This window comes from Pontibacter beigongshangensis (assembly GCF_014332515.1).
Lineage (GTDB): Bacteria > Bacteroidota > Bacteroidia > Cytophagales > Hymenobacteraceae > Pontibacter > Pontibacter beigongshangensis.
In genome coordinates this window covers 1-109,447 of the sequence record NZ_VFSD01000025.1, presented here as the reverse complement: position 1 = coordinate 109,447, position 109,447 = coordinate 1, and the positions used below count along the sequence as shown (strand labels likewise).

The 109,447-nt window shown below is 51.4% G+C and carries 86 protein-coding genes, 1 tRNA gene and 1 pseudogene; 37 read left to right on the top strand and 51 right to left on the bottom strand.

Annotation, left to right across the window (positions count from 1 at the left end):
- Nucleotides 1-23 precede the first annotated feature (23 nt).
- Nucleotides 24-914, bottom strand: a complete 891-nt coding sequence (locus FJM74_RS18610) for a sulfotransferase domain-containing protein (RefSeq protein ID WP_187264144.1) — start codon at nt 912-914, stop codon at nt 24-26.
- Nucleotides 915-1,030: 116 nt separating this feature from the next.
- On the opposite strand from FJM74_RS18610, the gene cysC reads away from it, so the two are divergent.
- The 4 genes from cysC to FJM74_RS18590 all read left to right on the top strand — a co-directional run bounded on the left by cysC (nt 1,031) and on the right by FJM74_RS18590 (nt 5,580).
- Nucleotides 1,031-1,651 (top strand): adenylyl-sulfate kinase, encoded by a 621-nt coding sequence (cysC, locus tag FJM74_RS18605; RefSeq protein ID WP_187264143.1) that lies wholly within the window; start codon nt 1,031-1,033, stop codon nt 1,649-1,651.
- A 230-nt stretch (nt 1,652-1,881) separates the two neighbouring features.
- Nucleotides 1,882-3,225, top strand: coding sequence for an MATE family efflux transporter (locus tag FJM74_RS18600; protein ID WP_187264142.1), 1,344 nt, complete (start codon nt 1,882-1,884; stop codon nt 3,223-3,225).
- A 72-nt stretch (nt 3,226-3,297) separates the two neighbouring features.
- Nucleotides 3,298-3,873: a DUF922 domain-containing protein gene (locus FJM74_RS18595; protein WP_187264141.1), complete on the top strand. Its 576-nt coding sequence runs from the start codon at nt 3,298-3,300 to the stop codon at nt 3,871-3,873.
- Nucleotides 3,874-4,326: 453 nt separating this feature from the next.
- Entirely contained in the window at nt 4,327-5,580 is a 1,254-nt protein-coding gene (locus tag FJM74_RS18590) for an MFS transporter (protein ID WP_187264140.1), read from the top strand.
- 51 nt (nt 5,581-5,631) lie between these two features.
- Here FJM74_RS18590 and arsC read toward each other — a convergent pair whose 3' ends face one another.
- Nucleotides 5,632-5,973 (bottom strand): arsenate reductase (glutaredoxin), encoded by a 342-nt coding sequence (gene arsC, locus FJM74_RS18585; protein WP_187264139.1) that lies wholly within the window; start codon nt 5,971-5,973, stop codon nt 5,632-5,634.
- A gap of 898 nt (nt 5,974-6,871) precedes the next feature.
- Between arsC and FJM74_RS18580 the strand changes: the two genes are divergently transcribed.
- Together FJM74_RS18580 and FJM74_RS18575 are read left to right on the top strand one after the other, a co-directional pair.
- Nucleotides 6,872-8,350 carry an aminoacyl-histidine dipeptidase gene (locus FJM74_RS18580; RefSeq protein ID WP_187264138.1) on the top strand — a complete coding sequence of 493 codons (1,479 nt, stop codon included), beginning with the start codon at nt 6,872-6,874 and terminating at the stop codon, nt 8,348-8,350.
- Nucleotides 8,351-8,423: 73 nt separating this feature from the next.
- Nucleotides 8,424-8,666, top strand: a complete 243-nt coding sequence (locus tag FJM74_RS18575) for a hypothetical protein (RefSeq protein ID WP_187264137.1) — start codon at nt 8,424-8,426, stop codon at nt 8,664-8,666.
- A gap of 97 nt (nt 8,667-8,763) precedes the next feature.
- Here FJM74_RS18575 and FJM74_RS18570 read toward each other — a convergent pair whose 3' ends face one another.
- Nucleotides 8,764-9,426, bottom strand: coding sequence for a response regulator transcription factor (locus FJM74_RS18570; protein WP_187264136.1), 663 nt, complete (start codon nt 9,424-9,426; stop codon nt 8,764-8,766).
- A gap of 794 nt (nt 9,427-10,220) precedes the next feature.
- Here FJM74_RS18570 and FJM74_RS18565 point away from each other — a divergent pair.
- Nucleotides 10,221-10,598 carry an STAS domain-containing protein gene (locus tag FJM74_RS18565; RefSeq protein WP_187264135.1) on the top strand — a complete coding sequence of 126 codons (378 nt, stop codon included), beginning with the start codon at nt 10,221-10,223 and terminating at the stop codon, nt 10,596-10,598.
- A 681-nt stretch (nt 10,599-11,279) separates the two neighbouring features.
- Here FJM74_RS18565 and FJM74_RS18560 read toward each other — a convergent pair.
- Nucleotides 11,280-12,434: a hypothetical protein gene (locus FJM74_RS18560; protein WP_187264134.1), complete on the bottom strand. Its 1,155-nt coding sequence runs from the start codon at nt 12,432-12,434 to the stop codon at nt 11,280-11,282.
- Between the two features lie 390 nt (nt 12,435-12,824).
- Here FJM74_RS18560 and cphA point away from each other — a divergent pair, with 390 nt between their 5' ends.
- The 6 genes from cphA (at nt 12,825) to FJM74_RS18530 (ending at nt 19,705) form a co-directional block, all read left to right on the top strand.
- Nucleotides 12,825-15,458: a cyanophycin synthetase gene (gene cphA, locus FJM74_RS18555; RefSeq protein ID WP_187264133.1), complete on the top strand. Its 2,634-nt coding sequence runs from the start codon at nt 12,825-12,827 to the stop codon at nt 15,456-15,458.
- A gap of 211 nt (nt 15,459-15,669) precedes the next feature.
- The gene (locus FJM74_RS18550) at nt 15,670-16,581 is read left to right on the top strand and encodes an isoaspartyl peptidase/L-asparaginase family protein (protein ID WP_187264132.1); all 912 of its coding nucleotides are present in this window, start codon (nt 15,670-15,672) and stop codon (nt 16,579-16,581) included.
- A 242-nt stretch (nt 16,582-16,823) separates the two neighbouring features.
- Nucleotides 16,824-17,384, top strand: coding sequence for a hypothetical protein (locus FJM74_RS18545; RefSeq protein ID WP_187264131.1), 561 nt, complete (start codon nt 16,824-16,826; stop codon nt 17,382-17,384).
- A 100-nt stretch (nt 17,385-17,484) separates the two neighbouring features.
- A complete protein-coding gene (locus FJM74_RS18540; protein WP_241739244.1) occupies nt 17,485-18,156 on the top strand; it encodes a DUF72 domain-containing protein in 672 nt (223 codons plus the stop codon).
- Between the two features lie 221 nt (nt 18,157-18,377).
- On the top strand, nt 18,378-19,382 hold the full coding sequence (locus FJM74_RS18535; RefSeq protein WP_187264129.1) for an NAD(P)/FAD-dependent oxidoreductase: 1,005 nt from the start codon (nt 18,378-18,380) through the stop codon (nt 19,380-19,382).
- Nucleotides 19,382-19,705, top strand: coding sequence for a 2Fe-2S iron-sulfur cluster-binding protein (locus tag FJM74_RS18530; RefSeq protein ID WP_187264128.1), 324 nt, complete (start codon nt 19,382-19,384; stop codon nt 19,703-19,705). The genes FJM74_RS18535 and FJM74_RS18530 overlap by 1 nt, the downstream gene beginning before the upstream one ends.
- A 289-nt stretch (nt 19,706-19,994) precedes the next feature.
- On the opposite strand, the gene FJM74_RS18525 is transcribed toward FJM74_RS18530, so the two are convergent.
- The 4 genes from FJM74_RS18525 to FJM74_RS18510 all read right to left on the bottom strand — a co-directional run bounded on the left by FJM74_RS18525 (nt 19,995) and on the right by FJM74_RS18510 (nt 22,939).
- The gene (locus tag FJM74_RS18525) at nt 19,995-21,005 is read right to left on the bottom strand and encodes a DUF2382 domain-containing protein (protein ID WP_187264127.1); all 1,011 of its coding nucleotides are present in this window, start codon (nt 21,003-21,005) and stop codon (nt 19,995-19,997) included.
- 70 nt (nt 21,006-21,075) lie between these two features.
- Nucleotides 21,076-21,588, bottom strand: a complete 513-nt coding sequence (locus tag FJM74_RS18520; protein ID WP_241739243.1) for an OmpA family protein — start codon at nt 21,586-21,588, stop codon at nt 21,076-21,078.
- A 149-nt stretch (nt 21,589-21,737) separates the two neighbouring features.
- Nucleotides 21,738-21,935, bottom strand: coding sequence for a hypothetical protein (locus FJM74_RS18515; RefSeq protein ID WP_187264125.1), 198 nt, complete (start codon nt 21,933-21,935; stop codon nt 21,738-21,740).
- A 626-nt stretch (nt 21,936-22,561) separates the two neighbouring features.
- Nucleotides 22,562-22,939: a hypothetical protein gene (locus tag FJM74_RS18510; RefSeq protein WP_241739242.1), complete on the bottom strand. Its 378-nt coding sequence runs from the start codon at nt 22,937-22,939 to the stop codon at nt 22,562-22,564.
- Nucleotides 22,940-23,096: 157 nt separating this feature from the next.
- Between FJM74_RS18510 and FJM74_RS18505 the strand changes: the two genes are divergently transcribed.
- Nucleotides 23,097-23,639, top strand: a complete 543-nt coding sequence (locus tag FJM74_RS18505; RefSeq protein WP_187264124.1) for an NUDIX domain-containing protein — start codon at nt 23,097-23,099, stop codon at nt 23,637-23,639.
- A gap of 161 nt (nt 23,640-23,800) precedes the next feature.
- Here FJM74_RS18505 and FJM74_RS18500 read toward each other — a convergent pair whose 3' ends face one another.
- From FJM74_RS18500 to FJM74_RS18485, 4 genes are all read right to left on the bottom strand, one after another.
- A complete protein-coding gene (locus tag FJM74_RS18500) occupies nt 23,801-24,694 on the bottom strand; it encodes a cyanophycinase (RefSeq protein WP_187264123.1) in 894 nt (297 codons plus the stop codon).
- Between the two features lie 73 nt (nt 24,695-24,767).
- Nucleotides 24,768-25,175: a hypothetical protein gene (locus FJM74_RS18495; RefSeq protein WP_187264122.1), complete on the bottom strand. Its 408-nt coding sequence runs from the start codon at nt 25,173-25,175 to the stop codon at nt 24,768-24,770.
- Between the two features lie 6 nt (nt 25,176-25,181).
- A complete protein-coding gene (locus FJM74_RS18490; protein WP_187264121.1) occupies nt 25,182-26,039 on the bottom strand; it encodes a TIGR02587 family membrane protein in 858 nt (285 codons plus the stop codon).
- A 130-nt stretch (nt 26,040-26,169) separates the two neighbouring features.
- Nucleotides 26,170-26,982 carry a transporter gene (locus FJM74_RS18485; RefSeq protein ID WP_241739241.1) on the bottom strand — a complete coding sequence of 271 codons (813 nt, stop codon included), beginning with the start codon at nt 26,980-26,982 and terminating at the stop codon, nt 26,170-26,172.
- A 937-nt stretch (nt 26,983-27,919) separates the two neighbouring features.
- On the opposite strand from FJM74_RS18485, the gene FJM74_RS18480 reads away from it, so the two are divergent.
- Entirely contained in the window at nt 27,920-28,570 is a 651-nt protein-coding gene (locus FJM74_RS18480) for an outer membrane beta-barrel protein (protein WP_187264120.1), read from the top strand.
- Between the two features lie 9 nt (nt 28,571-28,579).
- Nucleotides 28,580-29,317: an outer membrane beta-barrel protein gene (locus FJM74_RS18475; protein WP_187264119.1), complete on the top strand. Its 738-nt coding sequence runs from the start codon at nt 28,580-28,582 to the stop codon at nt 29,315-29,317.
- 73 nt (nt 29,318-29,390) lie between these two features.
- Here the strand turns inward: FJM74_RS18475 and FJM74_RS18470 are convergent, their stop codons facing one another.
- Nucleotides 29,391-30,134: a (Fe-S)-binding protein gene (locus FJM74_RS18470; RefSeq protein ID WP_187264118.1), complete on the bottom strand. Its 744-nt coding sequence runs from the start codon at nt 30,132-30,134 to the stop codon at nt 29,391-29,393.
- Between the two features lie 2 nt (nt 30,135-30,136).
- A complete protein-coding gene (locus FJM74_RS18465) occupies nt 30,137-30,982 on the bottom strand; it encodes a hydroxymethylglutaryl-CoA lyase (protein WP_187264117.1) in 846 nt (281 codons plus the stop codon).
- Nucleotides 30,983-31,301: 319 nt separating this feature from the next.
- On the opposite strand from FJM74_RS18465, the gene FJM74_RS18460 reads away from it, so the two are divergent.
- The 3 genes from FJM74_RS18460 to xseB all read left to right on the top strand — a co-directional run bounded on the left by FJM74_RS18460 (nt 31,302) and on the right by xseB (nt 34,687).
- A complete protein-coding gene (locus FJM74_RS18460) occupies nt 31,302-32,378 on the top strand; it encodes a CNNM domain-containing protein (protein WP_187264116.1) in 1,077 nt (358 codons plus the stop codon).
- Nucleotides 32,379-32,871: 493 nt separating this feature from the next.
- Nucleotides 32,872-34,434 (top strand): exodeoxyribonuclease VII large subunit, encoded by a 1,563-nt coding sequence (xseA, locus tag FJM74_RS18455; protein ID WP_187264115.1) that lies wholly within the window; start codon nt 32,872-32,874, stop codon nt 34,432-34,434.
- Nucleotides 34,424-34,687 (top strand): exodeoxyribonuclease VII small subunit, encoded by a 264-nt coding sequence (xseB, locus tag FJM74_RS18450; RefSeq protein ID WP_187264114.1) that lies wholly within the window; start codon nt 34,424-34,426, stop codon nt 34,685-34,687. The genes xseA and xseB overlap by 11 nt, the downstream gene beginning before the upstream one ends.
- A gap of 83 nt (nt 34,688-34,770) precedes the next feature.
- On the opposite strand, the gene FJM74_RS18445 is transcribed toward xseB, so the two are convergent.
- Nucleotides 34,771-36,975, bottom strand: a complete 2,205-nt coding sequence (locus FJM74_RS18445; protein WP_187264113.1) for a bifunctional alpha,alpha-trehalose-phosphate synthase (UDP-forming)/trehalose-phosphatase — start codon at nt 36,973-36,975, stop codon at nt 34,771-34,773.
- Nucleotides 36,976-37,667: 692 nt separating this feature from the next.
- Here FJM74_RS18445 and FJM74_RS18440 point away from each other — a divergent pair.
- The gene (locus FJM74_RS18440) at nt 37,668-38,267 is read left to right on the top strand and encodes a DUF2179 domain-containing protein (protein ID WP_187264112.1); all 600 of its coding nucleotides are present in this window, start codon (nt 37,668-37,670) and stop codon (nt 38,265-38,267) included.
- Nucleotides 38,268-38,411: 144 nt separating this feature from the next.
- Here the strand turns inward: FJM74_RS18440 and glgB are convergent, their stop codons facing one another.
- The 3 genes from glgB to FJM74_RS18425 are packed head-to-tail and all read right to left on the bottom strand — an operon-like array spanning nt 38,412 to nt 46,115.
- Nucleotides 38,412-40,751: a 1,4-alpha-glucan branching protein GlgB gene (gene glgB / locus FJM74_RS18435; RefSeq protein ID WP_187264111.1), complete on the bottom strand. Its 2,340-nt coding sequence runs from the start codon at nt 40,749-40,751 to the stop codon at nt 38,412-38,414.
- On the bottom strand, nt 40,744-44,076 hold the full coding sequence (treS, locus tag FJM74_RS18430; protein WP_187264110.1) for a maltose alpha-D-glucosyltransferase: 3,333 nt from the start codon (nt 44,074-44,076) through the stop codon (nt 40,744-40,746). The genes glgB and treS overlap by 8 nt, the downstream gene beginning before the upstream one ends.
- Nucleotides 44,077-44,111: 35 nt before the next feature.
- On the bottom strand, nt 44,112-46,115 hold the full coding sequence (locus tag FJM74_RS18425; RefSeq protein WP_187264109.1) for an alpha-1,4-glucan--maltose-1-phosphate maltosyltransferase: 2,004 nt from the start codon (nt 46,113-46,115) through the stop codon (nt 44,112-44,114).
- 212 nt (nt 46,116-46,327) lie between these two features.
- Here FJM74_RS18425 and treZ point away from each other — a divergent pair, with 212 nt between their 5' ends.
- The 4 genes from treZ to malQ are packed head-to-tail and all read left to right on the top strand — an operon-like array spanning nt 46,328 to nt 54,842.
- Complete coding sequence (gene treZ / locus FJM74_RS18420) at nt 46,328-48,172, top strand: malto-oligosyltrehalose trehalohydrolase (protein WP_187264108.1); 1,845 nt, start codon at nt 46,328-46,330, stop codon at nt 48,170-48,172.
- A gap of 2 nt (nt 48,173-48,174) precedes the next feature.
- Nucleotides 48,175-50,601, top strand: a complete 2,427-nt coding sequence (locus FJM74_RS18415) for a DUF3536 domain-containing protein (protein WP_187264107.1) — start codon at nt 48,175-48,177, stop codon at nt 50,599-50,601.
- Nucleotides 50,602-50,607: 6 nt separating this feature from the next.
- Nucleotides 50,608-53,334 carry a malto-oligosyltrehalose synthase gene (gene treY, locus FJM74_RS18410; RefSeq protein ID WP_187264106.1) on the top strand — a complete coding sequence of 909 codons (2,727 nt, stop codon included), beginning with the start codon at nt 50,608-50,610 and terminating at the stop codon, nt 53,332-53,334.
- Complete coding sequence (gene malQ / locus FJM74_RS18405; RefSeq protein ID WP_187264105.1) at nt 53,331-54,842, top strand: 4-alpha-glucanotransferase; 1,512 nt, start codon at nt 53,331-53,333, stop codon at nt 54,840-54,842. Before treY ends, malQ begins: the two co-directional genes overlap by 4 nt.
- Before the next feature lie 319 nt (nt 54,843-55,161).
- Here the strand turns inward: malQ and FJM74_RS22470 are convergent, their stop codons facing one another.
- The 4 genes and pseudogenes from FJM74_RS22470 to FJM74_RS18390 all read right to left on the bottom strand — a co-directional run bounded on the left by FJM74_RS22470 (nt 55,162) and on the right by FJM74_RS18390 (nt 57,873).
- The gene (locus tag FJM74_RS22470; RefSeq protein ID WP_317175587.1) at nt 55,162-55,695 is read right to left on the bottom strand and encodes a Mut7-C RNAse domain-containing protein; all 534 of its coding nucleotides are present in this window, start codon (nt 55,693-55,695) and stop codon (nt 55,162-55,164) included.
- Nucleotides 55,681-55,812: pseudogene (locus FJM74_RS22600) on the bottom strand (Mut7-C RNAse domain-containing protein); the annotation flags it as partial. The pseudogene FJM74_RS22600 and the gene FJM74_RS22470, both read right to left, overlap by 15 nt.
- Before the next feature lie 136 nt (nt 55,813-55,948).
- Nucleotides 55,949-56,803 carry an aminotransferase class IV gene (locus FJM74_RS18395; RefSeq protein ID WP_187264104.1) on the bottom strand — a complete coding sequence of 285 codons (855 nt, stop codon included), beginning with the start codon at nt 56,801-56,803 and terminating at the stop codon, nt 55,949-55,951.
- Nucleotides 56,804-57,075: 272 nt separating this feature from the next.
- Complete coding sequence (locus FJM74_RS18390; RefSeq protein WP_187264103.1) at nt 57,076-57,873, bottom strand: tellurite resistance TerB family protein; 798 nt, start codon at nt 57,871-57,873, stop codon at nt 57,076-57,078.
- A gap of 219 nt (nt 57,874-58,092) precedes the next feature.
- Here FJM74_RS18390 and FJM74_RS18385 point away from each other — a divergent pair, with 219 nt between their 5' ends.
- Nucleotides 58,093-59,067, top strand: a complete 975-nt coding sequence (locus FJM74_RS18385) for an SUMF1/EgtB/PvdO family nonheme iron enzyme (RefSeq protein WP_187264102.1) — start codon at nt 58,093-58,095, stop codon at nt 59,065-59,067.
- Nucleotides 59,068-59,272: 205 nt separating this feature from the next.
- On the opposite strand, the gene FJM74_RS18380 is transcribed toward FJM74_RS18385, so the two are convergent.
- The 12 genes from FJM74_RS18380 to FJM74_RS18330 form a co-directional block, all read right to left on the bottom strand.
- Entirely contained in the window at nt 59,273-59,746 is a 474-nt protein-coding gene (locus tag FJM74_RS18380; protein ID WP_317175586.1) for a MarR family winged helix-turn-helix transcriptional regulator, read from the bottom strand.
- A 219-nt stretch (nt 59,747-59,965) separates the two neighbouring features.
- Nucleotides 59,966-60,526, bottom strand: coding sequence for an NUDIX hydrolase (locus FJM74_RS18375; protein WP_187264101.1), 561 nt, complete (start codon nt 60,524-60,526; stop codon nt 59,966-59,968).
- Nucleotides 60,527-60,776: 250 nt separating this feature from the next.
- Complete coding sequence (locus tag FJM74_RS18370) at nt 60,777-61,484, bottom strand: DUF1698 domain-containing protein (RefSeq protein ID WP_241739240.1); 708 nt, start codon at nt 61,482-61,484, stop codon at nt 60,777-60,779.
- Nucleotides 61,485-61,619: 135 nt separating this feature from the next.
- The gene (locus tag FJM74_RS18365) at nt 61,620-61,994 is read right to left on the bottom strand and encodes a hypothetical protein (protein ID WP_187264100.1); all 375 of its coding nucleotides are present in this window, start codon (nt 61,992-61,994) and stop codon (nt 61,620-61,622) included.
- Between the two features lie 49 nt (nt 61,995-62,043).
- Entirely contained in the window at nt 62,044-63,120 is a 1,077-nt protein-coding gene (locus FJM74_RS18360; RefSeq protein WP_187264099.1) for a CgeB family protein, read from the bottom strand.
- 402 nt (nt 63,121-63,522) lie between these two features.
- Entirely contained in the window at nt 63,523-64,629 is a 1,107-nt protein-coding gene (locus FJM74_RS18355) for a CgeB family protein (RefSeq protein ID WP_187264098.1), read from the bottom strand.
- Nucleotides 64,626-65,327 carry a CgeB family protein gene (locus tag FJM74_RS22460; protein WP_317175585.1) on the bottom strand — a complete coding sequence of 234 codons (702 nt, stop codon included), beginning with the start codon at nt 65,325-65,327 and terminating at the stop codon, nt 64,626-64,628. Before FJM74_RS22460 ends, FJM74_RS18355 begins: the two co-directional genes overlap by 4 nt.
- Nucleotides 65,306-65,752, bottom strand: coding sequence for a CgeB family protein (locus tag FJM74_RS22455; protein WP_241739239.1), 447 nt, complete (start codon nt 65,750-65,752; stop codon nt 65,306-65,308). The genes FJM74_RS22460 and FJM74_RS22455 overlap by 22 nt, the downstream gene beginning before the upstream one ends.
- 247 nt (nt 65,753-65,999) lie before the next feature.
- Nucleotides 66,000-67,112, bottom strand: a complete 1,113-nt coding sequence (locus FJM74_RS18345) for a glycosyltransferase family 4 protein (protein ID WP_241739238.1) — start codon at nt 67,110-67,112, stop codon at nt 66,000-66,002.
- A 7-nt stretch (nt 67,113-67,119) separates the two neighbouring features.
- Nucleotides 67,120-68,172 carry a Gfo/Idh/MocA family protein gene (locus tag FJM74_RS18340; protein ID WP_187264097.1) on the bottom strand — a complete coding sequence of 351 codons (1,053 nt, stop codon included), beginning with the start codon at nt 68,170-68,172 and terminating at the stop codon, nt 67,120-67,122.
- Between the two features lie 2 nt (nt 68,173-68,174).
- Nucleotides 68,175-68,921 carry a zinc-binding dehydrogenase gene (locus tag FJM74_RS18335; RefSeq protein WP_187264096.1) on the bottom strand — a complete coding sequence of 249 codons (747 nt, stop codon included), beginning with the start codon at nt 68,919-68,921 and terminating at the stop codon, nt 68,175-68,177.
- Nucleotides 68,922-68,947: 26 nt separating this feature from the next.
- On the bottom strand, nt 68,948-69,652 hold the full coding sequence (locus FJM74_RS18330) for an SDR family oxidoreductase (protein ID WP_187264095.1): 705 nt from the start codon (nt 69,650-69,652) through the stop codon (nt 68,948-68,950).
- Between the two features lie 602 nt (nt 69,653-70,254).
- Between FJM74_RS18330 and FJM74_RS18325 the strand changes: the two genes are divergently transcribed.
- Together FJM74_RS18325 and FJM74_RS18320 are read left to right on the top strand one after the other, a co-directional pair.
- Complete coding sequence (locus FJM74_RS18325; protein WP_187264094.1) at nt 70,255-70,836, top strand: GNAT family N-acetyltransferase; 582 nt, start codon at nt 70,255-70,257, stop codon at nt 70,834-70,836.
- Between the two features lie 67 nt (nt 70,837-70,903).
- The gene (locus tag FJM74_RS18320) at nt 70,904-71,509 is read left to right on the top strand and encodes a histidine phosphatase family protein (RefSeq protein ID WP_241739237.1); all 606 of its coding nucleotides are present in this window, start codon (nt 70,904-70,906) and stop codon (nt 71,507-71,509) included.
- 170 nt (nt 71,510-71,679) lie between these two features.
- Here FJM74_RS18320 and FJM74_RS18315 read toward each other — a convergent pair whose 3' ends face one another.
- From FJM74_RS18315 to surE, 3 genes are all read right to left on the bottom strand, one after another.
- On the bottom strand, nt 71,680-73,176 hold the full coding sequence (locus FJM74_RS18315; protein ID WP_187264093.1) for a RagB/SusD family nutrient uptake outer membrane protein: 1,497 nt from the start codon (nt 73,174-73,176) through the stop codon (nt 71,680-71,682).
- A 16-nt stretch (nt 73,177-73,192) separates the two neighbouring features.
- Nucleotides 73,193-76,183, bottom strand: a complete 2,991-nt coding sequence (locus FJM74_RS18310; protein WP_187264092.1) for a SusC/RagA family TonB-linked outer membrane protein — start codon at nt 76,181-76,183, stop codon at nt 73,193-73,195.
- A 915-nt stretch (nt 76,184-77,098) separates the two neighbouring features.
- A complete protein-coding gene (gene surE, locus FJM74_RS18305) occupies nt 77,099-77,875 on the bottom strand; it encodes a 5'/3'-nucleotidase SurE (protein ID WP_187264091.1) in 777 nt (258 codons plus the stop codon).
- A 272-nt stretch (nt 77,876-78,147) separates the two neighbouring features.
- On the opposite strand from surE, the gene FJM74_RS18300 reads away from it, so the two are divergent.
- Nucleotides 78,148-78,606 carry a DoxX family protein gene (locus tag FJM74_RS18300; protein WP_241739236.1) on the top strand — a complete coding sequence of 153 codons (459 nt, stop codon included), beginning with the start codon at nt 78,148-78,150 and terminating at the stop codon, nt 78,604-78,606.
- A 584-nt stretch (nt 78,607-79,190) separates the two neighbouring features.
- Nucleotides 79,191-79,667, top strand: coding sequence for a Dps family protein (locus FJM74_RS18295; protein ID WP_187264090.1), 477 nt, complete (start codon nt 79,191-79,193; stop codon nt 79,665-79,667).
- A gap of 660 nt (nt 79,668-80,327) precedes the next feature.
- Here FJM74_RS18295 and FJM74_RS18290 read toward each other — a convergent pair.
- The 3 genes from FJM74_RS18290 to FJM74_RS18280 form a co-directional block, all read right to left on the bottom strand.
- Nucleotides 80,328-81,098 (bottom strand): 3-keto-disaccharide hydrolase, encoded by a 771-nt coding sequence (locus FJM74_RS18290; RefSeq protein ID WP_187264089.1) that lies wholly within the window; start codon nt 81,096-81,098, stop codon nt 80,328-80,330.
- Nucleotides 81,099-81,426: 328 nt separating this feature from the next.
- Complete coding sequence (locus FJM74_RS18285; RefSeq protein WP_187264088.1) at nt 81,427-83,394, bottom strand: c-type cytochrome; 1,968 nt, start codon at nt 83,392-83,394, stop codon at nt 81,427-81,429.
- A gap of 17 nt (nt 83,395-83,411) precedes the next feature.
- Entirely contained in the window at nt 83,412-85,253 is a 1,842-nt protein-coding gene (locus FJM74_RS18280) for a 3-keto-disaccharide hydrolase (RefSeq protein ID WP_187264087.1), read from the bottom strand.
- 676 nt (nt 85,254-85,929) lie between these two features.
- Here FJM74_RS18280 and FJM74_RS18275 point away from each other — a divergent pair.
- Both FJM74_RS18275 and FJM74_RS18270 read left to right on the top strand, forming a co-directional pair.
- Nucleotides 85,930-86,553 carry a DNA-3-methyladenine glycosylase family protein gene (locus tag FJM74_RS18275; RefSeq protein ID WP_187264086.1) on the top strand — a complete coding sequence of 208 codons (624 nt, stop codon included), beginning with the start codon at nt 85,930-85,932 and terminating at the stop codon, nt 86,551-86,553.
- Nucleotides 86,554-87,048: 495 nt separating this feature from the next.
- Nucleotides 87,049-88,218 carry an outer membrane beta-barrel protein gene (locus tag FJM74_RS18270; RefSeq protein ID WP_187264085.1) on the top strand — a complete coding sequence of 390 codons (1,170 nt, stop codon included), beginning with the start codon at nt 87,049-87,051 and terminating at the stop codon, nt 88,216-88,218.
- Between the two features lie 252 nt (nt 88,219-88,470).
- Here FJM74_RS18270 and FJM74_RS18265 read toward each other — a convergent pair whose 3' ends face one another.
- Nucleotides 88,471-89,382 carry a DUF58 domain-containing protein gene (locus FJM74_RS18265; RefSeq protein WP_187264084.1) on the bottom strand — a complete coding sequence of 304 codons (912 nt, stop codon included), beginning with the start codon at nt 89,380-89,382 and terminating at the stop codon, nt 88,471-88,473.
- 9 nt (nt 89,383-89,391) lie between these two features.
- A complete protein-coding gene (locus FJM74_RS18260) occupies nt 89,392-89,808 on the bottom strand; it encodes a septal ring lytic transglycosylase RlpA family protein (protein ID WP_187264083.1) in 417 nt (138 codons plus the stop codon).
- A gap of 132 nt (nt 89,809-89,940) precedes the next feature.
- Between FJM74_RS18260 and FJM74_RS18255 the strand changes: the two genes are divergently transcribed.
- Together FJM74_RS18255 and ychF are read left to right on the top strand one after the other, a co-directional pair.
- Nucleotides 89,941-90,270: a DUF3276 family protein gene (locus FJM74_RS18255; RefSeq protein WP_187264082.1), complete on the top strand. Its 330-nt coding sequence runs from the start codon at nt 89,941-89,943 to the stop codon at nt 90,268-90,270.
- A 280-nt stretch (nt 90,271-90,550) separates the two neighbouring features.
- Nucleotides 90,551-91,648, top strand: coding sequence for a redox-regulated ATPase YchF (ychF, locus tag FJM74_RS18250; protein ID WP_187264081.1), 1,098 nt, complete (start codon nt 90,551-90,553; stop codon nt 91,646-91,648).
- A gap of 268 nt (nt 91,649-91,916) precedes the next feature.
- On the opposite strand, the gene FJM74_RS18245 is transcribed toward ychF, so the two are convergent.
- Both FJM74_RS18245 and FJM74_RS18240 read right to left on the bottom strand, forming a co-directional pair.
- A complete protein-coding gene (locus FJM74_RS18245) occupies nt 91,917-92,210 on the bottom strand; it encodes a DUF1330 domain-containing protein (protein WP_187264080.1) in 294 nt (97 codons plus the stop codon).
- A gap of 62 nt (nt 92,211-92,272) precedes the next feature.
- Entirely contained in the window at nt 92,273-93,598 is a 1,326-nt protein-coding gene (locus tag FJM74_RS18240; RefSeq protein ID WP_187264079.1) for a type IX secretion system plug protein, read from the bottom strand.
- Between the two features lie 346 nt (nt 93,599-93,944).
- On the opposite strand from FJM74_RS18240, the gene FJM74_RS18235 reads away from it, so the two are divergent.
- On the top strand, nt 93,945-94,805 hold the full coding sequence (locus FJM74_RS18235) for an SDR family oxidoreductase (protein ID WP_187264078.1): 861 nt from the start codon (nt 93,945-93,947) through the stop codon (nt 94,803-94,805).
- Between the two features lie 278 nt (nt 94,806-95,083).
- On the opposite strand, the gene FJM74_RS18230 is transcribed toward FJM74_RS18235, so the two are convergent.
- The 3 genes from FJM74_RS18230 to FJM74_RS18220 all read right to left on the bottom strand — a co-directional run bounded on the left by FJM74_RS18230 (nt 95,084) and on the right by FJM74_RS18220 (nt 98,569).
- Nucleotides 95,084-95,542, bottom strand: coding sequence for an OsmC family protein (locus tag FJM74_RS18230; RefSeq protein ID WP_187264077.1), 459 nt, complete (start codon nt 95,540-95,542; stop codon nt 95,084-95,086).
- 284 nt (nt 95,543-95,826) lie between these two features.
- Nucleotides 95,827-97,182 carry a sensor histidine kinase gene (locus tag FJM74_RS18225; protein ID WP_187264076.1) on the bottom strand — a complete coding sequence of 452 codons (1,356 nt, stop codon included), beginning with the start codon at nt 97,180-97,182 and terminating at the stop codon, nt 95,827-95,829.
- Nucleotides 97,172-98,569: a sigma-54-dependent transcriptional regulator gene (locus FJM74_RS18220; protein WP_187264075.1), complete on the bottom strand. Its 1,398-nt coding sequence runs from the start codon at nt 98,567-98,569 to the stop codon at nt 97,172-97,174. Before FJM74_RS18220 ends, FJM74_RS18225 begins: the two co-directional genes overlap by 11 nt.
- Nucleotides 98,570-99,259: 690 nt before the next feature.
- Here FJM74_RS18220 and FJM74_RS18215 point away from each other — a divergent pair.
- From FJM74_RS18215 to FJM74_RS18205, 3 genes are all read left to right on the top strand, one after another.
- Nucleotides 99,260-99,952 carry an ABC transporter ATP-binding protein gene (locus FJM74_RS18215; protein ID WP_187264146.1) on the top strand — a complete coding sequence of 231 codons (693 nt, stop codon included), beginning with the start codon at nt 99,260-99,262 and terminating at the stop codon, nt 99,950-99,952.
- A 24-nt stretch (nt 99,953-99,976) separates the two neighbouring features.
- The gene (locus FJM74_RS18210) at nt 99,977-102,379 is read left to right on the top strand and encodes an ABC transporter permease (RefSeq protein ID WP_187264074.1); all 2,403 of its coding nucleotides are present in this window, start codon (nt 99,977-99,979) and stop codon (nt 102,377-102,379) included.
- A gap of 147 nt (nt 102,380-102,526) precedes the next feature.
- Nucleotides 102,527-102,598, top strand: a tRNA-Glu gene (locus tag FJM74_RS18205).
- 480 nt (nt 102,599-103,078) lie between these two features.
- On the opposite strand, the gene FJM74_RS18200 is transcribed toward FJM74_RS18205, so the two are convergent.
- The 4 genes from FJM74_RS18200 to FJM74_RS18185 form a co-directional block, all read right to left on the bottom strand.
- Nucleotides 103,079-104,161 carry an NAD(P)H-dependent flavin oxidoreductase gene (locus FJM74_RS18200; protein ID WP_187264073.1) on the bottom strand — a complete coding sequence of 361 codons (1,083 nt, stop codon included), beginning with the start codon at nt 104,159-104,161 and terminating at the stop codon, nt 103,079-103,081.
- A gap of 240 nt (nt 104,162-104,401) precedes the next feature.
- Nucleotides 104,402-106,123: an assimilatory sulfite reductase (NADPH) hemoprotein subunit gene (gene cysI / locus FJM74_RS18195; protein WP_187264072.1), complete on the bottom strand. Its 1,722-nt coding sequence runs from the start codon at nt 106,121-106,123 to the stop codon at nt 104,402-104,404.
- An 83-nt stretch (nt 106,124-106,206) separates the two neighbouring features.
- Nucleotides 106,207-108,012, bottom strand: coding sequence for an assimilatory sulfite reductase (NADPH) flavoprotein subunit (locus tag FJM74_RS18190; RefSeq protein WP_187264071.1), 1,806 nt, complete (start codon nt 108,010-108,012; stop codon nt 106,207-106,209).
- Nucleotides 108,013-108,018: 6 nt separating this feature from the next.
- On the bottom strand, nt 108,019-108,654 hold the full coding sequence (locus FJM74_RS18185) for a peroxiredoxin (protein ID WP_187264070.1): 636 nt from the start codon (nt 108,652-108,654) through the stop codon (nt 108,019-108,021).
- Between the last annotated feature and the right edge of the window lie 793 nt (nt 108,655-109,447).

The following is a 109,447-nucleotide window of genomic DNA, read 5'->3' as shown; positions in this document are numbered from 1 at the left end:
CTAATTTTTAATTAAGCGAAGCTCTAATACAGCGCCTCCTGCGAGGCGATGATCTCCTGCTTTAGCTGCTCAAAGTTCTGGTGCGGTGGCTCGGTGCTGTAGGTCATGGCTTGACCTGGCGCTGAAGGATAGCCCAGAAACCGGATCAGCGGACCTGCTATCACCTCTGCCTTCTCTATCTGCGCCGGCGTAAGCTGGTCCATCCAGTAGCCGGAGGTGCCTTTTTTCAGGTGCTTCGGGTTTTCTTTTTTGAGCGTGTCGAATTGCATGGCCACTTCTAACTGTTCCCGTTCTGCCTGGTTTAACGCTAAGCCCAGGTACTGCAACAGCCGCTCCAGCTCCTGCTGAAAATCCATCAAAAATCCTTCATAAAAAGCGATGTGGATGTTGTGCGGCTGGCGCAGGCGCAGATGGTCATACACATGCCACACCCACTCCTGCAGCAGTTTGTCGAAGTTCTCTTCCAGAAATTGTTTCGGGTCTTTCTCTTCCTGCGGGTAATACTTGAGCATGTAAGCAGAGGTGTAATAACGAGCCGCTGAGATGGCCCGGTCGCGCGGGTCGCGCAGGATGTATACTTTCTTGTCGAAGTGGTTGAACAAGTCCCCGCTCCTTTTGCAGACCGGCGAGTGCGTCCAGACGTGGTTGGTTTGGGCCAGGTAGTTATCCAGGTCCTCCACCGGCATCCGGAAAATACTGCTGATGCGGTAGCTGTACTGTAGGTCCGTCACGTCCAGCACATCGATGCTGGCCTGGCTTGGGTAGTTCAGGTCCCAGGTTTTGGCCAGTTCGTAGATGGGTTGCTGCTTCATAAAGCTTGTGGTGTCGTGGCCGGTTTTTCGGAGGAGCTGCTGCAGGATCTGGTAGAGCCAGAAATTGCCGCACTTGGGGGCACCGCCCTGTAATATTTTCATAGTAAAGCCTTTTAAAAATTTTGCCTGCCTCCTATACGGCTTCCAGCGTGGTTTTGGCGTACAAGGAGACAATATTCCCTACTTCTGATATCCATCATCTATAAAAACAGAAACAGATGCGCTACATATACCCGCAACAATCGGAGGTGAGCCATGCACAGCGAAAGCGCAGCATGGCGCAGGAGCCGCAGCTGGTCTGGTTTACGGGTCTGTCCGGCTCTGGCAAAAGCACACTGGCGCTGCGGCTGGAGCACTACCTGTTCCACCAGGGCTACAAAGTGTATTTGCTGGATGGCGACAATGTCCGGAATGGCCTCAACAAAGACCTCGGCTTCTCGGACCAGGACCGGAAGGAGAACCTGCGGCGTGTGGGCGAAGTGGCGAAGCTGATGCTCGATGCCGGCCTGGTGGTGCTGTGCGCCTTTATATCGCCGTACGAGGAAGAGCGGAACCTGGTGAAGAAAATAGCAGGAGAAGGCAGGGTAACAGAAGTTTTTGTGGATTGCGCCCTGGAAGTGTGCGAGCAGCGCGACACCAAAGGCCTCTACGTCAAGGCCCGGAGCGGCCATATCCCCCACTTCACCAGCATCAGCGCCCCCTACCAGCCGCCTTCTGCACCTGATATGGTACTGCAAACAGAGGCGGAGCCGGTTGAAGCCTGTGTAGAGAAGCTTGTCAGGCATGTGGAGCCGCTGCTAAGGATCCAGGGGTTACCCCAGGCGGTTTGTAAAGGATGAAAGAACAAATTATTTAAATAAAACAGGCCCTCCGGAGCATTCTGCTGCTACTGCAATACCCCCGAAGTGATTGCCGCTGGCTGCAGCAGAGCATCACCTCATCACCAGGTTACCTCCCTTTTTGCGGGTTGCCATTCTACCCCTGGTGCCCCATAAACAATCAGGCTCTCATCCTCTCATTCAAAAATAAAGCTTACTTTTGCGGGCCAAATGAGCCACTGGTATGAGGTATGAGGTCTGAAGAGTATAAAGAACATTTCCATAAAAATTTCATGCTTGCCTATCCGGTGGTCCTAAGCCAGTTGGGGCACATCATGGTAAGCGTGTTCGATACCCTGATGGTGGGGCAGCTGGGTACGCTGCCGCTGGCTGCCGCCTCGCTGGGCAACAGCATTTTTGTTGTGATGATGATGTTTGGCATTGGTGTTTCGATGAGCATTACGCCACTGATTGCCACGGCCGACGGCCGACGGAACCCAACCCGGATCTCGTTGCTGCTGCTTACCGGGCTGGTGTCTAATGTGCTGCTCGGCGTCCTGCTGATGGTGGCGGGCTATTTGCTGGCGCCGGGGCTCTCGCTGCTAAACCAGCCGGAGGCAGTGGTGGAACTGGCTACTCCTTACCTCCGGATACTGTTTTTCTCGATGGTGCCGCTGATGCTGTTTCAGGCCTTCAGGCAGTTTACGGAAGGGCTCTCGCAAACAAAGCAAGCCATGTACATCTCTGTTTTCGCCAACAGCATCAATATTGCCCTGAACTATGTCCTGATTTATGGCAGACTGGGCTTTCCGGCGCTGGGGCTGGTGGGAGCGGGCTGGGCAACGTTGATCTCCCGCATTCTGATGGCCCTGCTCATGGGTGGCTACGTGCTATACGGCAGGCGCTTCGCCATTTACCGGCATTACCTGCGGCTCCGGCACCTCTCCCTCATCCACATGTACCGCATGCTGCAGCTGGGCCTGCCCATTTCGGTGCAGATGCTCTTTGAGGTAGGGGCTTTCAGCTTCTCGGCCATCATGATCGGCTGGATAGGCGCACAGGAGCTGGCGGCGCATCAGATTGCCATAAATGTGGCCTCTGTGTCTTATATGATGGCCGGAGGCATTGCAGCAGCAGCCACCATTCGGGTGGGCAACCAGAAAGGGCTCGGCAACTTAAGAGCCATGCAGGCAGCGGGCTTCAGCAGCTTTTTGATGGCCGTTTTGTTTATGATCGGGAGCGCCTTGCTGATGATAATCTTCAACCGCCTCATCCCGATGCTTTATATCGATGATGTAGAGGTGATCGGTATCGCCTCGCAGCTGCTGATCATTGCGGCGCTCTTCCAGATTTCTGACGGTGTGCAGGTGGTGGGGCTGGGCGCGCTGCGGGGCCTGGAAGATGTCCGGATCCCGAGCCTGGTGTCCTTAATAGCGTATTGGATCATCGGGCTTCCGCTGGGCTATGTGCTCTGTTTTAAGCTGGGCGTGGGCGCCATCGGCATCTGGGCCGGGCTGCTGATCGGGCTTACCGTGGCGGCTCTTTTACTCTTCTGGCGCTTCAGAAAACTAAGCCTGAAACTTATCAAAAAATAAATCAAAAAAAATGCAACCTTTCTAAAAAGACCCTTGTTGCCCTTGTAACAACGATAATTTAACTTTTAGCCAATGTTTATTATCACACTCCTCTTATCTTTTGTTACAGGATTCTTTGCCCCTGTTAGGGTGCCGGTTGCGCCCGCTCCATCTGCTGCGATTGAAGAAGACAACAGCATCAGGAACGAAAAACTTTCCTGGTCATCCAGCAGAAGGTTAAGCTGGGAAGACTTTAAAGCTGACCCCGACGAGGAAAATCCGCATCATGCGCTCACGGCCGCCAACCTGGCCCTGGACGCCAAATGCCGGAACAACCAACTCGAGTTTCAGGTGTCTTGTGTGTTCCTGCCTACGCAGTCCTGGTCAAAGAACAAAAAGTCGGCAAAGCTGCTCTACCACGAGCAGCTGCACTTCGACCTGACGGAGGTGCATGCCCGCCTGCTGCGCAAGAAACTGCTGGACCTGGGATCATCCTGCACAAACGTACAGGAAAAGCTTGGCCCGACCGTAACCGAGGCCTTTGCCGCCTGGAAGGCCGAGCAGGACGAGTTCGACAAAATGGCAAGACATGGCCTGGATGCCGCTGTACAGGCTGAATGGGCTGCCAACATTGAGCAGCGCCTGCAAGAACTGGAGGCATATCAGTAAGCTTTACCCCTGCCTCTGCTGCCCCCCAACCGGACACAGCATTCCCTTACATCAGCGCCTGCCTGATTTCCACGTAGAGCGGAGACCGGATAGGCGCTGTTTCATTCTTACTTTAGCCAAGGCCCCTCAGAGGCGAATGCTTCGCTAAATTAGATATTCAAAGTTAGACATGGTGGCCGATAGGTTCTCTGGCAGCTTTACAAGCCCTAAGCCCTTCTAAAAATCAAATTGGAGGAGCATAAGGCTGACTTTACCATCAGAGGTTCAATATTAGAAATGAGCACTTTACTGCCAATTAAACAACAATTGGGGCTTTTCTGGTCTGATTTAGCATGTCGGAGTTGCTGATTTGTGCTGACGACGCTGCTTACCAAATATCCAGTTCAAAAACTGGCCGTTCCTGCTGCCATCCGAAATTAAATCTTTATTTTCAGGCACTTAAAAGAATTTTGCATGCATAAAAATGCGAAGGCTGCCCAGGGCTACGTACTCACGACACTGTTTCTTGATGTTCTTTGCTTTGGACTGGTGCTGCCGGTGCTGCCCGGGCTCATCAGCGAACTTACCGGGGGCACCTTAAGCAAGGCCTCAGTGTATGGCGGCTGGCTGATGTTCACTTTTTCGGTTGCGCAGTTTCTGATGGCCCCTGCCCTGGGCAAGCTGAGCGACCGCTTTGGCAGGCGGCGCCTGCTGCTGCTTTCCCTTTTCGGGATTGGCATAGACTACCTGCTCCTGGGCTTTGCCACTGGTATTGGCTGGCTCTTTGCGGGCCGCCTGCTGGCTGGCGCCAGCAACACCACCTTCTATACTGCCACTGCCTATACAGCCGATGTAACTATTCCTGAAGAACGGGCAAAACGGTTCGGGCTTCTGGGCGCGGCCTTTGGGCTGGGCATCACCATCGGGCCGGTGCTGGGCGGAGAACTGAGCGAGTTCGGCATCCGGTTCCCGTTTTATGCTGCCTTTGCCCTCACCCTGCTGAACTGGCTCTATACTTATTTTGTGGTGCCGGAGTCGTTGCCAGGCCTCAACCAAAGCGCGTTTACCTGGAAACGTGCCAACCCCATCGGGGCGCTGCTGCACCTGCGACAGTACCCGGTCGTGACAGGCCTGTTCTGCTCCCTGTTCTGCACCTACATTGCCGTGCACGTTTTCCACAATGTCTGGGCTTACTTTACGGCGCTCAAATTTGAGTGGCCCGAGGCCAGCATCGGGTATTCCTTTGGGCTGCTGGGCCTGCTCATCGCGCTGGTGCAGGGGGTGCTGACGGGCCTTGTGGCTCCCCGCCTCGGTGCCAAACGGACGGCTTGTGTGGGGATCAGCTTGTACAGCCTTGGTTACCTTTTGCTTGGGCTTGCCTCTGAAAGCTGGATGCTGTTCGCTTTCCTGCTGCCCTACGCCATGGGTGGCATTTCCGAACCAGCCATACAAAGCATACTTTCCGGTGAGGTTCCGGAAACGGAACAGGGCGAGCTGCAGGGCGGCGTTGCCAGCCTGGCAAGTGCCACAGCCGTTGTAGGCGCTCCCCTGATGAGTTACTTTTTTTCCTTCTTCACCAGCGATAACGCCCCGCTCTATTTTCCGGAGGCACCGTTTTTTCTGGCTGCTGCGCTTACTGGCACCAGTCTGCTGATCGTGCTGCGTGTGTTGTCGGGATTTACCCCGAAGGCCCAAAAAGCTCCTGCAAAGGCCTCGGCAGGGGTATAGAAAGGTTTCGTGGATCAATTATTCTAATCAAAAAGCCCCTCCGAAGCTTATCTACAACAACTTCAACACATTTTCCGGGGGCCTTCCTATCACAGCTTTATCGCCCTTCACTACGATAGGTCTTTCGATCAGGCCTGGGTTGGCAGCCAGAATCTCGAGCCATTCGGCATCGGTATGAGGCTTGCCGGCAAATTTTTCTTTGTAAAGCTTCTCCCCTTTCCGCACCAGATCTTCCGGCTTCATGTTTAGTTTCCGGAGCACGTCCTGCAGGTCAGCAGCGGAAGGTGCTTCTTTCAGGTACTCAATTATCTGCACCTCCTGCCCTGCCTGCTCAATCAGGTCAAGGGTCTGGCGACTTTTGCTACAGCGGGTATTGTGGTAGATCTTCAGCATAACTCATTAAATAAAATGGCAGATGCTAGATATTGGATTTTTACTGATAATACAAGTTAGAGGCTCTCTGAATTGAACAAAGGGGCAACAGGAGCAGCAACAAAGCCTCCGGAGCAAATCTTGTAGGGAAAAGCAGGTCGCTGGTGCGAGCCTGCCGCCCGTACCAACTGTTCCTTCAGGCTACAGCTTAAAAGAATGGATCTAAAACAAGCTGCGTTGGCCCCTTCTGGAAAGGGTTGATAGGAAAGCACGGACTGCAAGCGCGCACCAGCGCAAAATTCAGGTAACAGAAGCCTTATCTTCCCCTACAAGATGAGCTCCCGAGGGACTTTTTCATTAGCATAATCTGATTGTTAATTGCTGTTATATCAACTCGTATTTAGTTACTTTCAGATTTCCTTCATGCTCTCCCTCTTCTGTCATCCAGAAGGGACCTTGTGGCCGAAAGCCTAAGGCAGTGGCTGCCGGCATGTTTTTTTGAACCGGTGCAACTGGCAACCTCATCTGCCCCATTTTTCTCTATAATTAGCGAAAGTCCTATGAAACCTCCTTTGTAACAGATGGGATTAGTTGCTACTATTAACCCGAATGCCTCGCCAAATTAGAAATAAGAATGATGGAAGTTATGCTTTCTGGTAACTGTGCGGCAGCGGCTCTAAGAAGCATGCCGGCAAGGGACCTCAACAAATCGCCTCATTCCCGGTGTGTGAATAGTTTTCGCCACCAGCTGCTCCATACACAGCTATTAACTGCTCGTGCTCCATAAATTAAGCGGGCTGCAAAAGCAAAGCATTAAAATAAACCTGCTATAAAAACTCATGCTAAGTTTTAATGCTGCGCAATAATTGCTAGCTTGTTTCTGCAGCACCGCCTGCACCACATTCTAAAACCGCCACACATGACGACCGCTACATCCATCAGAAGCCTGGAGCCAAAGGCACTCTGGAACAATTTCGCTGACCTGAATGCCGTTCCCAGGCCATCTAAAAAAGAAGAAAGAGTAATCCGCTTTATCAAAGAGTTCGGACAGGGCCTGAACCTGGAAACAACAGAAGACGAAGCAGGCAACATCATCATCCGCAAACCGGCCAGCACCGGCATGGAGAACCGGCAAACGGTGGTGCTGCAAAGCCACCTGGACATGGTGCACCAGAAAAATGCCGGCACCGATTTCGATTTCCTGACGCAGGGCATCGAGATGCTGGTAGACGGCGATTGGGTAAAAGCAAGAGGTACCACGCTGGGAGCAGACAATGGCATTGGCGTAGCCACCATGATGGCCCTGCTCCAGGCCACAGACATTGCCCACCCACCCCTGGAGGCCCTGTTTACCATAGATGAAGAAACCGGCATGACCGGAGCCCTGGCCCTGAAGGGCGGCCTGCTGAAGGCCAGCATCATGCTGAACCTCGATACCGAAGACGACCGGGACCTGACCATAGGTTGTGCCGGTGGCGTAGACGTGACAGCAACAGGAACCTATAGCCAGGAAGGCACCGCACAGCACAGCAAAGGCTACAGGCTGGAAGTAAAAGGCCTTACTGGCGGCCACTCCGGCATGGACATACACCTGGGCCGCGGAAACGCCAACAAACTGATGAACCGCCTCCTGTACCTGGCGGCCTCCCAGTTCGGGCTCCGGATAAGTTCCATAGACGGAGGCAGCCTGCGCAACGCCATCCCCAGAGAGTCTTTTGCTGAAGTAACAGTGCCTGCCGCCAACAGCGCTGCTTTCGAGGATTTTATAAAAGCGCACACGGCTGTACTCAAAGCCGAGTATGCTACCACAGACCCCAGACTGGAGGTGCAGCAGCAAGCTCTAGCTGCACCTGCGCAGGTAGTTGCCGCCGATTTTCAGGAGCGCTTTCTGCAGGCCCTCTACGCCTGCCCCAACGGCATCTACCGCATGAGTCCCGACATCGAAAAACTGGTGCAGACATCGAACAACCTGGCGCGTGTGCTCCTGAAAAACGGAGAATATACCGTGCAATGCCTTACCCGCAGCTCCGTCGACTCTGAAAAAGAGGACTTGGCCCGCGCCATCGAAGCGGCCTTTGCACTCGCCGGTGCTGCCGTAACCATGGCTGGCTCCTACCCCGGCTGGACTCCCAGGCCCGGCGCTACCATTGTGAAGCTGATGAGCGAGTTGTACCACAGCATGTTCCAGGAGGCACCGCATGTAAATGCCTGCCATGCCGGGCTGGAGTGCGGCATTATAGGGGCTCACTACCCCGACATGGAGATGATCTCGTTTGGCCCGAACATCCGCGGAGCCCACTCCCCCGATGAGCAGGTGCAAATAAGCTCGGTGCAGAAGTACTGGAATTTGCTGCTCGAAACTTTAAAAAGTATCCCGGAACCAGAAAAAGCAGTATAACAGCTTCAACAAGCAAACCAGCGGTCATGGCCAGGACCTTGTGTGTGGCCAGGCCCGCTGCTTACTAAAATTTATGGAACAAAGAGAAGTAACTGATCAGGGGAACACTGCCTGGACCTGTGTGCAGGCTTATGCGGCCCTGGGTGACAAAGCAGCCAGCCTGACCGAAAGCGGGAATGGTACTGTTACCTTGGTTTGCACCCCAGGGGGCGGTGCGCAAACAGTCCGGATTGAGGTCGGAAAAGACTGGATGGAAAAACTAACGGATGAGCAGTTGCTGGCCGCCATAAGCCAGACGCAGCAGGAACAGGCGTAAGCGGCCAACAACTGCTGCCCGGCAAAGGAAAACCCATACAGTTACACAGCGGTTTCTGAGCTTTTCTTTCCGGAATAAGGCAGGAGGCTCCTGTTGATCAGCTGATGATATTGTTCTGAAGTGCGTATTTAATCAGGGTGGCGGTGTTCTTAGTCTGCGTTTTTTCCAGCAGGTTCTGCCGGTGGGTCTCGATGGTGCGCTTGCTTGTAAACAGTTTCTCGGCGATTTCGGCATTGGTATAGCCTTCGCCAATGAGGCTCAATACCTCCAGCTCTCGTTTCGAGATATCCTTATATTTTTTATCTTTTCTGGCTGTGCTCACAGGAGTGCTATAGGTGGTGTGGTGCCCTACTTTTTTCAGCAGTTCCATGGCCACATAGGAGCAGATATACATATTGCCGCTGGCCACCAGCCGGATAGCCGCGCTAAGTTCCTCTTTACCCGAACTCTTCAGGATATAGCCGGAAGCTCCCAGTTCTATCACCCGGTTCACATAACTCACATGGTCGAGCATAGACAGTACCAGCACCTTCACATCTGGATAATGCTGCTTCAGGTATTTGGTGGTTTCAAACCCATCGCGCCCGGGCATGTTGAGATCCAACAGAACAACATGGGGCATTACTTCTTCCAGCAGTTTTAGAAGCTCATCTCCATTGGAGGCCTCACCTACCACATGGATGGCAGCATCGTTATGGAGCAAAGCTTTGATTCCATCGCGTACTATTTTATGATCATCTGTAAGAATGACTTTTATCATAGAATCTGGGGAAGAAAGAAAAAAGTTAAAATCAAATTTAGCTATAAACCCTGTAGTTGATCGACCGCAAGATTAATTTACAAATAAAATACTATATTATCGAAATTATATTAAACTAACACGCATTGAGCGGAAATGTCAGCTCCTTTCAGCTGATGGCCTCGTTATACCCAGTCGCCAACAAATTGCATAATTATTAAATTTCTGCCTCATCTATTGCTCTCAGGCAGCATATCAGGTATAATCTACAAAAAACAGGTGTTTGCTCCGGCAAGATAGGTACTTCCCGCAGCCAGGCACGGCTTGTTCATAAAGAATTGGATCCATACATGCACCTGAAAGCCGATGCGGCGGGGCGGCCATGTGCAGCAGCAGGGGCGGTAAAATCCTCTGGAGGGCCTTTTTCATTAGAATAATTTGTAAATCGGAGCTTGCCTGCTTCTCTTACAGACCTCACCACACTTACGCAACTGCACATAGCCGGTCATCAGCCTCCAGCAAATTAATCCGCCCTTACCTTTGGAAGTTTATACAGACAGGCCCTGACCGACTGGCTATGTAGTAAATTTCTAAATTTTATTATAAAAATACCTGCTTCCAGGTATTTCATACTTCCATGCGCAACTCTATATTTGCTAAACATATACTTCGTTAACTAAGAGGCATTTATCTCTTCGTTCTTCCAGATAAAGCCTGGTTTTTCTGCAGAATCAGCCTTTCATGTCAGAAGTAGTTACATGGTTCTGCACATATTAATTCATCAGGAATTAGATTTTAAGCTAGCATATAAGCTTATGAAAATAACTTTTACCACAGAAGGCAGCATCTATCACATTCAACTAGTGGGAATTCTGGAGAACAAAACATTCGCTGTTTTAAAATCAATGCTGCTGCAGGTTATTGTAGCCAAAAAAGCTAAAAAAGAGGTGTGGATAGATTGCAGCATGCTGCAGAGCATCACCACCGAAGCAATTGATTTTCTGACACTTTATCAGCATATCCTGAAAGAGCGGAACATAAATTTCCTGCTCATTCAGCTGAACCAGCAGATCCAGGGCCTGTTTAACGCAACGCAGCTCGATGCCACGTTGCCTGTTGTTCCTACAAAGGAGCTGGCCTATTACTTGTATAAGTCCAGCCAACTCCTTACTTCTTCTACTTCCGCAAATTAGTCTACCTGCCTACCCGTAATCTCTGAGGCACCTGCAGGAGCAGCTAAAGGCACGGGAGGGCACTTTTTATTTGAATAATTCAAAAGGCCTCGCTTTTTTTCTTACCCAACAGGCCCGGTGGGTAAACCTGCAGGCAGCAGGTGCGCCCTGCAGTTTGATAACCAGATGTTGAGCAGTAGCAGAAAAGCCTCCGGGAGGGCCTAGTGATCAGAAAAACTGAAGAAACAGGCCCACAAGGTGAATACTGCTTTTGTCGGTGACGCAACTTCCCGGAAATAGAACTTGTACTGCCATCTGCTACAGGACATACGGCACAGGATCTTTTCAAAATTAGAACAATTCATATATTGAATACCAATAAACTCTGTCACTGGCCATAATCCAATTTATTTTAAGAAAGGTTTAGTGCTTATGAGGCCGCCAGAAAGCAAAGCTGGCATCATTTCTAATGTTGAGTTTCTAATTTTTAATTTGTCGAAGCACCAGCTACATCCTGCTTCAGCTGCTCTTAGATAATAAAAAAAGCAGGGACTCGCCTTCTAGCGAGCCCCTGCTTTTTTTATCCTGCCTAAGTCAACCATCTGCCCCGGGCAAACAAAAGCTTCTGCACTTTCTGGCCCTGATATGCCCCTGCTTTGGATATATTCCGGCACGGTAGCGGTCTATCGGGCAGCAGGGGAGCTACCACCTGTCCTGCTCACCATGGGAGGAAGGATAGTTATGGGAGCCATGGCGGTTCTCCCAGCCTGTGCCGGTTCTGTTATGGGGCCTATTGTCGAGGTCCGGTGATCCGTAGTCTCCCTCCGTTAAGCTCAGGCTTTGCCCTGCCCAGTCAGTCAACCCCGACCTGTCTTCGTCGCTGTAGTCTGAACCATAGAGGCCGCCGCTCCGCATTGCGCTGCCTGTGTAGCCGCCACTTGTCCAGCCCCGGTCCTGGTAACTTTGCCGGGCGCCCCCCATAGAGCCGGTTTCGCCGTAGTAGCCGCCGCTAAAGGAGCCGGCCCCACTGCCAAAGGCACCTCCGCCCATGGAGCCGGAGCCGCCGCTGCGATGCTGGTCCTGTGGTGCATAACCTGCAGAGGAGCCCTGACCGCCCCATGAGCCAGCGCCATAGCCGGAGGAGGACCCCATACCAGACGCTCCTGCAGGCCTGTAATCCATGCTATTGAACTCCATGCTATCGCCACTGCTGTATCCGCCACTCATAGAACCGTACGCAGAAGAGCCGCCAAAGCCCCCCCTGCTGCTATAGTTAGACCCACCAAATCCGGCTCCGCTGTACCCGCTCATTGAGCCGCTGCCGTAGCCGGACCTGCCTTCACTTCCTCTGCCTGCAGAGGAGCCATAGTCACTGTCCATAAAGTGACGGCCATAGCCGCTGTCTCTCCTGTTGTTGCTATTACCAGGCTGGTAATTGCCGGCATTACTGCTCTTGCCGCCATACCCACCCCAGGCAGTCTGGCCGGTTATGCCGTATCCTGCGCCGGAAGCTTCTCTGTTATAGAGCCCGGTATAGCCTGAGCTATAGTCGGTAGAAGGACTATGGCTGCGTTGGGAAGAGCCATAACCTGCCGAGCCAGAAGATGCCTCGTAACCGCCTCTGTCATAGTCTCGGGCATCAGACCTGCCATAACTCCTGTTTCCGGACTGGTCATGCTGGTTCTCATCATCATCTCCGGCAATTCTTTCCCAGGCATTGCTGATCTTGTCGCCGATGCGGCCAAAGAAGCCCTTCTCCTCCTCATGCCTCTCCCGCTCACCCCTGCCACTGCCATACTGGCTGTTGTGGGAGCCATAGTCGCCCTCGTTGTAGTTGCGCTGATAATCTCTTGCCATAGTTATAAATTTTTCTGGTTAACAATAAGCACAAAGCCTGTCTTTTTAAACGAAGGAAGAATTTTCTGGTTCAGTGTAAAGAAGGTAAACTTCAGGCTGTACCAGAAATAGAACGCACAAATGTTTATTAGGTTAATAATTTACATATCAACCTGTTACAAATATTCAAAAATCAGTTTTTGCGCCTCTTGTTCTGCGTATAAACAGGCGTATCTGGTATAAATACTTAATTCTCTGGGAGCGGCTTCTTTTTAAACCTGCAACCCTACAAAGTACCACAAAACTCGTAGAAAACAGCTATGAGCATGGAAGGGCCGTATACCACGTGCCTATCCTTCGGCGCCTGTCCCAAACGAGCGGCGTGCAGCATAGTGTTATAACCCGGTCCATATGAAAATTGTAGAAATAAGGATTATGCGCGGACCAAATTACTGGTCTGTCAAGCACCCTAAAATTATTGTCCTCAAGCTCGACATGGAAGATCAGCAGGAGGTACTCACCAGCGACCTGCCTCAGTTTGCCGAAAAGCTGGAGAAGCTGTTCCCGGGCATGTACAGGCACCGGTCATCCAAGGGCACCGAAGGAGGCTTTTTCCGGCTGGTACGGGAAGGCACCATCTTAAGCAAAGTGGTGCAGCACATCGCCCTGGAACTGCAGACGATGGCAGGCATGGATTGCGGCTACGGCAGGCGGTACCCGGCTCCGCAGGCAGGCGTTGATTTTGTGGTGTTCTCTTACCAGCAGGAGCGCGCCGGTGAGTATGCGGCCCAGGCGGCAGTCAGAATAACGGAGGCCATGGCCAGGGGGCAAAAAGTGAACATAGTGCAGGATATAGCCAGGCTCCACCAAATCCGGGAAGATGAGTACTTTGGCCCGAGCACAGAATCTATCGTGATGGAGGCAGTAGCCCGCAATATCCCTTATATCAATAATCAGAAACGGCAGCTGATTCAGCTCGGATATGGCATGCATCAGAAACACATACAGGCAGCCATTACCAGCAACACCTCCTATTTTGCCGTAGAGAGCGCCGGCGACAAAAACGAAACAAAGCTGATACTGGAAGAAGCCGGGATACCTACTCCGCGCGGCAGAATTGTGTCTGACGCCAGCGAGCTGGAGGAGGCCATAGCAGAGCTGGGCTATCCTATTGTCCTCAAACCACTCAACGGAAACCAGGGCAAAGGGGCCAGCATTAACCTGCAGAGCTGGAAAGAGGCGCTGAGGGGCCTGGCGGAAGCCCAACGATTTTCTGCCGCCGTGCTGGCAGAGCAGTTTATTGAGGGCGCAGATTACAGGCTGCTGGTTATAAACGGCAAGTTTGTAGCAGCGGCCAAACGTACGCCAGCCATGGTCATAGGCGACGGTGTTTCCACAATCCAGCAATTGGTGAAGGAGGTAAACAAGGATCCCCGCCGCGGCATAGGACACGAAAAAGCGCTGACGCACATTAAAATAGACAAACTGACCCGCTCCATTTTGCGGGAACAGGAGCTGACGCTGCAATCGGTTTTGCCCGCCGGTCAGGCGCTGTACCTAAAAAACACCGCCAACCTGAGCACAGGCGGCACCGCCACCGACGTAACAGACCTGGTGCACCCCTACAACGTGCTGATGGTAGAGCGCATAGCCGGCATTATAGGCCTCGACATCTGTGGGGTCGACGTAATGGCCTCCGACATAGCGATTCCCTTGCCTGAAACCCGTGGGGCGGTAATAGAGGTGAATGCCGCACCCGGCCTGCGCATGCATATCTCCCCCACCGAAGGGCTGCCGCGCAACGTGGCAGAACCGATCATCAACATGCTGTTCCCCTACGGAAGCCCAAGCCGGATTCCGATTGTGGCGGTAACCGGCACCAACGGCAAAACCACTACTACCCGCCTTGTTGCGCATATGCTCAAGTTTAAAGGCCACCAGGTCGGCTTTACCACCACCGACGGCATTTACATACAGGAAAAAAAGATTATCTCCGGCGACACCACCGGCTCCTACAGCAGCGAGTTTGTGCTAAAGGACCCTACCGTGAATTATGCTGTGCTGGAGTGCGCCCGGGGCGGCATCGTGCGGTCGGGGCTGGCCTTCCGGCAGTGCGATATCGGTATCGTCACTAACGTGGCAGCCGACCACCTCGGCCTCAAAGACATCAACACCATCGAAGACATGGCCCAGGTAAAAGCTGTGATCCCAAAAACGGTGTGCCCGGATGGCTACGCGATTCTGAACGCCGACGATGACCTGGTGTACCAGATGGCAGACGGGCTCTCCTGCAAAGTGGCGTTTTTTAGTCTGGAGGAGCAGAACCCCCGGGTGCTGAAACATATCGCCAAAGGCGGCCTGGCGGCTGTGTACGAAAACGGCTTTGTCTCCATTTTCAAGAACACCTACAAAATACGAGTGGACAGGGTAGCCGACATACCGCTTACTTTTGGCGGGCGGGCAAAATTCAACATACAGAACGTGCTGGCGGCCACGCTGGCAGCCTATATGCTGCATTTCGAGGTAGCAGAAATCAAAACCGCGCTCCGGACGTTCCTGCCATCTGCAGAGACCACCCCCGGCCGCATGAACCTGTTTAAACTGCCTAAGTTTGAGGTACTGATCGATTACGCGCACAACATCGCCAGCATGAAAGCCATCGGCGATTTTCTGCAGCATGTGCCCGCTACCTCAAAAATAGGAATAGTGGCCGGTGTGGGCGATAGGTTAAGCGCAGACATCATAGAAGTAGGCAAACTGGCAGCCGCCATGTTCGACCAGATCATTATCAGGCAGGACCTCGACAGCCGCGACAGGAAGGGTGAAGAAATAAACCAGCTGCTGAAAGAAGGTATTCGATCTGCCCCGAAAAATGTGAAAGTACTGGAGATAAAAGAGGAAACCCGTGCGCTTGCCCATGCCCTGGAGTATGCGCCGGAAGGAGCATTTATCACGCTGTTCTCCGAAAATGTTCCGGAGGCGGTCAAGATGATAGAAAGTTTCAGGATTATCCAGCATCGAAAAGCGGTGTCGGAAGAAAACTGATTTCCGAGGCGTGTAACCCCGGAGCACCTGTAGCAACTCACTGCAGGTGCCTTCTGATAGCCAGCGAATCTGGCCACACTGAAGAGCAGGAGCAGTTGCGACTCCGGAAGGGCTTTTCCATTAGAATAATTTATATCAGCTACCAACAAAGAACGCAGCAGCAATAGACAGGCGCATGAAGAACCTTCCGCCCTACAAACTAAAATAAGCTATGAACAACTTCGTGATTGTGATCCACGCAGGGGCAGAAAAAGTGAAGCCGGGCGAACTGCCGGCCGAAAAGGAAAAAGCCTACCGCAAAGCTCTGAGCCAGGCCCTGCAGGCAGGCTGGGAGATATTGCGTGCTGGTGGCTCCGCCGTGGATGCCGTGGCAGCAGCCGTACAATGCATGGAGAACGAGCCGCTCTTTAACGCCGGCAAAGGCGGGAGCCTGACCCAGAGAGGAGAAACCGAATTCGATGCGGCCATTATGGACGGGAGAACCCTGAAAGCAGGCGCTGTGGGAGGCATCCGGTTTGTGCAGAACCCCATTTCGCTGGCTAAGGTAGTGATGGAAAAGTGCAAGCATATTTTTATTTCAGGCACCGGGGCCGAAGAGTATGCCCTGCGCTACGACCTGCCTTTCAAAACCCCAGACTATTTTATAACCGACGAAAAAAGGAAAGCCTGGCTTGAGAAACTACAGGAAAGCGAAACGACAGAAGGGCACGACACGGTAGGAGCTGTAGCATTAGACCAGGAAGGCAATCTGGCAGTGGCAACCTCTACCGGCGGACTGACCAACCAGCAGAAAGGCCGCATAGGCGACAGCCCCGTTATTGGCGGCGGCACTTTTGCCGACAACGAAGTCTGTGCCGTGAGCTGCACCGGCGAAGGAGAGGTGATCATGCGTGGAGTACTGGCCCATGAGGTGTACGCGCTGGTAAAATATGCCGGCAACTCTTTGCAACAGGCAGCCGAGAAAACCATACGGCTGCACAACAACAAGCTGCAGGGCGACAAAGGTCTGATCGCCTTATCTCCTGCGGGAGAAGTGGCCATCGCCTTTAATACCGGCTTTATGAAACGCGCCTACCGCATCGGCAGTCAGGAGCCGGTAGTGGCGCTATGGGAGGAGGAGTAGCGTTTTACCAGGTCTGGAGGGCCGTTTTCATTCAAATAATTTTGATAAAAGTCTTACCTCGCACTGCCAGATTATTCCAATGAAAAGGCCCCTCCAGAGGCACTGCCGCCCCTGCTGCTCTTATTGGCACCTCGCCCGGTGTTTTTATTTTAGCGGCAGCCAGTACGCTTCTTTTCACACAAACCTAGCCTGGCAACAGCCGTAAGCACAGGTACGCAGCAAACAAAAAGCTGCACTACCCCATGCAAGAAGAACGGCACATTACCGGCCAAACCATAGAAGAACTTTGCCAGAAACTGGCAGAAGACATACAACAGCAACAAGACCTGCTCCAGTACCAGGCCATCCTGCACCTGCACGAAACCACCGTCATTTTTCAGTTAGATATAGACTTGGGCGGGGGCTTTGAAAGTGGCATATCCACCACCCTGTTCAGCGGTGCTTTCCAGAGCACCACCGGCTACCGGTTCAGCCTGCAGCAGCAGGGGCTGCTCGAAGAAGTGGGCAAGCTGCTGGGCATGCAGGATATAAAAATAGGAGAGCACGAGTTCGATGCACACACCCTCATCCAGACGAACGACGAGGAAAAAGTGCGCCGCATGCTGAGCGATGCCGCCGTGCGCAAACCCTTGCTGCAGCTGAGCGACTACAGACTGGAACTGAATCTGCCGGACGAGGAAGGCCTGCCCGCCAGGCTGGACCTCTGGATTCAGGAAGCCGTGACGGACCCGGTGCAGCTCTGCCAGTTGTACCACACCTTTGTAGTCTTTTTAACCTTTGCCGCAGCAGATGCTGCTCAGTAAGTCTCCAGCATAAAAAAACAGATTGATGGAGCACAGGATACATATAGGCACTTCAGGATGGCATTATAAACACTGGATGGGGAATTTTTACCCGGAAGGAATGAAACCGAAAGACTTCACGAGCCATTATATCCGAAATTTTCACACCGTAGAGATCAACAACTCCTTTTATAAGCTGCCTTTGGCCGAAACCTTTGCCAGGTGGCGCGCCACAGTTCCCCCCGATTTTGTCTTCGCCGTGAAAGGCAGCCGCTTTATCACGCACATGAAAAAGCTGAAGGACCCGCAGGAGAGCATAGCCCGCTTTTTCCAGAACGTGAATGCGCTGGAAGAGAAGCTGGGCCCGATTCTGTTTCAGCTACCGCCTTTCTGGACCGTGAACGAGGAACGGCTGGCCAGTTTCCTGGCGGCCCTGCCTCCCCATTACCGGTACACCTTCGAGTTCAGGCACCACAGCTGGTATACCCCGGGAGTACTGGAGCTGCTCCGGCAATATAATGCCGCCTTTTGCATTTATGAGCTGGAGTGGCACCTCTCGCCCATGGAGGTTACCAGCAACTTTGTGTACGTACGGCTACACGGCCCGGAAGGGAAATACGCCGGCAGCTACTCCGACGACACCCTGCGCTGGTGGACGGGCAACATCAGACAATGGTATAAGCAGGGGCTGGAAGTGTTCATTTACTTCGATAACGACCAGTATGGCTTTGCAGCTTACAATGCACGAAGGCTTCAGGAGCTCGTTTGGGAACAAAATGAAGACTTTTGGTAATTATTTCATCCGTTTTAATGTTCAAACATATAGAGAGCTCTAACGGCTTGAAACTTTGCTCCGCTTTGTTGGTTCTTACCAGAAGAAGCAGGATAAGTCATAACCTAAAGTTATGACTTATAAAAGATAGTAATTAGATAATATAGTTTTAAACGAGTTACTTTGTAAACAAGTTGAGAAGGAGAATCTTTCTCAACTAACATAAGACCCTGAGGAAAAAGATGATACAGACAGATATTTGCATAGTAGGTGCAGGCCCTGTAGGCTTGTTTGCTGTGTTCGAAGCAGGTCTCCTGAAAATGCGCTGCCATGTGGTTGATGCCCTGCCAGCAGTAGGCGGACAGCTTTCAGAGATTTACCCCAAAAAACCAATTTACGACATACCCGGTTTCCCCGAAGTACTGGCCGGAGACCTGGTTAAGAACCTTGAGAAACAGATTGCCCCCTTCCACCCTACCTTTACCCTCGGTGAGCGCGTAGAGGAGCTGCAGAAGCAGGAAGACGGCTCCTTTGTGGTTACCACTTCCGATAGCACCAAAATAGCCTGCAAGGTGGTGGTGATAGCCGGAGGCCTGGGTTCTTTTGAGCCACGCAAGCCCGCCATCGACAACCTGGAGACCTTTGAAGGCAAAGGCGTGACCTACATGGTGCGCGACCCTGAACTGTTCAGAAGCAAGAAGCTGGTGATAGCCGGTGGCGGCGACTCGGCCCTCGACTGGACCATTTACCTGGCTGGCCTGGCCGAGGAACTAACGCTGGTACACCGTGGCACTACTTTCCGGGGAGCACCGGAATCGGCGGAGAAGGTGATGTCGCTGGCAGAGGAAGGCAAGATCAAGCTCCTGCTCAAGTCCAATGTGGTAAATGTGCAGGGCAATGGCAAACTCAACGCGGTTTCTATTTCAGTAGATAACGACACCCAGTACAACCTCGAAACCGACTACCTGATTCCGTTGTTCGGCCTGGTGCCCAAACTGGGGCCGCTGGAGCACTGGGGGCTGGAACTCGACAAAAACGCTATAGTGGTGAACACCGTCGACTACTCCACCAACATACCAGGCATTTATGCCATCGGCGACATCAACACTTATCCGGGCAAACTGAAGCTGATTTTGTGCGGGTTCCATGAGGCGGCCCTGATGGCCCAGAGCGCGTACAACATCATTAACCCGGGCAAAAAATATGTATTAAAGTACACCACCGTAAACGGCATTCAGGAACTGTAATGGAAGACGCCATAACCATATATGTAGAAAAGGAAAACGGCGAGCGCTTGCCCGTGGAGGCTCCCACCGACATGGGCCTCTCTGTGATGGAAATATTAAAAGCCAGCGAGTATGACATACCGGCCATTTGTGGCGGCATGGCCATCTGTGCCACCTGCCACGTGGAGGTGCTGGAAAGCGGAGAGTTGCCGGAGCCCAGCGACGACGAAGCCTTTATGCTGGAGTCGTTGCCACACGCCACTGCAGCCAGCCGCCTATCGTGCCAGCTGCGCATAGCCCCTGCCCTGGATGGGCTGGTGGTACGCCTGAAACCTGAGGCTTGATCTGATGGTGAATTGCTAATGGCTTTATGGATGCTTAGTTAAATTGTTCTGTTAAGCTTATGTCCAGACAATTCCTGCAACTAGCAATTTGGAAGCAATCAGGCCTTTCACACCCGACGGAATGAAAGGCCTGATTGCCTTAAGAAATAAATTTATCCGGCCAACTAAAAAAAGCAGCGGCAGATGTGATACATCTGCCGCTGCTTTTTTTAGTTGGTCAGGGCCTGTTCAGGGCACGGGAACCTTCCCTTTCCGGTTGCTGGATATAAAAAGGCAAAAAGAACCGAGCCTACAGCACAGGGTCATCCGCGCCGGTGTCTGTTCTTCGGTTTCTTCTTCTGGCTTCTTCATCCAGGTGGCTGTCATCATCCATGGCGGTGTCTCGTGTGGTTTCACCGGGTTTGATCTGATCTACCTGCACATTGGTTTTATGTGCCGTTTCTCTAATGGTCTCGTCATGTTCCTCCACCTCTTTCCGGATCGTTACTTCTTCCACCACATTTGCCTCTTTAGACACCACCGGTACTTCGGCCTGCTCCCGTATCTCCATCTCACCTTCTTTAAAGCCAGCAATGTCGGCTTCTGAAGCCGGGCGGTTTACGGGGTTTCGCTCCACCACCACATGCTCTTCGCGCAGGTTGATATCTTCTTCTACCGGGCGCTCTGTAACTTTAGGGCGGATCCGGGCCCCACCTGTTTCCACAGTACGTTTGCCTATTTCCACGTTCTCTTCAATCACAGGTATCGACCTGGTGCCCGTTTCTGTGTCTGACGCATCGGTTGCTGGTGGCGGACCTGATGTGCGCCTGCGGTACAGGTTGTCTTCGTTGTAAACATCGTGATTGTAGTCGGCTTCTGTGGCAGTGGCAGGAGGGGTATTGGCTACTGCGGCTCCCGCCACCCCGGCTGCCCCCATACCGCCAAAAACACGTCGCACATCCGATTCCAGGGTGCTGTCTATCCTGCCGCTGGTATACACAGGCAACGCAGTAAGTTGATCTGCTGTAACCTGAGGGAGGTATACCAGATCGTCAGACTCGTGCAGCTCTGCAATGCCAATAGGCACCAGCACATTGCGTGGCTCCAGGTCCAGCACATTGCCTTCCAGGTCCAATACCAGGTAGCGAACCTTCCGTGCGGAAGGATCAAAGATGAGTTCGTCTACTTCTCCTATGGTTTCATCCTGTGCGTTTTTAACTTTCCAGCCCCGGATATCAGGCTGTCCGTCTACGATTTCAAAATCACTGCCGCCAAGCTCTATCAGCCGGCTGCTATTTCTTAGTTCATCGTTATTGTTCATAGCTTTTTCCTTAGTGTGGGATAACCTCCACGGGTTTTTTTATGTGAGTTAACTACAGTAAGCCAGCCGCCTAGTTCGAGTTGCTTCGCCTGGCTACAATTTCTACCCGGCGGTTTTGCTGCCGGCCTGCTGCTGTCTCGTTAGAGGCGACAGGGTCTGACTCTCCAACCGGATGCACCGAGATTCTGCTTGCTGCTACATCACCGTTTTCTGTAAGCCAGTTTTTTACAGCTTCAGCACGCTGTTCTGCCAGTTCTTTGTTGTAACCGGCGCTTCCTTGTTTGTCTGTATGACCATAAATACGTATGTCACCGCCGCTGAACCGCTGTGTTACAGAAGTCGCAACTTGTTCAAGCTTCGTTTCAGCCCCACTGCGTAGCTGGCTCTGGTCGGTGTCGAACAGGATGGTTTCGTCGAGGCTGTAAATGGCGTAATCTTCATTGCCACGGACGTCTATATCGCTGTCGGTTATTTCGGGATAGGTGGCGCCGGGAGCATTGAAATTAACCGCGTCCCAATCGCTGGTAGTGCCCATTCTGGAAGAAGTGGTATCAGTGGTGGTTACCGGGTCAGCGGTATCCATTTCATCAGTATCATTGCACCCTCTCATCAGCAAAAACAGAATTGCAATTGCGAGCACTGCCAAAAGAATCCAAAGCCATCCCGGCTTGTTCTTTTTAGGTTGAACATCTAAGTCAGCCATCGTATAGTTTTATTTTGGTTAGAGAAAATTTAATAATATTTTGAAATAATACTATGTACGCCCGCGTGTTCTTCTTGTTCAGTTATTTTAATTATATCAATATCGTAACCGTAAAAAGGAAAGTTTTGAGTGCGGTCAGCAAGTAGTGCTGCATAAAGTATCAATTGTGGGTTGTTGATGAGCAGCAGCAGCAACAAAAGCAGAAAGCTCCGGAGGGTTATTTTCATTAGAATAATTGCATCACAACCCGACAATAAATTGTTTAGGCAGCACTAAGTGCATCCAAGTAAATTTAGGAGAACAGATGCGTAATTATTCTAATGGAAATGGCCCTCCAGTGTCTTTTTACCCTTGTCCCCTGGTCCTTCATCCGCCAGAGATCAGTTGATTGTACTTAGTTGTTTGTTAAAAGTGAAGAGCTCTGACTGCTGTTGCACGGTTTGCCTTGACCAGGTAGAATTACGCACACGACTTTGATGCAGGTACTTGAAACCGTTAATAAGTACCTCTTCCGCATTTCAGCCCAGATTTTTAAAAAGAGAACGGAATTTGCAGCTTGATTTGGCGGTTTTAAAGCGTGCTTCTTTGCTGTTTTTGGACATTTCGTTTTCCAGCAATATCTATAAACATTCATTTATAGTTCTTCCTAAAAATGCTGCCGGACAATTCGTTTTGCCGAATATAAAAGTTATAAGTTTGAGATTTTCACTCACTCATTTTCAAACTTTCTTATCTCCAAATCAGGCATAAACAATCGGCAACTAACCATCAGCAAACAGCAATTATTTGTATGAAAACAGCCCTCCCGAAGCTTGCTACCACTGCGTGGCATCAGTAAATCAGCATCATCTCGTTAACGTGCTTTAACGGTTTTACTTTTCCAGGCCAGCAGCCAGAGCAGAATCAACAGCAGTTCTGCCACACCATCTAACATGTAGATATCCCAGATCACATCGTGCAGCGCGTAATAAAAATCGATAAAGGCCATGCTGGCTGCACCGGCTATACCCAGCCATTTTATTTCGGTGGTAGCGCGCTTGTTTATACCGGCTGCGAGCAACACAGCTCCTATTACTGTCAGCAGCAGGCCAACAGTATGCACCAGCCACAGATCTGCCTTTGGGCCTGATACCCAGCTAAAGCTGGGCATATGCACCAGGGGCCAGATACCCGTGATGACCCAGTAAACACCCTGCAGTTTTGCAATAAATTCAGGTCGGAACATTCTCATAGCGCATCGTTATTGCGTATGTACGCAATTCTGTCCTATTGGCTTTGGAGCGGCGGCAGAACCTCCGGACAGGCCTTTTCATTAGAATAATTAAAAGAGGCTTAATCCGGACAGGATGCTTTGCCGTAACTTTTATAAGATAAAAAGCTTTGGAAGTATGAAGATAAAAGACAGAAAAACGATATACGAAGGCTTTTACACCTTCCGGAAAGTAATTTTGGAGGAAAATGGCGAAACATTTGAGCGGGAGCAGTTTGAAAGTGGAAATGCAGCAGCTGCCATTGTGTATAACACCGACAGGGATGTCTATATTCTTGTAAAGCAGTTCCGCTACAGTGCCGATATGGAACTGATAGAAACGGTGGCCGGTGTGGTGGAGGACGATGATCCGGAGAAAACAATCCGGAAAGAAATTGAAGAAGAAACCGGTTATGCCGTAAGCCATCTGCGCCATGTCTGGGATTTTTTCTCATCGCCTGGGGCCTGCACCGAAAAAGTGTTTCTGTATTACGCAGAAGTAAGCAAAAAGAAATCAGAAGGCGGCGGTCTGGATGAGGAGCACGAACAGGTAAAGACTGTTGAGTTTGCCATGGAGGACCTGCTGAAACAAAAATGGGCCGATGCCAAAACCATTATCGCTGTGCAGTGGCTGGCGGCACAGGAGCAGGTTTTTCTGAAGCGACCCGAGACCCGGCTTTAGCCCGGCCACAGGGCCATGCTTACAGGTGCTGCTTTTTTGATTTGCCGGTTGCTGGATACGACCAACTGCGACATGTCTTGCCGGCCCTGATGGGTTGTTTTGCCCGAAGCTCCGAAGGAGCCTAAAAAGTCTCTTGTTCGGGGCTCCGCCGATCAGTAGAATCAGATATGCAGTTGGTCGTAAAATGGCAGCGTATACCGCTGCCCTCTGGATAGCAGGTGAACTTTCATATCGCAGACGGTAAAAGGTTCGCCAGTTTTTATTTCGTAGATATTGGTGTAACTGATGTCCAGCCCATCTACTATTGTTACCAGGCCGCTGCCCAGCACTTCTACTTCTTTTCCTTCAGTTACCAGAATGGCAGTATCTTCTTCCAGCCCTACCCCTATACAGCCCGGATTAGTAGAAATAGCCTGAGCCATGCGCACGATCCGGCCACGGGCAATGAAGTGCGTATCGATGGCAACATTTTTCAGGAACTCCAGCCCGGTCGTTATCCGGACATCCCCCTTGATATAGCCGCCCTGCGTCTCGCCTTCGTAGATCATGGGCGTGGACATGGCCGTGGCTCCTGCACTGGTGCCTGCTACAATTATCTCCTCATGGGTGTACCTTTCTTTCATGAGTTCGAGCACGGGTGTGCCGCCCAGGATGGAGGTAAGCCGCAACTGGTCGCCGCCCGTAAACATAATGCCAGCTGCACGCTCCAGGATTTTGCAGTAATCCTCATTTCTGGCATCCTGCCTATTGCGCACATCTATTACCTCCAGGTTTTTCAGGCCAAGCTCCTGAAAAACTTCTATGTATTCTTTGGCCAGTTCCTCCGGCATAGTAGAGCCCGTAGGCACAATGGCAATCAGGGGGTTTTCGCCTCGCAGCTCTTTTACAAACCTTTTCAGAATTTCCTCATGAATAAAGCCTATGTTTTTTTCCTGCTCCTCCTTTAATTCCCTCTTTCCTTTATCTTCCGAACCACCCACTGCCAGCAGCCAGCCTTTGGGGATAGGCGCTTCTCTATGAGCATCGTGCTTTTTCACTACTTTTCGCTTCGCCATATACACTTATACTTATCAATTTGATAAATTATCTAAAGAGTTCTTATATCCATTTAAAAGACAGCAACAGGTTTTAGGGCCTTTTATAGCTCTTTACGCGCGCCAAAATGGTATCGGCCTCCGCCGGGTCCTGCCTTAAGATAATCCAGCCTTCTCTTTCAGACTCCTTTGGCGCGAAAGGCAGCTGCAGTTCTGCTGACTCTACTTCCTTACCGTCCTTTTCTGTCCATACCTGAATGCTCACCTCCTCGGCTGTTTCTTTTCCGGTGTTCTCTACTTTAATATGATACCGGTAAGGTTCTGACACAGAGGGGTCGTGCAGGTAGCGCACCTCCAAGGCGGGCTCTGGGTCTGGCTCAGCCGTGTAAGCCTTGTAACCGAGGTAAACAAATACCGAGCTGATCAGCAGCAGACTCAGGCCAAAAACCAGCCACTCCAGTACATTTTTGTCGTCGTCGCCTTCACGAACTCTTCTATCCATAAGCTTTTACCTAATTAACAATCTTCCGGCCGATGCCCCTAAGGCAGAGATAACACCCAGCACGATGCACTGCGAAAAGGCTACAAAAAAACTCACGTTCTGGAATCTGCCAAAAAACCAAAGGCATATAGCCGAGGCCATCAGGGCTGCCAGGTAGCTCAGGCACGTGTCGAAGGCCACATTAAATATAAATCTGCCACGCAAGCGGCTTTTTTTCATCTCGTTTAAATTGCTGTAGTACACTGCAATCAGGCTGATGATGACTGAGGCACAGGCCAAGAGCAGAATGTGCGAGGGCGTAGCCTCTATGGCCAGCACAATTACCTCCTCAGTTGGTGCCACGTTGCCTCCTACTATAATGGCTCCGCAAAACCCAAGCACCAGCAGACTGCTTTTAGCCGACCACCACTTCTGCGGTTCCGGCTCTTTCTGCTCCATTTCCTCTTTGTTGCTGTTGCTTGCGCCGAGCTGGGCCGTCCCAACCGATACGCCAATAGAAACAGCCATGGCCTCTATTATCGTCTTGCCCATAATCTCGTCCAGCGGCATCGCTCCCGGCTTTACCCGGTTTAGCATAAACAAGACACCGAAAGAGAGCACAATGCCAATGCCCATTTCCTCTATTGAATCGATAAAAATACTGCGCCAGGAGGTGTCTGGACGCATGCCGGCATGCCGGTTATAGCCAAGCAGCAGCAGGTACGTAACCAGTATGAGTAAAAGCAATTGCAGCGGTGAGGCAGAAAACCCGGCCCACCACACTTCCATGGTAAACAGCATCGGGAAACTGAAGAGGAGGCCTCCTATAATTCCCTGCCCATATTCCCGCACGGACTCATGTATAGGTCTTTTATGAAGCGCCATATTACTTATTCTGGTTATGTACCTGCTGCTCTCTCAACTTATTTCCAGCATTAAACCAACCTGTGTAAACAAATGCAATCAGCAGGGATTTTTTTAATTTAGAATTTGTGATTTTTAATTTAGCGAAGCATTAACGTGGCAGCCTGACACTAAAACCTGTTATTATAAAATAGTCGGGGGCGGCTGAATTTAGCCTGGTTCCGAAAGCTGCATCCAGTTGCAGGTTGGGCAGCAGCAAAAAAAGAATTCCGGCATCGGCCTGATGCCCAGCTGGTTCCCCCTCTTCCTTGCTCCCAAAAACCTCTGCAAACACGGTGAATTTATCAGCTATCTCATAACTTACAGATGCTGTATAGCCCGGCACAGATTTGCCCTCCGACCAGCCGTGCACCAGGTTGTAGGCGAATTCTATTTTACTGGTAAGCGCATGCGAGAGGTTTAGCCGCATATGGGGTTCCGCACCGGAAGGCCTGAACCGCCTGTCGCCGGTGGGCAGCAGCACCCTGAACAGCAGTGCCGCCTGGGGTAGCCAGCCTTTTTCATCCCAAAGCTTTGCTTTGGCACCTACGCTCAGCGGCCCCATGCCTTCCAGCTTTCTCCGTTCCCCGTTCTGGATCACAGAGTCGCGGTAAGCGGCCAGGAAGAGCAGTTCCAGCCCCTCCAGCACCCCCACCCGCAACAGCGTCGTGGGGTAGGCATGCGATTTCAGTTCTCTGGCGCCTTCCCAGTCTTTCTGAAAGAAAAACCCGGACTCCAGTTGCACCATGTTCCGGGGCATAACGACCGAAGACTCTGTCTGGTCTGGCCGGTCTGTGATCATTTCTGGCGGCTCATCCTGGGCAATTGCCCTGATAGCGAGCAAAACCACCACACAAAAAGTCAGGAGGTATTTCAGGTGGCAAACACAACGCACTGAGGCAGAAGTAGGCATAATTGAATACATTAGCTGCACCGCTTATACGTGGAATCAAAAAATAATACGACATGCCTACCACTTTACTTTTTAAAATACGGGTATACCTTGAGCGGCCGTATTTACGACGAGGCTGATCTACCGTAAAAATTACGATTGTAGTAAGAAAACCTCCGAGGCAGCACGTTCACTAAATACCGATAGCGAGCAGTGTCGGCACAAATTTTCTGAATGGAATACCTGAACGAAAAAGAAGAATTCTGCTGCTGCTCATTTCTGATTTTGAAGAGGAATTTGCTTATGGCAGGGAAAGAAGAGAGGGAGTAAACAGAAAGATGAGGGAGCCGGCTTATCGGCATCTGCAAGCTAATTCTCATTTGCCAGCTCCCTTATCTGCACATGACGTAAACTACCTTTAGCACCCAACAAAAGGTAGCCGTATCATGAGTTCAACAAAATGCAGTTATCACAGACTACCTGTTCTACACATTTCAACTGCTTTTATAACACTCCAGGAACAGAACTCAACCAACCAAAAAGTTTGCTCCTGCTGCGAGTGTGCCTGCGATACTGTACAAGCATATACGCGACTTTAAAAATTTTGTAAAAGGATATTTGATAAAAAGGAGAGATGGCAGAAAAACCCGTTTTTACTCGGCTCCTACTACGTATTTACCCACCGATGATAGCCTTTAATATGTAGCTTATTTCTAATTAATAAACATGAATAATTTTAATTAAGCTAAAATATTATATAATTAATATTCTAAAATTTATATTAAATCAAGTCTTCATTGAAAATATTATATATCAGTTTGATTATTACTAAGATACATAAAAACCACCCTTCTAACACTAATATTTTTAATACAATTTATTAAAATCTAACATACAGTTGTTCTTCCTAATCTTGCATTTTAAGGCACCGTTTTTGTAAACTTCCATTTATACCAAAAAAACATATATCATGAAAAAAATATTACTGATGCTCCTGCTAGTAGCAGGCGGGAAGACTATTGCCTATGGGCAAACGGAACAGGGAAATGTAAGAATTGCAGGGAGCTTTTCTATATCAGGCAATGAATATAATAGCATTAACAACAATTCAGTAAATACTTCAAAAAACAGAAGTTTAAGTATTTCACCTTCTGTTGGTTTTTTTATTAGAGAAAATTTAGAGGTGGGAGCGGGTATCGGCTATGGTTTGTTTGGACAAAGATCTAAATATGGAACTTCTTCTAACAAAGAAAGAGGCCATAGTTATAATTTCTCTACTTATCTCCGAAAATACATTCCTATTATAGATAAGCTTTATTTTCATGGGACCGGGACCGTCTCATTAGGCTTTGGGGAGTCTCTTTATGAGTATCGAACAGATAGTTCGGCTACCAGTAAATCTGAGACCAAATTTAATTTCTTAAGTATCAGTCTTTCTCCAGGAATCACATATTTTGTTACAGATAGGTTCGCCTTAAGTACATCATTTGGCTCGATAGGATATGGACGGTCAGTTAACAAACCAAAAGAAGCCTCTCATACCTTGAGTAACTCTTTTGGTATAGACCTAGGTTTAGAGACTATTTCATTTGGTTTGAACTATTTTATAAATCGACAATAGGCCAAGAAAATGAAAAAATATCTATTTACACATTTAATCCTTTGTCTTATTGGCTGGCAAGCACATGCACAGGTAGATCAGGGAAGAATAGTAATAACTGGTGGAGTTAAATATGAGTTTGAGAAGTCTAAGCCTAAGTCAGGTGAACTACCATATGAGCTTTCTGAATTTACTACCGTCACCTCGTCTGAATGGAAAAGCCGGGATTTGGCGATTTCTCCCAGTATTGGCTACTTTATTCTAGATGGCCTTGAGATAGGAATGGCGGGAGCATTTACATATAAATTCAGCAGAAATTTGTCTACTTATAGAACCGACTTTGGTGAATCTGATTACCGGCAAGAACAGAAAACGAATGGGTTTGTTATAAATCCTTACATCACTAAATACTTTATGGTATCGACCAAGTTCGGACTTATGGCAACCGCAGACATTCAATATATAAATGAGAAAACCTCCAACAATTCCAGACAAATATTTTCATCATCTAACACAATACAGGAATATGCCAGTAAGGGTACCCAGGAAGAGACTTCTCTGTCGATTGGGATGTCTCCTGGCCTTGTGTTCTTCATTTCTGAAAGATTTGCTCTTAAAGCACATGCCGAAAGAATTGGCTATAGTAAGGATATAACGAAGTACAGCTCTGAAAATGGAGGATCAGAATACAAAAACAAGAACTTAGGATTGAATTTTGGATCAGGAAATTTCATGTTTGGCCTCAGCTACTACTTCGGTGGCAACTAAAAATGATGCCTAAACAACAAGGCCCGGCGCTACACCTAGCACCGGGCCTTGCAAATTTATAACCACTACTCCCCTACCAGCCGCTGGCCAGCACGTCGGCAATGTGCATGGTTTTGATGTTCTTTTTCTGTTTCTGGATGTAAGCCTCCAGGTGCATAAGGCAGCTGGTGTCGGTGGAGAGGATGTAGTCGGCTCCGGTGGCCAGGGCATTCTCTACCTTCTGCTCCGCCATGGCTACTGAAATGGCCTCGAACTTCACAGCGAAGGTGCCGCCAAAGCCGCAGCAGGTTTCGTTATCTTCCATCTCTACCAGTTCCAGCCCCCGCACACTCTGCAGCAAGGCTCTGGGGCCAGCTTTTATGCCGCACTCGCGCAGTGCGCTGCAGGAGTCGTGGTAGGTGGCGCGGCCCAGTAGAGAGGCTTCCGGGAAAGAGGTCACGCCCATTACGTCGGTCAGGAACTCTGTAAACTCATACACCTTTTTCTGCATGGCCCTGTACTTTACCAGCTTCGACGACTTTACGAAAATATCTTGGTACGAATTGCGGACCATGCCCACACAAGAGGCAGAGGGCGCTACAATGTACTCTGAGATATCGCTGGAGAAATCGTCCAGAAACTTATTGGCTACCTCACGGGCCTCGTCGAAGAAGCCGGCGTTCCAGGCGGGCTGCCCGCAGCAGGTCTGCGCCGGGTTATAATGCACATCGCAGCCCAGGCTCTCCAGCACCTTTACCATGTTCATGCCGGTTTCGGGGTACAGCTGGTCTACAAAGCAGGGAATAAAAATATCAACAACAACTCTTCTTCTTGCCATAGTTATAAGAAAACAGCGCCGGACCGGGCCAAAGCCTCTTCGAGCGCCTGTTTGTTCAGGCGCAAATTTAAGCCAATATTCTCAAAGTAAGCTACTAAATTTTCGGTGGGCATATTGCCTACCAGTTCATCTTTGGCCATGGGGCAGCCGCCATAACCGCGCAAGGCCCCATCAAACCTGCGGCAACCGGCATGGTAGGCAGCCTCCACTTTTTCCTGCCAGGCAGCGGGCGCCGTGTGCAGGTGCGCCCCAAACTCTATACCCGGAAATGCTGGAATCATGTGGCTGAACAGTTCTGTGATCTTTTCGGGATCAGACACGCCGATGGTATCGGAGAGAGAGATGGTACGCACCTCCAGCGCCTGCAGTTTCTCTACAAACGCCACAACTGTAGCCGCACTCCAGGGGTCGTTGTAAGGATTGCCAAAGCCCATCGAGAGGTAAACGACCAGCGTTTTATGCTGCTGCTGGCAAAGCTCCTGTATGTGCGCCACTTCCTGAAGGGCTTCGGCAATGCTCTTGTTGGTGTTGCGCCGCTGAAAAGTTTCTGACACGGAAAGCGGAAAGCCCAGGCAGTCGATGGCCTCGTGCACAGCGGCCTCGGCGGCACCCCGCACATTGGCCACAATAGCCAGCAGTTTAGACTTTGTGCCCTCCCGTTGCAGTTGGGCCAGCACCTCAGCCGTATCGCGCATCTGGGGTATGGCCTTCGGCGACACAAAGCTGCCAAAATCGATCGTGTCAAAGCCAACCTGCAGGAGCGCGTTTATATAGGCCACTTTGGTTTGGGTCGGGACAAAATGCGGCAGCCCCTGCATGGCGTCTCTGGGGCATTCTATTAGTTTCATATCGGGGTTTTGCTACATCTTACGTTCGGAAAAAATGCTTCGGCCAATTATTTCAATTAAATTAGCCCTTCTGGAAGCCTGCTGCTGCGTTTCCGTTACTAGCCGAGCCCAATACAAAGGTGCTCCGGAGGCCTTACAACAGTTGGTTTGGCACACACATCAGAAGCGAAAAAGCAAGCCCCGCAACAGCAGCAAGAACTATTTTTTCTGAGGCTGGTATTAGAAATTTATTGCACTATAATGGTTCCGTGCCAGTACCGATGTTGCAAATAGCTCATACATTAAATTTAACTCCTGGCATCCAACAAAAAAACAAATAATGGGATTATTAATCACCTACCTGCTGATAGCACTCGCCTTTTCCTTTTTATGCTCCATTATGGAAGCAGTACTCTTGAGCATCACTCCTTCGCATGTAAGCATTATTGCCGGCAAGAACCCGTCTCTGGGCAAGCGCCTGAAAGACTTTAAAGACAATGTAGACAAGCCCCTTGCTGCGATTCTTACCCTCAATACCTTTGCCCACACCATAGGTGCGGCAGGTGTGGGCGCCCAGGCGCAAATTATCTGGGGCGAAGAGTACTTGTCTGTCATCTCGGGGGTGCTTACGCTCATTATCCTGATTTTCTCAGAGATCATCCCTAAAACCCTGGGAGCGAACTACTGGCGGCAACTAACTCCTTTTACGGTACATGCGCTTAAAATTATGATCTATTCGCCGCTCTACCCTATTATTATCTTTTCGCAGTTTATCACCAAGCGCCTTAAAAAGGACAAGAACCGCAGTGTGCTTAGCAGGGCCGACTTTACGGCCATGGCAGAAATAGGCATAAAAGAAGGCATCTTCAGAGAAGGCGAATCGCAGATTATACAGAACATACTGCGCTTTAACAACATACTGGTTCGCCACATCATGACTCCGCGAACTGTTATTAAAGGAGCCCCCGAAGACATGACCCTGAATGAGTTTTTTAAGCAGTCTACCAGCCTTCGCTTTTCCCGGATCCCGGTCTATACCGAGAACCTAGACCGTGTAACCGGCTTTGTGCTGAAAGATGAGGTGCTGTACCAATTGATCAAAAACCAGGGAGAAAAGCCTCTGAGCAGCATTAAAAGAGATATTCAGGTGGTGCCCTCCCACATGCCCATCCCAACCCTTTTCAGCCGCCTGATGGCAGAAAAGGAGCACGTGGCTCTGGTAGTAGATGAATATGGCGGCACCGCAGGCCTCATCACCATGGAAGACATTATTGAAACCCTGCTGGGCATGGAAATAATTGATGAGATGGACGATGTGCCCGACCTGCAGAAGTGGGCCCGCGAAAACTGGAAAAAACGCTCTGCCCGCCTGGGGATCAGACAGGACGACCCGGAGGAAGAGAATGAGCGACCCTAAACCCGCACGACTGATGCAATGCAAATCTTGAGCGGCAGCAATACCCGGAACCATGCTCCGGAGGGGCCTTTTGATTAGAATAATTTACCTGCTGGCTGCCTGCTGCTGATTGGAAGATTTGGAGATGAATTGCCAGCACCTCCTAAAAAAGATTAACTCTTATACTTTAAACTCTTAACTAGATCAAAAGTCCAGCATCTACAAGGAGCTGCAGAACCTCCGGAGGGGCCTTTTGATTGGAATAATTCACCTTACTTTCGGAACAAACCTGCTGCACGAGCTTCCACTGCTCCCATAGTCTGGCGCAGCGGCGGCAGGAGGAGAACTTCCGGATTATGCTAATCAAAACGGCCCTTCTCCAAAACCTTCTGCTGCTGCACAATTCTACTTGCCGGCACAGCACAAAATCTTAACTTTGTACATGAGCTGAAAGAGAAGCATGCCCTATCGTGCACAGACCAGATGCTCAACCCTAATTTAGCGATCCCGAGGCATGGCCCAGCAATTTTCGAGGCAGAACAATTCCCCGTTCGAGGATTTCCAGTCCCCGCTGACGCTTTTCGAGCTGCACCAGCAGATCCGCGAAGAGCTGGAACTGGCGTTTCCGGACAGCTACTGGGTGGTGGCCGAGATCGCGCAGGTATCAGCCGGCAAAGGCCACTGCTACCTCACCCTGGCCGATAAAGGCGATAACCCGCACGGCCAGATGCAGGCACAGGCACGGGCCACGATCTGGAGTGCCCGATACCAGATGCTGGGCCGGTATTTTCAGGAGAAAACCGGGCAGCCGCTAAAGGCGGGGCTTAAAATCCTGTTTCAGGCAAAGGTGCGGTTTCATGAGCTCTATGGCCTGAGCCTCGACATCCTGAACATCGATCCCAACTACACCATTGGCGACCTGGCGCGGCAGCGGCAGGAAACCCTGAAGCGCCTCGACACAGAAGGTCTTCTGTCGGCAAACCGGGCACAGGAGCTATCGCCGGTACCGCAGCGGCTGGCCGTTATCTCATCGGCCACAGCGGCCGGCTACCAGGATTTTATTCACCAGCTGCAGCACAATGCCTTCGGCTACAGGTTTGCCACCACCCTGTTTCCGGCGCTGGTGCAGGGCAACGAAGCCCCTGCCTCTGTAACGCGCGCCCTGCAACTGGTGGCCAGGCACCAGCACCTGTTCGATGCCTGCATCATCATACGCGGGGGCGGCTCCCAGACCGACCTCAGCTGCTTCGACGATTATGCCATAGCAGCCGCCATTGGCCGCTCTCCCTTGCCTGTACTCACTGGCATTGGCCATGAGCGCGACGAGAGCGTTGCCGACCTGGTGGCGCACACCCGCCTGAAAACACCTACTGCCGTTGCCAACTACCTGATAGAGCGATTACGTACAGCTGAGGAGGAGGCAGAGAGCATGCTGGACAGCATCCGGATGTTTTCGGCGCAGCAGCTGAAGCTGGCAAGCGAGAAGCTGGAGCGGCAGAGTCTGAAGCTCTCGCACAGCACCAACGATTTTCTGCAGGAGGCCAACGCCCGGCTGGAACATGTATCGAAGGGCCTGCTGATAAAACAGAAAAATTACCTGGAGGCGCAGAAGCACCGCACCAACAACCAGGAGCGCGACATCAGGGCAGCCACTAAAGAGCAGCTGCACCGGCAGGAAAAGTACATGAGCCACCTGACTGTGTGCGTAGAAGGCAAGAGCCAGCGCTACCTCCACCTGAAGGAGCATGAACTCAATACGCTGGTGCATTGCCTCGAAACAGAGGCGAAGGCTGGCTTAAAACAGGCCGAAATCGGGTTCTCAAAAAAATCGGAGCAGCTAAAATACAGTACCAGAGAAAAACTGCAGGACCAGCACCACCGGCTGCACTTGCTGGAACTGAGCATCAGGGCCAATAATCCGGAGAAACTGTTGCTCAGAGGATATACGCTAACTTTACTTAACGGGAAAATAATAAAAAGCGCGGGGCAGCTAAAATCAGGAGACGTAGTAGAAACCAGAATGAAAGACGGCACCGTGCATAGCATGATTGTAAATGTAGATAAAGATGACGAATAAGGAGATAAACAGCATGACCTACCGCGAAGCCACCCGGGAGTTGGAGGAGATACTGCGGGCAATAGAGAATGACTCAGTGGACGTGGATGAGCTGACGCTGAAAGTGCAGCGGTCGTCGCAGCTGATAAAGCTGTGTAAGGATAAGCTGCGTAGCGCAGAGCTTGCCATAGACCAGGTTTTTAACGAGGAGAAGTGTGAGGAACCGCAGAAACCAGGCCAGCCTACAAACCAGGGGAACGGGAAATTATTTTAGCATCAGGCACCAACTTCTCATATAACCAGAAGAGCCGCTTTCCCCTGCCCGGAAAGCGGCTCTTCTGGTTTAAACTGCTTTTATCAGATAACGTGCTTTTGCTGAATTTTCTGTAACTGCACCAGGCGCTTCAGCAATCGGCGGGCCTGCTCGCTGGTGTCGAGGTGGTACTTGGCCACAGAGTGCGAATTGCCAATTTTGACGGTGTAAGCATCACGCGGCATCGCCTTAAAGATATCCTCATCGCCCCAGTCGTCGCCCACCGCCATTATAAACTCAGGCGAGTACATGTTCAGCCAATGGGCCGTGGCTCTGCCCTTGCTTACCTCCTGCGCCTTGATCTCTACGGCCATCTGTCCGTCGAGCACCTGCAGGTTGCTGTTGTCGGCCAGGAAGTTGAGGTGGTTTATCAGCTCCCGTGCCCGCAGGTCGCCAAGGCCTGTTTCTACCCGGCGGTAGTGCCACACCAGCGAATAATCCTTCTCTTCTATAAAAGAACCCGGCGTACGGTCTACATACAGGTCCAGTATCAGGCGGATATCTGATTTCCAGGTATCGAGCAAGCTCATCATGGTGCGCCAGCCTTTGTCACGTTGCTTAATCCACACGCCGTGTTCGGCTATAATATCCAGGTTCAGCTCACCCAGCCACTCCTGCATGCGGTCTTTATCGCGTGAGGTCACGATTACCACCCGGTTTTTCTGGCTGGCGCTCAGGCTGCTCAGCAATTGGTACAGTTCGGCATCCGGCTTCATTGTCGACGGGTCTGCCTGGTAATCCATCAGGGCACCGTCGTACTCCAGAAAGAAGAGGCGGGTGCTGGCATTCTGGTAGGCATCGCTCATCTCCTGAAACGTAGCCTCATCGAGGTAACTCGTAGCCATAGACATCTGCTTGATCTTGACATAAGACAGGCGGTCCATGTAAATGCTTACCCAATGGTGAATATTGTATCTTTTCAAGGATTCCTGCATGCGGCTCATACAGGCTTTCTGTTCTTCTTCAGGCATGGTCAGGGCCTTGTGCATGGAGGTCACCACCTGGTTGATGTCGTTCGGGTTGATCAGGATAGCTTCGGAAAGTTCTTTGGAGGCACCTGCCATCTCGCTCAGAATAAGTACCCCCGGATCTTCGTGCTTGCTTGCTACATACTCCTTGCAGACCAGGTTCATACCATCGCGCATGGGAGTAACCAGGGCCACATCGGCCATCCGGTAAAAAGCTGATAAGGTCTCGATCGGATAGGAGCGGTAGAAGTACTGAATCGGGTTCCAGGTGATGCGGCTGTAGCGCCCGTTGATCCGGCCTACCAGCTCATCTACCTCCTCTTTCAGCTCTTTGTACTTTTCTACGGCGTCTCTGGATGGCACCACCAGCATCACCAGCGTTACCTTTTCGTGAAATTCGGGATACTGCTCCAGGAACAGCTCAAAGGCTCTGAGCCGCTGCGGAATTCCTTTAGAGTAGTCGAGCCGGTCTATGGAGAGCACGATTTTCTGGTCGCTGAGGTTGTTGCGATACACTTTCTCCCGCTTTTTTACCTCCTCGGAGTCAGCAATTTCCGCGTACTTGTCGTAGTCGATCCCCATCGGGAAGGAGTCGACGAGCAGCGACCTGGCTCCCATGTTCACCCAGCCGTGCATGCTGCCAAACCCCAGGAGCCTGTTTACAGAACTCAGGAAGTGGCGCATGTCGTCGTAGGTATGGAACCCCACCAGGTCTGCCCCTACCATGCCAGAGAGAATCTCCTTGCGCCAGGGCAATAAGCGAAACACTTCGTAAGACGGAAATGGGATGTGGAGGAAAAAGCCGATGGTGGCATCGGGCAGCCGCTCACGCAGCATGGAAGGCAGCAGCAACAGCTGATAGTCATGTATCCAGATAGTGTCTTCGGGTTCTGCCATCTCCAGGATCACATCGCAATACTTCTGGTTCACAGTCACATAGGTTTCCCATAACTGCTGATCGTAAACAGCATACTGGCTGAAGTAGTGAAAGGTAGGCCAGAGGGTCTCATTGCTGAACCCTTCGTAAAACTCTTTGATTTCTGTTTCGGTCAGGAAGACAGGGTGCATATTCTCGTCATGCAGCTCCACAGCAATCTGCTGCTGCTTCTCGGGGTTTCCCACCACCATGCCCGGCCAACCTATCCACAGGTTGTCGTCTTTTTTATAGATAGAGCCTAACCCGGTTGCCAGCCCGCCTTCGCTGGGCTTGTAGGTCATCTTCCCTTCTTTCTCCTGTAGTTTTACAGGAAGTCTGTTTGATACAATGATCAGTTTTGCCATGTGCTCTTGAAATTGTACTCAGGCAGCTTCAGGCGTGCTTTTAGATAGTAAACACGACCTCTAAGAGTCTGGAATATTTTATTTAAACTTAAATCAATATTTATATAAAATCTGAAGTACTTCGGTGTCCTTTTTTATTTATCCTTACGTAGTAGTCTGTTTTTGTGTTTTAACAATATATAAAATCCACTATTAATAATAAGACCGGCCAATTATTTTAGTGCCGCCCAATATTTTAATTTAACAAAAATATCTGCAACTAATAAGCGAAAGTTTAAAAATAACGCCCGGATAGGTATAAGTTCTGAAACAAATAACGCTTTAATCCTAACGCATCTTTTAAATTACTGATTTTAATCCGAATTCACAATTAATAACAACTATTAGTAAGGCAGGCGACTAATCCATGGCCCGCCCGGCAGCAACTGATACGCAGGAGGTGCCATTTCATTACAATAATTGCCGCCTCATTTTAAAAACTGCTGCTGGCCTGCTCAGCAATAGTATGGCACAGGCCAAGCCTGTTTAGCCGCTGTTAGCCAGGCTGCCGCTCCGCCTGCCAGGCTGCCTAACACCAGAGCAAGAACCCGTTCAGCTGCAATTGGCAGGCGGAGCGGCATCTTCTGTTTTCTTAGCCATCATATTCTGCTGCCTTAAGGGTGTTTGTCAGGGTTAAAAGCTTATTTTTGCACATGAACTTTTTTCAAGATTTAGATCCAGGCATTGTGGAGTGGGTGATCATTCCGCTCCTGATTTTCCTGGCCAGAATTGTAGACGTTACGCTGGGCACTCTCCGGATTGTCTTTATCTCGAAGGGCGATAAAATGATCGCCCCTATTCTGGGGTTTATAGAAGTGCTGATCTGGCTTATTGCCATTACGCAGGTAATGCAGAACCTGAGCAATTTTATTTCTTACCTGGCATGGGCTGGCGGATTTGCAGCAGGCAATTTTCTGGGACTGCGCATCGAGCAGAAGCTGGCACTGGGGCAGGTAGTGGTGCGCATTATCACGGTAGAGCAGGCAACCAAGCTCATAGACCGGCTAAGGGGGCGCGGCTACCGCCTTACCAGTGTGGATGCCAGAGGCAGCAGTGGCAAGGTAAACCTCCTTTTCATGATCGTGAGGCGCAAGAAGCTGGGTGAAGTCATCGGCATTATCCGCGACTTTAACCCCAACGCGTTTTACTCCATAGAAGATGTAAGGTCTGTTTCTGAAATCGAAGTGGCGCAGGACACACCTGACCAAAAGACCAGGCTCTCCAGGCTGTTTCCCTTGAAGAAATCGAAGTAGGGCGTCAACAGCAAAAAGGGTCCGGAGGCCTGTTTTCATTTAAATAATTGCGTAACAAGAGCATCGGCCGGTGCCTCCTGGAAAGGAACACCGGCCGATGCTTTATTTTTAGGCAGGCAAGATAGGCCCAACCGGCATTAGCTGCTAAGGCATAAACTTTAGGTAAACAACCGCCAGCGGAGGCAAAACCACATCCAGGGAGCAGGGCTTGCCATGGTATGGCGAGGCCCATGAGTGCAGGTTCTCCGGATTATGGGTATTGCTGCCACCATAGCTGGCATCGTCGGAGTTGTATATCTGCAGCCAACGTCCTTCCACAGGCACCCCTAAGCGGTAATGCTTGTGCGTCATAGGTGTAAAGTTAGCGATTACCAGTATCATCTCCCCTACACCGTCGCCTTTTCGCATAAAGCTTATCACGCTGTTGTGGGCATCGTTGTAGTCTATCCACTCAAAGCCGCGCCAGTCGAAATCATAGCGATACAGGGCGGGCTCATTTTTGTAGATTTCATTCAGGTGGTTTACCGTACGCTGCACGCCGGCGTGGTAGCCATATTGGAGCAGGTGCCAGTCGAGGCTGCTGTCGTGGTTCCACTCGCTGCTTTGGGCAATTTCACCGCCCATAAACATCAGCTTGCCGCCTGGGTGAGCATACATGTAACCATAAAGCGCCCGCAGGTTGGCAAACTGCTGCCATTCATCGCCTGGCATCTTGCGCAGCAACGAGCCTTTGCCATGCACCACTTCGTCGTGGGAGAGCGGCAGCATAAAGCGCTCCGAAAACGCGTAGATAATGCTGAAGGTGATGTCGCCCTGGTGGTGCTTGCGGTAAATGGGGTCTTTCGAGAAATAAGTCAGCGTATCGTGCATCCAGCCCATCATCCACTTCATATCGAAGCCCAGGCCGCCGTTCTCCAGCGTGTTCGTAACGCCAGGCCAGGCCGTAGACTCCTCGGCTATGGTTTTCACGTCGGGGAACCGCTGGTGCACGGCGTGGTTAAACTCCTTGAGCAGCGAGATGGCTTCCAGGTTTTCGCGCCCGCCGTATTCGTTCGGAATCCACTCTCCTTCCTTCCGGCTGTAATCGAGGTAAAGCATTGAGGCTACTGCATCTACACGCAAGCCATCTACATGGTACTTGTCTAACCAGAACAGGGCATTGCTGATCAGGAAGGAGCGTACTTCGTTCCGGCCATAGTTAAAGATATAGCTGTTCCAGTCAGGGTGGAAGCCTTTGCGGGCATCAGCGTGCTCAAAGAGGTGCGTGCCATCGAAGTATACCAGCCCATGCTCATCAGATGGAAAATGAGAAGGAACCCAGTCCAGAATAACCCCGATTCCGTGCTGGTGCAGCACATCAATCAGGTGCATCAGGTCGTAGGGCGATCCGTACTGGCTGGCAGCTGCGAAGTAGCCGGTAATTTGATACCCCCAGGAGCCGTTAAAGGGGTGGTACATGATCGGCATGAACTCCACATGCGTAAAGCCCATGTCTTTTACATAGGCTGGCAGCTCTTCTGCCAGTTCCCGGTATGTGAGCGGCCTGTTGTTATCTTCAGGCTTGGTACGCCACGACCCCAGGTGCAACTCATACACCGAATATGGCTGAGGTTGATCTGCTATGTTTTTGCGGTGCTGCAGCCAGCCTGTGTCTTGCCAGTTGTAGTCGAGGTCTGTTACCACGGAGGCCGTTAACGGCGGAGTTTCCCTGCAAAAAGCAAAAGGGTCGCTCTTTTCTACGTGGTATAGGTGGTAACGCGACTTAATATGGTATTTGTACAGCATCCCGTTCCCAACCTCCGGAATAAAGCCTTCCCAGATACCGGAGTGGTCAGGACGTGCCTGCAGCGGATGGCTGCCACGATCCCAGTGGTTAAAGTCGCCTATCACAGATACTCCTTCCGCATTAGGTGCCCACACGGCAAAGTAAACCCCGGTTCTGCCCTTGTGCGTCATAATATGCGACCCCAGTTTTTCATAGAGCGAAAAATGTTTCCCCTCTCTGAAAAGGTGCATATCAAAATCGGTGAAGCGGCTGATATCGTAACTAACCTCTTGCTTCGCCTCCGATGGCCGGGCAGCCTGCTCTGCAAGCTGTACGTGCTCCTCGTGGGCAGATTCGGGCGTTACCACCGGTTCAATTTCCGGCTGGGAGGCCGGAGCTTTTCTGGCCCTGGTCCGCTTTGCAGGAACCGGGGTCTCGTTTGGAGAAGCTGCCTGGGCGACACTCTCTGCGGCCTTTGCTCTGGCACTTGTCCTCTTTTTAGGTGCAGGAGCAGCCTCACCTGCCACAGGGGCAGCAGATGAGGTTAATGCTTCTGAAGTCTTAGTCCTGGCTCTGGTTTTTTTGGGTTCAGCAGTGGCATCCGATTCCGATGCAGCCGTTGTAGCAGCTTTAGATGTTCCCCTTTTAGAGCTGGCCTTGGCAGCAGGTGTGGTATTCTCCTTGTCTGTATTTGTCTGATCTACTTTCTTTTTAGCCATTCTGATACTTCCTCATGATATATTTTATGCCTCTGATCGGGATAAGTACCCAATCCGGACGGTTGTTCAATTCGTATCCTAATTCATAGATCGCTTTCTCAAGCAGGAACGTCTCCATCAGCACGCTATAATCCTCCTCCTTGGCTGGCACAAAACCACTGCCTTTGGCCTGCTGCAGGTAACTGTGCGTGTAGAACCCTCTGGCGTAGTGATACCACTGCTCAGCCCACTGCTCCAGGTACTGGCTGTCTTCTTTCCGGAAGGAACCCGCCTGGAAGAGTGCGTTGTACACCGCATAGTGGAAGGACCGGATCATACCGGCCACATCGCGCAGCGGAGAGCGCTTCAAACGGCGTTCACTGAACGAGCGGGCCGGCTCACCCTCAAAGTCGATGATGACAAAGTCGCGGCCGGTAAACAATACCTGCCCCAGGTGGTAGTCGCCGTGGGTACGGATCTTCTGCGTATCTATCTTTTTTGCAAAAATCATTTTTAGCTGCTCCAGCACCTGTCCACGCATTTGCAGCACCTCCTCTGCCTCTTCCTGAATAGCCTCCGGCAAGTCTGGCAGCTTTTTCTGCAACAGATCAAAGCTGCTTCTAACAAGCGAAGTCAGCGAGGAGTAAAGCGACCGCTGGTAGTGCAACGAGAAATCCTCTGGCGTAAAATCCTTATGGTCGATATTGGCGATGGCAAGGTGCATTTCGGCAGTACGCTGCCCCAGGAGTTCCACGCGCTCTACGTGTGCACCGCCCAACTGCATCTGCACCTCTTCCGGCACATCAGAGAATGGAACAGGATTAGAGAGCGTACCAATAGGGTTTTTCGGTTCCAGGCGCTCACCCTGGGTAAGCAAGCGTTCAAAGAAGCGTTTCAGGGAATTCTCCATGTACACCCATACATCACCCTGGTTCGGCACGAATTCCTGTAGCATCATAAGCACCATCGGCTGCTTTTTAGCCTCATGCTGCTCCAGCGTACCCATAAACTTTGGTACATAAGGAAAATCAGCTTGCTGAGAAAGTGCCTGGATCACCTCAACATCCGGGTTCACAGATCGGTCAAGCTTGCGGTAAACCTTCATAAAGTAGCGGTCGCCGTAAAGCACTGATGTGTTGCTCTGCTCCGCACTCAGTATCTTGGAAGTAAAAGGCTGGTCCGTGGCTTTCAGGGCTGCACTTACTTCTTTGTTGCTCATGCCCACCAGTTCGCCATTTTCGGTTTTGACTCTTCTCCGCCTTGCCATTAACTGGAACAGCATGTTCCGGAAATCCTCCCAGTACAAGGCATCATACAGGATACCTTCTTTGGAGTCCATTGCCACGCGGGCGATCACACTGCTTGGATAGGTGGTTATCAATTCTTCTACTTGGTCGCCGGAAGCAAATGCAATTGGCAACTGATAGATCTCCGGGAGCCCTTCGTTGTAGTTTACCTCTATCATCAGGAGTGAGGCGGCCTGCTTCCCTACCTGAAGCGGTACATTAGAAATCACCTGGATCCGTTGTATAGTGCGGGCCTTTCCGCCAAACCAGCGGCTGCGCATCAGGTACTTCTGCAACACCTTCGACTCCAGTTCTTTCAGTTCTTTGGCCGTCAGGGCGGTTCGCAGGGAAGTCAGCTGCATTTCAGGCTTTTGCTTATCAGCATCAAACGAGGCCCCAACCTCCTGTGGCTGCAACTCAAACCAGTAGTACCCGTGGGTGCCCATCGTAAAGATGTATGGTTCGTCCTTAATGATCGGGAATTTGTTCTTGCTGAACACTTCCATCGGGATATGGCCTTTGTAATCGCGCAGGTCGAGTTCAACAGCTTCTGCAAAACGCGACAGGTTGGCAATCACCAGAATGGTCTCATCCTGGTACTCCCGCACAAAAGCAAGTACTTTGGAGTTGGAAGGATTCAGGAATTTAATAGTGCCTCGACCAAAGGCCTTGTAACGCTTGCGCATGTTGATAATGCGCCGTGTCCACCAGAGCAGCGAGTTCGGGTTGTGCTCCTGCGTGTCTACGTTCACCGACTCATACTTATATTCCGGGTCTATGATCAGGGGCAGGTACAGCTTTTGCGGATTGGCAGTAGAGAAGCCTGCGTTGCGGTCGTCATTCCACTGCATCGGCGTCCGCACCCCATCCCGATCGCCCAGGAAGAAGTTGTCGCCCATGCCGATCTCATCGCCGTAGTACACTACCGGAGTTCCCCGCATCGAGAAGAGCAGCACGTTCATCAGCTCTATTTTGGCCCGGTCGTTACCCAGAAGCGGAGCCAGCCGGTGGCGGATGCCGATGTTTATTTTCGCCATGGGGTCCTTTGTGTACACTTTGTACATGTAATCCCGTTCTTCATCCGTCACCATCTCCAGCGTCAGTTCGTCGTGGTTGCGCAGGAACATGGCCCACTGGCAAACTTCCGGAATAGCGGGCGTCTGGTTAATGATGTCGATGATAGGATAGCGGTCTTCCATTTTGAGAGCCATGAATAGCCGCGGCATAATCGGGAAGTGGTAGTTCATGTGGCAGGCATCGCCATCGCCAAAATATGCAGCGGAATCTTCCGGCCACATGTTGGCCTCAGCCAGCAGCAACTTTCCTGTATACTTACTGTCGACATGCGCCCGTAGTTTTTTCAGGAAGGCATGCGTCTCCGGCAGGTTCTCGCAGTTGGTGCCATCGCGTTCGAACAGGTAGGGCACCGCATCCAGCCGGAAGCCATCCACTCCCAGGTCGAGCCAGTATTCCAGCATTTTAAACACCTCCTGCTGCACTCTCGGGTTATCGTAGTTCAGGTCAGGCTGGTGAGAGAAAAAGCGGTGCCAGTAGTATTGGCCTGCAACCGGGTCCCAGGTCCAGTTAGAGGGTTCAGTATCGGTAAAGATAATCCGCACCTCATTGTACTTGTTCGGGTCGTCCGTCCACACATAATAGTCGCGGTGCGCAGATCCTTTTTTAGCTTTCCTGGCACGCTGAAACCAGGGGTGCTGATCGGAGGTGTGGTTGATAACAAGCTCTGTAATCACCTTAAGGCCACGGCGATGCGCCTCCTTTACAAAAAGCTTAAAATCCTGCATGTTGCCATACGAAGGATTTATATTATAATAGTCCGCGATATCGTACCCATCGTCCCGGAGTGGCGACGGGTAAAATGGCAATAGCCAGATTGCTGTTACCCCCAGATCCTCCAGGTAATCCAGTTTCTGCATTAAACCTTTAAAATCACCGTAACCGTCGCCATTGCCATCTTTAAAGGCTTTAATGTGCAATTCGTAGATGATCGCGTCTTTGTACCAATGAATGTTGTCGTCTAACAGCGTTTCTTTATCTGCCATAGTAGGTATAAGTGAATTATGAAGGGATTCCCAGTTTATTGAGGGAGAAAGGTGTCGTCTAATTCCTGGTGGCCCATGCCTTCGTTGGCTTCCTCCAGCCGGAACACGTGCACTGGCATCTCATGCGGCCGCAGTTCCACGTAATTCCACTCGCCGGTCCAGGTATATTTGTATTCGGTCAGCAGGTCGTGCATGATGTACTGCTGGTCTGAAGAGAGGCCGAACCGCTGTAAGGGCACCTGTACCCAGCCCGGCTGCACATGGTGCGGGTCCATATTCACTACCATCAGCAGTTTATTGCCCGAGGCTTCGTCTACCTTTGAATAGGCCAGCAGGTGTTGGTTATCAGTGTTGGCAAACTCGATATTCCAGGTGCTTTGCAGGGCCGGGTTTACCTGCCTTATTTTGTTGATGAGCGTGATAACCTCCCTTATCTTGGTTTTGCGCCCCCAGTCCCAGTGCTTGATCTCGTACTTTTCTGACTCAGTATATTCTTCTTTGCCCGGGTGGGGCACGTTTATGCCGAATTCATATACCGGGCCGTACAGGCCGTAGTTAGACGACAGGGTGGCCGCCATCACCACACGGGCAATGTGCCCGGCCTCGCCCCCATCTACCAGCGACACTGGCAGAATATCAGGAGTGTTGGGCCAGAAGTTCGGACGGTAATAGTCGCGCATTTCGGTTTGCGTTAGTTCCGTCAGGTACTCCTTCATTTCCTGGCTGGTGTTGCGCCAGGTAAAGTAGGTGTAAGACTGGGTAAAGCCAATCTTGCCGAGCCGCTCCATTACACGGGGACGGGTAAAGGCCTCTGCCAGGAATATGATCTGCGGGTGCTGCTTTCGGATTTCCTTAATGCACCACTCCCAGAAGCCAAATGTTTTGGTGTGGGGATTGTCCACCCTGAAGATATACACTCCCTGCGCTATCCAGTGATCCAGAATGCTTTTTAGCTCAAGCCACAGGTTCTGCCAATCTTCTGTTTCGAAGTTTACGGGCAGTACGTCCTGGTATTTCTTGGGTGGGTTCTCCGCATATTGCACGGTACCATCCGGCCGCCACTTAAACCACTGCGGATGCTCTTTTACATAGGGGTGATCCGGGGCGCACTGAATAGCGAAATCCAGTGCTATTTCTATACCATGGTCACGGGCAGCAGCCACAAAACTCCTGAAATCATCTAGTGTTCCCAACTCCGGCAAAATACTCTTGTGGCCGCCTTCAGCAGCCCCGATAGCCCAGGGCGAGCCGGGTTCACCGGGCTGTGCCGTTACAGCATTGTTTTTACCTTTCCGGAATTCTCTGCCAATCGGGTGGATCGGTGGGAGGTAAATAGTATCGAAGCCCATCTCAGCAATGCGTGGCAACAGGCGTTCGCAATCTTTGAAAGTGCCATGTGCCCCGGCCTCCTGTGCCGCAGAGCGCGGAAAAAACTCATACCAGGTACTGAACAAGGCTTTTTTCCGCTCCACATCCACTTCCAGCACCTTATCGTAGGTGGTGGCATTCTTTCGTTCGGAGGCCGCGTTCATCAGCTCCGTTATGTCAGTGCCTGTTGCCAGCGCAACGGCATCAGCATCAGAACCGGAGGTTTGTAGCTCTTTCGCCCATTTTTTCAGGCGCTTACTCTGGCCAGGTTTGGCGGCAGCAGCTGTTTCCTCCAGCAACTGTGCGCCAATCTGCAGTTCTACTTTTATGTCCTGGTTGGCCTCATATTTCTTTTTTAGCCCTTTCTGCCAGGTATAAAAATGATCTATCCAGCCCAGCAGTGTATATTCAAAGCGGCCCATGCTGTCTGGCGTAAACCGGGCTTCCCAATGGTCGTTGCCCAGGAAGTGCATGGGCACCTCCTCCCATCTTTTCTTTTTAGCGTTTTTATAGCATAAAATGGCTTTTACCTCATCATGTCCATCAGTAAAAATATCTGCAGTTACCCTTAGCTCCTCTCCTACCACCCGCTTCACAGGATATTGTCCGCAATTCAGCTGCGGCTTCACATTTTCGATTACGACGCGTTGTTTACCTTCCAGTGCTTCCATTAAGTGTGTTTAGTAGTTTACTGTAGTTACCTCACAATATAAATTATGTTTCAGCTAATATTCAAATATTCAAATGAAATAAAAATCAAATCAGTACTTATTACGGGTTCATCTAAGTTTAAGATGTTTAACTACTTAATTCATTTAATAATGGAAAACTTATTAACGAATTTGCAAGTTTATACACGCTGTGACAAATTATATAATAACCGATGGGAATTATAAGAACAATTGGATCAGCCTATACAGCAGGAAAAGGCACCTCCTTCACGGTTTGGGCGCCTGAGGCAGAGCAGGTAGAAGTTATCCTGAAATCGCCTCACCATGCCACCTTACTCCTTCAGAGAGAGTCGTTTGGATACTGGACAGGCGCTTTGGAAAACGTGCTCCCCGGAGCAACTTACGTGTATCGCCTCAACGGTAAGATGGAACGTCCCGACCCTGCCTCGCACTCGCAGCCAGACACTGTACATACTGCCTCCGAAGTAATAGATCATAAAAATTTTGAATGGAAAGACCAGGATTGGAAAGTACTTCCGTTAGAGAAATATATAATTTATGAACTACACGTAGGCACTTTTTCGGAGGAAGGAACATTTAAAGGAGTAGAAAAAAAATTGCCCGAGCTTAAAGAACTTGGCATAACAGCCATAGAGCTTATGCCGGTGGCCCAGTTCCCCGGCACCCGTAACTGGGGTTATGACGGGGTGTACCCCTTTGCCGCCCAAAATTCTTATGGCGGACCTGATGGACTGAAAAGTTTGGTGAACGCCTGCCATAAAGAAGGCATTGCAGTAATTCTGGACGTAGTATATAACCATATGGGGCCCGAAGGAAATTACCTGAACGACTTTGGCCCCTACTTTACCCAAAAATACAACACCCCTTGGGGAGCCGCGCTGAACTTTGATGACGCTCACTCCGACCATGTCCGGAATTACTTTCTGCAGAACGCCCTCATGTGGCTTCGCGACTTCCATATAGATGCGCTCCGTCTGGATGCCGTGCACGCTATTCTCGACCTGGGGCCAAAACATTTTCTACAGGAGCTGCAGGAGCATGTACACCAACTCGGCGACCAAAACAACCGGGAGTACTTTCTGATTGCAGAAAGCGACATGAACAATGTGCGCCTGCTAAACCCGGTTGCAAAAGGCGGTTATGGGCTTGCGGCACAATGGATGGACGATTATCACCACGCCGTGCATACTCTCGTAACCGGGGAGCGGGAAGGATATTATGAAGACTACGGAAAGCCTGAGCACCTGGTAAAGGCACTGGAACGTGGCTTTATTTACAATGGCCTTTATTCAGAACATCGCAAAAGAACTGTTGGCACCGATGCTTCTGCTAACCCGGCCAAGCAGTTTGTGGTGTGCGCCCAGAACCACGACCAGGTCGGCAACCGGATGCTGGGCGAGCGCCTGACACAACTGGTCTCTTTTGAGAAATTAAAACTCGTAGCAGGGCTTATTCTGCTGTCGCCTTATACACCTATGTTATTTATGGGAGAAGAATATGGTGAGACAAACCCTTTCCTGTACTTTGTAAGCCATACTGACGAGCAACTGGTGGAGCTGGTGCGCAAAGGCCGCCGGGAGGAATTCTCGGCCTTTGCCTGGAAAGGCGAAGCTCCGGACCCGCAGGCACTGGAAACTTTTCAGAAGTCGAAACTGCAGCATAGCTATACCCAAAACGAGCAGCAACGGAAGTTGCGGGAATTTTACAAGAACCTGATCGGGATCAGGAAAACCGCTCCGGCTTTCTCCAACCTGGAAAAACAAAACCTTTCTGCCAGTTACGACGATACCACCCAGGTGCTGCACCTGATCCACACCGGTAAAATGCCGTATGTATACTGCCTGTTCAATTTCAGCGATCAGCCACAAAGGGTAACATTGCCTCTGGAGGCAGGCAAAAGCTGGGATATGCTGCTGAACTCAGCTGAAGAAAAGTGGGGCGGACCGGGTGCTGACACTGGCGCCGCCGAAAATCAAAACAACTCTTTTTTGCTACAGCCAGAATCTCTGCTTACTTTACAAAGTAAGAAACAATAAATATGAGCGATAAATACATCTGTATACACGGGCACTTTTACCAGCCGCCCCGTGAGAACCCTTGGTTAAACGAAGTTGAAATTCAGGAGTCTGCCAGTCCCTTCCACGACTGGAACGAGCGCATCTCCAACGAATGCTATGCCCGCAACTCTGCCTCCCGCATTTTAGGAGAGGGGGGCACGATAGCCGACATCAAGAACAACTACTCCCGCATCAGCTTTAACTTTGGCCCCACCCTGCTGGAGTGGATGCAAAAAAAGGACCCCGACACTTACCAGGCCATTCTGGATGCCGACAAAGAAAGCTGTGAACGATTCTCCGGCCACGGCTCCGCGCTGGCGCAGGTATACAACCACATGATTATGCCCCTGGCCAACACCCGCGATAAGCACACGCAGGTTATCTGGGGCAAGCATGATTTTGAACAGCGCTTCGGCCGCGACCCAGAGGGCATGTGGCTGGGCGAAACAGCTGCCAATACCGAGACACTGGAAGTACTGGCTGAGCACGGCATTAAATTCACAATTCTGTCGCCGTACCAGGCCAACAAGTTCCGGAAAATCGGGGAGAAGGAATGGCATGATGCCATCGGCGCAAAAATAGATCCGCGCCGGGCCTACCGCTGCAACCTGCCCTCCGGCAGAAGCATTGCGCTGTTCTTTTATGATGGCCCGGTGTCGCAGGGTATTGCTTTTGAAGGCTTGCTAAACAGTGGCGAGCGCTTTGCGCACCGGCTGCGAAGCACCCTGGACCCGCAGAGCAAAGAGCCACAGATGATGCATATTGCCACTGATGGCGAGACCTATGGCCACCATCACCGTTTTGGCGAAATGGCCCTTTCGTATGCTATTACCAACATCGAGAACGCGCACGATGTAACCCTGACGGTATATGGAGAGTTTCTGCAGAAGCACCCACCTGAGTACGAAGCCAAAATAACGGAAGACACCTCCTGGAGCTGTGCCCACGGTGTGGAGCGCTGGAGAAGCAACTGCGGCTGCAATACCGGCGGCAACGGCCACTGGAACCAGGAATGGCGGGGCCCGCTGCGCAATGCCTTCGACTGGCTGCGCGACCAGCTGGCACCTGTCTTCGAAAATGAGATGAAAAAGCTGAAGGCAGACCCCTGGCAAACCCGGAACGACTATATCCAGGTGATCATGGACCGGTCTGAGGAAAACGTGAACAAATTTATCTCCTCCCACACCACGTATGAACTGAATAGAGAAGAAAAATCCAGGTTTCTGCGGCTGCTGGAAATGCAGTACCACACCATGCTCATGTACACGAGCTGTGGCTGGTTCTTTGATGAGGTGACAGGCATAGAAACGGTGCAGGACATCTATTATGCCGCCAGAGCCTTACAGCTGGCCTACAGCATCACCGGACAGGACTACAGAATTCATTTTTTAGAACTTTTAAGCAAGGCAAAAAGCAACATTCCGGAGCAGGGAAATGCTGCCGATGTATACAACAGGCATGTAAAACCAACCATCATTAACCTGCTGCGGGTAGGGGCGCACTACGCAGTAGCCTCACTTTTTGCGGACAAGCCTGAGAACCTGAACCTCTACAGCTACAGAGCCACCTCGAAAAACTATGACCTGCTGGAAGCTGGCCGGCTTAAGCTGGCTACCGGGCAGGCTAAAATCCACTCGAACATTACCTGGAGTGAAGATGTGTTTACCTTTGCCGTCCTGCACATGGGCGATCATCAGCTGTTTGGTGGCGTAAGGAAGTTTGTTGACGAGGAAACGTTTCAGACCATGCACCACGAGCTTAGCACAGCCTTTAACAGAGGCAATGTGAGCGAAGTGATCATGCTGCTGGACAAACATTTTGAGTCTCATTACTACTCTTTCTGGCACCTCTTTAAAGACGACCAGAAAAAGATCCTGGACCAGGTGCTGGAGCAGACCATGGATAACATCGAAAACGACTTCCTGAACGTTTATAACAACAATTACCCGCTAATGCAGGCCATGCGCCGCTTAGGCATGCCTCTCCCCCGCCCACTGCTCACTACCGTAGAATATATTGTGAACAACAGGCTGCAGACCGAGATTGCCAAAGACGAGATAAACCCGCAGGAAGTAAAGAAATTACTTAATGAGGCGGAGCGCATGAACGTAAAGCTGAATGCGACGCCCCTTAACTTTGACCTTGCCAAACGCGTGCAGGGTCTGATGCAACAATTGGGGCAGTACCCTGACAATATTGATCTGATGGACCTGATCATAAATCTGATTAACCTTTTCCGCAACTCGCCCGTTGAGCCGGAGTACTGGCACGCGCAGAACATTGCTTTTATCATGCGGAAAGAGATTTATGAAGACTATAAACATTGGAGCAACAAAGGTGATGAAGGAGCTGCTGAATGGTGCCGGAAATTTGACAAGTTGTATCACAGTCTGAATTTAAAAGCCTAAACATATATGGTTTATATTCCTACGGCCACTTACCGGCTACAGGTATCGCCCTCCTTCACCCTGAAGGATGTGCGCACAACTATCCCTTACCTTCACGAACTCGGCATCAGCACGTTGTATGCAGCCCCCTTTTTCAAGGCGAAAACAGGGAGTGAGCATGGCTACGATGTAGCAGAGGCAGAGCAAATAGGGTCGAAGATTGGTACTTTGGAGGAATTTGAAGACATAGCAAAGGAACTGCAGAAACGTGGCATGGGCTGGCTACAGGATATCGTGCCGAACCATATGGCCTACCACCCGGAAAACAAGTGGCTGATGGATGTGCTGGAGAAAGGGCAGAAATCCTACTACATCAACTTTTTCGACGTAGACTTTGCACACCCTGATTTTGACGGGAAGCTGATGGTGCCCTTTCTGGGAGATACCCTGGAAAGCGTGCTGAAGGAGCAGCAGTTGAAACTGTCGTTCAGCGAGAGTGGATTTGGCATAAACTACTTCGACTCCTGCTACCCGGCCAGCCTGTCGGTTTATGAGCCCCTGCTACAACAGATAGCAGCAGAAGCAGGCTCTGCCGCCGAAACAGCGGGGCTGAACCATAAACTGGAGCACCTGCAGCAGATTAGCAGCTCCGACAAGATAGACATGGCTCTCTGGCAACAGGTGCTGTTGGACCTGCACCAGACCATAGAGCAGCACGAGCCACTGAGGCTGTCGAGGGACAAAATCATTGGAATAATTAACGACAGTCCAGAGGCATTTCAAGAGCTGCTGCAGCAACAGTTCTACACGCTCTGCCACTGGCAGGCAACGGAGCAGCGGATAAACTACCGCCGCTTTTTTACGGTAAACGACCTGATCTGCCTGCGCATGGAGCAGCAGGAGGTGTTCGATAAATACCACGAGTTTATCAGGCGCCTCCACGACATGAACCTGGTGCAGGGGCTGCGGGTAGACCATGTGGACGGCCTCTTTGACCCGGACACCTACCTGGAGCGGCTCCGAGAACTGGCAGGCGACGACGTGTACCTGGTAGTGGAGAAAATACTGGAAGGCCATGAGAACCTGCCGGAAGACTGGCCTATACAGGGCAACAGCGGCTACGACTTTCTGGCCTGGATCAGCAACCTGTTCACCGACCCTACCGGAGAGAAAAAGCTGACCTCGCTCTACAGCCGCCTGGTGCCGAGCGCCGCCACCGACTACGAAAAGCTGGTGTTTGAGAAGAAGATGTTCATCCTGAAAAACCAAATGCCCGGCGAACTCGAAAACCTGCTGCGCTACCTGCAGCAGCACCAACTGCTTACCAGTGATTTTGAGGAGGCTCAATGGCGAAACGCGCTTGGGGTGTTGCTAGCTTCTTTTCCTGTATATCGTATCTACGCCCGCGCCTTTCCTTTATCAGAGCTGGCAATAGAGGTGATAGACAAGGCCTTTGCAGAGGCACTGCACCGTGCTCCCGATACCGAGCCACAGCTGCGCCACCTGCGTACCCTGTTCCAGCCCGATGAGCAGGAGCCAGAAGACGTACTGAAGCATAAACTCTATTTTGTGATGCGCAGCCAGCAGTACACGGGGCCGCTGGCCGCCAAAGGAGTAGAAGACACCACCTTCTACAACTACAACCGCATTATCTCGCTGAATGAAGTAGGCAATAGCCCGGATGTGTTCAACATCAGGCCCAACGAGTTTCACAAGCTCATGAAGTACAAGCTCAAAAGCTACCCGCACTCTCTCAATGCCACCGCCACCCACGATACCAAACGAGGCGAAGGGGCACGCATGCGCCTGAATGTATTAAGCGAATTGCCAGACGAATGGGAGGGGCAGGTGCAGGTATGGCTGGAGATGATCCAGCAACACATTAAAAAAGGCTATCCGAAGCGCAACGATATTTACTTTCTGCTCCAGACCCTGCTGGGTGTGCTGCCCGTAGACGGCGCCGTGGACGAGAGCACGGTGGAGCGGGTGCAGGAGTACCTGATCAAGGCCTTCAGAGAGGCCAAGGTGAACACCAACTGGTCGGAGCCGAACGAGGAGTACGAAGAGGCGGTGAAGGAGCTGGTGGAGCACCTGCTGCTGAAAGACGAAAACTTTATGCAGGCTTTCCGTCCGTTCTTCCTGAAGCTGGCGCACTACGGCTGGATCTATTCGCTATGCCAGACACTCCTAAAAATAACCTGCCCCGGCGTACCGGATATTTACCAGGGCTGCGAACTGTGGGACTTTAGTCTGGTGGACCCTGATAACCGACGCCCGGTAGATTATGAGCAGCGACAGCAGTACCTGCAGGAAATGAAAGCGCAGGAGCAGCAGAACAGCGACGGCCTGCTGGCAGACCTGCTGGCAAACCCCGCCAATGCCCGCGTGAAGCTCTACCTGCTCTACAAAGCCCTGAATGTGCGCCGCGACCTGCACGACCTCTTCAGTTTTGGCGACTACCAGCCCCTGAACGTAACCGGCAAACACAAAACCCATGTGCTGGCCTTCGCACGCAGGCACGAAGGCCAGTGGTGCATCGTGGTGGTGCCTCGCCTGCTGGTACCGGTTATCACGAAGGAGCAACTGCCACTGGGGCAGGTGTGGGAGGATACCACCTTAGTGTTACCGCCCGATGCCCCCCTTGAGTGGCAGCAGATTTTTAGCCAGGAGCACCTGACCTTGCAGCAGGAAATACCTGTAGCCGTCCTATTAGATAAATTTCCGGTGGCACTTTTAACAGCAACAGCATCATGATCATAAAAAAACGCAGCAGCGGCATTCTGCTTCATATTACCTCCCTCCCCTCGCCCTATGGTATCGGCGACCTGGGACCGGAGGCTTACAAATTTGCAGATTTACTGGCCGAGGCTGGGCAGCGCTACTGGCAAATTCTGCCACTGAACCCAACCGAGACGGGCTCCGGCAACTCGCCCTACAGCAGCCACTCCGCCTTTGCAGGCAACCCGCTGCTGCTCAGCCCGCAGCTGCTCCTGGAAGACGGCCTGCTACACCACCACGACCTGGAGCACACAGACTTCTCGTTTCGCGACGATAAGGTGATGTACGAAGAGGTCACGCGGTTAAAACACCGTATCTGCCTACAGGCTTATGAGAACTTCAGAACGCAACCTTCCACTGAGCTCAGGACCCAGTTTGCGGCATTTATCCGGGAACATAGCGAATGGATTGAAGACTATGGGCAGTATGTGGCCTTTAAGAATCACTTTGAGCACAAAAGCTGGGTCGACTGGGCCGATGAGATCAAGTACCGGCAGGAAAGACCCATGCTGGAGCTGGCACACGAGTTAGCCATGGAGATAGAGCGGGAGCAGTTTCTGCAGTTCCTGTTTTATAGGCAATGGGAAAACCTGAAAAAGTATTGCAACAAACAGCAGATTTACCTGATCGGAGACATGCCCTTTTATGTGAGCCACGACAGTGCGGATATCTGGTCGCACCCACATTACTTTAAGCTTGACGGCACAGGTCAGCCGGTGGCTTCGTCTGGGGTGCCACCCGACTATTTCAGTGAGACGGGGCAACTTTGGGGAACGCCGGTTTTTGACTGGGAGGCGCTGGAAAAGCAGAACTTCGACTGGTGGGTGAGGCGCATCAGCCACAACCTGCGTTTGTTCGACCTGCTGCGCCTCGACCACTTCAGGGCTTTCTCGGCCTACTGGGAGGTGCCTGCCTCAGAAAGAACCGCTATCAACGGTAAATGGGTAAGTTCACCAGGGGCAAAAATACTTTCCATCGTCAAAATCAAGCATCCGGAGATGCCGATTATAGCCGAGGATCTGGGAGAGATAGATGAGCCTGTGCGGGACCTGATGCAGCAGTTCGACCTGCCGGGCATGCGCCTGCTGATCTTTGCCTTTGGCGACGATATGCCGCGCAATGCCTACACGCCGCACAACCACATCAAGAACTCCATCATTTACACCGGCACCCACGACAACTACACCATGCGGGGCTGGTTCGAGACCCAGGCCAGCTACGACGACAAGAGCCGCCTGGGCCACTACACCAACACCCACCTCACTGCCGACAACGTGCATGAGGTAATGGGCAGGCTGGCTTACGGTTCGGTGGCACAACTGGCCGTGCTGCCACTTCAGGATGTGCTGGGCCTCGGCGCCGAAGCAACCATGAACAAACCCTCCACCACCGACCATAACTGGGAGTGGCGCCTGAAGCCCGGCCTGTTCGACTGGCACCAGGCACAAAAGCTGCAAAAGCTGATGTGGCTCTACAACCGCTAACTCTTCTCAGCAGCAGCGGCGTCAAAAACCTCCGGAGGACCTTTTTGATTAGAATAATTGCTGGTTGTTTAAAGGCTTAATGTTTAAATAGTTGATTTTAAATTTAGAGGATGCAATAGCAAGGCGGAACTTAAGCCTTGCGAATTCTTAGGTTTGGTCAACACAAAGTTCGGCTTTCCTGGCTTTTTTTTAACCCTCCATTCGAAAACCTCATTTTTGGTTGGCTAGGGTAGACGCCACTACTGACATTTAATCCTTTATGTAGCACTAAGATATACGGCCGAATTATTCTAATCAAAAAGCACCTCCGGAGGCGCTGCTACTCCTGCTGCCCTAGCCTTTGCAGGAACTCCTGCATGCGTTCATAATGAGAACCTTTCCAGTAAACTCTTCGGCAGGAGGGGCACCTGTAGAACTCATTGAAATAGCGCCTGGTTTTTGGAGGAAGTTGGTCCACCACTTCTGCTTTCGGCACAGGCACAATCTGCCCTTTGCAGGCCAGGCACCGGCTAAATGTTTCAAACCTGGGCCCGAGCCGGAAGTAGGCGATGACCTCTGCCAGTTGCTCCTGCAGGTGCTGTGAACGCAGCCAGTAGCCCCGGTGTATGCTCCTGTGCTTTAACAGGCCGATATCGCGAGTGAGCACTATCCGGTTTTCCTTGAGCGCAAGTTGTGCGATGGAGGTGTCGGCATAATCGTTCTGGTAGCGGCTATCAAACCCGAGCAAACGCAAGGCCCTGGCCAGCCTGCCCACATGCACATCCAGAATAAATTTATCAGAAACAGGCAACCCAGCCTGGAGCGAGTAGTTTTCGGGCCACTGGGTGCTGGTATTGGCAGGGTAAACCTTCACTATATCGCCGGCCTGCAGGGGATGCCTGAAACCCACCGGGGCTTCAGGCACCAGAATCACATCTACTTCCGGATGCGGAATTCCGATGGCCTCTATGGCGTCTTTCACAGCTGGCGTTCCGCTAAAGCCGTAGGCAACCGGCTACCCTTTTCCGGAGGCAGGCAAAAAATCGTTGAGGGAGTGGTAAAAGTAAAAACCGGCTGACTTGCGCATGAGCTGGCTGAAATTACTTCTTTCAGAAAAGTACCATAAATTACCGGGAGGAAAAATGCCGCTGTTCGAGGGCGACCAGTTGCTGCAACAGGTCCAGGGTAACAGCCCCGGGTTTGCCGTCTCCTATCATGGTGCCGTCGATCTGAACTATGGGCACAATTCGCTTGGTAGTGCTGGTCTGAAAAGCCTCTTTTGCCTGCTGAATATCCTCCAGGGTCACCACTCCCTCCGCCGCAGCGTAGGAACTGGCAGCCAGCGCCAGCACATTTTTGCGGGTAATGCCCGCCAGCACATCCTGGCCCGGCGTAACAAGGGTGTTGTCTTGTTTCACGATAAAGAAGTTGCACCTCGGAAACTCCGTAACCACGCCGCCCTGGTGGTAGAGCACGTCCTGCGCCCCCTTTGCCCTGATCTTGGCCAATAGCCGGATGCCCATGTTATAATTGATGGTTTTGGCGGCTGGCAGTTCCCGCTGGTAGGCGTGCGTAATAATCCGGATGCCACGCTCCACATATTCCTGCTCCGGATAATCTACGGGCTGTTCTATCAAAGCTAAGTTTGGAACCCCTGGTTCGTAGCCATCTTCGGAGTAGCCTCCGGTGAGCAGCAGTTTTACACCCGAGAGGGGCAGGTTGTTCAACCGGATCAGTTCCAGCACTTTTTCGCGCAGCGCAGGCCGGCTGAGGGGCACCGGCAGCAGCATCAGTTCGGCAGAGCGGAAGAAGCGGTCCAGGTAATCGTCCAGGAACAGGGGAAGCCCGTTTTGAACCCAGCAATAGTCGAAAACACCATAGCCGCGTTGTATGGCCAGGTCGCTTACATGCAGGCTTGCTTCTGCTAAGGGCACAAAGTGCTGGTGAATAAAGGCGTAAAGTTTTTCTGCTGCTGCGGCCATATGACGATAAAAGAATTTGAGTGCATAACTTATTGCTCCTCCAATTTGATTTTTAGAAAGAGAAAATAAATGCGAAGAGGCTACGGGGGCCTAATTTTGAATTTCTAATTTTTAATTTGACGGAGCACAAGCATGGCTTTATAGATACCCATAAATAGGGAATACACTCAAATTATTCAAATGAAAATGTACCTCCGGAGGCGCTGCTGTCAGCTTGTTTTGCAGGTTGCAAACAGTAACAGGTCACGGATTTCAGAAACTAGCCAAATCACCTACCAACCTGTGCCGCCTCCTCTGCGGCCACCGCCCAGAATGCCACCGAGCAGTCCGCCCAGGCCGCCACTGCCCATGCCACCGTAACCGCGCCTGCCGTTTAAGCCGCCCAGTACCGACAGGATAGACCCCAGTCCACCACCAGCCATACCACCACGCCTCATGCCGCCGCCCATCATGCCGCCACCAAGCAGCCCACCTAACAGGCCTCCCCCTATCGAGCCTCCGCGTCTGCGGCCGCCGCTCAGCATGCTGCCAATAACCATTGGGGCCAGTATACCCAGCATGCCCTGCACCATGCCTGGCGAGATGCCGGCATTCTTGAACATGTCGCCAAAGCCGCTCTTGTTCAGAAAAGATTGTGAGGTAGGGTCTTCTCCCCGCTCCTTGGCCTCATCGGCCTTGTTTACGAACTGATCGAGCACACTAAACTGTTTCTGGTCTATGCCCAGGTACTCCGAAATTTGCGCTATCCGTTTCTGCTCATCAGCCGAGTATTTGCCATCTGATTTGGCAAAGCTTATGATATCGGTTACAAAAGAAAAGCGCAGTTGGCTACCCTTCAGCACGTCGAGGCATTGTTTCAGATCTATGATGGTGGGGTTTTTAGCGATCTGCGCCACCTCCTGCTGCACGTTTGCAGGCAACTCGGCGGCTTCTCCCATCATCTGCAAAAATTCCAGCTCCTCCTCCGAGGCATGTCCGTCGGCAGATGCCATGGTGGCAAGCGCGCCAAAATAAGCAGCTTTCTCTTCCTGAGAGTAATCTTTCAGCAATATAGTTTGTTCCTGTGCCATGTCATTTACATAAGTCTGCTCCTACTAACGTTCTATAGCCGCAGCAGGTTAGCACAGTTTTCCCCTTTTGCCGCCACAGCACGCCTCCAACGACCTCCTCCTGTTTCCGATTTACTGGTTTAATGCGCCAGCCAATACAATTGTTCTTTTATTTTTTTAACTTAGACTATTCTATCGCCTTTATAGTCAGAAACTTCAGTTTTAAAATATGCCTGCTGCATGGTACACTCGCTTCTATATATTATGCTGCTCCTGGCCACCATAGCCGGTGAACAAAAGCAGGAGCTGCCGACTCCGCCGGGTGGCGTGCATCTGGAGAAGAATTTATTTATAGACAGGGCTGAGATCACGAACATGCACTGGAACGGCTACCTGCATGCCCTCAAGCGCGACTCCTCTCTGGAAGCTTACCTGCGGGCCCTGCCAGACACGAGCCTCTGGGATAGTGTAGACAGAACCGGCAACATGAAAAAAACTTACCTGCGCTACATCCGCTTCAGGTTCTATCCGGTGGTGGGCATCAGCTATGAGCAGGCGTTGGCATTTAATAAATGGCGATCGACAGTTTCTACAGAAAATTACAATCAGTACAAAAACAGATCCCTGACCCAGAAAAACCCGAAGGAACGCTACAAAGTCTCCTTTCGGTGGCGCCTGCCCACCATTGAGGAATGGGAGCGGGCAGCGGCCGGCGGACTGGACCCGGCCAGCCACCCGTACGGCATTAAGCAGAGGGCCATCTTTACCACCATCAACCCCAACCACCAGATCATCGACAGCATGGGGCACGACCGGCCCGAACTACGAAAGCAGCTCAAGTATCACCTCCGCTACAACCCTGTTCCCGATTTTAACTGCATCAGCACTTTTGGGAATGGGTTCCGGTTCGGCTATTTCCAGCCACACCACACGCCCATCTTTTTTGACAACCACAGGCCCATCTCTGTCAACAAACCCAACAATTTCAGGATTTATGACCTTATTGGCAACGTAGCAGAAATGACAGCAGAGAAGGGGATAGCCAAAGGGGGCAGCTGGGCGCACCTGATGCAGTACGCGCAGATAAAAAACGTACAGAAATACGAGGAGCCCCGGATATGGCTCGGTTTCAGGTCGGTTTGTGAGGTTACCTTAGAACCTGTGGACCAGGAAACCGCCAGAACGCCCGCTAAACCAGAGCGCCGCGATTGGTAGTTTTATTTCTGATCTTGAAAGGAAACACAACCGTTATTCAGGCAATTTGTGTAGGATTTGCTAAAGCAGCAGATGCCCAGGAAGGCTGCTTTTTATTGGAATAATTTATTTAGGCAGGTTTGTTTTTAAAGTATTTTGCGGCAGCGAGCTACTGGCAAACAGCTGAAAGGATAACAGGAATCACCGCACAAATACCTCAGAACAATTATTCCACCCCCCTTAACCTGTCCAGCACATTGCTGAGCGCCTCTACCTCGGCGGCATCTATGTGCTTAAAGAGCGTTTTTTCCTGCTCCTCCACCAGAGGGTCGAGCTCGTTCAGCAAGTCGAGGCCTTTGGGTGTGATGGCAATCTCGACCTTGCGGCGATTTTGCTCGCATATTTCCCGGGTAACGAGCGCTTTCAGCCGCAGTTTCTCCACCAGCCGCGTAGCGTTCGACATACGGCTCAACATCCGTTCCTGCACCTCATACAGGTTGATGGGCTTGCCATGTTGCCCCCGCAATATGCGCAGCACATTGTACTGCTCCGGCGAAATGCCAAATGGCTTTATCAGGCTTTCTACCCGCGCCTCCAGCCAATTACCCGTATAGAGGATATTCAAGTAGGCCTTCTGAAAAGGACTCCTGAACGTTGCCATACCTATTTCATTTTCCAGCTTCATATCGGTCCCAGGCACAGGTAATGAGAAGTTAAAAATCTGTCTTCAGGAACAACCGGACTCTGGCTGCCTCTCCATTAAAGAACTATTGTCCTGCCTGAAGATTTTAGTACGGTTTTAATCAACGTTTGTTAAAGATGGGCACCCTGCTGCTGAAACCGCATTTTTTCAGAAGAAATAGCCTGTTTCAAGAAAAGAAGAAGAAAATGCCGGGGAGGTGCTTTTTCATTCAAATAATTACTTCTCTGCTTCCAGCTTGTGCAGCGCCAGCAGGCAAAGCGCCACCGTTCCCGACACCTTTATGTCGCCTGACAGGATGCGTGCCTCCACTTCCTGCAGCGGAATAGTCAGTACTTCAATATTTTCCGACACGTCGAGGCTTTGGGCTGCTACCTTTTTTACATTGCGGAGCAGGAAATAGTAAATCTTATTCGTGTCTTTGGTCGGATTGTCGATTACTTCCAGCAGGAGTTCTGCCTCCTCTGAGGCGTAGCCGGTTTCTTCCAGGAGCTCCCGTTTGGCGGCTTCCATGGGTACATCCTCGCCTTCGTCTATCACACCGGCTGGCAGTTCTATCAGAATCTCGCCGGCGGCGTGCTTGTACTGTCGCACAAAAATAACCTGGTTGTCGGGGGTAAGCGGAAAAGTTACCACCACATCGGGCCGTACGCTTACAAAATAATCGTCGAGTTCGTGCCCGTTAGGCAGCTCTACATGGTCGCGGCGCAACTTGTACCATCTGTGCTCAAAAACCATTTCAGATTTAAGTGTTTTCCAGGGTTCTATTTTAGGAGGCATGTTTTAATTTTGAATGCGTGAATTGTTGAATGAGTGAAGGAGCTATTCTACTTTTTTGGTTTTCCTGTTGCTTTAAAGCAGGCAATTATACATAAAAAAGCCACGCCGGCTTTGCCAAAGCTGGAGTGGCTGCAAAGATACTAAGCGTGCTCACAAAAATCTCGGATTAGTTGACCGGCCTAAACCGATGTAAAGAACCAGGCCAGCGCTAGTGCACAATTCTTTTCGCCCGGGCGCAACGTCCCTGCTGTTACTTTTTACTACCGGAGCCCGATACCATGTAGGCGTTTTTTTGTGCGATTTTATCCTGCACAGTATCCTGCCAGGCCAGCCCCACCGCCGATAAGTACTCCGACTGGTTCCAGTGCTGGTGCTGTCGGAGCTGTTCGTCTACCTGGCAAATGTACAGCTCGTGCCCCGGCCGCTCTATTACCTTAAACCCGCAGGTGCGCAGCATGGCTTCTACGCCGGTGTGGTTAGGAGCCCACCAGTTGGTTAAGTCGCCGGCCATTTTCTTTTCGATAAAAGCCATCTTGGGCCAGTGCGCCTCCAGCGTTGGCTGCCGGTCGTTAACCCCGAAATCTTCCGGCACATCCCCGGTTTCGTTGCCGGGCATGGTCAGCGTCTGGAACACCATCAGGTGGCTGGCCTTCTGCGCCAGTATGTCGAGCGAGAGCAGCGGGTAGCGCAGGTGGTAGAGCACGCCCATGTACCAGATCAGGTCGAACTGGCGGTCGAGGCGGGCCAGGTCGTACACCTGCATCTGTTTCAGTTCCAGCCTGTCCTCCATCCCGAACTGTTGGGCCACCCAGGCTGCCTGCTTCAGGTAGTGCGGGTCTACGTCTATAGCGAGCACCTGTGCGCCGCGCTTTGCCAGCTCTATGGAATAAAAGCCGGCGTTGCAGCCAATATCCAATACATGCCAGCCAGATAAGTCTGTTGGAATTGCGTGTTCCAACTGCCGCTACTTAAAAGCTGGGAAATCTGCTAAATAGTGGTTGGGGGCCGTCTGCTCGCCACCTGGCAGGTGTATGTTATGGAACCAGGGCCCCAGTTGTTCAATCTCCTGCTGTATCTCCATGTAATAACTTCTTTATAAATGCTTTATAACAATTGCTTTTAACACGATTTTATCTAATTCGTTTGGGGTCCGGTACGGTGCCAGGTCAGTAATGATAATGGCGTCTCCTCCCACCTCTTTGGCCTTTTCCTGCATCATGCGTTTTACGTTTTCAGGTTCGTACTGCAACACAATATCATTTGTCATTCTGCCTATGACCTTATGCGGCCACACCACATCCTTCTCATCATAAAAAACTGCTACAGTATCTGTTGCCGCCAGCTTTTCTCCTACATAATGAATAGTAACACCGCTAAAGGCAGGGCCTTGCATGACGGCGCACGAAGCTAGACATCCGACAAGCAGAAAAAATCCGCTGATGGTACTGATGGCGACGGCAAGGTTCATAAAGTTATATAGTCAATACCCAGTGAATCAAGAAGCACCATTATTTTGATTATCCTTTAACTGTCAGCGTCATCAGTTCCCGGGCATAGTTCTCCAGTTCCTGTGCCCGGTGGGCGGCGGTGTGCTGCGTGAGCACCTTCTGCCTGGCCCGTTCCCCTATGGCCTTCCGCTCCTCCTCCTGCAGCTCCTGTAAGAACTTTAACGTATCGGCGGCAGAATAGGCTACCAGTATTTCCTGCCCAAAGGTGAAAAGCGTATCCAGCCCCTCCCAATAGTCTGAAATGATGGGGGTGCCACAGGCTGCTGCCTCGAAAAGGCGCACGCTGGGCGAGTAGCCGGCTTTTATCATATCGGCGCGCGTGATGTTTTGCGTAAAGCGCTGGCTGTTGTAGAAACTGCGATGCGCTGCTGGTGGCAGGTGATGAATGTGCTGCGTGTTGGCAGGCCACTGCACCGTATTGGGATATTGCGGACCAGCCACTACAAACCGCCCCTCTGGCCATTGCCGTGCAGCTTCCAGCATCAGCTTTTCGAGCGGGGGCTGACGGTCGTCGGAGTAGGTGCCGAGGTAGCCTAAATCCCATTGCACCTCCTGGTCCTCCGGATAGTACAGCATGGGGTCGAAGGAGCAGTAAAGCGCTCTTGCCATGGGTGAGCCATAATGCTGCTCCAGCAGGTCCAGGGTAGGGCCACCGGTAAAGGACAGGTACAGGTCATACTGCGGGATGAGGCGCGGATGCAGGTACTCAAAATCCTGCCGCTCCAGCTTTGCCAGCGTCACCGGCGTGTCGATGTCGTAAAAGGCTTTGATGCCCTGCGCCGTCTGTACCACCCACGTTCCTACCGGCACCCCTTCAGGCACAAACGAGCCCACCATCACCAAGTCGGCTTCGCGCACCTGCTCTGTAAAGCGCTGCTTCAGGTCATCTAAGGAAGTGTACAGTACTGTCTGGCAGAAATCGGGGTTTGGGAGGTCGCGGCTGTTGGCGTACCAGGGCACATCCCGCTCCAGAAAAAGCACCCGATGCCCCTTGTTGTTCAGCTCCCGCACCAGCCCCCTGAAGGTGGTGGCATGGCCGTTTCCCCAGCTGGAGGTTATGGATAAACCTAGTATAACGATGTTCATTTTTTAATTGCTGAATTGCTAATTGTTGATTGTTAGAAAACTTCACGGCGTCTTTCAGACCGGTGAGTGTCTGTGCCAACAGCCTTTGCTTTTTTGTTGTTTCCGCCTTTTGTCATTTAGATGTTAGGAGAATCCGGGTTCTTCTGGTCCAGGAAGACTAATTTCTCCTGCCGAATTTGTCTGAATCAAGATTTACAGGATGGTAGGATGAACAGGATGAGGTCTTTCACCAGTAGCTGCTGCTTTCGCTGCTTTATCACAAGATTATTCCAGAATGACAAAAGAAGAAAACGTATGCTGCACATTCTCTCATGCTGGCTTTTCGGGTTCTGACAGAATTATATTCCTGATGCAGACAATCCTGTTCATCCTATCATCCTGTAAATCCTGATTCTGATAACCCTACACTAGCACCTTAACCTGTTGCCTTATCTTGGTATACAGCAGCTGCTCCAGCTGCTCTGCGCGGTGGTTGTAGGTATGGGCAGAGAGCACTTTGCGGTAGGCAGCCTTGCCAACGGCCATTGCCTTTTCGGCTGTAAGATCGGCCATGATAGCGTCTACTTCGGTGCCACTTTTCGCCACCAGAATCTCCTTCTCCGGTTCAAAGAAAAAGTCGATGCCTTCCCAGTAGTCGGTAATAATGCAGGCTCCGGCTCCGGCTGCCTCGAACACGCGCGTGGCCGGCGAGAAACCGTAGCGGGCCATGCTCTCGCGGCTGATGTTGAGCACAGCCTTGGGAGTGCAGTTAAAGGCGTTGTGATCTTTGGTGTAGACGTGGCCCATGTACTTTACATTCGGGCTCATGGGTTTGTCGCCCCATCCACTGCCGCCAAGCATAAAGGTTTTGCCGGGCGTGGCGGCAGCAGGGTTCAGAAAGAACTCTTCTACACGTGCCTCACGGTCAGGCAGGCGGTTGCCCAGGAAAGCCAGGTCGCAGGCAAAACGCTCTTCGGAAACGACCGGGTGGTGAGTGGCTGTGTCCAGGGCATTGTAGATTGGCACGCACTTTTTAGCGCCTAATGCTTCGTACGCTTCTATCACTGGTTGGCCGCCACCGTAGGTCAGTACCATGTCGTACTGCGGAATGAGCTGCCGGAAGGGGTCTTGGGAGTTGTTGTGCACACGGTCTAAGGTAGCAGGGGCGTCCACATCCCAGAAAAGCACAAGTGTCTTTTCATTCTGAAAACGCAGCACCTCCCGCTCCAGCAACTCATCGAACACACCCACTCCGCTGGCTTTAACAATGATGTCGGCTTTGGCTGCTGCTTCCAGACAGCGGGAGGCGGCTTCTGCCGTAGCCTTATATACTACCACTGTCGCCCAGTCGGGGTCGGGCATGTCGCGGTTCTGCTGGCGGTCGTAAGCATCGGGTTCGTAGAAGGTAACGTGGTGGCCCCGATCGTGCAGCGCCCGCACAATGCCACGGTAATAAGTAGCAGCACCATTCCAGTAGGCCGATACGAGGCTGGAGCCGAAGAAGGCTATGTCAAGTTTTTTGGTTTTCATGCAGTGGCAGTTTGCGTTGGAGTTACTTTGGAGGCTGCTATTCCCAGCTCCAGGCACACCTGCTCCAGCTCGTTTACACGGTGGGCACAGGTATGGCGACTTTGAATAGTTTGCAGACCATGGCTGGCTATTGCTTCTGCTGTGGCTTTATTATTCAGAATGGTCTGCAGGTGCTGCTTCATCTCCTCGCCGGTTCGGGCCACCAGGAAATCTTTTCCGGGAGTGAATAAGTTCTCAGCATCATCCCAGGGCGAAGAAATAAGCGGAATGCCACAAGCCATGGCCTCGAACGGGCGGATGGTCGGGATGCCCGGCAGCGTCTCCACATAAGGTCTTCGCGGCACGTGCACCGTTACTTTGTGTTTGGCAAATTCTTCGGCTGCTTTGTAGTTGGGCAACCAGCCACCATACTCGATACCCGCATCGGCCAATGCTTTGCGGGCATGATCGGGGTAACGCACGCCGTATATCTTCGCTTTCAGCCCCAGCTCCTTTACCGGGTTTATCAGGAACTCGTGCAGCTCGGCCGTACGCTCCTCATCGCCCCAGTTGCCAATCCAGACCAGGTCTCCCTCATCTTGGGTTTGCTTGTGCGGGTAGAACACGCTGGTGTCTGCGGCTTCGTGCCAGGTCCAGGCGCGGGAGGTCCAGCCTTCCTGCAGGTACAGGTCGCGTATTACCTGACCAAAGGCCAGCACGCCGTCGTAGTGGGTAAGGTCGTACGGGCCATGCTTTCGCGCTCTGTCACCGCACGGTGGTGTGTGTCGTGAAAGAGCAGTTTGTAATTGCTTTTTACCCGGTGCTCCCCAACCCGTCTCACCAGCTCGTGTTCGCTCCACTCATGCACCAGCACCAGATCGGCTTCCTGCAGCACTTCATCCAGGTCCAAACTATCCAGGGTGTAGAAGTTGGTACTGATGCCGGGGTAGTATTCCTGTAGTTCCTCCAGCTTCTCCTGGCCATACCCTTCAATAAGATTCTGCAGGCTCCAGCCGTTCTGAGGTTCATACACCTGCACCCGGTGCCCCCGCTCCTGCAGCTCCCGCACCACCCCCCGCAGGAAATGCGCGTTGCCGTGGTTCCAGTCGGAGAGGATGGAGTGGTAGAAAAGGACGATGTTCATTTATTTAATTTTGATTGAGTGATTAAGTGAATTATTTCAATGATTTTGGCCTTCCAGATGCTGGTTGTCGCTGTGCTCCTCCTCCTCAAACCTCACAGCGTCTTCCAGACCTGTGCGTGTTTTGGGAACCAATCAGCAGCATCAGCAGAAAAAGTTCTTCGGAAGGCCAATTTCATTCAAATAATTACTGCTGTAACAATTCGCTTTTCCTGCTGCCTGCCAGGACACTCTCAGGTCTGGGTCTTTCTTATTCCACCAACACTTCCGGCAGTTTAAACCGAAGGAGCTGGCGGTAGATGTGGCTGTAATCCTGGGCCATATGGTCGGCGCTGTAGCCATGCGACCGCTTTACAGCGCGGCACGACATAATGTTGCGGGTAAACTCATCGTCGATCAGGCTGTTGATGGTGTCGCGCAGCTCATCGGCATCGTTGGGATTCACGTATTTGGTGGCATTTCCCCAGATCTCGGTCAGGCTATCCGTTTTACCTACCACCAGGGCACAACCAGACATGGCGGCTTCCAGAATAGTCAGGCCAAAGGGCTCATACTTGGCGGGCAGGACGTAGATGGAGGCCCTGGAGAGCCAGTCGGTCACTTCACTGGCGGTCAGCTGCCCCAGGAAGTGCACGTTCTCCAAATCCACTGATTCCCCTGTGGTGGGGTGCTTGTCGTCGCCGGCAATGTACACAGGCCAATGCAGGTCCGAGGCGATGTGCGCGAGCATGGCTATATTTTTGGCCTCATCCCACACACGGCCCATGCTGAAAATAAACGGCTCCTTGCGGCCGAACTGGAAAAGCTGCTGCCCGCGCCCGTTGTAAATAACCGTGCTCTGCTTAAAGGGGCCGTACAGATCCTCCGCCTGGTGCAGCATAGACTGGGTAGGGGCCACTACGATGTCGGCCGCATGAAGGCCGGCTTTGATGGTTTCGTGGTACTGGTTCCACGCTGAGGAAGCTTCCTCCCCCTTCACCGCCCGCCACCACGACAGCACACAGGAATGCACCACTACCACCACAGGTTTTCCCCAGTCCAGGTTTCCATGGGCCATGTTGTTGAGGTGAATGATGTCTGGCTTTACCTCCTCTTTCAGGCGCAGCAACCACTCCCCGGCTTTGGCCAGGTCCTCCCAGGGGTTCTCCATCCACTCGAGCTTATACTCGCTCTCATACACAGTCAGGTTGCTGATCTTTTTTACTTCCTCCTGCTGCTCCTCGCTTAGTGGTGCCCCCATGGTGGCCAGTGCTACCTGAACACCAAAATCGTTCAGGGCTCTGATTAGTTCTATGGCATATGTCCAGACACCGCCTAAGGTGTCTGCCGTCATCAATATCTTTGATGGATGCTGTACTTCCATAATCTTGTTATCTACCGTAAATCTTGTCTAACACTTCTGCTACTTTCACAAACTCTTCCGCCTGCTGGTCGAAGCCCTGGCCGCTGGCTAGGCGTTCGGCCCATACCACACCTGCTCTGCCCGACCATTCGTCTGGCGGGGAGCACAGCCGCTCTGCCTTTGTACCGTGATAGCGCTCTGCCACAAAGTCGTAGAACGAGCCATTCATATTTTTGAAGGCCACCCCGCCGTTCGTGCCATAAAAAGTAGCGCTGATAATGGCCTCCTGCCCCGCCGGCAGGTTCCAGGAGCAGCTCAGAGAGATGTTGGCGCCAGTGCCCAGGGTTATGTTGGCGGTAGCATAATCTTCCACCTTACCCTCCGCCATGCCAATTGGTTTTCCTTTGGCAAACAAGCTGCTTTGCACCTCCTTCACCCTCGGAAAATTAAGTGACCACAGGGCCAGGTCCACCAGGTGCACGCCCAGGTCTATCACACAGCCGCCGCCCGAAAGCTTCGGCTCGTAAAACCAGGCTTTGTCTGGCCCATAGGCATTATGGAAAACCAGCTCCACGGCGTAGACATGCCCCAACTCCCCGGATTGCACCACCTGGTACACCTGCTGCATAGCAGCCGTATGCCGATACGAGAGGTCAACGCCTAACAGCTTATTGCCGGCACGGGCAGCTTCCATTACGCGTCTTGTTTCCTCCACGTTGCGCCCCAAAGGCTTCTGGCAGAACACTGCCTTCCCGGCCTCCAGCGACAGAATGCTCTGCTCTGCATGAAAAGCGCTCGGCGTGGCAATAACCACACCATCCAGGTCGCTTCTTTCCAGCATGGCATCGAGCGAGTTTACAGCTACGGCAGCAGGAGCACTTTTCAGCGCCTCGCTTGTGTTCTGCGGCACTACATCGGCAATGCAGGCTACATCGGCCACTTTGTTTTTAACAATGGCTTCCATACGGTTGCGGCCGATCCAGCCCACGCCTAAAAAACCTAATTTCGGTCTGGTGCCAGATGCTTTTGCTGATGGAAGTGCTGTGGTTGTTTGGGTATTGTCGGGTGTGGTTTGGTGCATGGTTAAAATGTGATAAGGGCTTTTACAAATCCGTCGGGGCGGTTGGTAAGGTGGTCAAAGGCTTCATGTATGCTTGCGAGGTTGTATGTATGGGTATAGAGGGCATCTGGCCGTAAGGACCCACTTGCCACGGCCTCCACAGCCTCCTGCATTCCTTTAATGTATTCCTGCGGATCGCGCTCATGCGCGTTTATCACGTCGAGGCCGCGCCAGTTCCAGAGCTGGATGTTTACCTGCCGCATGCCATCCTGGTGGAAACCGGCTATGATCAGCCTTCCCCGCTCTGCTGCCAGTTCGCCCGCCAGGTTCAGGGGCCACTCTTTGCCAGTACACTCTATTACACGTTCGCAGAAGGCGCCGCTGGTGAGGCTTTTTACTTGCTCGATAATCTGCCAGTGGTCGTTCATTTTTATCACTTCATCGGCTCCACAGGCTGTTGCCACCTCTAAAGAAAAATCACGCTGCGATATGGCGATAACTCTGGCACCGGCATTTTTTGCCAGTTGCACCAGCAGCGCCCCCAGAAAGCTGATGCCCAGGATCGCCACGGTCTGCCCGGCTTTGATGTCGCTCCGGCGGAAGATGTTCATGGCGCAACCCAGCGGCTCCCCCGGAAAAGGTTTTCCAGCCAGGGTCTGCTCCGAGAGGTTATCGAGCGCTCTTACTTCGTAGCCATGGCTCAGTAGTTCGTCTGCCAGATGAGAGCCGATAAAGCCGGCGCCACCTGTAATCAAGATTCGTTGTTTCATAGTTGCATTCTGTTTAGAAGGTATGGTTAAAATGGCTGGCTATCTGGCCTGATCGTAATCTGGTTCACTGACACTCCTGCTGGCTGTCGCAAGGCAAACAGCACTGCGTCTGCCACATTTGCAGGGCTAAGTGCGCCATATCCAATGTCAGCTGCCGTGTGAGATCCGGAAACAGTATTTTCAAAAAAGGAGGTGTCGGTTACGCCGGGCGCCACCACCGTTACCCGGATGGCAGGTAGCACTTCCTGCCGCAGGGTTTCGGCCACCACTTCGAGGGCGGCTTTGGAGGCTGCATAAATGCCTCCGTAAGGGTAGGCGTGCCGCGCAGCTACAGAAGACAAGAAGACAACATGGCCCTGCCCGGCGGCAATCATGCCGGGCACGAAGGCCCGCACCAGCCGCAAGGCTCCCGTTAAGTTGGTATTGATGATCTGTTGCCACTTCTCCGGGTCGCCCTCCGCCAGTTTCTCGTGGATGCCGCGGCCGGCGCAGCAAACTAAAATATCTGGCTGGCCGACCTGCCCTATCAGCTCTGCAAAAAGGGTGTCCACCTGCGGACCGGAGGCTACATCGCACAAAAAGGAAAGCGTCTGCGGAGGCAAATCATTAACTGGCAGAATATCGGCAATGACGGTTTGTACGCCTGCCTCAGAGAGCTTTCCGGCTATGGCCAAACCAATGCCCGAGCCCCCGCCAGATACTAAAGCTCTTTTTCCTATAAGGTACGACAATGTCTTTTGAACTAAGCAGTTACTATATATTCCGGTTACAATCAGTGATAGCTAAGAACGAGGTTTAAATACTTCTGGTTGTAGAAGAAGCTGCTACAATTCGGTAAATACGCGTGAAATCCGTATAAGTCCCTAGCAAGAAAAAATAGCACAAAAAACATCTGCCCGCCCAGTAGAGGCAGTTCAGCAGCGATGGTAGAGCATAATTCCTGCTGAAAGACTTTCTGGTACAAATACTGAGAATAAAGACAGCTGCGGCACATGGACACTATGCCATCGGAAGGGGCAATTCGATTAGAATAATTTTTGTGTGAAATACTTACTGCGTGCAGCTACCGAAAATGTAATGCATTACCACAGAATTGGGAAAGAATATTACTTTTAGGGCGCTATAAGTTAACTACCTGCCAACTTTTCACAGGGCACTCCATTGGTAGAACACAGTAAAAGCCTAGCTAAATTATTTGAATAAAAACGGCCCTTCTGCTACGGGATGGCTCTAGCTGCCGTGCCTGCGTACAAAAGTCAACAGCTCTGAAAAGTATGTCTTTTCAGGTTGAGAATTACTTATTAACTTTCCCGCGAATCTTAAAGCGCTGGATATGAACTTTGCTGCTGACATAATCCTGGAAAATAACCATGTTTTGCTACGCGCTCTGCAACCCACAGACGCTCCTGGTTTAATGGCTATCGTATTGGATGACCGGATCTGGCAATTTACGACCTCGCGTATTGCCGATGCGGCCGAACTGGACCAGTGGCTGGCCGCTGCCCTAACAGCCCGCGAGCAGCAGCAGCGCTACACCTTTGTTATTGTAGACAAAGCTTCTGGTGCTATAGCTGGCAGCACCGCGTTCGGTAACATATCCGTTCCAGATAGGCGGCTCGAGATTGGCTGGACCTGGCTTGGGCAAGGCTTCTGGGGAAGTGGCCTGAACAAAGCCTGCAAATACCTGCTGCTGTCTTACGCTTTTGAAGTACTGCAATACGAGCGTGTGGAGCTTAAGACCGATGTGCTGAACCTGAGATCGCGCAAGGCAATGTGCAAGCTTGGGGCTACAGAAGAAGGTGTGCTCCGAAGTCATACGCTGATGCACGACGGGCGCAGGCGCGACACCATTTACTATAGCCTACTACTACCAGAGTGGGAAGAGCGGAAAGCGAGTGTTTTTGCCGGCCTGTAATTTTGTTTTCTATAAAAGCTACTTTTTCTTTCCTTTACGTATAGCTGTTAAAACAACTTTTAGCAGGTTGGGTAGTAACTTCTCTCATAACCAGATTGTACTGATCAGGCACGCCAGGCCAATGGTGGATCGGCATGGCTTCTTCAGCTCCAGAGCAGCTGCCCGGTTTATCTCTGATTATGATGCGGCCGCTGTGGAGGAGTTTGTTTTTGAGCACCACGCCTTGCCGACCGGCAGCTACAAAAAGATTTTCTGCAGTACCCTTCTCCGCTCCCAGCTTACGGCCAAAGCCATCTTTGGCGAAGACGCCACCTTCGTTGTCCGGCCCGAATTCAGGGAGTTCGAACGGAAGGTTTTTTCATTGCCGCTGCTCCGGCTGCCTGTAGGGTTCTGGCTGGTGATGGCGCGCCTGCTGTGGTTTCTGGGGTTTAACAGCAAAGGCATTGAGACATTTGCGCAAGCCCGGCAGCGTGCCCGCACCTGCGCCAACATACTGGCAGGCGAGGCTGAAACGCATCATGCCGCTATTCTGGTAGCGCACGGCCTGCTCAACAACTTTATTATGCTGGAGTTGCGCCGGATGGGGTGGAAACTGACCGACAAGGGCGGAAGCAGCTTTCTGGCGGTCAATATACTGCAACGAAGAAAAGCTGATGCAGAATCCCAAGCCTGAAACACTGCCTCTGCCGGTGTAACGTAATTTACCAGACCTTCTTTGTATTATTATTTTTCAAACCCTTTGCCTTATTGGCGCAAATTATTCTAATTAAAACGCCCTTCCCGGCGCTTCTGCTATTACCAGAGCGCCGGGAAGGGCGTTTTAATGGTTTAACCTGCCGGCTACTACTTATACCCTTCTGTCTGGGCTATGTTCCTGTTCACGTCTATTTCACCTTGCGGTATTGGCCAGGTCCATTCGCGGGCGGCGGGTACCAGGGTCTCACTGGCGGCGGCATTCTCTACGTCTGCTCTGCTGACGGTGCGTATGGTCCGTTTTAAGTCGAACCAACGGTGGCCTTCCGCAAACAGTTCTTTCCGGCGTTCCAGGGCAATAGCATCCAGCAAAGCTTGTTGCCCAATCGAAACGGTGGGCGCAAAGCCTTTGATTCTGGCGGCGCGAAGCGTTTGTAAGTCTGTTAGGGCGGTGTTCAGTTTAGCTCCCCCCTGCCTTGCTCTGGCCTCCGCCCGGATCAGGTACATCTCTCCGGTTCTGAGCACTTTCCAGTCCACGAGGTTGTCCAGGGCTTCTCCCCGGCCCAGGTACTTGGTCACAATTCTTCTGGAGCTGCTTCCGGGAGCGGTGTTTCCCGGATAAACAGCGGCACTGGCCCCTGCCTCTCTGCCTCCAAAATAGGCTGCATACCTGATGTCGTTTGCTTTGTTGAACATGTCCTCCAGGTGTCTGGCTGGCCGGAACAGGTTCAGGTTTGCGCTACCAATGTGGATACCTGTCCCTGCCTGCCCTTCGCCAGGACTGAAAGTCACTTTCCAGATCACTTCTTTATCAGCGGGGTAATTGTCTTTCCATATAGCTGCAAAGGCATCTCTATCTGCCAAATCCAGCGCTGCGATTACCTGCGATGCATAGCTTTCGGCTGCCTCGAAATCTTCTACATACAAGTTTAGGCGCGCTAACAGGGCACGGGCAGCTATCTGGTCGATGTAGGCCCGGTTAGTGGGTGCGTTGATTGTCCTGTCTACATCTCCCAGCAAGGTATCAGCCGCTGTCAAGTCTCTAAAGATATTGTCGTAGGTTTCTTTCACTGTCAGGCGGGTGGGCAGATCTTCTACGTTCACGGTAGTTTTGTAGGGCACGCCGTTGGCAGTGGAGTTGCGGTCGTAGCTTTCGCCCCAGAACCGCAGCAGGTCGAAATGTGCCATGCCCCTGATGGCCAGTGCCTGCCCTTTTATGCGATTTACACGCTTGGCATTAGTGGCCGAGTACTGCTCAATGTTCCGCAACGTCAGGTTGGCCTGCGCAATTACTGCGTAGGCGGCTACCCAGGCTATTTCTATGTTGGCCTCATCTGTTGCATAGGTCCAGTTAGTTTGTGCGGCCCAATTGCCAAAGTCCTCCTTCGTCTGTACCAGGTCATCGGCCATCATATCGGGTAGCGCGGCCCAGGTGCCGGCGTTGTACATGCCGATCCCGTAATATCCCGGTGCTCTAAAGAGGGCATAGGCACCTGTGAGTGCAAACTCATGATCATCTAAGGAAAAGAAGCCGCCTGGAGAACCAGCTTTCTGATATTCGGGCTCTACTTCAATAATATCTTTACAGGCCGGGAAGATGATCGCACAGCCTAGGCCCAGCCCCAGTAGTAAGTTACGTAATTTCATTTCTTCAAATCAGTTTTTACAGTCCAACAGAAATCCCAAAGGTAATCGTGCGCAAAGCGGGGTACTGTGCTCCCGATAACTGGCCCGGCACCCTGGACCTGGCTCCTGTCAGCGCTGGCGTAGAGACTTCCGGGTCGAAGCCCAGGAACTTGGTGAAGGTGGCCAGGTTCTGCCCCTGCGCAAAAACGCTCACATGGCGGAGCCTGGCAGCTTTTAGTACATTTCCCGGCAGCGTGTACGACACCATCAGGTTGCGCCATCTCAGGAAATCGCCCTCTTCTATAAACCGTGTGGTGCCTGTGCGCAGCACCTGGGAGGCACGCGGGATAGCAGTAACCTGCCCCGGCTCACGCCACTCGTCCAGCATGGCGGCCGCCAGGTTATCCCACACAAAAGACGGGTTCTCTATATTGGTACGGTCTTCGTTGTATATCTTGTTGCCTTGCACAAAGGTGAAGAAGGTACTGAGGGCAAAGCCTTTATACTGAAGGGAGGTCCCAAAGCCTCCGAAGAAGGGCACCTCTGCAGAGCCCACCAGTACCCGATCAGCAGGGTTGTACACCTCCGTTAAATCGCCATTCAGGTTCAGGTACTGCGCATTGCCGTTATCGGGGTTTACACCAGCGTATCGTACCACATAAAAGGAGTTCAGGGCCTCCCCTTCGCGGTTCATATACACCCCACTGATGATATCGTTGTCGCCTTCGCCAACCAGCTTGTTGATCCTGTTTCGGTTGTGGGTCAGGTTGAGGTTGGCACTCCAGGTAAAGTCCTGCGTTTTGATCAGGTCGCCATCCAGCGAGAACTCCACGCCGCTGTTCTGTAAAGTGCCGACGTTCGATACCAAGTTGGTATAGCCGGTGGTTCTTGAGAGCTGGCGGTTCAGGAAAAGATCGGAGGTCAGGGCGTGGTAGTACTCGATGGTAGCCCGCAGGCGGCCCTGCAGCGTGGCCAGTTCCAGGCCTGTGTTAAAGGTAGTGCGGCGCTCCCACTTCAGTTGCTCATTCTCCAGCTGCACCTGCTGCAAACCGCTCACCCCATTGTACACAGCACGGCCATACAACTCCCTCGACTGAAAATCGCCGAGACCAGCCTGGTTGCCGGACGTGCCATAGCTGGCCTTAAACTTCAGTTCGTTAAACACCCCGGTGAGTGCTTCCATAAAAGCCTCTTCTGACACAACCCAGCTTACGCCTGCAGAGCCGAAGTTTGCCCATTGGTGGTTGAGGCCAAAGCGGGAAGACCCGTCGCGACGCCCTGTTGCGCTTACAAAGTACCTGTTTTTGTAGCCATAGTGCACCATCGTAAAGTAAGACAGCAGCGCTTGCTCATTACCCCCGCCATTTACAGCCGGAATAAATCCGTTCGTAGCAGTACCCGGCGTAATGCCAGCCTCGTTCTCGAAGGGTCCGCCCAGACCGTAGCCTGTAAAACCAAAGTTCTTGCCCCCTCCTTTCACGATTTCGTTAAACATGGAAACCTGGAGCGTGTGGTCTGAGCCAAAGCGCCGGTCGTATGAGGCCGAGGTGGTGCCGGTATACCCAAAAAAGCGGTTGTAGCCTCTGCTATACTGCCCCTTGCCGCCGGGCACTCCCCGGCCGGGAGCTGTAGTGGGGTCTAGCAGCTCGGATGTTTCGTTAGAAAAATAGTCGCCGCCCCAGCTTGTTCTGAAAGATAGTCCGGGCAGGAATGGCACGTTATAGGCTACATACACATTGCCCACCCCCTTCAGCTGCTGCCGGAGGCTGGTATTTTCGTAGATCAGTTCGAGCGCGTTGGGCTGCCACGATGCCACTGGCTGGTTATAGTTTCCGTTTTGGTCGTAGGGTGGCTCGTAGGGGTTGCTCCAGCGAATGGCATTCAGGGGCACGTTGGTAGATGTGGTGGCCTCGTAGGTGTTTGCCAGTTCAGAATAGCCAAAAGTGGAGTTGAGGCCAAAGGTAAAATCGCCGGCCCGGCTCTCGATGTTGGCTCTGCCTGTGTAGCGGTCCAGGCCGGTGTTGCGTACCGTGCCTTCCTGGTCGAAGATCGAACCCGACAGGAGGTAAGTAGTTTTGTTGTTGCCGCCAGAAGCGGTCAGCGTATGGTTCTTGGTAAGGCCGGTCCTGAACAGTTCCTTTTCCCAACTGGTATTGATAGCCGACAGGCGGGCAATGTCATCAGCATCCCAGCCGTAAGGGTTTCCGTTTGCCAGCTCATAAGCCAGCTTTTCCTGCGAGTTCATGACCCTGTGCCTGTTCTCGGGCATAGTGGAGAAGCCGTACTGCACATGGTAATCCAGGAGGGTTGGTCCTTCCACTCCTTTTTTGGTAGTGATCACCACCACACCGTTCGCTCCGCGCGAACCGTACTGTGAGGTAGAGATCGCATCTTTCAGAATAGTGTAAGAGGCAAAATCGGCATGGTTTAAGGTAGAAAAATCGGTAGCTGAAATTTCCACGCCATCCAGAATAAACAAAGGCTGAGTCCCCCCAAACACAGAGCCTCTGCCCCGGATCAGTACACTGGCAGTGGCTCCAGGCTGACCGGAGTTGGCCTGCACCAGCATGCCCGTCGCCCTGCCCTGCAGCGCCTGCTCAAAAGACCCGAAGGGGTTCAGGGCAACTTCCTGGCCTGCCACGGTGGCCACCGAGCCGGTTACTTCGCGCCGGTTCTGGGTCTGGTAGCCCGTTACCACTATTTCGGAGAGTTGCTTTGCATCGGCGGCTAAAGCTATGGCAAGCACTGTGCTGTCGCCAACAACCACTTCCTGGGCTACCATGCCCATCAGGCTAAAAATCAGGGTCAGGTTTTCCGTGGCACTGTTAGCAGGTACGCCCAGGCTAAACCTGCCTTCCTGATCTGTACTGGTACCTGTTGCAGCGCCTTTCACGCTTACAGACACGCCAGGCAATGCCTTAGCAGTTGCCTGCTCTGTAACTGTTCCCGTAACTGTTCTGTCCTGCGCCACTGCCTGCTGTAGCAGACATAGCAGCAGAGCAAGTTTTAACAGTAAAACTTTTTTCATACTTGTGTTAGATTAAATAAGGTACTAAATCTGAAAAAGCTGAAACAGGCAACTGTATGAAAATGGGGCAGCACCAATAGGAAGCAATTACCTGACAGCCAAACTATTGCACATCACAACTACAGCTCCATCAGATGGCAGCGTGAACGATTCCAGGCTACTGGTCGGCTTCCATTCGGGAGGCGGTGCATTTGGGCAGTTTCGGCACGAGCAGGCCTCTCGGTTCCTGGCTTCAAATCAGCAATAAATTCTTAAAACTGGCATCAGGCGAATGATTAGCATCAGTTATCCGTCAAGAAACAAATGATGCTGGATATTAGGGAGCAGCGTAACTTACTGCCAGAAATAAATGCGTTCTGATAACCTCAAATTATTTATACAAATAAAAGTACTAACTAAACTAAAATTTATCAAGTTTGGTTTTAATAGCGACAGTCCTACTTCAGTTTGCAAATATGCGGCAAGAATACCTCATTACAATATCAGGGAAGATTTTTTTCATATATCACCTATTTACTAGGTAGTTATATCGATTCTTTAAAATTTGCAGGGCCTTGATAAAATACTAATTTCAGCTGCTTCATACCATTGCTCATTCACCAGTACGGATAACTTTCCTATAGATTAACCAGAAATTATTTGAACGAGTTATCCTATCCAAGTCTCTCTGCTGCTGCTCCTTCAGGTTCTCTGATTATCTCCAGGTGAGGAGGGAAACCGTCCAGCTATAGCAACCGCTCCGGGTTAATCTTTTAAGGGAAGAACAAAAAGTGCCTCTTCCATGCATATAGGCAGTTTCAGGGTTTTCCAGGATTTGGATAGACGCCGGAGCTTGTGTATAACATAAAAAATGCGGTGGCAGCAGCCACTTCCGATTCAGAAGCCGCTGCTGCCACCGCATTTTTTGTTCTGCTGCTAGAAGGACCAATCGTTGTTCAACCTGCCAATGGTATGGTGCGCCGTGAGGTCGAACTGGCAGGGAACTACCGAAACATAGTTATTTACCAGCGCCCACTCATCGGTGTCCTCGCCCTTGTCGAAGTTCACGAAGCTGCCCGTCATCCAAAAATAGCGGCGGTTGTTCGGATCGAGCCGTTCATCAAACTCCTCCTGCCACCTGGCATGCGCCTGCCGGCAGATTTTGATGCCCTTTATTTTTTCGTCGCTCTTTTTAGGGATATTTACGTTAAGGGCTGTATTTTCCGGTATTTGATGTTTCAGGGCCTGCAAAATAATTTGCTCCACCGCCTCGGCCGCATGCGAGAAATCGGCTTCGTGCCCATAATCGCAAAGCGAGAAACCTATGGCAGGGAAACCTTCAATGGCCGCCTCTATAGCCGCCGACATGGTGCCGGAATATAAGACGCTGATGCTGGAGTTGGAGCCGTGGTTAATGCCGCTCACCACCAGGTCCGGCCTGCGGTCTTTGAGCACATAAAATTTGGCCAGCTTTACACAGTCGGCCGGCGTGCCGGAGCACTCGTAGGCTTCCACGCCCAGGTCGTGCAGGGCAATGGATCTGTCGAGGCGCAGGGTATTGCCAATGGTAATGGCGTGGCCCATGCCAGACTGCGGGCTGTCGGGCGCTACCACTACAACCTCCCCTATTTTTTGTGCTACCTCTACCAGCATCCGGATGCCCGGAGCCGTAATGCCATCGTCGTTTGAGACTAATATTAATGGTTTCGACATGTTAATTTTCTTTTAGGTGCTGCCAGTCAGTGATCAGACGCAGGGCATTCTGTAGTGATCCGGATTTTAAGGCACTGCTGCTCCTGCTGATGTCGGTGTGGAGAGGCAATAGTCTTGCTGCCACACACACTGACTGGTTTATAAATTACCGCTAATATACAACAACCTGCACCTGCTCATCAAGAATTAATCTGAATAATAAATTTTCGGGCTAAAAATGCGTGCCCTGAATCAGATAATCATTTATTCGCCTTTTGTGATATCCAGGATTTATGGCTATTATTGCTTTCATGAGTTTTCTACGCGCACCATATAATCGGACAGATCTTGGTTTATTACTGCTCCGGCTTGGCATCGGGTTCATGTTTATTCTGCATGGATGGCCAAAACTGGCAGGCGGACCGGAAAAATGGGAGCAGGTAGGGAGAACAATGGAGCTGATAGGAATTAGCTTTGTTCCTGCCCTATGGGGGTTTATGGCGGGCGCTGCCGAGGCAATAGGCGGAGCGTTGCTGATGCTGGGCCTGCTGCACCGCCCTATCTGTATACTGCTTACTCTCACGATGCTGATGGCCACGATCCGGCACCTATCCGCCGGCGACGGCTTTAGCGGCTACTCTCATGCCCTGGAGGCAGCCATCCTGTTTTTTGCCCTCTACTTTATCGGCCCCGGAAAGTACAGTCTGGACGAAGCCATCTTACCTACCCGAAAAGACCGCAGCGTTTTCTAGGTCCTGCATGGGTAGCGCACTCCTTACAAATTATTAGAATGAAAATGCCCCTCCGGACACAATTGCACCTGCTGTAAGAGCCCCCCTGTGCCTGATCAACAAACCATCTTCGTGCTTCGCCAAATTGAAAATTAAAAATTAAAAATTAAAAATTTTGCCAAAGAATACAGACTGCGGCTTACCTTTCCGGATCCATACAGGGCATCATCACCTTGAGAAAAACGACACATGTACCACGACTTTTAATTTATGTACAAAAGGTGAAACAAAGTCCGATAAGTTGGATTGCTGACTACGCCCGCTTTTTGTCAGGTAATCTCCGACTTCCTTTGCTTCAGAAAAGCAGAACGAAGCACTGCCGGTTTCTATGCTTTACTGCTGCATTTTCAGGCACCAGAACAGTATTAATTTCTCTTTAAAGAAAACAATCCCTGCTGATATCGTAAAGGAGAGAGAGACGTGGCTGCCTGAGCCGCACCTGGTCAGCCAATCAGGAAACAGAAACCAGATGGATGATCGAAGTCATTGGTAGAATGGCAGCAGTTTTCTAATTTACCAACTAACCTTTATCGCAAATTAAAACCATGGCAAAAAAGAACTTAATAGGCATCGACGCAGCGCACGCGCAGCAACTGTCAGAAAAGCTCAATATACTTTTATCGAATTATCAGCTGTTTTACATCAACGCACGGGGCTTTCACTGGAATATAGCCGGGAACAAGTTTTTTGAGCTGCACGCCAAATTCGAAGAACTTTATGACGATGCTATCATTAAAGTAGACGAGATAGCGGAGCGGATCCTGACGCTGGGACACAAGCCGTACCACACCTTTACCAAGTACCTGGCAAATGCCAGCATCAAAGAAGTATCTGATGTGTCGGACGGCGACACGGCGGTGCGGGAGGTGCTGCAGGGCTTTAGTGTGCTGCTGGATATTGAGCGGGAAGTGCTGGCCCTGGCCGCTGACGCCAACGACGAAGGCACTAACGCCCTCATGAGCGATTATATCAGGGAACAGGAGAAACTGGTCTGGATGTACTCGGCTTACCTGGACGAGTAGTTTTTCTGAATTCGACAGAAGACACAGGTAGCAGGACACAGTACTTTATCAGTAAATCAAAATAGTGACGGATACCTCATCCGATGTATTGAGCTCTGGTGCGTGCCCGCAGCTCGTACTTACACCCCACTTGATCATCTGGAACTAGGAAAATCAGGTTATGAAGACTTGATGCCTTACATGCTGTTGCTCACTGGGCGTAGTCTCCGGCTACGCTTTTTTATGGGTTAGTCTCCGGCTAACCTCGCTGCCTGAAGCAGCGAAAAAGCTGCAGGGGCAGACGCTACTCCAGAAAATCGTTTAAAGCCCGGGTTTGCTTCTGTGAAACAATGGCACGCAGAAGCTCCCTGACATAAAAAGGCCGTAGCCATAAACCACACCCAGCGATAGAGAGAGGCGGTTTCAAAAGCAACCATCTAACAAGTAAGCCTTATGTAGTCAGCAATCCAACTTATCGGACTTTGTTTCACCTTTTGTACCTAAATTAAAAGTCGTGGTACGTGTGTCGTTTTTCTCAAGGTGATGATGCCCTGTATGGATCCGGAAAGGTAAGCTGCCGTCTATAGCAACCAATAATCAAATTATTGTAATCAAAATGGCCCTCCGGAGGCAATATAACTGCTGTTGTACCTGCTGCTTAAGGCGGCATTTCATCTCAACTTACAACTCCCTGATCCAGATGTTGCGGTAAGCCACAGGGTTGCCATGGTCCTGCAAGCTGATGGCGGCTTTGCCGTGTGGTTTGTATTCCGGTAATCCAATGTATTCGGTAGGCCCCTTTACCTCCACGTTGTTCTGAATCAGCACCCCGTTATGCAACACCGTTACGCGGGCCGGGGAGAAAAGCGAGCCGTCTTCTTTAAACCGGGGGGCCGTGTAAATGATGTCGTACACGTTCCATTCGGTGGGCTTGCGCATGGCGTTTACCAGGGGGCGGTGCTGCTTGTAAATGCTGCCGGCCTGCCCGTTGGAGTAGGTTCTGTTGTTGTAGGAGTCGAGCACCTGCACCTCGTAGCGGTCCTGCAGAAAAATGCCGCTGTTGCCCCGGCCCTGGCTGTTGCCTTTAACCTCGTCGGGCGCGCTCCACTCTATGTGCAACTGAAAATCTCCGAACTCGCGCTTCGTGGAAATGTCGCCTTTGCCAACCGTAAAGGTGCCGTCTTTTACCGGCCAGGAAGCTTCGCCGTCTCCGGCTTTGGCTTTCCACTGGCTCAGGCTTTTGCCATCGAACAGCACAATCGCATCCGAGGGCGGAGCCATCGCAACTCCTGGCGTGACCACACGCGGCTCAGGCTCCCAGAACTCTGTCATTTCGGGTACCATTTTAGGCGGCACGGGTACTTGCTGGGCCTGCACAGCCGTAACGGCAAAAAGCCCCATCGCAAAAGTTGCCAAGGTTATTTTGGGTAAAAGTCTGCTTCTTGTATTCATAGAGATGTCTTTTCTTCTTAACTGATGTTACGCACAGTTGCCCAAGTCCCGGGTAGATTAACAGCAAAAGCGGCTGAAGCCTGTACTGCTATCCTGTAAAACTTAAAGAACAGCAGCCAAGACCTCGCAGCGTGCGCAGCTCCTGCGAGCCTCTGAGAGAACCGGAGTTGAACACCCTGCGAGAACGGTGACAACCAAATTATTTGAATGAAATTGACCCTCCGGAAGTTCTGCTGCTGCTGCGCAAGATCAGCTTCTTCATTATACTGCCGGATTTAGGAACTTGCTTTCCCAGCGAATCAACTTCGGAAATTCAATTCATGAATAGTTAATTTAACGAGTTTATCCAGTCCGCAATTTTCAGGGCTTCTTCTGTGGGCACCTGTGGCATGGGCGGCATGGGTGTGGCGTAGCTGGGCCAGTTCTCCGGTTTCGGGTTATGGATAAGCTCCACTATCTGGTTGCTGGTGTATTTGCGTTTTGCTATTTCGCTGAAGGCCGGGCCTACCTGCTTTTTGTCGGGGGCATGGCAGGCGGTGCAGGTATTCTTTACCAGCAGGGGCTTCACATCGTCGAATGTTGGCTTTCTGGTGGCAGCAGAGGCCAGTGCCGTGGGCCTTGCCTTTGCTGGTGCCGTGGCTTTTGGGGCTGGAGTTGCTCTGCCAGCCGCAGCTTTTGCCTGCGTTGTTTTGGCAGAGTTGCGGGTGCTCACCTCGCTCAGGGCCAACTTCTGGCCATCAGGAATATGGTTCAGGGTATAATAAGCCCTGGGGTGCACCAGCGAATAGTAATTTTCTTTCGCTCTTACGCCATCCAGCATAATGGTGTGGATATAAGACTCGCGGAGGTTATCTACCAGAATGCGAGCCTTCATGCCGTCTTCCGAAACTTTTACGCCCCGGATGGTGCATACCTGCTCATTTACCGGCGGGCTGCCATACACGGCCTGGTATTTATAGATGAAACTCTCCACTTTGTAGGAGGCGATGTCTTCAGCAGCCTTTTTGTCAACGGGCAGGGTAAAGCTTATCTCAAAGCCGTCGGGCATGGCCCGAATGGTTTGCATCTCAAACGGGATGCGTTTGTTCCACACAAGGCGCTGCAGCCCTTCGTTTGCTTCGCCGGCCGATCCCCAGCCCCTGTTCGTTTCGCCTACAAAAAGCGACTTGTCCTTGGCCCATGCCATGCGCAGCACCCCCGACTGAAACCCGCTCCGAAAGTCGATCACCGCGCCCTGGTACTCGTCTTTTACCTTCTCCAGCATCACGCGCATAATCTTGCTCTGCCCCTGGTCCCCGATCAGCACCTGCCCCGCAAACGGCCCGAAATGCCCTTCGGGTATTTTAATCAATTCCGAATTGGATATTCCCATAATGCCATGCGGAAGCCAGACAGCAGGCAGGCGCATTTCCGGAAAATCCTTCTTTAGCTCGAACATGGTGCTGAACTCCTCGTTCTGCCGGTTCTCAGGCTTTACAGAGTTACCTTTTTCGTCGGTTTCGATGCGCGGGTCTACTTTTGCGTGCACTTGTTCTATGGTCATTTTTACAGGAGACTCGGGGCGGTTGCTCCATTGTAAGCCAGCAGGGTGCGCTGTAAAAACACCTTTCTTCAGGTGCCATATGCCGCCCGAGGCCACCCAGTCTCCCTGGTTTTCGGAGTAGAACAGTTCGCCATCTATCATGCCCAGGCCAGCCGGAGAACGCAGGCCCGTGGCCCAGGGCTCCATCTTGCCGTCTTCGGTTATCCTCAGCAGCCAGCCCCGCCAGGGCACCATGCTGAGGGCATGCCACCAGGCGCCGCCAAAGCCAAGGTTTGTCGACACAAAGAAAGAACCATCCGGGGCCAGTTTCGGGCCAAAGCTATACTCATGGTAATTGCCCGATAACGGCCAGGCATACACCGTTTCGAACAGGTCTGCTTTGCCGTCGTGGTCGGTGTCGGTCATTTTGGTTAACTCCCCACGCTGGGCGCAGTAAAGGGACCCATCTTTATAGGCCAGCCCCAGCACCTCGTGCAAGCCGGAGGCAAACTTCCGGAAATGCGGACGGGCACTTGTCGGATTTTCCACGATGAAAATATCGCCACGCCTGGTAGCCACGCCCAGGTCGCCGTTGGGCAGCAGGGTGAGGCCACCGACCTCCAGCAAAGTACCTTCCGGAGAGCTGATCCGCATGATCTTGTAAAAATCTTCCTCCTTCGGCGACTCCTGTGCCTGCGTCTGCAGGGCAGCTCCTGCGGCCAGCGCCGCTGCCAGCACCAGGCGCTTTATCCGGTTGCTATATCTGTTTTTCATCAGTCCTGAAATCATCATTAGAATAGAATGGAGTAAACCAGCTTTTGCCGGACCGGAAGCAGGAGTTCCTGCTTTCCGGCCATGTTGCGCAATACGGGCTTTGCGCCTCCTGCCTCTTCTACCCGCAGGTAATAAGATTTGTCGTCGATCAGGTACAGGCCTTTGCCAATTTCCTCTATCTTGCTTCCTTCTGCCAGGCGCACATACAAACCCGGGCCTGCGTGCTGCAGGGTGAGCTCGCGCCGGATGCCCTGCCCCTTCTCCACTATCCGGAGCGCATCCTGTACGGAGGCGCCATGGGCCTCATACATAAAAGTAGGCTGGTTGTCGGGGCTTAACCGGTAGCCTTTGGGCCGGTAGCCGCTGCCGGTGGTGTCTGTTACCCAGGCTGCCTGTTCGTTGGTAAGTTTTGCCAGGGTCAGGGCTGGCTTCCCGAAATGTTTAACAGAGCCGATGGGTCGCGAGGATCCATCGCCCCGGTCGTGCCACATGGGCGTGGCATCTATAAAACCGCCCCGCCACAGCTGCACCAGCATGCCATGGTCCAGGTCGTAGGTGTAGTGCAGGTGGGTCGGGCTGCCCACCGACACGGCATGTGTGACCCGGTAATTGCCGGGCACATCCATGAAACTGCGCAATATGGGCTTCTCCTCGGCGGAGACCAGGATAGGATCCGTTATGTTAGCCAGACCGACTTCCGGATCACTGATGATGAACTCCCGCAGGCCCGGACCGCTCACCTTTAGTTCCAGCACAGGGGCTGCCCAGTCCATGTATTTGGTGTACAGAATCTCAACAGGCAACTCCCCTTTTGGCAGTGTAATGTTTCCTTTTCCGTCCCATTCTCTCATCTGAATGACTTCTTTTTTGTTGATGCGCAGGGAGCTGGCACCGCCAGGGGTTCGGGTGCTGAAGCTGTAGTCGCCTGGCTCTTTCACGGAGAGGGTGCCGGTATAGCGGACAAAAAACCGGTTCGACTTGTAGTCCAGGTTCGAGGTGAGGATGCCAGTTGCGCCCGCTGCCTCAGGCGGAAGGTTGTTATAAGCGACTTTTTCGTCGTAGCGCCCTTTGTAAACGGTATAGTGGAGGGCGGTAAGTTCCGGGCGGGGGCTGGTAAAATGACTGACCCTGATGTGGCGAAAGGCAACAGAGCCGTGGTCGCCCTGGAGCCGGATGGGTCCGGTGGGTTTCTCTTCGTTACTTATGGCACCTCGGGTGGGCCCGGTGAGTTCCACATTTTCATGGATCATGGTTCCGTTCAGCTCTACCCGCAGGAACCTGGCGTTCGCCACTTTCTTACCTGCCGCATCGAAGCGAGGTGCCTGAAAGGAAATTTTCAGGTGCTGCCACAACCCCGGAGCCCGCCCGGCATGCTGGCGCGCCACATAGCCCTGGTAGCCTTGCTGCCCTTTCGGCCGGCTGTCGTCCCAGCGCTCGTACACGCCTCCGTTAGAGGCGGCGGTAAGGTTGGTTTCTCCCCAGCTATCCATTAATTGCAGCTCGTACCGGCCTTGCAGGTAAATGCCCGAATTGGAGCCGGCCGCCATCATGTACTCCAGTTCCAGGTCCACATCGCCGTATTCGTTCACCGTGAACAGGTCCTGGCCCGGTTTCTTTTTTGAGTGGGTATTCACCAGCACCCCGGTTCCTTTGCTTGCAGTCAGCAGGTTTGCCCTGACCAGATCAGCGGTTACGTCGCCTGCTACCTGCCAGCTTTTGCCAGGATCCCGGAAAAAGGACAGATCTGTAAGAGGAACCGTTTTGCGCTGGCCATCGGCCTGCACCGCAACCACTGCAAAAACCAAGGAGGCAACCGCAAACAGCCAGGCGGAAGAAATACGACAGTAGTGTTGAAACATCTATAGGTTATGATTTAAGACTGAATACTTTTACTCAAATGCTTTTTCAGCGATTCTGATGCACCAGGGCACCACCTGGGAAAAGGCCTCACAGCTATTTCTGAATTATTTGAATGAAAAGGGACCTCCCGGCAGATTTCCTGCCGCCGCAGGACATTAATAAATACATGCCCGGGCTCCGTAGAGCATGCCTGAGCCAATCTGTCGGAACTGCGGCCCAGAGGATTTTTCACGAACTAATATTAGTTATTTTTCCTAGAACAGCAAGCCCTCTGGGTGATAGTATTGGCACCTTTGCCGGAAGAGGTTAAGAAAACGGTTCCTTTTTCTGCTGCCTTCCCGGCCTGTGGCAAAGGTAGCAGGTGCACCTGAAAAGAGGGGGTATCAAATGTTTCGGATATGTGCCATGGTCGTTAACAAAGCGTATTAACCGATCCGTTCCGGCTGCACGACAAAATCAGGCGAACCAGAGCTGCTACCTGACACGAGTTTCACTTTTCAGGCGGCCCTGCCTTCGGGAGCTTGTACAGGCAAATTTCAGGGCAGCTTCCGGTGCAGTTCGATCTGATTTTACTGTCGGCCATAAAACATTCCGTTCAGCTACAGCTCCAAAACCGGAGAGGCCAGTTTGAAAGCTCTGCTATTCTTGCCATCTTTAATGCCAATATCAGGCTATATGAACCACCGTTTTTCTCACTCCGAGGCTATTGCCGCCCTGTCGCAGGATCCTGTGCTGGCCAAGATCATTATTGCCGGCCGGCCACTTCCTTCCTCCCGTTCCGAAGATGTTTACGTTAAACTGCTGAGTGCTATTGTGTCGCAGCAGCTGGGCACGAAGGTCGCCGCCACTATTTTCAGGAGGTTTACGGCGCTGTTTCCGGATAACTACCCGGCACCCGCCCAGGTGCTCAGCACTCCCGACGAAGTGCTTCGCAGCGCAGGACTGTCTTTCCAGAAGATCGGCTATATCCGGCATGTGGCAGCCTTTGCCGCCGAAGGAAAACTGGCCCATGCCGCCATCGATGCCATGCCCGACGAGGACCTGATCCTGCACCTGACCCAGATCAAGGGCGTCGGCCGCTGGACGGTAGAGATGCTGCTGATGTTTGCCCTGGAGCGCCCCGATGTGCTGCCCCTCGACGACCTGGGGATACAAAATGCCATGAAGCGGCACTATGCGCTGGAAGAGACGGGCAAGGAGCTCAAACGGAAGATGCTCGAAATTGGTGAAGCGTGGCGCCCCTACCGCACCATCGCCTGCAAGTACCTCTGGCAGTCGCTCAACAATGCACCGGATTAAATTTCGGATCTAAATAACATAAGACTACCAAACCTTGCTTACATTTGCGCTGGCTTTGCAGAAGCCTTCTATATTGCAGCAATAGGGTGCAGCAGCAGTGGCAGCAGCTCCGGAGGGGCATTTTCATTCGAATAATTAGTTTACTGTGCTGATGGTTTAATGTGCCGATGTGCTACTTACTTGATTTGTAAATTTTTCAATTTGGAGTTTTGAAAATGAAGGACCTGAGCTGGCTATCTCACAAAACCTAGTCTCCGGCCATCGGGCTGTGAGCGCTCAGCGCCTCAAATATCCAAAAAAAACAGCGGAAAGGCCCTGGAAACGCAGTGGCTAAGACTGTTGGAACCAATAGGTATTGGAATAGCGATACCCCGATAATATGTTATACTCCTGAATAATCTCAAAATTTGAAAGCTAAACCTGGCAGCACCTGGCCTGCGGGCAGGTTGCCTGCAGCTTTTATCCTTTATCTTAAACCCCATTACCAACCTTTGTATGTTTAAAAATTTTACTGTTATTGCCATTTTACTTTTAATTACCAGTGGTGCAGGCTTTGCCCAGAGCAACTTTACAAAAGGGTACGTTGTGCTCGCCCACGGCGACACTATTTCCGGTTTGGTCGATGACCGCGGCGAATTCAGGAACTCCCAGCAAATCACGTTCAAGGCAACCGGTACGTCGGAGGAAAAGCAGTATCAGCCTGCCGATCTTATCAGCTACCAGGTAGGCGGCCACATTTACCGCAGCACCCAGATTACCCACCAGGGACAGCCGCAGACCGTGTTTCTGGAGCTGATAAACGATGGCCACCTCCGCCTGTTCTATTGGAAAGACAGCAAAGACAAGCAGTACCTGTATGTGCAGCAAGATAGCGCCCTGCTGGAGCTGACAAACGAGAAGAAGACGATAAAGCAGAACGGTAAGAAATATGCGTTTTATGCAAAAGGCTATGTGAACACACTGAACACCGTGGCAGGCGATTGCGGAGAGGCGGCCACCGAAGACCTGAAGTTCAACCTAAAAGCGATTGCAGCTTATGTTGCCGCCTACAACACCTGCAAAGGAGGGGTTGCCTACACTTCCGAGAAACCGAGCATCCGGGCCCGCATCACCAAGTCGATATATGCAGGCATCAACCAGTCGTCGGTTGCCACGGTAGGCTCGGCCAGGTTCTCGGAGACCAATACCCGGACTGGGCTGAATGCAGGAGTTGGCTTACACATCGGCTTTCCGAACAACAAATTCTTTTTCGATCTGCTGGCAGAATATAACCGCAAGGGAGCCGAGGCTGTGGCCGAGCGCATCAACTTCGACCTGCATTACCTCAATATCTCGCCCGGCATCAGCTATGTGTACCCTAAAGGCAAGCTGCGCCCGATGGTTGGCATCGGCTTTACGGCGGGCTACCTGGTAAGCTCAAAAGAATCGGCTTATACCCGCATGAGGTACGAAAAGCAGGTCAGGCTCTTCGATAATACAGTAGAAAACGACGAGGTGCCATACGAAGTTGGCTTCGAGGCGAAAGCCGGTGTGAAGTACGCGCTCGTAAACAACCTCAACCTGGTTCTGAAGGCACGTTTTAGCAAAACGCTCATCCCATTCAACTTCGGCAGCAGCATCTACTACAACCACGTGGCTTCGCTGCAGGCAGGGCTGGAATTTTAATAATAGACCAACCTCCCATAAACTGATCAGCCCCTCCGGGCACCTTTCTGCTGAAGCAGTAGAAGGTGCCCGGAGGGGCTTTTCTATTACAATAATTCTGTACGCACCTGTAAATCAAAACAAAGGATGTGCCTTGTAAATCGGCGGTCCATACCACCTCAATTGTATACCAACCAGAGAGCAAATCCGACATTATTCAAATGAAAATGCCCCTCCCGAGCTGCTGCCACTGCTGCTGAATGGAGGTAGAACCTACCGTACTTTGGCGCGTTTTACGAGATAGGAATAGAGCACCTTGTCGAAGGGCTCGCTGATGTCTACCGGCACAAAATCGATCTTATACTGGCCACATTTCAGCACCAGGTCCTGTTTAAAGCTCTCCACCGCCAGTTTGTACTGCTCCCGTACCTGCGAAGGCTGCAGTTTCAGTTCCTGCCCTGTCTCCACATCCACAAACACATAGGGGCGCTCCGCAAAATCGAACTCCTCCTCTGTCTTCCGGTCCATGACATGGAAAATAAGTACCTCATGGTTCTGGTGCCGCAGGTGCTGCAAGGCTGAGAAAATGGCGTCTATATTATCATGCCGACCCAGCATGTCGCTGAAGATTACGACCAGCGACCGCTTCGGGATCTGCTGGGCGATCTGGTGGATAACCTCGGCCACGTTGGTGTCTTTGGCTACTGGCTTTTCCTGCAGCTGCTTCTGGAGCAGGATCAGCAGGGAGTGCAGATGTGAGGCCGTAGACCGGACCGGCGTCTGTAGCTCAATCTTGTCGGTAAAGGTAACCACCCCCACCGCATCGCGCTGGCGCCGCAGCAGTGTGGCCATGGCGGCGGCACAGAGCGCGCTAAAGGTAATTTTGCCGTTGTTATCGGTGGGGTAGTACATGGAGGGCGACACATCGAGCAGAATGTGGCAACGCAGGTTGGTCTCCTCCTCGTAGCGCTTCACAAAAAGCTTGTCGGTGCGGGCAAACACTTTCCAGTCGATGTGGCGGGTGCTCTCGCCGCTGTTGTAGAGGCGGTGCTCCGAAAACTCCACCGAGAAACCATGGTAAGGCGACTGGTGCAGCCCGGTAATAAAACCCTCCACCAGCTGCTTGGCCAGAAACTCCATGTTCTCAAATTTCTGAACGTCGGCAAGGGTCAGGGGCTTTTTCATACGGGCAGCTTATTGGTTTGCAGGGGCTTCAGCTTCTGAAACGGCTAAGGGTTCATCTTGTTGTGACTCCCCGCCCTCTTTTAGCTCTCTTACCTGCACACGGCCCACGCCATCGCGCACCATATCGAGTTGCAGGGCGGCCGCCTTCGAGACATCTATAATGGTGTGGCGCGAGCGAGCCATGCGATCATTCACTTTCACGACCACCGTTTTTCCATTTTTGAGGTTAGTAACCTCCAGTAGGGTGTTGAACGGAAGCGAGGCATGCGCTGCCGTGAGCAGTGCTTTGTCGTAGCGTTCGCCGCTGGCAGTCCGGTGGCCGTGCATGCGGTCGGAGTAGAAAGAGGCTTTGCCATCGGCAAAGTAAGCGGCAGGGCCCGGGTTTAGAAAGAAAGCGATCACTAGTATAATCGAATTTATATTCATGCTATACTATAGTTGGTCCGTTTCAAATATAGCGCAAATTATTTTATCAACTTTTAAATTCAAAAGTTTTTATATATCAGAACAATATGTTACTTTTAGGTTCATTAAGTGGAATTTAACGTCTATTAAACGGTGGAAGAGAACAACGAAAAAGCAGAAATTTTTTCCCAAAGAGTTAGAGCAGGAAAGAGAACGTATTTCTTCGACGTGAAGTCAACACGCTCGAACGACTATTACGTGACCATCACGGAGAGCAAGCGGAAATTTAAGGATGAAACTTTCTCTTATGAGAAGCACAAGATCTTCCTTTACAAAGAGGATTTCGCGAAGTTTATGGAGGCGCTGCAGGGAACTATCGATCACGTTAAATCGGAGTTGCTGACGGAAGAGGCTCTTGCCGCCCTGGAGGCTCCAGTGGCAGAAACAGAGCCATCGTTTGATGATGAATTGAAATGGGAGTAGGCGTTAGCCTCACATAAGAACTTATACAAAGCTTACGTAACCGCGTAAGCTTTTTTTGTTTTCAGCACGTGTTGTAGGATGGAGCGCATCTGGCTGCCCTGCGAAATACTGCCCAGTCGCCAGGCTTTGGGCAGGGCGACTAATGGCGGGGCTTTTTGCTGTGATCTCAGCTGGCTTCCTTTCCTGCTTCCGGCATCTTAAACCTAATCTTAAGCCAAGGCACCTGCACACTTGCCTAAAATGTTGTATATTTGCGCCCTGATAATAAAAGAAACTATCGATGGGACTCAGATGCGGAATTGTAGGACTGCCAAATGTTGGCAAGTCTACCCTGTTTAACGCTATTTCTAATGCCAAGGCAGAATCTGCCAACTACCCTTTTTGTACCATAGAGCCAAACGTGGGTATTATTACCGTGCCCGACGAGCGCCTGGAAATACTCGAGGAGCTGGTACACCCGGAGCGTGTGCTGCCAACCGTGATTGAGTTTGTCGACATTGCCGGCCTGGTGAAAGGCGCCAGCAAAGGCGAAGGGCTCGGCAACAAGTTCCTGGCCAACATACGCGAGGTAGATGCCATCATTCACGTGGTGCGCTGCTTCGAAGACCCCAACATTGTGCACGTGGCCGGCAAGGTAGACCCGATCTCTGACAAAGAGATTATCGACACGGAGCTGCAACTGAAGGACCTGGAATCGGTGGAGAAAAAGCTGCAGAAGGTGCAGCGCAGCGCCAAAGCCGGCGATGCCAAAGCCAAGAAAGAATTTGCGAGCCTCGAAAAATACAAGAATCACCTGGAGGCAGGCCTGAGCGCCCGCTCCCTCGATGCCACCGACGAAGACAAGGAAGCCGTAGAAGACCTGAACCTGCTCACCGCAAAACCGGTTATTTATGCCGCCAACGTAGACGAAAATTCAGTGAACACTGGGAACGAGTTCTCGAAGGCACTGGAGGAGAACGTGAAAAACGAAAATGCGCAGGTAGTGCTGATCAGCGCTTCCATCGAAGCCCAGATCGCTGAGCTCACCGACCCGGAAGAGAAAGAGATGTTCCTGGCTGAATACAACCTTACTGAGTCTGGCCTGAACAAGCTGATCCGTGCCTCTTACCAACTGCTCAACCTGGTGACCTACTTTACCGCTGGTGTAAAAGAAGTGCGCGCCTGGACCATCGGCAGAGGCTGGAAAGCCCCACAGGCAGCCGGCGTTATTCACTCTGATTTTGAAAAAGGCTTTATCCGGGCCGAGGTGATTAAACTGAAAGACTACCAGGAATACAAGACCGAAGCCAAGATAAAAGAAGCCGGCAAAATGGCCGTAGAAGGCAAAGACTACGTGGTGCAGGACGGCGACATCATGCACTTCCGCTTTAACGTTTAATGGTAAGATACTGGAAACCAGGCTTTATATCCACCTAAAAAGAGAAGGGATAGCCAATTGGCTATCCCTTCTCTTTTTAGGTGGATGCTGGCAAGGCACTGCTATTGTACTCCTGATACGCCAGCAGCAACAAAGCCATTACCTCTGAAGGGAGGTTTTCATTGGAATAATTTGAGTGTATTACCCTATACATCAACAACAGACCACATCGCTGCCGCGAGCTGAAAGCTCGCGGCAGGATAATTTCTAATTTCAATTTGGCGAAGCACTACCCCCTGAAGACTTCCATCACCAGCATCTTTGTGTTGGCGGCCCGTTGCCGGATGCCTTTGGCTTTGGCGTACTCCGGTGAGTTCCACCACTCCTTAGCCCGTTCTACCGTAGGGAACTCCAGCAATACCATTCTTTCCGGATTCCAATTGCCCTCCAGGCTCTCGGTGCGGCCGCCTCTTACCACAAACCGGCCATCATAGGCTGCAATGGATGCGGGCGTGTACAGCTTATATTCTTCGTACGCTACCGGGTCAGTTATTTCTATTTCTACTATGACGTATGCAGGCATGGCTATTTTATTTTTGAATTTAGGATGATAGAGAAAAGGGATGTACTAAGTATAATGGATCTTTAAAACTTCCTGTTATACCCGATTTCCTCATACCCGATCAGCATATCGGCGCGGGTACCCGGAGGGCGGTAATATACCAGAATGTCGTAGGTGTTGCCGGTGCTGAAATGGCTGCCCTCGAAGTAACTGGCATCTGCCTCGGCTCCTGCTTCTCCGGCAAGGGCATAGTAGTAGTTATAATACCCCTGCTTCAGGAGCATGCGCCCCAAGTAGGCGCCACGTTCCTGGTTATAGCGCAGCCTGGCCTGCTCCGTCAGGCGCCAGTCGGTCAGCGCGCCCAGCAGGTACACATTCCCGTTCGCCTGCTCCGGTGACCTCAGTTCGAACTCCACCCAGGCATAATCGCCGTTTACATCGCCATTGCCATACTCGCGGTTGCCAAAGAGTAACTTGCCATCTGCATCCGGGTCCTGGCTGTAGGCTGCTCCTTGTCGGCTCTTGTCCTGCTGCAGGTTCACCATAATGGGAGTCGTCTCCAGGTTAATATTCTGCACGCCCAACCCCCTGAAACGGATGCTGCGGGTATCGAACACGCGGAACTCGCTCAGGCCCATAAAATGATCTTTCGGCTCGAAGAACACATACTCCAGGCGGCGTGCCTCATCGCGCACAAAGGTTGGCCGTAGGTAGGCTTTGGCATTGTCCCAGCGGTGGTTCTGGCGCATGATCACTTTTACCTCCTGGGCCGGGTTTACCAGCGGGAAATCCTTGTAAAAAATATTGAACTCTACCGGCTGCCGCGAGAACCTGCCCGATGGCCCGGCCGGTGCGCCTAGTTTGGCGGCTACTGTCACGGCATTTTCGTACACGAGCAACCTGCGGGTAAGCAGCACATTGCCACCTTCTTCGGTTACCTGCAGCAGGTAGTTGCCGCTTATTTTTACGCGGGGCACCCGGAAGGTGTAGTGCACATAGGGCACCCTTGTGCTAACGGAGTTCTGTACGTCGGTAATAAAGAACTCGTTGAAATCGTTCAGGTACTGCGTCACGTTCAGGCCCGATGGCACCCAGTCGGCGCTGCAGTGGTGCAGCTTCACGATCAGGCGCTGCGGCCCCGTGTTCAGCCTGTCGAACTCTAACATGATCGGCTGCTCCTGGCTCAGCGGCAGTACGGCCGGGTTCAGCACCTCCTCCGGTGTGCCGGTGGCGCGGTAGCACTGCACCGAACGGATGCTCTCGTCATATACATAATCTTCGTAACGCAGGGTGGCCTGTGTAGCGCTGCTTCCATACCCCTGCCCCTGCTGCTCCAGCGGAACACAGGCACTCAGGCCTGTGGCCAGCAAAGCAGCAAAAAGCCAGGATGAAACCTTCTTTTTTAACATGCAGTAAAACTGGTTCTGGTTTAGTGGCACCTGCCACCGCCCCTCCCCTTTTTGGTTAATAGATGTACTAAGATAGGCAGCCCGGCTTTAATTTTCGTTTCTGAAGGCGAAAAATGTTCAGAAAGAGGCCTGCTGAAGCCATAGTTGTTCCGGGTGGCGGCTGCGGCAGGTAAGAGAGGGGCCGGCTTAGCGTCGGCTGCCGTCCATTGGCAGTACAGGTGCGCATCAGGCAAGATGGTACTTAACAAAGTACAGGCAGGTTCAGGCCATGTAAAAAAATCTATGGTTTTTGCAATAACGATTGTTAGTTTATATATTTACCTGATCAACACATTCTGAAGGGCCTATGAAAAAAATTCTATTGGCTGGAGCTACCGGAAATCTGGGCAAACACCTGTTTCAGGAACTGAAGCAGCAGGGCTACTATGTAAAAGTTCTTGCCCGCAGCAAAGAAAGAGCGGCTGCTCTCAGCCCTGCCCCGGACGAAATTCTGATTGCCGACGCCTCAGACCAAGGCTCCCTGAAAGGCGTGTGTGCAGACGTGGATGTGGTGATTTCTGCCATAGGCAAAAGCCTTAGCCTGAAAAACAAATGTACTGCCACGTTCAGAGAAATAGACTTTCTGGCAAACCTCAACCTGCTGGGCGAGGCCGAAAAATCTGCTGTTTCCCAGTTTATTTACATCTCTGCCTTCTCGGCGAGCCAGTACCCACACCTGGCTTATTTCAAGGCCCACGCCGATTTTTCAGAAGCCCTGAAACAGAGCCCCATCAGCAAAATCATTCTGGAGCCCACCGCTCTTTTTGCAGGGTTCAGAGAACAGGTGGAGCTGGCTTCCAGAGGACTCATCGGGTATGTGGGCGGACCCGACAGGCGCGTAAACCCGGTCTATGAAGGAGAGGTGGCCAAAGCGGCGGTGGCCGCTATCGGGCTTCCCTCGCAGGTAATACCTATTGGTGGCAAACGCGTTTATACCCGCTCCAGGCTTATCAGGCTATACTGCAAAACTGCCGGTTACAAAGGCCTTGTTCCTACCATTCCTTCCTTTTTGATAAAAGCGGCCATGCCCCTGCTGAAACTGGTGCAGCGCAACCTATACGATAAGTTATCCTTTTACTTAGCCCTCACCAAGGAGGATTTTTTAGCCCCTCCGCTCGGCGTACTTACCTTAGAGGAGTACTTTGAACTGGAACCGCAGCAAGTCTGATGCTTCGCCAAATCGATCGTAGGCAGGCCGCAAACAACTGGGGCAACAAATCGAGAGTACCAGGCACCGGACCTTTCAGTCCTACTCTCGAAATCGACAAACCAAACACTGAAATCCGGGATTTGGCTGGCGGGCTATAACCATTAAGTTTGAGGAGCAAGAAGTACAGTCAGCCAGAACCCGATGCCTAAGAGCCTGACCTCCAACAGCAGCCTCGTGAGGGCCTTTTTCATTAGAATAATTCATCTAAAGCCCTGTCATCATTTTTTTTCCAGGCGCTAGAGCTTCTCCGGGAAAGGCGGCGTCGGGTCCAGGAAAGTCTGCACCAGCACCCCTGCTTCCAGGGTTCGCTGCACGGGGCATCTTCCCGAGATTTCTTCCAGCCGTTTCCGCTGCTCCTCGCTCAGGTCGCCGAATAAGACAAGCTGCTTGGTTATGAGCATGCGCCTGAGCTGCTTCTCTGGCGATTGCGGGTCCGGAACATTTACAGTCTCATGCTGCAACCTCACCTCGGCCCGCTCCAGGGGCCAGTTCTTGCGGCTGGCATACATGTGCAGCGTCACCACCGTGCAGGCTCCCAGCGCACTTAAAATAAAGTCGTTTGGGTCAGGGCCCGTTTTATGCCCCTCCGCTACGGCATGCTCATCAATAACCATTGCCTCACCTCCTGCAATGATCTCGGCCACATAGCCGTCTGAGCTATCGGCACTTACAATTACGGTTTCGCTTTTTGCCATTTTTATTCAGCTTTACATCCTCAGCTTATACTACGACAAAGCACAGGAAAAGGCACAAAACCTTGCTAAATGGACGCGCCTGAGGTGCAATTATTTGAATGAATTTACCCCTCCGGAGCCTTCAGATGCTCCTGGTTCCGCCCCTTTTTGAGGTTAGGATTTTTTACTGTCAGAATCAGGATGTACTGGATCTTAGGATGCACAGGACTTTTTATTTATCCTTTTCCTGATAATCCTTTAATCTTGCAAATTCTGATTTTGACCATACCACTAAATCTTCAAATTTAAAACCGTAAGGTAAAGGTGGTGCCTTTGCCGAGTTCCGATTGCACCGAGATGGTGCCTTTGTGCAGGCGCATGATCTGCCGGGAGAGGCTGAGGCCAATGCCGGAGCCGGTTTTTTTGGTGGTGAAAAAAGGAATGAAAATTTTGGACATGGCCTCCGGTGTCAGCCCTGTGCCGTTATCGGAGACTTCTATGCTGATGCGGCTGCGCTCATCGAGGTAGGCGTTTACCTTTACCTGCTTCACTTCCTGCTCCTGGGTGGCTTCTATGGCATTTTTGACGAGGTTGATCAGCACCTGCTCCACCATAGTGCGGTCTGCCGTGAGCAGCAGGCTCTGGTGCCCCAGCTCCAGACAGAAGCTTACCTGCTGGTGCGCCAGCTGCTCCCGCATCAGCGTTTTGAGTTCCTTCAGCAGCTCTGCCAGATCAAACAGCTGAAGCTGTGGCAATTTCACGGCGGTCAGGTTCCGGAAGTCGCTCACAAAATGGATCAGGCCATCGCTGCGGCGGCTGATGGTCTGCAGGCATAGCCCGATATCTTCCAGCTCCTCCTTCAGCAGCGTAATTTCGGGGGCTGGCGTATCGATGTAGCTGTTCACCTCCTCGCCTGCGCTGGCTGCCAGCGAGGAAATGGGCGTAACGGAGTTCATGATCTCATGGGTGAGCACTTTGATCAGGTTGTGCCAGGCTTCCATCTCCTTCTCCTCCAGCTCCGGCTGTATGTTCTGCACCGAGGCCAGCCGGATAGGGTTCCCCAGCATGGCCAGTTCCATTACCTGCACCGACAGGTGCACCAGCTCCCCGCCCTGCCGCACCTGCAGCAATACCTTATCGCCGTGCGCCAGGTCCTGGAACGCGGCGGCCTGGCTGGCCTGCTCTACCTGCAGCTCCTGCACATGACGGGCCTGGCTGGCCTGCAGCAGCTTCCGGGCTGCATTATTCATGAGCAGAATGGTGCCATCGGGTTTGTAAGTGATAATGCCGGTGCCGATGTGCTGCACAATGGCCTCGAAATACTGCAGGTTGGCCTCCTTATCGGCCCGCACCTCCCGGAACTTCTGCATCACCTCGTTCAGCCGCACCGACAGCTCTTGCAGCACCTTTCCCTCTCCTGCGGCTTTAAACTGCTCCGAAAAATCATCGAACCGGATGGCATTCAGAAAGTGGAGCACTTTGCGGCTGCTACCTTCCTGATAGCGGACCAGTAGCACCAGCTGCAGCAAAATAAAGAACACCAGTCCGATATAGGTGCTGCGATAAGCCTCCGAAAATTCCATAGAAGCGAGCACGTACACCGAGGCAACCAGCAGCAGCAGGCGCAACAGAAGTTGCAGGCGGAAGTTCTTAAAGAGCATATTTCTCCAGCCTCCTGTACAGCGCCCCTCTCGACAGGCCCAATTCCCTGGCCGCCTTCGATATGTTTCCGTCGTGCTTCTGCATGGCCTGCTGCACGGCATCCCGCTCCAGGTCGTCGAGGCTGCGGGCATTTTGTGGTGCTGTGGCAGCACCGGACGGTAAGGTCGGATGTGCCTCTTCCGGCAGGAAAAAGAAATCTTCGGGCTGCAGCTCGCGGTTGTCGCTCAGGATGCAGGCGCGCTCCAGGGCGTGCTGCAGCTCCCGCACATTGCCCGGCCAGCTATAGTGTTGCAGCTTGTGCAAAGCAGCAGCAGAAAGCACCTTTTGCGGCTGTCTGTACTTGCGGGCGTAGGTGCCCAGAAAATGCTCTGCGAACATCGGCAGGTCATCGGTGCGGTTGCGGAGGGGCGGCAGGTTCAGCTCCACGGTGTTGATGCGGTAGAGCAAATCCTGCCGGAACTCGTGGCGCTGCACCATCACCCGCAAGGGCATGTTGGTGGCACAGATCAGGCGCACATTCACCGGAATCGATTTGTTGGTGCCCACCCGAATTACCTCGCGGCGCTGCAGCACTGTAAGCAACTTGGCCTGCAGGGAGGGCGAAAGGTTTCCGATTTCATCCAGGAAAAGGGTGCCCCCGTTGGCAGCTTCTATGCGGCCAATCCTGTCGTCTTTGGCATCGGTGAAGGCGCCTTTTTTGTGGCCAAACAACTCACTCTCAAACAGGCTTTCAGTTATGGCGCCCATATCAACGGTCACGAACACCTTGTCGGCACGGGAGGAGCGCTGATGAATGGTGCGGGCAATTACTTCCTTGCCTGTTCCGTTTTCGCCGAGCAGCAGGATGTCGGCATCAGTCTTGGCTACTTTATCGATAAGCGAAAACAGCTGGCGCATGGGGGCGCTCTGGCCAGTAATAACCGGGGCAGATGTGTTGAGCTCGGCCGTCAGCGTTTTGTTCACCTCCTTCAGCTGGTCTACCTCCTTGCGGGACTGGCGCAGTTTGGAGGCCGCGGTGAGTGTAGCCAGCAGTCTCTCGTTCTGCCAGGGCTTCAGCACAAAATCGGTGGCACCTTCTTTGAGCGCCCGCACCGCCATCTCCACATCGCCGAAAGCCGTAATCATGACCACCACCGCCGACGGGTCGTATTTCAGGATCTCTTTGAGCCAGAAAAAGCCCTCCTGCCCGCTGGTGATGTCGTGGCTGAAGTTCATGTCGAGCAGAATGATATCAAATTGCTCGTTCGACACCAGGAACGGGATCTTCTTCGGGTTTTTCTCCATTACTACCTCCGTGGCGTACTTCCGAAGCAGCATTTTAGAGGAGAAAAGGATATCCTCGTTATCATCGATGACGAGAATGCGACCAAGGCTTTTTTCTTCCATAGCGGTAGGGGTTAATTATGCATTTTGAATAAGCGAAAGAGTGATTGAGTGAATTTTGTTTGATTCTATTTATAGGCCCCCTACCCCAATAATTTACAGAATTTTAGAATGGGTAGATTTTTTGGGCTTGAAACAGGTGATTGCATAACAGTATAGGGGGTATCTCAATTGTGATAATCAGGTTATATCTGCCCCGAGCTGAAAGCACGGGGCAGATATAACCTGAAAGGACATACACACGAATTATTCTAATCAAAACAGGCCTCCAGAGCTACACCTGCTGCTGCTCTTTGTAGATGCTGAGAGGTATATTTCAGTGGTAAGGCCATTGTAGGGAAATGATCAGCCTTGATTTTTATTCTCTCAGCCACTCATCCACAATTTTTTCATTCCTCTCCAAATTAGAAAAACCAGCACAGCAAGGCCTGTTTGCAGTTTTCAGGCATAGTACTGCGCCAGCCCAATTCCTGCGTAATTTAAAATATTTTCAGATAAAATGCATCTTTTTACTGTCCATTCCCGGACAAATTATGTCCGGACCCGGACATGTCAGGCAGCAGACAAAGGTGGCTAGGTGGTGGAATAGCCGATTTGGAGATTGGCACAGCTCTTGGCATAACCTCCATAGCTTTGCCGCTCCGGCAGGCAAAGCACTTAGCTGTTGTCCAAACTGAATCTATGGAAAAGATTATTATCCAGACATCGCGGCTCGAAAAGAAATACCTGACCGACACCGTGGAAACAACCGCGCTCACAGGGGTAGAGCTGCGCATTGCACAAGGCGACTTTGTGGCGATTATGGGGCCATCCGGCTGTGGCAAGAGTACGCTGCTCAACATTCTGGGCCTGCTCGATAGGCCCACGGGTGGAACGCTGCAGTTTCTGGGCGAAGACGTAACGACGGCACCGGAACGAAAGCGGGCTAACCTGCGCCGCGAGAACCTGGGGTTTATCTTCCAGAGCTTTAACCTGATAGATGAGCTCAGTGTGCAGGAGAACATCGAACTGCCGCTTTTTTACCAGGGCCTGCCGAAGACCGAGATTAAAAGGCGGGTGCAGGAGACGATGCAGCGGATGGGCATCGCGCACCGGCACGCACACTTCCCGCAGCAACTATCGGGCGGACAGCAGCAGCGGGTGGCTATTGCTCGTGCCGTAGTAGGCAGACCAAGCCTGATTCTGGCCGACGAGCCTACCGGCAACCTCGACTCCCAGCATGGCAGGGAAGTGATGCTGCTGCTTTCGGAGCTGAATGCCGAAGGCGCCACCATTGTGATGGTGACCCACTCCCCCGCCGATGCGGAGTACGCACACCGCCTTATCAACCTCTTCGACGGGCAGGTAGTCACCGAACGCGTCACCAGCCCCCTGGCGTTGTTTTAACCTCTGTCTCCAAGCCCAACCAGCATGCTGAAGACCTACTTTCTCACCGCTATCCGGTCGCTGCTCCGGAACAGAAGCTACACCTTTCTGAACATACTGGGTCTGGCCTTAGGCATAACCTGCAGCATTCTGCTTTTCCTGGTCATCAAATTTGAATTGAGCTACGACAACTTCCATGAGAACCGGGCACTCACCTACCGGGTAGTCCTGCGATATAGTGTGGAGGGGAACGAAGGGTTACAGGCTTATATGCCGGTACCGGTTACAGAGCTACTGCGCCAGAACAACCCGGGGCTTAGCCTGGTAACGCAAATTTATGGGGAAGAAGAAGGCCAGATAACCGTGCCGGAGCAGGGTAATGTGCCGGCACGGCATTACCGCGAGCACCGGGCTATGGGCTTTGTGGAACCGGAGTTTTTCAGCATGTTTGATTTCGATACCGGATCCGGAAATTTTCTGGAGCGGCTCCGGGAGCCCAACACCATGGTACTGACCAGGACGCTGGCCGAAAAATATTTCCCGAACGAAGAGGCAGTTGGCCAGACCCTTCGGCTCAACAACAAGCTGACGCTGCAGGTGGTGGGCGTTGTGCCGGATTTGCCTGTCAACACCGATTTCCCGTTCTGCCTGTTTATCTCCTACAGTACTGCCAAGGATTTATCCCCCTACGATATCAGCAACTGGGGCATTACCGTCAGCAACCAGAACCTGTATGTTACCCTGCCAGCCGGAGCAGACCCGGCCGAAATGGAGGCCAGAGTGAACGAGGCCATTATGCCACATGTGCCTGAAAAGCACGACGACATCAAAGCCTTTTTTCTGCAGCCTCTGAGCGACCTGCATCATAACCCGGACTTGTTTAACTATTCTATGCGGGTTGTGCCGATGGAGGTAATCTGGGCCATGGGCCTCATCGGTGTTTTACTGATTGTAGCAGCCTGCATCAACTTTGTAAACCTGGCCACCGCGCAGGCCATCAAACGTTCTAAAGAAGTAGGTATGCGCAAAGTGCTCGGCGGGAGCTTCAGCCAGATCATGCTGCAGTTCCTGGGCGAGACCTTCCTGATCACGCTCGCCGCCACGCTTGTTTCTATTATCCTGGCAGAACTTGCTCTTCCGTTCCTGAACCAGCTGCTGGAACTCGACCTTGTCTTCAGTTTTTCCGAAGAACCGCTTCTGCTTCTGTTCCTGTTGCTGGAGACCGTGCTGGTAACACTTTTCGCAGGTTTGTACCCTGCCTTTATACTGGCCGGGTATCAGCCCATTGCGGCTCTGAAAAGCCGTGTGAACACGCAGCAGGTGGCCGGCTTGTCGCTGCGCAGGGCGCTGGTGGTGCTGCAGTTTACCATTTGCCAGGTGCTGATCATCTGCACACTTGTCGTGAGCGAACAGATGAACTACTTCCGGAACAAACCGCTCGGCTTTAACAGAGAAGCGATTGTGCTGCTGCACCTGCCAGTAGGCACCGCCGGTAAGCTGATGGCTTATAAGACAGAGTTAACCAGCGTGCCTTCTGTAAAAAGGGTAAGCTTTACGCTGTCCCCTCCGGCCTCCATTATCACGGCTGAAAATGCGTTCCGGCTAAATGGGTCGGCAGAGTATGTGCCCTTCCGGTCCCATACTAAGTTCGCTGATGGAAACTACTTTGAGCTTTTCGGAATATCTTTCGCAGCTGGCCGCAATTACGCTGAAAGTGACACGATCCGCGAATTTGTGATTAACGAGACCATGCGTCGCAAACTTGATTTTAAAACTCCTGAGGAGGCGCTTGGCCATAAACTGAACATGGGAGGCAAAGAAGGCCCGATTGTGGGCGTTGTACATGACTTTCACCAAAGCTCGCTGCACTACACCATACAGCCCTCCATAATTACCAGTGTGCGTGACTCCTATTACCACCTGGCCGCTAAAATAGACATGAGCCAGACAGAAGCAGCCATCCGGCACCTTGAGAAAGTGTGGAACAAGGCTTATCCGGACGACGAGTTTAATTACGAGTTTTATGAGGAGACCTTTGCCCGCTTTTACCTCGAAGAAACCCGGCAGCAGACATTGTTTAAAGTATTCGCTTTTATTGCCATTCTGATTGGTTGCCTGGGTTTGTATGGCCTCATTTCCTTTCTGGCAGCTCAGCGCACCAAGGAGGTTGGCGTCCGGAAAGTGCTGGGGGCATCGGTATTTGATATTGTTATGCTGTTTTCTCAAGAGTTCGTGAAGCTGGTCCTGATTGCTTTCCTGATTGCCGCGCCTATTGCCTATTACCTGATGCACAAGTGGCTTGAGGACTTTGCGTACCGGATCGAGATAAGTTACGGTGCTTTTCTGGTGGCAGGCATCGCCACCTTGCTGTTGGCCCTTATCACGATGAGCGCCAAAGCCATTCAGGCAGCCTTGGCAAACCCTGTACAGTCGCTAAAGACGGAGTAGCATCCATTTTTGAAGCAGTCAGAAAATTTTTTCTTTTTAGAAATGAGCTACTTACGCCAGAAGCCTGCTTTTATCTGAGAAATTTTAGCGCCAGCTATTTGCTATTTAAAATGGACCCTCTATATTTGCACCACAATACGACACAATGGTCCGTTCGTCTAGGGGTTAGGACTTCAGATTTTCATTCTGGCAACAGGGGTTCGATTCCCCTACGGACTACTCGAAAGCCGCTTCAGTTAAAACTGAAGCGGCTTTTTTTGTGGTTCGGATGCTAAGATCGCTTTCCTCTCACTTATCACTATTTTTTTAATGCCTCAAATGCACGAGAAAAAGGTTATGCTGCTCCCCTCTTATGGGTGATAAGGTGGCTGTGTCAAAAAACATCTTTGTCCATTACCTACATCATACCAAGGTTATCCCGCTTATTTATCTTATAAAACATATTTCTGATTTGACTTATGAGACGCCTAAAAGGGAGAAGAAAAAGGCTACTTTACCTCGTTACTTTTCTGAACTGCTAAAACGGCCGTTTTCTGAAACGGTCCACAGACTCATATTGGTGGCCAACTGGCAACTTGTATGCAACAGGTAACAGGTGACAGTGTAAGGCAACCTCAAAGCAACAAGAGGGTGAAGGTGCTGTTTAAACTACAGCCTCATTTGCTGTTAACAGATGGCGATAGCAGCTCTGTTGAATTTTCACTGCTTGTGGCATATCAGGTTTTTAACTTTTTCAGCGTCGGCAATCATTTCCGCCAAAATTTCAGAAGATGCCCTATGCTGACCTTTTGCACCTGATTGACCGCACCATAAACTAATAAATTTTTCCTCATCTTTTTCTTTAGCTGCCTTACGGAGCTCTGCAGTTAAGGCATTCTGATAGGGATAGGCTGGTATGGTCAACCCTGAATTATCTACATTCTCTATAAATGCATTTTTTATTCCCCTGGCCCATCTGCCTGAATAAGCTCTGGTAAGAACTGTTCCTGTATCAGAACGGCGTAGGGTAGCGTCTTTATGAGATTTAGCTGCCAGGCTCTCTACAGAATTAATGAAAGCACTTCCAACCTGAACACCGGCAGCACCTAAAGCAATGGCTGCATTAATAGTTCTACCGTCAAAAATTCCTCCTGCTGCAATAACAGGTTTCTTCAGGCTGTCACATACTTGTGGCACTAACGAAAAAGTACCTATCTGGGGAATTTCATCTTTGTATAGAAAGCTTGCCCTGTGTCCACCTGCCTCTATCCCCTGGGCACAAACAATGTCAATTCCTTTTTCTTCCAATAGCCTGGCCTCCCTCACACTCGTGCAGGTACCTATCAGCACAACCCTGCGGCTTTGAAGCTCTCGGATAACATCATCTTTAAGAACTCCAAAAGTGAAACTCACGACAGGCACCTGCTCACGGATGATAACTTCTATCTGCTCTTCGTAAGTATAGAGCTTCATGTCTCCGGCAGAGATCTTTTTATATTCGAAGCCGTTTTCCTGGCAAATGCGGTATAAAAAATCCTGCATTGCTTCTATAACAGTATGATCCTCTTCAGGAACATCATGCGCAAAGAGATTAACAGCAAATGTTCGGGTAGTTAAGCTCTTGGTCCTGGCTATAAGCGTAGCACACGCATCCGGATTTAAACCTCCTAAGGGCAGAGAACCCAGTCCACCACCATTAGAAACAGCAGCAACCATCTCAGAAGACGTCACTCCTAACATAGGAGCTTGTATGAGAGGATACGCTATGTTTAATAACCTGATAATCTCGTTTTGCCGGTTCATTGCAGTGTTAAGTTGATGGGCCTACTAAGTACATTCAAGTAAAATCTGTCGTATGCGGGCCGGATCAGGGGCATCAGGAGCAGAAAAGGTCTCTGAAGGGCTGTTTTGATTAGAATAATTCGTACATCCAGACTTCTTTCTGCTCTAAAACTGACTCGACAAAAATCACTTGAAGGCTCTTAGTTGATTAAAAACCCAGAGTTAGTTATACGTGTATCTTGCCTGCTAAAAGTGCCACTTTTACCCGTTTTCGCTGAAACACAAAATTTTTACAGGGCGGTCGGTCACTTCCACTATACCTTTTCTTACCACAAAATCGCCAAAGTGTTCTCCTTCCCCCCTCTCCAGAGCATACGCGGAAAAGATCGGGTCGAGGGTTTCCAGTATGCCCTCTTCAGAAAGCATTTCTTTATATAAAGTATTTAACCTGTCGCCGTTGTGGCTGGCTCCCAAGTATAAGTTGTATCTGCCAACAGCACGGCCTACCAATCCGATTTCCCCCAGCGGCGATCGGCCACAGCCGTTCGGGCAGCCTGTCATGCGGATGTTGATTTCGTCCGTTTGCAGGCCATTTTTAGTTAGCAAAACATCTAACTTATCGATTAGGGAAGGCAGGTAACGCTCTGCTTCTGCAAACGCAAGACTACACGTGTTCAACGCTACACAGGCCATGGAATTGAGCCGGAGGCCTGTTAATTTCGGATTATTCAGCACACCATGTTGTGCCAGAATCACCTCAATCACGTCCTTGTCCTTTTCTTCAATATTCCCGATAATCAGGTTCTGGTTTCCGGTCAGGCGCATGTCGGCGTCTTTATTCAGAACAAGAGCTACTTCTCTTAACGCTTTTTTAAGCTTATATCCTTTTTCGTCTTTCACCCGCCCGTTTTCCACAAACAAGGTATAGAACCATTTTCCATTTGTGCCCTTCAGCCAACCATACTCATCTCCGTTAGTATCGAAATGGTAGTTTCTCGGGCTTTCAATCTCCCAGCCAAGGCGGGAATTCAACTCGTCCACAAACCACTCCAGCCCTCCTTTATCAATGGTATACTTCAGCCTGGCATTCCTTCTGTTGACGCGGTTGCCATAGTCCCGCTGGATAGCAATAATAGTTTCCGATACTTCGATAACCTTCTCTTTGGATACAAAACCAATCACATCGGCCAAGCGCGCATAGGTGGTGTCATCGCCAAAAGTGCTGCCCAGTCCACCGCCGACACACACATTAAAACCAACCAGCTCATTGCCCTCTTCGATAGCAATCAGGCCCAGATCATTGGCAAAAACATCAATGTCATTTCTAGGCGGTACGGTTAACGCAATTTTGAATTTACGGGGCAGGTATGTTTCGGTATATAAAGGCTCTCTGTCCGGCGTGCCGCCTACCTTTTCCTGATCCAGCCATATTTCATGATAGGCTGTTGTTTTGGGCGTAAAGTATTCACTTAGCTTGGCTGCAATACCATATACTTCTTCGTGTATCTGCGACTGGTAAGGATTGGGATTGCACATCACGTTCCTGTTGACATCGCCACAGGTGGCAATGGTGCTCAACAAGGTTTCGTTGATGGCCTTGATAGTTGGCTTCAGGCTTCTTTTTAGTATGCCATGAAACTGGAAGGACTGTCTTGTAGTCAACTTCATTGTTCCATTGCCATGCGTATCGGAAAGCTTATCTAATGCAAGCCATTGCTCCGGCGTGGTGATTCCTCCCGGTACTCTCACCCTTACCATGAACTGGTATAGAGGTTCCAATTTCTGCCTCTTCCGCTCACTGTCCAGGTCCCGGTCATACTGCTGGTAGGAACCGTGGTACTTGATCAGCTTCACATCGTCCGGATGCAGCGCCCCCGTCAGCGGGTTGCTCAAGCTCTCCTTGATGGTTCCCCGCAGGTAATTACTTTTCTCTTTTATGTATTCATCAGCAGACAATTTCTGCTTTTCCAATAACTCATCCATTGCTTTCATTTTTAGTAAGCCCCACCTCTTCTACCGTCTCCTGTTGATGCTGTGCTCTACTTGATTTACCTCATCAATTTCCTTTAATAAACATCTGTTTGGTAACGGTTTGCAACTTGCAGATGCTTAATATATTCTTCTGCTTTTGCAGGAGTAACCCCGCCGTGCTGCTGTATGATCTCCCTTAAAGCGTTGTGTACATCTTTGGCCATGCGCTTGGCCTCGCCGCATACATAAAAGTGGGCCCCGCTCTCCAGCCAGGAATACAGTTCTTTTCCGTTCTCCAGCATGCGATGCTGCACATAATGCTTCTCTACCTGATCCCGCGAGAAAGCAACGTCTGCTTTTGTCAGAACGCCTTCTTTCAGGTACTGCTGCCACTCCGTCTGATAAAGAAAATCGGTCGTGTAGTTACGGTCGCCGAAGAAAAGCCAGGACTTGCCTTTGTGCTCTTCCACCTCCCGGTGCTGCATAAAAGCTCGGAAGGGGGCGATGCCGGTGCCGGGGCCAACCATAATAACGGGGGCATCGGGGCTAGCAGGAAGCTTAAAGCGCGTGTTCTTATCTACAAAAACCTTCACTTTATCATCTACCTGAAAGCGATCAGCCAATGTAGCGGAGCAAAGTCCTTCCTTGTGCCGGCCATAAGCCTGGTAGCGCACCACCGACACGAGCAGGTGTACTTCGTCTTCCACCGCAGCCTGTGAAGAGGCAATAGAGTACATCCGTGGCATGTTCTTTCGCAGCACCGACAGCAGGTCGCCTGCACTCAGTTTACAGGGTACTTCTTTCAGAAGGTCCAGCACATCGCGCCCGTGCAGGTACTCTACTATCTTTTCATTATCGGCGAGTATTCCTTTTAGTCTCGTGCTCCCGGTAAGCTCCGCATATTTGGTTAGGCTGACACTGGAGAGCGGGCTCAGTTCGTAGTCGTAGGCCAAGGCTTCAACCAGTGGTTTTTCTCCGTTATGGCCCTGCACCACTTCATCACCAGAAAGATTCGTAGTATGTAGCACTCCTTCTATCAGGGAAGGAGAATTGGTGCCGTACACGCCAAGTGCATCACCAGGCTCATACACCAACCCTGATCCCTCCAGGTTAAGCTCAAGGTGAATCGTTTCTTTTGACGATCCTCTTCCGTTCAGGTTGATTTTCTCCATTATCGTCGCCTCGAATGGGTTCTTTCGGGTGTACTTTGGCTTACTAGCTTCAGCCGCGCTGACATACTCCGTTTCTACCACTGCTGCAGCATCTAAATTCTGAGTGATTTGCTGGAGCAGAGAATGCTGCCATGATTCCGCCAAATCCTCAAAATCCACATCACAATCTACCCGTGGGCTGATGCGTAGCGCACCCAGTTTTTCGAGCACGGCATCAAATGCTTTTCCTGTCTGGCAGAAGTCTACATAACTGCTGTCGCCGAGGGCCAGCACCGAAAATTTGACATGAGAAAGGTCCGGGGCCTTCTTGCTGTGAAGAAAATTGTAAAACTCCTCGGCCTGTACCGGAGGCTCACCAATACCGTGCGTGCTCACCAGTACCGCCAGGTTGGTGATCTTCTTCAGGTCTCTGGTTCTAAAGGAGGTCATGTCAGATACCTCAACCTCTACACCATGCGCCTTCGCCAGGGCCGCCAGGTTATTGGCAAGGGCTTCGCTGTTGCCGGTGTGGCTGCCGTACAGTATGTTTAGTTTTGGTGCTTCTTTTGCCACAGAAATCCCGGTCGCCTCTGTGTTCACAACTGAAGCTGTAGGTGCTAAGGTGGCACCGGTAATATAGCCGCACAACCACTGAAGCTGCCCGGAATCTAATCCTGACAGCGCTTCATGTAGCTGTGCCGCTTGCTTATCAGAAAACGGTCCCCTTTCCAGTCCCTTTTTGAAATCCATTAAAGCTTATTTATTTGGTTGAGGCGTATATCTCAGATATGGTTTTATTACCCTGTGGCCTTTTGGAAACTTCTCTTCCACATCTTCCTGCTTCACGGCCGGTGAAATGATTACATCCTGTCCTTCCTGCCACTCCACTGGAGTAGCCACGCTAAAGTTTGCTGTCAGCTGAAGTGAATCAACCACCCTTAGTATTTCCTGGAAGTTTCTTCCTGTAGAAGCCGGGTACGTAATAATGGCTTTGATTTTCTTATCAGGCCCAATAAAATACACTGATCTTACCGTCACACTAGTAGATGCATTCGGGTGGATCATATCATAAAGGGTAGCCACATTTCTATCAGCATCCGCAATGATAGGAAAATCAACATCACAGTTTTGTGTTTCGTTGATGTCCTTGATCCAGTCGTGGTGCGACTTTAGCTCATCCACACTAACGGCAATTACTTTTGTGGCTCTTTTGGTAAATTCATCTTTTAGTTGTGCAGTTCTGCCAAGCTCAGTCGTGCAAACCGGAGTAAAATCTGCCGGATGGGAGTAGAGAATTCCCCAGCTGTCTCCGAGCCATTCGTAAAAATTGATTTCGCCTTCTGTCGTCTGTGCCGTAAAATTAGGAGCATCATCTCCGATTCTTAAACTCATAACATTCTTTCTTTAGTTGAAGATATATTTAGGTTAAAGGTACGGCCGGCTCGAAAGACATACCAATAGCAAATAGTTATGTGGTATAACATTTTGTTATAATGGATAAAAACAGAAGTATTGAAGTAGTATAGCAGGGATATAGCTGAATTCATGGAATCATAGCTACTATAAAAGGAATCGGTGCAATTTAGCTTTCTTCTCGGCTTAACTTTAGCACTAAGGTGCATTAGCTAACCGCTAGCTGCAGCCTTTGTATCTCTAGTTTCGGGTGTCCCTTATCTCCTCAAGAGGTGAGGTGTGTCGGAAATGACGGGCAGTAAACGTGCTTAGCGCTCATAAAGTTAACATTGCTTTTCGAAGTGCATCGGGCTCAGGTACCCTATGGTGTTGTGATACAGCTCGATATACTCAAAGATCCCTTTTTGAGCCTCCTGTCCAGTAATTAATCGACTACTTGGTTAGTAAATAGCTGTACCTGTTAAAACAGAATCGAAAAAGAACTGGATGGAATACTCTGGATAATACATGAATAGATAATTATCCAAGTTTACAGCAAATGCCCAAGTAATTACTGTGTCGATAATAGGCAACCAGGAAAAACACAAATTCAGGAATTGCGGGAAGTAGCAGGTGTGGATAACTTGATCACTGTATCCACCATGTACAACCTGGATGACCATTTAAAATCTACCAGACTCTTTGCAGAAATCATGACGGAGCTAAACGAAAACGGGTAAGAAGAGGAAAGGCATCAACTATTAACCTTTTCGAAAAAAATGGGCTGTAGTAA

Coding starts and splice junctions, on each gene's coding strand:
- FJM74_RS18490 (WP_187264121.1), bottom strand. CDS start 26,039: ATGGCGCTTCATAAAAGACCTATACATGAGTCCGTGCGGGAATATGGG.
- FJM74_RS18600 (WP_187264142.1), top strand. CDS start 1,882: ATGAGGTCTGAAGAGTATAAAGAACATTTCCATAAAAATTTCATGCTT.
- FJM74_RS18525 (WP_187264127.1), bottom strand. CDS start 21,005: ATGAACAATAACGATGAACTAAGAAATAGCAGCCGGCTGATAGAGCTT.
- FJM74_RS18545 (WP_187264131.1), top strand. CDS start 16,824: ATGCAAGAAGAACGGCACATTACCGGCCAAACCATAGAAGAACTTTGC.
- FJM74_RS18345 (WP_241739238.1), bottom strand. CDS start 67,112: ATGGAAGTACAGCATCCATCAAAGATATTGATGACGGCAGACACCTTA.
- FJM74_RS18575 (WP_187264137.1), top strand. CDS start 8,424: ATGGAACAAAGAGAAGTAACTGATCAGGGGAACACTGCCTGGACCTGT.
- ychF (WP_187264081.1), top strand. CDS start 90,551: ATGGGACTCAGATGCGGAATTGTAGGACTGCCAAATGTTGGCAAGTCT.
- FJM74_RS18190 (WP_187264071.1), bottom strand. CDS start 108,012: ATGGATTTCAAAAAGGGACTGGAAAGGGGACCGTTTTCTGATAAGCAA.
- FJM74_RS18540 (WP_241739244.1), top strand. CDS start 17,485: ATGAAACCGAAAGACTTCACGAGCCATTATATCCGAAATTTTCACACC.
- FJM74_RS18240 (WP_187264079.1), bottom strand. CDS start 93,598: ATGTTAAAAAAGAAGGTTTCATCCTGGCTTTTTGCTGCTTTGCTGGCC.
- FJM74_RS18520 (WP_241739243.1), bottom strand. CDS start 21,588: ATGGATACCGCTGACCCGGTAACCACCACTGATACCACTTCTTCCAGA.
- FJM74_RS18595 (WP_187264141.1), top strand. CDS start 3,298: ATGTTTATTATCACACTCCTCTTATCTTTTGTTACAGGATTCTTTGCC.
- cysC (WP_187264143.1), top strand. CDS start 1,031: ATGCGCTACATATACCCGCAACAATCGGAGGTGAGCCATGCACAGCGA.
- FJM74_RS18360 (WP_187264099.1), bottom strand. CDS start 63,120: ATGAACATCGTTATACTAGGTTTATCCATAACCTCCAGCTGGGGAAAC.
- FJM74_RS18385 (WP_187264102.1), top strand. CDS start 58,093: ATGGTACACTCGCTTCTATATATTATGCTGCTCCTGGCCACCATAGCC.
- FJM74_RS18425 (WP_187264109.1), bottom strand. CDS start 46,115: ATGGAAGCACTGGAAGGTAAACAACGCGTCGTAATCGAAAATGTGAAG.
- FJM74_RS18295 (WP_187264090.1), top strand. CDS start 79,191: ATGGCAAAAAAGAACTTAATAGGCATCGACGCAGCGCACGCGCAGCAA.
- FJM74_RS18310 (WP_187264092.1), bottom strand. CDS start 76,183: ATGAAAAAAGTTTTACTGTTAAAACTTGCTCTGCTGCTATGTCTGCTA.
- FJM74_RS18495 (WP_187264122.1), bottom strand. CDS start 25,175: ATGGATAGAAGAGTTCGTGAAGGCGACGACGACAAAAATGTACTGGAG.
- FJM74_RS18245 (WP_187264080.1), bottom strand. CDS start 92,210: ATGCCTGCATACGTCATAGTAGAAATAGAAATAACTGACCCGGTAGCG.
- FJM74_RS18440 (WP_187264112.1), top strand. CDS start 37,668: ATGAACTTTTTTCAAGATTTAGATCCAGGCATTGTGGAGTGGGTGATC.
- FJM74_RS18300 (WP_241739236.1), top strand. CDS start 78,148: ATGGCTATTATTGCTTTCATGAGTTTTCTACGCGCACCATATAATCGG.
- FJM74_RS18445 (WP_187264113.1), bottom strand. CDS start 36,975: ATGGCAAAACTGATCATTGTATCAAACAGACTTCCTGTAAAACTACAG.
- FJM74_RS18265 (WP_187264084.1), bottom strand. CDS start 89,382: ATGAAAAAGCCCCTGACCCTTGCCGACGTTCAGAAATTTGAGAACATG.
- FJM74_RS18610 (WP_187264144.1), bottom strand. CDS start 914: ATGAAAATATTACAGGGCGGTGCCCCCAAGTGCGGCAATTTCTGGCTC.
- FJM74_RS18565 (WP_187264135.1), top strand. CDS start 10,221: ATGAAAATAACTTTTACCACAGAAGGCAGCATCTATCACATTCAACTA.
- FJM74_RS18535 (WP_187264129.1), top strand. CDS start 18,378: ATGATACAGACAGATATTTGCATAGTAGGTGCAGGCCCTGTAGGCTTG.
- FJM74_RS18260 (WP_187264083.1), bottom strand. CDS start 89,808: ATGAATATAAATTCGATTATACTAGTGATCGCTTTCTTTCTAAACCCG.
- FJM74_RS18225 (WP_187264076.1), bottom strand. CDS start 97,182: ATGCTCTTTAAGAACTTCCGCCTGCAACTTCTGTTGCGCCTGCTGCTG.
- FJM74_RS18235 (WP_187264078.1), top strand. CDS start 93,945: ATGAAAAAAATTCTATTGGCTGGAGCTACCGGAAATCTGGGCAAACAC.
- FJM74_RS18390 (WP_187264103.1), bottom strand. CDS start 57,873: ATGGCACAGGAACAAACTATATTGCTGAAAGATTACTCTCAGGAAGAG.
- FJM74_RS18480 (WP_187264120.1), top strand. CDS start 27,920: ATGAAAAAAATATTACTGATGCTCCTGCTAGTAGCAGGCGGGAAGACT.
- xseA (WP_187264115.1), top strand. CDS start 32,872: ATGGCCCAGCAATTTTCGAGGCAGAACAATTCCCCGTTCGAGGATTTC.
- FJM74_RS18375 (WP_187264101.1), bottom strand. CDS start 60,526: ATGCCTCCTAAAATAGAACCCTGGAAAACACTTAAATCTGAAATGGTT.
- treZ (WP_187264108.1), top strand. CDS start 46,328: ATGGGAATTATAAGAACAATTGGATCAGCCTATACAGCAGGAAAAGGC.
- FJM74_RS18275 (WP_187264086.1), top strand. CDS start 85,930: ATGAACCACCGTTTTTCTCACTCCGAGGCTATTGCCGCCCTGTCGCAG.
- FJM74_RS18185 (WP_187264070.1), bottom strand. CDS start 108,654: ATGAGTTTAAGAATCGGAGATGATGCTCCTAATTTTACGGCACAGACG.
- FJM74_RS22455 (WP_241739239.1), bottom strand. CDS start 65,752: ATGAACATCGTCCTTTTCTACCACTCCATCCTCTCCGACTGGAACCAC.
- FJM74_RS18470 (WP_187264118.1), bottom strand. CDS start 30,134: ATGGCAAGAAGAAGAGTTGTTGTTGATATTTTTATTCCCTGCTTTGTA.
- FJM74_RS18340 (WP_187264097.1), bottom strand. CDS start 68,172: ATGCACCAAACCACACCCGACAATACCCAAACAACCACAGCACTTCCA.
- FJM74_RS18590 (WP_187264140.1), top strand. CDS start 4,327: ATGCATAAAAATGCGAAGGCTGCCCAGGGCTACGTACTCACGACACTG.
- FJM74_RS18315 (WP_187264093.1), bottom strand. CDS start 73,176: ATGAAATTACGTAACTTACTACTGGGGCTGGGCCTAGGCTGTGCGATC.
- FJM74_RS18465 (WP_187264117.1), bottom strand. CDS start 30,982: ATGAAACTAATAGAATGCCCCAGAGACGCCATGCAGGGGCTGCCGCAT.
- FJM74_RS18325 (WP_187264094.1), top strand. CDS start 70,255: ATGAACTTTGCTGCTGACATAATCCTGGAAAATAACCATGTTTTGCTA.
- FJM74_RS18415 (WP_187264107.1), top strand. CDS start 48,175: ATGAGCGATAAATACATCTGTATACACGGGCACTTTTACCAGCCGCCC.
- FJM74_RS18550 (WP_187264132.1), top strand. CDS start 15,670: ATGAACAACTTCGTGATTGTGATCCACGCAGGGGCAGAAAAAGTGAAG.
- FJM74_RS18505 (WP_187264124.1), top strand. CDS start 23,097: ATGAAGATAAAAGACAGAAAAACGATATACGAAGGCTTTTACACCTTC.
- arsC (WP_187264139.1), bottom strand. CDS start 5,973: ATGCTGAAGATCTACCACAATACCCGCTGTAGCAAAAGTCGCCAGACC.
- FJM74_RS18365 (WP_187264100.1), bottom strand. CDS start 61,994: ATGAACCTTGCCGTCGCCATCAGTACCATCAGCGGATTTTTTCTGCTT.
- cphA (WP_187264133.1), top strand. CDS start 12,825: ATGAAAATTGTAGAAATAAGGATTATGCGCGGACCAAATTACTGGTCT.
- FJM74_RS18200 (WP_187264073.1), bottom strand. CDS start 104,161: ATGAACCGGCAAAACGAGATTATCAGGTTATTAAACATAGCGTATCCT.
- FJM74_RS18210 (WP_187264074.1), top strand. CDS start 99,977: ATGCTGAAGACCTACTTTCTCACCGCTATCCGGTCGCTGCTCCGGAAC.
- FJM74_RS18560 (WP_187264134.1), bottom strand. CDS start 12,434: ATGGCAAGAGATTATCAGCGCAACTACAACGAGGGCGACTATGGCTCC.
- treY (WP_187264106.1), top strand. CDS start 50,608: ATGGTTTATATTCCTACGGCCACTTACCGGCTACAGGTATCGCCCTCC.
- xseB (WP_187264114.1), top strand. CDS start 34,424: ATGACGAATAAGGAGATAAACAGCATGACCTACCGCGAAGCCACCCGG.
- malQ (WP_187264105.1), top strand. CDS start 53,331: ATGATCATAAAAAAACGCAGCAGCGGCATTCTGCTTCATATTACCTCC.
- FJM74_RS18395 (WP_187264104.1), bottom strand. CDS start 56,803: ATGGCCGCAGCAGCAGAAAAACTTTACGCCTTTATTCACCAGCACTTT.
- FJM74_RS18335 (WP_187264096.1), bottom strand. CDS start 68,921: ATGAAACAACGAATCTTGATTACAGGTGGCGCCGGCTTTATCGGCTCT.
- FJM74_RS18230 (WP_187264077.1), bottom strand. CDS start 95,542: ATGGCAAAAAGCGAAACCGTAATTGTAAGTGCCGATAGCTCAGACGGC.
- glgB (WP_187264111.1), bottom strand. CDS start 40,751: ATGGCTAAAAAGAAAGTAGATCAGACAAATACAGACAAGGAGAATACC.
- FJM74_RS18570 (WP_187264136.1), bottom strand. CDS start 9,426: ATGATAAAAGTCATTCTTACAGATGATCATAAAATAGTACGCGATGGA.
- surE (WP_187264091.1), bottom strand. CDS start 77,875: ATGTCGAAACCATTAATATTAGTCTCAAACGACGATGGCATTACGGCT.
- FJM74_RS18580 (WP_187264138.1), top strand. CDS start 6,872: ATGACGACCGCTACATCCATCAGAAGCCTGGAGCCAAAGGCACTCTGG.
- cysI (WP_187264072.1), bottom strand. CDS start 106,123: ATGGATGAGTTATTGGAAAAGCAGAAATTGTCTGCTGATGAATACATA.
- FJM74_RS18280 (WP_187264087.1), bottom strand. CDS start 85,253: ATGTTTCAACACTACTGTCGTATTTCTTCCGCCTGGCTGTTTGCGGTT.
- treS (WP_187264110.1), bottom strand. CDS start 44,076: ATGGCAGATAAAGAAACGCTGTTAGACGACAACATTCATTGGTACAAA.
- FJM74_RS18500 (WP_187264123.1), bottom strand. CDS start 24,694: ATGGCGAAGCGAAAAGTAGTGAAAAAGCACGATGCTCATAGAGAAGCG.
- FJM74_RS18510 (WP_241739242.1), bottom strand. CDS start 22,939: ATGAGAATGTTCCGACCTGAATTTATTGCAAAACTGCAGGGTGTTTAC.
- FJM74_RS18530 (WP_187264128.1), top strand. CDS start 19,382: ATGGAAGACGCCATAACCATATATGTAGAAAAGGAAAACGGCGAGCGC.
- FJM74_RS18270 (WP_187264085.1), top strand. CDS start 87,049: ATGTTTAAAAATTTTACTGTTATTGCCATTTTACTTTTAATTACCAGT.
- FJM74_RS18515 (WP_187264125.1), bottom strand. CDS start 21,935: ATGAAAATAACCCTCCGGAGCTTTCTGCTTTTGTTGCTGCTGCTGCTC.
- FJM74_RS18485 (WP_241739241.1), bottom strand. CDS start 26,982: ATGTATTCAATTATGCCTACTTCTGCCTCAGTGCGTTGTGTTTGCCAC.
- FJM74_RS18285 (WP_187264088.1), bottom strand. CDS start 83,394: ATGAAAAACAGATATAGCAACCGGATAAAGCGCCTGGTGCTGGCAGCG.
- FJM74_RS18355 (WP_187264098.1), bottom strand. CDS start 64,629: ATGAAAACCAAAAAACTTGACATAGCCTTCTTCGGCTCCAGCCTCGTA.
- FJM74_RS18460 (WP_187264116.1), top strand. CDS start 31,302: ATGGGATTATTAATCACCTACCTGCTGATAGCACTCGCCTTTTCCTTT.
- FJM74_RS18290 (WP_187264089.1), bottom strand. CDS start 81,098: ATGAATACAAGAAGCAGACTTTTACCCAAAATAACCTTGGCAACTTTT.
- FJM74_RS18475 (WP_187264119.1), top strand. CDS start 28,580: ATGAAAAAATATCTATTTACACATTTAATCCTTTGTCTTATTGGCTGG.
- FJM74_RS18220 (WP_187264075.1), bottom strand. CDS start 98,569: ATGGAAGAAAAAAGCCTTGGTCGCATTCTCGTCATCGATGATAACGAG.